Below are 111,571 nucleotides of genomic sequence, written 5' to 3'. Positions count from 1 at the left end.
CGTCGGGGACGGAGGCGGACCTGCCTGGAACGCCGAGGATCTACCTCGACGTCGAGATCGGAGGGAACCTTCCGGCGAACTTCGTCACGTACGTCAACGCCTGGTGCGAGGTCGTGCGTTCGGATCAGACGGCCTATCTGCCGGCGGTGTACTGCTCCTTCAAGGACACCGCGGCGCAGCTTCTGGCGGCCAACTCCGATCTGGTCGTCTGGGCGTTCAACATCAACCAGTTTCTGCACCATCACGACCAGGCGCTGGTGGGGCCCGGCGAGTTTCGTGTGCCCGAGCCCACGCAGTCGGGATTCGCCGAGGCCATGGCGTGGCAGTGGATCCAGGGTTTCGCCTCGATCACCACGACGCTGCCCGACGGCACCACCAAGACGGTGGCCAGCTGGGACCTGGACTCGTCGGACGCCCCGGATCCGTCCCATCCGGCCCGCGAGTGGGACGACGACGCGGGCACCTGGGTCACGTGACGCGTCGCCCCTCACCTCGACGGCGATAGATCGATGGCCCGGTCGACATCCCCGGGCCGAAGCACGCGCAGGATTCCTTCGAGCAGGTGGTGGTCGGCGCAGGGCAGCGAGACCTCGATCCCGTCCTCGGCCGGACGGTTGCGAATGCAGCGAGCCATGACCGCCTCGGCGCGGGGCCGGCGCCGGAGCCGTGGCGGCACGTGATGCCCGTGAACACCAGCACGCCGTGCACCGTCCTGGAGCGGTTCCCCGCCGGAAGCCCCGGCGGTTGAGGCCGCGAGGCCGGGCGGTCGTCGGTGTCGGACCGAACGAGTATGTGGCGGACTCGCCTTGGGGAGACTCAGCCGCATGCAGGTCTTGAGCAATGACGAACTTCTCCGCGAGGAGGCGACGTGGTTACGGGACGCCGCTGCGCGGAGCCGCTGGTATGCGCAAGCCTTCCCCGAACTCGGTGACAGCGAGCGCCGCAAGGTCCAGCTGTCTGTGCTCCATGCCTGGATCCGTATGCGTTACCCGCTCAACTTGCAGTTCGTGACCAACTACGCCGCCACCGTTGTCACGGCGGTGGGTATGGCGGCGGCCTCCGTCCTCGCCGGCGTGGTAGCCGCACCGTTCGCAGCGGGCACCGACGGTTCCGCCGACGCACCCTGGTGGCTCTTCACCACGGCGACCTGGGCCGCCGTCTGTCTCAGTGCTCTCGTCGTCACCCGGAACGACATGCGCGAGATCGTCTCTGTCTTCGGTGGAATCGGCCTCCGAGGCACGATCTGGCGCGTCGCGCATCCGCAGGTTGCCTACTGGTTCGTCCCGGGGATGGTGCTTGCCACTGCTGTCGTCGCTGTTGTGGCTTCCTGGCTGACGATCGACACGGCCGTATCCGTCCCGCCGGGCCAGCAGTTGATCGTTGCTGCCGCAGGCCTGTTCGGTGTGATCCTTGGCTTACAGGTGAACCGTTGGATCAGCACGGTTGAAGGGCTTCTCAACCGCAGGTATCAGCAACCTGATCGACCTCGTCCCCTCGACGCTGTGCTGGTTGAACTCATGGCGGCCACATCGGTGTGCTTCCAGGGGCGGGCTCGCTGGTGGGATCCGCGGAACATCAAGGTGGTCAGGACCCAACTTGCCGTGGCAACCGCAGCCGCCCACGACACGGCGACCTTTCGACGCAGAACCTCGATCACCGAAGTCGCGGCAAGACGTCAGGCAAGGCGGTTCCATGCGGCTTTGGCAGAACTCGTCCGACGCCACGACCGCGCGATCACTCAGGTGCGCACAGCACAGGAGTACGACGCGGTCACGGCCTCGCTGCGCATGGGTGTCCTGGCCCTCGCGACGGGCGATCTGGAGGCTCTCATGCAACACAGTGCTGCTGAGCCACCGGCATCCCGGGCCGCCCGGCTCGTGCGCCGCACCGGCTCCAGCCTCGTCCTGGTGGGCTTCGCCCTGGTCATTCCGCTGCTGCCCGGGGTGGACAGCGCCACCGGCGCAGGTGTGCGCGTGCTCCTACTCATGACAGCCGCACTGGCCCTCACCCCGGCCAGTGACAGTGCCGCCGGCTCCGTCCGATCCGCCCTCGAACGATCCCTGTTCGCCAAGGGGACGCACTGACCATCCTGACCATCCCGGGAGGGCCCAGCACACAAGGGCCTGCCGGGCGGCCACCACCGGGCCGCAGCGGCCACCCGCACGTGCCGGTGGCCGAAGGCGCAGGAATCTTCTGGCGGTCGGCCTCGCCGATCGGTTCGGTTCACGGGAGCGCGTTGGCTGACCGTGACGGGCCGTGACCTGGATGGCGGGGAGCCAACCGGACAGGAGCCTGTCCGGTCGGCTTCCGTGTGACGTGATGGCCGGGGTCCCGTGGGTTCCTCGGAGGAGCCGGCCGTCAGGGCCGTCCCGGTTGGTGTGTTCAGGCGGCGTCCGGGCATGGCGGTGGCGGGCGCCCGCGGGCACTGCCTCGGGACCACCGTCCGGAGGCTTGTGAGGGCGGTCTTCACAGGCGCAGCAGGCGCTCGGCGTTCTTGTGGGCGATCCTGTGCTTGGCCTCCAGGGAGAGGTTGGCCCGTTCGAAGAAGGGCAGGACGCCCTCATGGCTCACGAAGGGGTAGTCGACCGCGAAGACGATGCGCTCGATCCCGACTGTCTCCAGGCAGTACTGCAGTTGCGCCTGGTTGAAGAAGCCGCTGGGGGCGATGTGGACGTTCTGCCGGAAGTAGTCGCTGAAGGAGCGCTGGAGTCCGGTGGCGCGTTGTGGGAGGGCCTCGTCGATGCGCTCCAGGTAGAAGGGGATCATCTCGCCCCAGTGGCCGAGGATGAACTGGAGGCCGGGGTAGCGGTCCAGGATCCCGGAGAGAACCAGGTGCAGGAAGTGCACCGCGGTCTCCTGGTGCCAGCCCCAGGCGCTGGTCTGAAAGCGCGTGGCGACCGCGGGCGACAGGCCGCCCAGATAGTTGCTCTCCGTGACCTCGCGCGGCGGTAGGCCCGGATGCAGGAAGATCGGTACGTCGAGGGCGGCGGCCTTGGCCAGGATCGGGTCGAAACGCGGCACGTCGAGGAACTCCCCGTCGGTGCGGCCGAAGATCATGGTCCCGACGAAGCCCAACTCGCTGACGCATCGGTCCAATTCGGCGACGGCGGCCTCGGGGGCGGTGGTCGGCAGGGAGGCGAAGGCGGCGAAGCGGTCGGGGTAGGACCGTACCGCGGCGGCGGACTTGTCGTTGGCGGCACGGACGAGGTCGGGGGCCACGTCCGCCGGCACCTGCTGAGCGCCGACGCACGAGAGCACCTGCACGGTGACGCCGCCCGCGTCCATGTCGGCGATCCGCTTCTCGGCCAGATCCATCAGCACCTCGACGGGGGGCGAGTAGGGCAGGCCGCCCGCCGGGTCGTACGCGGTCCCGAAGTCGGGGCTCAGCACGTTCGCGGCGGGCGCGGCCGCTCTGCTGACGGCCGGGTCGACGAAGTGTTCCTCAAGAGCGATGATCTTCATTCGGTTGCGCCTTTCGTTGTCGCTGGGGCCGTGGGTACTCGCCACGGCCCGCGTAGCACGACCTGTTCACCGCGCGGCACAGGTCAGCGCGCCGGTCGCCCGTGGCTTCCGGCGCTCGATTCCCTTGCTCATGCCGTACTCCGTTCCTCTTCGCTGAAGTGCCGAGATCACTGCCGTGTTGCGGTGTCGCGACTCGGATGGCGGACGGTCACGACCGCGCTGCCACGATCCCGGGAGGCTTCGGCGTAGTCGGGTGGCGTCCGGTTCGTGCTCGAGTGAGGCCGACTTCGACGAGAACAAGACGGCTCGCCGTGGACGCCGTGGACGCCGTGCCCGCCGCGGTTTGGGAAACCGCCACCCGCCTCCGTCTCAGCCCTTACTTCACCTATCGATATTCGATATATTCCTATCGCAACTCGATGGAAGGATGGGCCGTGGGAAAGCTGGCAGTGCGTGCGCTGCGCGCCGTGCTCGTGGTGGTGCTCGCCGGCACCGTGTTCGTACAGGCATTGATGGTGTGGGCGTTGGTCAGCGGAAGCGACCCGGAGGACGGGTCGCTCCCGCTCACCCCGTTGCGCGTGATCACGATCCTGGGCATGGTGTCGGCCCAGGTCGCCCTGGTCTGCGTAGGGCGACTGGTGACGATGGTGCGACGCGGAACCGTGTTCTCCCACGCCGCCTTCCGGTACGTGGACGGGATCATCGGCGCGATCGTGGCGGCATCCCTCGTGTGGTTCACGGTCACGGCCATCAACGCGCCGGGCCAGCGGGACGACCCGGGCGTCACCGTCATCATGGGCGGGGTCGGCGTGGCCATCCTCGGGGTCGCACTCATCGTGCTCGTGCTGCGGACGCTGCTCGCCCAGGCCGTCGCACGCGACGTCGAAGCGGCGCAGATGCAGGCCGAGTTGGACGAGGTGATCTGATGCCGATCGCCGTCGACATCGACGTGATGCTGGCCAGGCGCAAGATGTCCGTGGGCGAACTCGCGGACCGCGTAGGGATCACGCCCGCCAACCTGGCGGTACTGAAGAACGGCCGCGCCAAGGCGGTGCGCTTCGCGACGCTCGCCGCGCTCTGCGAGGTGCTCGAGTGCCAGCCCGGCGACCTGCTGCGCTGGGAGGCCGAGGACGCCGCGGGCGGATGACGTGCCCCGGATCCGCCGACCCGGTGGGGCCGGCGGAATCCGTCACGGGCGAGGAGGTCGGCGCACGCCTGCCCGAAGCTGTTGGGCTCATCGAGGCGAGCGGAGCCCATGGACGCCGACGAGCAGTCGACAGGGCCGGGATGCTCCAACCCCGGGGCAGGGGCGACCAGGTGGCTGGATGCCGACATCATCGCGACCGCGACCGGGTTGAACATGTCGCCGTTCGGGAAGGTCGGGCTGAGTGTCGACAGGCACGGGGTGAACGCGGCGGACACGACGGCGTACCAGGCGATGATGCTCTCCGGTGTGCCCGACCTCGTGTTCGCGCTGGGCTACACGAACCTGTCCTGGACGCTCAAGGTCGACCTGGTCTGCGAGCACTTCTGCAGGCTGCTCGACCACATGGACGCCCACGACTACAGCGCCGTCGAACCGGTGCTGGACGACGCGGAGATGAGCCGGGTGCCATACATGGATCTGAGCGCGGGCTACGTCCACCGGGGGATCACGAAGTCCCCGAGGGCCGGTACGAGCGGCCCGTGGACAGTGGAGATGGCCTACGAGAAGGATGTCGAGCGGCTGTGTGCGGGCCCGGTCGAGGACAGCGCCCTGAAGTTCACCGCTCGCGTGCCGGCGATGCCCAAGCCCGGGCCGGAGACAGCATGATGAGGAAGGACATCACCCTCCCCAGCCACGGCATCAGCTGTGCCGCCTGGCACGTGCCGGCCACCACCGACGCCCTGGCCGGTCGCGCCGGCCGGCCCGGCGTCGTCATGGCGCACGGCTTCTGCGGCACCCGCGACAGTGGCCTGCTGAACCACGCCGAGCCCTTCGCGGACGCCGGTATCGACGTGTTCGCCTTCGACTACCGCGGCTTCGGCGACTCCGGCGGTACGCCCCGCCAGGACGTCTCGGTGAGGCGCCAGCGGCTGGACTGCCACACCGCCCTCACGGCCGCCCGGCGCCTGCCCGGCGTCGATCCGAGCCGGATCGCGCTGTGGGGCGTGTCGTACGAGGGCGGTCACGCCCGCGCAGCTGCAGATCTGTGCGTCCTTCGCGGACCCTGCCTCGCGACGAAGTGTGCGCTGGGCCCCCGCGGCGCTGAAGGTCGGCCTGAACCGGCCTACCACCTTCGTCTCCCGCCTGACGCGCCCGATCCTGCTCCAGGTCGGCACCGACGACCGCATCGCGCCGCCCGGCGCCGCGCGTCGGACCGCCAGGAAGGCGGGGGCGGAGCTGCGCGAGTACCCGTCGGCCATCTGGACGTCCACGCGGCAGCAGCGGGCGCCGGCGGACCAGCTCCCCTTCCTCACCCGCGCCCTCGATCCCGCGCTTTCACCCCGGCTCCGGGGGCGGCACCGGGCTCCCCGGCCCTGGCAGACCACGTTTCACGACACCTCTACTTCCTATAAAAGGGGTTGGAATTGAGCACCTACGACTACGTCATCGTCGGCGCCGGATCCGCGGGCTGCGTCCTCGCGGCACGCCTGTCGGAGGACCCCGCGGTCCGGGTGGCGCTGATCGAGGCCGGCGGGCCCGACACCGCGCAGGAGATCCACGTCCCGGCCGCGTTCCCGCAGCTGTTCAAGTCGGCCCTCGACTGGGACCTCGACACGGAACCGGAGCCGGGGATCGGCAACCGGCGGACCTACCTGCCCCGGGGCAAGGTGTTCGGCGGGTGCAGCTCGATCAACGCGATGATCTACATCCGCGGCAGCCGCGCCGACTACGACGGCTGGGCCGCGACCGGGGCCGAGGGCTGGTCGTACGACGAGGTCCTGCCGTACTTCAAGCGTGCCGAGGACAACGAGCGCGGCGCGGACGCCTTCCACGGCGTGGGCGGGCCGCTGACGGTCAGCGACGGCCGGTCGGAGCATCCGCTGGCCTCGGCGTTCGTGCAGGCCGCGGTGCAGGCCGGGCACAAGGCGAACGACGACTTCAACGGCGACACGCAGTTCGGCGTGGGCCGCTACCAGCTCACCCAGCGCGGCGGTCTGCGCTGCAGCACCGCCGTGGCCTATCTGCACCCGGCCCTGGAGCGGCCGAACCTGACCGTGCTGTCCTCGGCCCTCGCCCACCGTGTGGTCATCGAGGGCGGCCGGGCCACCGGTGTGGAGGTGGAGCGGGGCGGCACCGTGGAGGTGGTGCGCGCCGAGCGCGAGGTGATCCTGTCTGCGGGCGCCTACGAGTCCCCGAAGCTGCTGATGCTGTCCGGGATCGGCCCGGGGACCGTCCTGTCCGCCTTCGGTATCGACGTCGTACGCGATCTGCCGGTCGGGCAGGGCCTTCAGGACCACTACATGACGCTGCTGAACTTCCGCGCCGACGCCGAGTCACTGATCAGTGCGGCGAGCCCGGAGAACGCCGCGTTGCTGCAGAGCGAGGGACGCGGCCACCTGACCTCCAACATCGGGGAGGCCGGCGGATTCTTCCGCAGCCGGGACGGACTGGATGCCCCGGACCTGCAGTTCCACGCCGCTCCCGTGCTCTTCCACCAGGGCGGGCTCGGCGCCGTCACCGGGCACGGCTTCGCGTTCGGCCCGTGCGTGCTCGCCCCGACCAGCCGTGGCGCGGTGACCCTGCGCTCCCCGCGCCCCGACGCCGCGCCCCGGATCGTGCACAACTACCTCACGACGGCCCAGGACCGGGACGCCATCGTCGCCGGCATCCGGCTCGCGCTGGAGATCGCCGAGCAGCGGGCGGTGACCGACATCGTCACCGGCACGTTCGACGTGCCGGCATCGGATTCCGACGCGGACCTCCTGGCCTGGGCGCAGCGGTCCGGGCAGACGCTGTACCACCCGACGTCGACGTGTGCCATCGGCGAGGTGGTCGACCCCGCGCTGCGTGTGTTCGACGTGGCGGGCCTGCGGGTCGTCGACGCCTCGGTGTTCCCGGCGGTGCCGCGCGGCAACACCAACGCGCCCACGATCATGGCCGCGGAGAAGGCGGCCGACCTGATCACGGGGGCGGGGCGATAACGAGTCCCGCACTGGCGGCCGACCGTGCCCGGTCGGCCGACCGGGGCCGTCGACGACCTGGTTCGCGGCGAGGCCGCCTGAGCTGCCTGCGGTCTGACGCGGCGGCGTGAACCGCTGGAGCAGGTGGGTGCGGCCACCGCCGCGCAGGCCGAGGAGTGGGTGCGCGCGGCCGTGGCGTACAAGCGCTTGCCCTGGCGGAAGGCCGCAGCCCCGTCGACGGGTTCTCCCGTAGGCCGGGCACCCGGCGGACGCGTCGCGGTCCGCGTCCCGCCGCACAGCGTCTGGGACCAGCTGCTGGTGTCAGGTGGTGATGGTGGCGACGGGTTCGAGACCGTAGGTTCGCGCGTAGCCGTTCTCGGTGCCGACGAGAAGGTCGATGACCTCGAAGTAGCGGTCCCAGAACGGGGTTTCGCGCAGTGCGTCGATGAGGCGCTGGTAGGTGTGGTGGTCTTCGGCTTCCCACACCCAGACGTCGGTGACGCGCGCGGAGTAGAACTCGGTGTCGTAGAAGCGTGACCGGACTCCGGTGGTCCTGGCCTCGATGGCCGGCAGGACCTGGGTGGTGAAGGCGTCCACGCGTTCCTGGACGGTCAGGGCGAGCCACTCGGGTGTGGTCTTGACCAGCATGAACGCCGTGACCGGCGGTTCGGTCCTTTCAGCGGGCATCAGGGTGCCTCCAGGGTGGCAGGTGGGTTTGGTTCGCCGAGCTGCTTGTGTTGCGGCGCCGGGTGCCGGACTTCAGGAGAGGACGGCGGGCTTGAGGGTCCGGGCGCACCACTGCTCGAAGCCGGTGGGGGAGGTGGTGTCCGCAGTGCGGGCGATGCCTGCGTCGAGGCCCTCGTCCTTGGCCCGCTTCATGTCGACGATGCCCTGGACGAACGCCTCGTTGAGGCCGTGGCCGACGAGGGTGGTGAACAGCTCGTCGAGCGGCTGGCGTTCGTAGCGGACGGGGCGACCGAGCTGTTCGGTCATGATGCGGGCCAGGTCGTTGGGGGACAGGTCCTGCGGCCCGAGGACCGGGACGCTGTCGGTGCCGGTCCACGAGCGGTTCAGCAGCAGGCCGGCGGCGGTGGCAGCGATGTCGGCGGCAGCGACCGAGGGGGCCTTGCGGTCGGCGTCGACGGAGTCGGTGAAGACGCCCTTCTCGCGGATCGAGTCGGCTTCCTCGAGAAGGTTCTCGAAGAAGGACGGGCAGGCCAGCGCCCGGTAGGCGACGCCGGTGCCGGCGATGAGGTCGTCCATGGCGAGGGAGGCGGTGACGAGGCCGGCCCGGTCGGCGAGCGGGGTGCCGCGGCCGAGCGCGGAGACGCCGACGACATGGTCGACGCTGTGGGCGGCGAGCGCCTCGAGGGCGGGGAGGGTGAAACCGCACCCCCGACACACGGCCGACGGCGCCCACCGCTGGCTCCGCGACGCCGTCCGCCGGACTCTCCGCACACCGACAGCGGGTTCTGAGATCACCGCGGCGGACGCCGTCGACTCCGAGTAGCCCGAGTAGTACGACACCGCCGAGAAGGCCGACCAGGGGCCCTCACACGTCGTCGCCGCCGAACAGCGTCAGCAGCAATGCCCACAGCGCCTTACTGATGACGCCCGCCCATACTGCACGGCCGAATTGCTGTGGCTTGGACGACGTCCGGTCCGTGGATGACTTGCGCGGCCGCGGCCGAGGACTCCGCCTGCGAGCCCCGTGCCAGTGAGGCGTACCAGGAGCGTACCGACGTGCACCCGGGAGGAAACCTGTCGCCGACTTGGTAGGAACGCACAATCTCGCCGGATGAGGGATAGCCAGGGGGGACTCACCCCGTCGTAGCGGTCGTAGAGAAGGGGAGGGCCGATGGAGGCCTCGAGTCACGATGAGTACCGGGAATTCGTAGCCATGCGCTCCACCGCGCTGCTGCGGCTCGCGGTGCTGCTCACTGGCGGGGACCGGCACGCTGCGGAGGATCTGCTGCAGATCGCCCTGATGAAGGCTTATGGGCGTTGGGCGCGCATCGAACAGCCCGAGGCGTATGTCCGCCAGATCATGTACCGCCAACAGGTCAACCGTTGGCGGCGGCGCAGACACCGCGCCGAGATCACGGTGCCGGTGCTGCCCGAGTCCGACGAGGAGGCGGGCGCCGGGGCGGACCTGGAGCTGCGGATCGCGTTGTGGGCGGCGCTCGGCCGTCTGTCGAAGCGCCAGCGCGCCGTGGTCGTACTGCGCTACTTCGAGGACCTGCCGGAGGCCGAGGTCGCGACGCTGCTGGGCTGTCCGATCGGCACGGTGCGCAGCACGGCACACCGGTCGCTGGCGAAGCTCCGGGCGCTCGTACCGGAACTGGAACCCGAAGGGCCTGTGGAAAAGGTGCTGCCGCTCAGCTACACGTCGAAGGAGATGCAGGCATGACGACAGAGCAGGTGGAGCAGAAGGTCCGGGAGACGTTGCGCGCGGTCGCCCTGGACGGGGTACGGGCGCCGGGTGACCTGGCGCAGCAGGTGGTACGGCGGCGCAGTCGGCGTCGTTTCTCGCAGGCCGCGGGGGCTGCGGTGGCCGTCGCCGCGATCGCTGCGGGGGCGATGCTCGGCCTTGGGGGCGGCGGTGTGGCCGATCAGGGCCGGCCCGTACGGCCGGCGGCGTCGCCGGTGGGCTGGAACCCGTGGGAGAGCGGCGTGGCGGGGGTCAGCGAGCGGGGCTGTCTGGTGGACGGTGCCGCACTGTATTGCAGCGGGTCGGAGTACGACGTTGCGAAGTTCGACGCCAACACCGGCAAGCGGCTGTGGACCGTCAAGGTCAATCGCGAAGGCGACGGGAACGACCGCCCGTTCGCCGTGCGCGACGGTGTGGTCTACGCCTACCGCAACCACACCGCGAAAAACCTGCCGAACGGGGACTACGCCGGCGGCACCGATCTGATGGCGGTGGACACCGACACCGGCAAGCGGCTGTGGGCGGTCGAGATGCCGCAGGACGACCGCACCGGCCAGGCCGCCATGCTCATCGACGGCGCGGTATGGGCGAACACCCCGTCCCTGCGTACGATGTCGGCCCTAGATCCGCTGACCGGTGAGGAGAAGTGGCACCACACCTGGGCCAAGGGCGTCGTGTGTCAGCGGGCCGTGCTGAGCGGTGCGCCCTTCCTTCTGTGCACGCAGGACACCGAGGAGGTGCACGACACCGACGTCCTGCGTCTCGATCCCGCCACCGGAAGGGTCCACCAGGTCACGACCCTTCCCGGGAGGCAGCAGCTGGTCGGGACCTCGGGTGACCGGATGGTCCTGGCCGGAGCCGAGGATGCGGCCGGCGACGACTTTCAGCTGACCTCCGTCACCGGCTCCGGGAAGCGGACTTCACTGCCCGGGCACGTCAAGGGGCACGTGGCCAACTGGGCTGTCGTCGGTGATCGTCTGATCTCCGTGTCCTGGGAGGGCAAGGCCTCCGCCTACTCGCTGACCACCGGAAGGACTTTGTGGACCGGCCCGGTGGGCGTCACGATGCCCGACAAGGACTCGATGGCGTCCCTCGCGTCTCCCGTGGCGTCGGCGAGGCAGGGGATCGTGTACTTCCTCAGCCCGGCCGGGGACCTGTCCGGCCTTGACCTGCGCACGGGTAAGCAGGTCTGGAACGGTCACGTCGACACCGGCAAGCCGAAACCCGGTTTCACGGACGCCCCCCAACTCCTGCTCTACGAGGATGTGCTGATCGCCCGGAACGGCAGCAAGATCATTTCCCTCCTACCGCGGATCGGCAACTGACGCGAGGGACGCCAGGCTGCGCGCCGGGATCTGTCCTCTTCGGTAGTGGCGGCGGGCGATGGCCTGGTGCTGTCCGCGCCAGAGGGATCGGTTCAGCGCGTGGGTGACTGGTCCCGAGGCGGGGTGCGGGGCGGGGCAGGAGAGTGTCCAGGAGTCGGCGGATCCCTGCCACCGTGAAGCGGATGGTGCCGGTATCTCCCGCCGTTTGCCGTAGGTGACCTGCGCACCCAGGGCGCCTGCGGCCCCTACGGCTGATGGAGAGGGACTTTCCCGCGGCCGCGCGCTCAGCGCCGACGACATCGGACCGATCAGTGCGATCGGGCCGTTCGGTCCAGGCGGACGACGACGATGGCGATGTCGTCGTTGGCGCCGCTGGCAAGGTGGAGGCGGGCGAGGAGGGCGTCGGCGAGGTGTTCCGCGCCGAACTCGGTGCAGGTGGCGAGCGTGGAGGTCAGGCGGGTGAGGCCGACGTCGATGTCCTCACCGCGGCGTTCGATCAGGCCGTCGGTGTAGAGGATGAGGGTGTCGCCGGGGGTGTAGGCCGCGTTGGCCTGGGGGCGGGGGACGTGTTCGGGGCGGGCGCCCAGCGGTGGGTCGGTGGCCTGGTCGAGCAGGTCGCAGGTGCCGTCCGGGTGCAGCAGGACGGGCGGGGGGTGGCCGGCGCTGCTGTAGATGAGTAGTTGGCTGTGGCAGTCGACGAGGACCTGGACGGCGGTGGCGGCCAGGGCTCCCTCGACCGAGCGGGCGTACAGCCCCAGGACCTCCAGTGCTTGGGCGGGGCCGTGGACGGTGCGGGTGGCGGCGCTCAGTGCGCTGCGGAGCCGGCCCATGACGGTGGCGGCCATCAGGCCGTGGCCGACCACGTCGCCGACCGCGACGGTGAAGCGGTCTGCGGGCAGGTCGACCGCGTCGTACCAGTCGCCGCACACGTTCAGTGAGCCGGTCGCGGGCAGGTAGCGCACGGCGATGTCCGGGTGCCGGACCAGGTCCGGGGAGTGGAGCATGGCTTCTTGGAGGGCGACGGCGATGCGCCGTTCACGGGCGTGGGCCTGCCGCAGTTCCTCGTTCAGCTGCTGCAGTTGCCGTGCCCGGGCGTACAGCTCGGCTTCCATGGCCGCTTCCCGGCCGGGGCTGACCGACGGCATGTGCGCCGCGCGGCGGGCGCGGACGACGTCGGTCATGTCCTCGGACCGGTGGATGATCCAGGCGACCTTTCCGTCCGGGCCGAGGACGGGCACGTTGATCGCGGTCCACCACCGCTCCTTGAACACCTCAGGGTTGCCGGCGACCGGGATGTCGTACTTCTGCAAAGCCATGTGATCGGTCTGGCCGGAGGCCAGGACATGGTGCAGTGAGGCTTTCAGCGTGGCCACCCCGTCTGCCTCCGGGTCGGCGGGGTTGTCCGGGAAGGTGTCGAAGAGGTACTGCCCGAGCAGCTCGGCCGGGCTCCGTCCGGTCACCTCGGAGAAGGCCGGGTTGGCGTCGACGATCACCAGGTCCGTGCCGAGCACCAGGCACGGGCTCGGAAGGGCTGCGAACACCCTTGTGTAGTCGATCTTCGGTGTCACACGCATTCCCTGCCAGTCGCTCGATCCTCAATCTACGAAAGGTCTGGCTCCCGCGCCCGCCGAGTTCGCTCGGGGGCAGCGAATGACACCCCCGCGCAGCGCACTGAGGAGGCGAGGAGACGGATCAAGGGCGGCGTCGCCCGGCGTCTGGGCGTACCGGCCGCGGAGGCACGGAGGCGGTCGATGGCTGACCCGGCCGCGCGTGTCCGCCGGGCCGGCCGTAACCTGCCGCCATGACAGAGATCCAGGCCGCAACCCCCCGTGAAGCCTTCGAGCTGCTGCTGGCCGGCAACCAGCGGTTCATCGCGGGTGCCCCGGAGCACCCGAACCAGGACGCCACCCGCCGCACCGAGGTCGCTCCGTCCCAGCGCCCGTTCGCCGTGCTGTTCGGGTGCTCAGACTCCCGGCTGGCCGCCGAGATCATCTTCGATCGCGGCCTGGGCGATCTCTTCGTGGTGCGCACCGCCGGCCACGTCATGGGCCCGGAAGTGATCGGCAGCATCGAGTACGGCGTCGACGTGCTGGACTGCCCCCTGGTCGTGGTCCTCGGCCACGACTCGTGCGGCGCGGTCGGCGCGGCGTGCGCCGTGCTGGAGGACGGCATGACGCCCGCCGGCTACATCCGGGACGTCGTCGAGCGCGTCACTCCCAGCGTGCTCGCGGCGAAGGCCGCCGGACGCGTGAGCGCCGACGAGATCCTCGCGGAGCACATAGGGCACACCGTCGACCTGCTGCTGGACCGCTCCCGACTCCTGGCCGAGCGCGTCGCCGCCGGGCAGGCCGCTGTGGTGGGCCTGTGCTACAGCCTGGCCGACGGGACCACACGCCTCGTCGCGGCCCGTGGCCTGGACATGCCCGTCGCCTCGGCCCTGTAGGGATCAGAGGCAGGGTCCTGCGGATCGGGCACGAGGTCGCCCACCGAGGCGCCGCATCCGGTGGGCGCCCCGGCAGGCACACCGAACGGCGTCGGTGCCGGTCACGCCGAGGGCCGGGGCCCCGCGGCACGACGGAGCCAGTGGGTGCCGGTCACGCCGAAGGCCGGGCCCCGCAGCACAACGGAGCCGATCGGCACCCGTCACACCGAGAACCGGGACCCGCAGCACAACGGAGCCGATCCGCACCCGTCACACCGAGAACCGGGACCCGCAGCACAACGGAGCCGATCGGTGCCGGTCACGCCGAGGGCCGGGGCCCCGCGGCACGGCGGAGCCGGTTGGTGATCGCGAGTCCCAGGCCCTCCTCCGCCGGCAGAGACGCGACGATGAGGTCGCACCCCCGCTGGTCGAGTTCGCGCAGGAATCCATACAGCCCGCGCGCGTAGGCGGCCATCGAAGCGGGGACCGCCACCACGGCGTGGGCCTGCACCGACGCTTCGGCGAAGGCGGGGGGAAGAATCACGCCCACCTGGTGCCCCAGCTCCTGCGCGAGTTCCGCTTCGGCGACGACCTTCTCCGGCTCGACGAGGACGACCCGCGCCCGCGGCGCGTAGTGCGACGGATGCTGGCCCGGCACCCGAACGCGGCTCGTCGAGTGCACCGCCAGCGGGCACCCCAGCACTGCCTCGAGATCCTCGCGCGTCACCCCGCCGGGCCGCAGGACACTCGGGATCTCGCCCGTGACGTCGACGATGGTCGACTCGACGCCGACTTGGCAGGGGCCACCGTCCAGCACGAGGTCGACGGCATCACCGAGTTCCGCACGGACGTGATCCGCCGTTGTCGGGCTGACCGAGCCGAAGCGGTTGGCGGACGGGGCCGTGACACCGCCGCCGAAGGCCGACAGCAGCGCGAGGGCGAGAGGGTGGTCGGGCACGCGCACGGCCACCGTCTGAAGGCCACCCGTCGCTTCGAGAGGCACCCGGCGACCGCGCCGCAGGACCAGCGTGAGCGGCCCCGGCCAGAAGCGTTCGGCCAGCAGGCGCGCCGTCGCCGGCACCTCCTCGACCCAGTCGCCCAGCAGCTCCGCGCCGCCGATGTGGACGATCAGCGGATGGGAGGGCGGGCGCCCCTTGACCTGGAAGATGCGGGCGACAGCGGCGGGATCCTCGGCGTTGGCGCCCAGACCGTAGACGGTCTCGGTCGGGAAGGCCACCAGGCCTCCGGCGCGCAGGGCACCGGCCGCCTTCTCGATATCACTGGTTCTTGCCATCACCCTGGCAATCTTCTCACCGTTCCGCTCTCACCCATTCCGTGGTCTCGTCGGCGCACCCGGCGAAGGTGCGGGATCAGTCCAGGTCGTCCCACGTCCAGGGGGCAGCGGCGCTTCCGTCGGGTTCTCGCCCGTAGGTGAACTTCCCCCGCTGGTCGTTGATCTTCACGAACTGGTGGGGAAGTCCCGCGGCAGGAAGCAGTTCGGCCAAGTGGATGACCTGTTTGACCAGCTCGGTACTCGGCTGCAACTGCCGCAGACTCGTCAGCAGCGTGCTGAAGGCGTCGGAACTGCTGGGATCGTCGGTCCAGTCGACCGGATCGACCGGCCCGGTCCTTCGCTGCAATTGCCGCAGAGCGTCCAGCATGGGAAAGAAGTCATCGGGATAGCCGGATGGGTCGGCGTATGTGGATGTTTGTTCGGCCGGGGTGGTGTGATGCCGTCGATCCGTTGGCTCGTCCGGCATCGTGGACACGGCGTCGAGGACGAAGTCCGGCACATCCGCTCCGGCCTCCCGCAGCATCTCAGCCAGCATCTGGGCTACCGCGGCCGTAGTGATCGAGTGGTCACGGAGGGCGGGGCCGGCGGCTACGGCACGGCAGACCAGGGTGTTTACGTGTTCGTACGCCTCGGCCTCCCGCAGTATCACCAGCAGCGCGGCCACTGCTGCCAGGTTGTCCACGGCGACATGGCTGGCGGGGGCACGGCCCAGCAGGGCGGTGACCGGTCCATCCGCGCCGATCTTCCGCAACGTGTACAGGAGCCAGGCGACAGCGAACGGGCTGCCGAGGGAGATGTGGGTCGCAGTCCATTGGGCGGGGCGGTCGTCTGTGGGATGGAGGGCGTGGAGATTCTCGATCAGGGTGACCGCAGCATGGGGGTTGCCGTGGGCGACGGCATGTTTGTGGAGTTGGGCGGCGTCGCGGTAGAGCCCGCGGTCCCAGGCGGAGTCCCCCAGTGCGTTGAGGTCGGCGGGGTGGGCGTAGGCGGCGGCTGCGGTCCAGAAGTCGACGGGGGGAATCCGGTTGCCGCGGTGACGGCGACCGTGCTGGTCGAGGTAGTCGGCCAGCCGGTACACCGGCCCGTGATCGGCCCGGCCGAGGAGCGCCACAGAGGGGCTGGTGGCGGCGCTGGTCCGGCGACGCTGGTTGCGGGGTGCTTCGGTCTTGACGGGGACGAGGATGCCGGGGATTCCCTTGCACTCGATGGCGGCGTACTCCAAGGCCTGTTGCAGCCAGTCGTCGCAGGTCCGGTCCCACTCCAAGTCGGTGAGGTAGCCGGGAGCGGCTTCGGCCAGAAGCGCCAGTGGCAGCCGTGGTCCTGCGCCGAGGCGCCGGGCGTCCATGGCGGCATGGATCAGGGCCCTGGTCGCAGGTGGGGCCTCCTGGTAGCGGTCCAGCAGGGCCGGCACCCCGGCCAGATACTGAGTGATCTCTCCATCGTGGGCGTGTTCGGCGGCTTCCCCGAGTCGCGGATCGCGGTCGGCTGTGTCGGTCAGCGCGGCCAGGTCGGCGCCGGTGAAGGCATCCGGCACTCGGATCTTGTGCCCGTCCAGCAGTTCGCGCGCATCGGCGTACCGGTCCGAGGGTGTGCGGGTGGTCAGGGTGCACCAGTGCTCCGGCCACAACGTGGCGAGTACGAGCACCGGGCCTTGCTCCGCCGTGCGCAGTAGGTTCCGCAGGCCTGCAGCGACGTGTTCGCCGAGCTGGTCCGGTGCCAAATAGAACTGGGCCTCGTTCAGCCACACCACTGTGTACGGGGCGATGTCCGCCAGTTCGGCCAGGGCGGCGTCGGGGCGGGTGGGGTGGATGGGGTGCCACAGCCGCCATGGTCGGTCTCGCTCACGCAGCAGGTTGAGCGCTTCCCAGCAGGCCCGGGTCTTGCCGGTGGAGGAGCCACCCACCAGCACCGCTATCTGGCTGGAACCGGCAGCGGCCCGCTCCACCACCTTGGCCAGTTGCCGGTCGTGCAGCCGCGGCACGTATCGCGGGAGGACCGGCAAACCGGCGACCGGGGAGTCGATCGCGTGGTGTACCTCCAGGTGGAACGGGTCGGTCACCTCGCTCAGCAGACGCCCCGGCCGCATCCGCTCCAGCACCGCCCGGCCCTGCGTGGCCTCTACCGCGGCGCGTGTGCCGTCCGCGCGTCGGCGAGCCTCGGCTTGGTAGACGCGCTGCCACCGCTGCGCATCCAGCAGTGTGGCGACGATCGGGTCATCGGCCAGCCCGGCACGCTTGGCCTGCGCCCGCACGGCCCGCAGCAGCGCCACCAGCTGGTCGATCTGCTGGGGGAACTGGCCTTCGTGCAGCCACTTTCCGATGGTGGTCGGGCTGACACGGGCTGCCTCGGCCAACCTGCGGTTCGACGGCAGTTGCCGCAAACGGTCGTTGCGGAACGCGACCAGCTCGGCGACCAGCGTGGCGTATTCAGATTCCGGTTCCGTCGTCACCGCGCCCTCCGTTCCGGACTCGGCCGTCCATGGGTGTCCACCCAGCCCCTGGACACCACGGGTGGACGCACAGCCTGCCGCCTTGCGAACCCTAGCCCCGAACTGCCCCGTCCGGCCCGGTGCTTCCCCTCTACGACCGTTCTCCTGGCGGACAGTGCCCTGGACAGCCAGCGTCGCACTCATCCCGGCCGGCCCGCCCCGGGCCGACCTCTACTACGGGGAGTTCATGTGATGAGCCCGCTGCAGATCCTGTCCTTGCTGCTCGCCCTGTCCACCGCCCTCAACATCGCGGTGATCGCGGGCCTGCTCGCCCACCGATCCGGTACCGGCATCCCCCACGCGATCCTCACTGGTGCGGGCGCCGCGGCCACCGGCCTCGGCATCTATTTCGCAGCCGTCGCCGCCTACAAGTGACGGTTCCCGAAGGGCGCAGTACCGAAGCCCCGGCACAGGGAGTGCCGGGCTTTCCGGGACGGCTCCTGCCTAGGCTTTGCAGGCGAGCAGGTGAACCTCCTGGAACTGCCGTCGGTCGGTGGGCTGGGGCTCGCGAACCATCCGGGCCACCTCGGCCAACCCGGACTTGCGCAGCATCGCGGCGAGGTGATCCGGCGACCACCGATAGGCCGGCGCGACTGCGTGATCGAAGACCTGCGTCGGATGAGACGGATCATCGCTGGCCGAAAAGCCGACCAGGAGGTGGCCGCCGGACGCCAGCACACGGTGGAACTCCGCCAAGATGGCGGGGAGTTCCTGCGGCGGAGTGTGGATGATGGACCAACGGGAGAGTGCGCCGCCCAGCACGCCGTCAGCGATGTTCAACGCGGCCATCGAGCCCACGTCGAACCGCAGATCCGGATAGGTCTGTCGAGCCAACTTGATCATCTCAGGAGAGGCGTCGACGCCGAACGCCACCAGCCCCAACTCGTCCAGGTAGGAAGTGACATGGCCAGGTCCACATCCCAGGTCCGCGACCTGACCCTCGCCCCTCGCGCTCACCACCTCGGCGAAGGCACTCAAGATCGCGCGGTCCAGGGGCCTGTCACGCAGCTCGCCGCGGAACAGCTGCGCATACACGGGGGCAGCAGCGTCGTAGGCCTCGGAGGTGGCACTCGAGGCATCGTGTTCGACCATGCCCGCGACAGTAGTTCCTGGCGCTGACAAGAGATTGCCGGTCGTTGAGAGCTGCGGCCCAACCCGTCGTCTTCTGTGGTCCTTGACGGGTGCTCAGTACCGCTGCGCCGACAGCGAGGACGGCGACCACGTCGACGACCCCTCCGAGGACGCCCTCACGGGTTCTGCGCCCGGCGGGGACTTGGCACCCCGGCCGCCCCGAGTGATCAAGCCCCAGCGTGTGCACGAACGCGGGTGCCCTCGGTGCTCGCCCTCGATCCAGCCAGGGGGGCGAGCAGGAGATTGGGGTCAGAGGCCGTCGAGTACGCGGCGCTGGGTATGTAGGCGACGTGCCCGCGCACCGCGACCGAGGTCGGGTTCTGCAGTCCGTCGGCGCCGGTGAACACGGTCGAGGAGGTGCCGTCACGCTCGATGCGCACGACCTCGTTGGGGCCGTCGAGCGCGGCCAGGATCTCGTCGCCCCGTCCGGTGAAGGCGAAGTCGTCGATACCGGCCAGGCCCGTCGCCTCGGTCCGGGCCGCTCCGGATCGGCCTCCCGGGCCGAACGGGATGCGCAGCACGGTGCCACGGTCGAGGTTGGTCGCCCACAGCGCATCCTGGTGGATCTTCAGGCCGTTGACGCCGAGGAAGCCGGTCGAGGCGAGTTCGGGTGCGGCGGACCAGGGGGTGGCGACGCCGCCCGAGGTGGGTGCGGTGTAGATCCTCCCCAGTGCGGAGTCGGCCATGTAGAGCCTGTCGCGGTGTTCGTCCAGTGCCAGCCCGTTGGGCAGGCTGTCGGCGGGGAGTGCCGCTATGCGGTGCGGAGTGCCCCCGGGCCGCAGCCGCCACAGACCGGTCAGGTCTGCGGTGCCGCTCGCGTAGAGGAAGTACAGCGTGCCGTCGTGGGCCCGGACGACACCCGAGGTGAGGGCGAAGCCGAGCACCGGAGTGTGGACACCGCCATCGGCCGGCGCAGGCAGCGTGGCGAGGATTCGGGTCACGCCCCGCGCGCTGACGGTGGCCACCTGGCGGGCGGCCGCGAAGGTCACGATGGCCGTGCCATCGGGCTCCAGGGCGATGTTCTCCGGCGTCTGGCCCTGCGACAGGTCGAAGTGCGCGGTGACACGGGGCTTCGTGGTCGGTCCCGTTGCCGCCGAAGCGGTCTCCTGGCTGAGCGTGGTCATCGCGGTCGTCGCCGCGAGTGTGACGGCACAGGCGAGTACAGCCAGCTTGTTTCTCATGCCCTTTGCTTCCTTCGTGACGGTCCCAGACTCACACATGTCACGTGTGAGCCTTCCGTGAATTCACTATAATGACCATACACTCAATATATGAAGCGTGCACCGAAAGACGATGGGTACGATTCCTCCATGGGGCAGCGCACGTACACCTCCCGGCTCCGTGCCCAGAGGGCAGAGGAGACCCGCAGGGCGATCGTCGCGACAGCGCGCGACCTCTTCGCCGAGCGGGGGTACGCCCGGGTAAGCGTCGCCACGGTCGCCGCGGAGGCGGGGGTCGCGCTGAACACGGTGTACTCCAGCGTCGGTGGCAAGCCCGCCCTGATCCTGGCCATGGCCGAGAACAGCGCCGACGACGAGCAGGCGGACCTCACCCGGCAGCAGATCATGGCGACCGACGACGGCCGCGAGATCCTGCGACTGACAGCCGTGGGCACCCGCGTGGTGATCGAACGGCACGCCAAGACGCTCAGGGTGCTGATGGACGCCCGCAACTCCGACGCCGACGTGGCCAAGGCCGCCGTCTACGCGATGGGGCGCTACCGAGGTCTCCTGGACGTCATCGCCGACCGGCTCTTCGATCTCGGCGAAGTACGTGCCGAAGTAACCCGCGACCAGGCACGGGACATTCTGTGGTTCTACTTCGGCGCTTCCGCGTGGAGCACCGTACAAGAACTGGGCTGGACCTACGCGGAGGCGGCTGTGTGGTTCGAAGCCCAGGCAGCGGCAGCGATCCTGACACTCCCCCACACGGTCTCGACCTCCTGAAACGGTTCTGTCGTCCCTGAGCGAACAGATCGGATGCGCGGCGCGACGGCCTGGCGGCGGCCGCGGGACTGGACCGAAGTCGGCGGTCTGGCCCCGCCTTCACGCAGCGGTGCTGCCTGTGCGGTGGCGGTCGGCCTTCGTGGGCGCCGAGCGAGTGCATCAGGCGTCCGCCGTGCCGGCAACGTCACTATGAGGACACCGCCATCGACAGGCGGGTGACTCACTCCTGCGGGCGCGGGCGTGCCGCTCCTCCCCGGCACGTCTCTGTCAGTGGCGGCACGTCCATGTCAGCGGCGGCGGACTGGTCGTCGGCGCGGCCTGGTGATCGGCGTGGCCTGGTGGTCGCGTGTCCGGATGCCGGGCCGGTGGCGGAGGGGCGCGGGACGGATACGGTCCGATGTGTGTTGCCCGCGGCGGGTGGGACAACGTGGTCGTTTCTGTACCAGGTGGCCCCGCCTACCGGCTGCATGCCGCTGATCTGACGGGATGGTGGCGGTGGTGGCTGCCCTTGATCGCCGGAAGAGCGTGCGGCCGGACGGTGAGGTGCTGCTGGATGAGGTGGCACAGGAGCAGCTGGCCGGCTGGTGCCGGGGGCCGGCGGCGTATCGGGGCGGGCGTCGGGCGTTGCCGTCGTGGACCGCGGGGCCGGGCGCGCCGGTCGTCCGGGGAGGGGACGGGCAGGGGTGGGCGCGGTGGCGGATGGGTGCGCTGGGGTGGGGGCCGGTGGCGTTCGGGTGCCGGCTGTCACGGCCCGACGCGGCGGGGGGCGAGGGACGGTTGTGGTTGTTCGGGCCGTTGCCCCGGTGGAGACGGCTGTATGTACCGCAGGGCAGGTGGCCGCTCGGCCCTCGCCACCAGCGCAGCAGTCCTTGCGCGTCTCCCGCGGGCTTGGGGCAATCCCCTCGAGCCGCGCATCCGTATCTACTTCACCGGAGGTGAACCCTCCCCGGGCGTCTCCGCGCCGGACCGGACGCGCGGGCTGGCGGCCGAGACGCTCAGAGAATTCAGCGACGAGCCGGAGCGCGCTGCGGCTGGCGCGTGTACGCAACGACCTTCCCCATCCCGCGTACATCAACGCTTTGGAGCTGGTCTGCACGGTCGGTCAAGCGTCCTTGGCCGGGCGCCTGCCCGGACCGGAAGGTCCCACGACCACAGCGGTGCCCGCCCACGGCCCGGCGCATGCGGCCTACCGAACGGCGCTGTCCGCGGGCGGTGCTGTCTCGCCTGCGGAGGCCAAAGCCGTGCTGTGGCCCGCGGCCGCAGTCCCGGCTCAGCCTGCTCCAGAACATGACCTGGAATCACCATGAACTCGATCTCCGCCACCGACATCGCCCTGAGGGGACTGGGAGCGTGCTGCGCCGTCGGCAATGTCGTCGTGCACGTTCTGCTGGTCCCTGATCACCTTGAGGAGAAGTTCTACATCGGGATGCTGTTCGCCGTGGGCAGTGCTGTCATGCTCGTCGTGGCGGTCGCTCTGGTGAGCGGGAAACGCCTCATGACCGCATGGCTGACGGGAACCGCCGTCAGCCTGGGAATGATCATCGGATTTGTGCTGTCGCGCACCGTCGGTCTGCCCGACGGCTACTACGAACCCGGCTGGGAGCCGCCGTACGGTCCGCTGTCCCTGATGGTCGAGGGGCTGTTCGTCCTTGCATTCCTCGCCTGGCTGGGAGCTTGGCAGAAGACCGGCGTCGCCACGGTGCCGTCACGCGCAACGGGCATCGAGCGGATGGAGCCCGCGCGAGCGGCGAGGAGGAAGTGAGAGCCGACGCTCTTCGGTAGGGCCAGGCACTGCCGGTCAGGACCTGTTCGACGCGGTCGCTGCCGCAGGCGGCGAAGATGTCCGCGGCCCGTCGCAGGGAGGCGGCGCAGGTGGCGGCCATCTCGTCCGGGTGGATCTCGCTGTAGGCGAGGCGGCTGTGGTCGTCGACGGCGGAGTGGGCGTAGCCGCCGTCGGGGACCCGGCCGAGTTTCCTGACGTCGACGTGGACCAGCTCGCCGGGCCGGTCGCGCTCAAAACGGGGGATGTGCAGGCGGTGGGCCGGCCCAGGAAGGCCAGAGGGTTCAGGTCGTGCCGCGTGGGGATGCGGTGCACGGTGGGGGCGGGCAGGCCCAGGATCGGTCCCGGGCATGCCGGGCCCGAGCTTGCGGTCGTGTCGCAGCCGGCAGACACGGGCTTGGGTCGTGGGGGTGGTCCGGTGCGGGGTCGTGCGCGGACGTCGCGGACGGCTGGGCAAAGAGAGCACAGCAGGCCCCACCTCGTCCGAGGCAGACGACGGGGCGGCACAGTCGCTGGTGCTGTGCCGCCCATGATCGCCTGGCTCTCGGCTCGGAACCTGGGTTGGAAGAGTTGCTGAAGTGGTTGTTCGCTCCTACCTGTCCGCCAGGGAAACAACCCACCGATCTCCTGCGGACCAGTGACTACGACCTGTGGAGCCGGTTGCGGGAACTCCTGAAGGGCCAGGGACTCGATCCGGGCCGGACGGTCGTCGTCGACCTCTTGCAGGAGGGCCCCGATCACGAGGACGGCCAAGTCATCTCCGAAGACGGCAGGGTGTACAGGTTCACCCTCTTCTATGACCAAGCAGCGGAGCACGGGGCCCGCAGCGCCTACCTCGACGGCTGGACCGACATCACCGATTCATGGCGGATCGGATCGCTGGCCACCCGAACAGCAGACGCCTTCGCTTGGATGCCTTCGCCCAACGAGTCGAGTTGACCGCCGGCGCCGGGGCGGTCGACCGCTGGCTCGACCGAGTGTCTGACTACGCGGCGACCTTCGGGTGACGATCGCGAAGTCCGAGGCCGGCTCCGCATCCGCTACGAGCGCCGTGCCGACCTCCACCAGGGCCTGCTCGAACTGGCCTGCAGCCTCATCTGCCTCCGCCGCCTCAGGACTTCATTCTGAAACGATCAGTTACATGGCACGCTCCTGAACGGGATCCAAGGATTCCGGGTGATCTGGATCATCGGCCGGTGCGGCGGCGCGCAGCGCCGCCTCAACCCGGCGGTTGCTGGTCATGGTCGCGGTGACGGTGGTCATGGTGAGGAGGAGGCCGGCGGCGGTGTAGAGCGGGGTGCGTACGTCGTAGGTGGTGGCCAGCCAGCCGCCGAGGAAGGCGCCGAACGGGGCGGCGCACATGGCGAGCATGCGGGAGGTGGAGGCGACCCGGCCCATCAGGTGGGCGGGGACGATCGCCTGTCGGAGGGAGGGGCCGAGCACCATCGTGGCGCCCATGCCCGCGCCGCAGACGGCGAGCGCGAGGCCGGCGACGTACGGGTTCGGGGCGGCGGCAAGGCCCAGGACGGCGAGTCCCTCGACTGCGGCCGTGCAGGTCAGCGCGGTGCCGGTGCCGAGTCGTCGGCCGAGGAAGGAGGCGATACCCGCGCCGAGCAGACCGCCGGTGGCCTCCGCCGTGAGGAGCAGGCCGAAGCCGAAGGTGTCGATGCCGAGACGATCGTGCGCGAAGAGGGCGAGTACGGTCTCCACGGCGAGGAAAGCGATGTTCCCGACCGCCGGACGCAGCGCGAGCCCGAGCAGCAACTGATCCCGGAATACGTACGAGGCGCCGGCCCGGGCCTGCCGCAGCAGCGACTCACGGGCCTGCGGTACGGGCCGGGATGCGGCGGGCAGCGACCGTACCAGCAGTGCGGAGAGCGCGAACGAGACCGCGTCGGCGAGCAGCGGAGCCGCCCGCCCGAGCGCGAGCAGGGCACTGCCCGCGGGCGGCCCGGCGAAGCCGGACGCGGCGGTCTGGGTGCCGCGCAGGCGGGAGTTGGCGCGCTCCAGGAGCGCGGGGTCGCGGCCGAGCAGATCCGGTAGATAGGCCGTGGCGGCCGTGTCGAAGAAGAGTCCGCCGAGGCCGAGGAGGAAGGCGACGGCCGCGAGCAGTGGAATGCTCAGCACGTCGAGCGCGGCCGCTGCCGCCGGTATCGCGAGCAGCACCGCACGCGCCGCGTCCGTCACCCACATCGTGCGCCGACGGTCCCAGCGGTCCACCAGCGCACCGCCGAGCACACCGAAGAGCAGCCACGGCAGCGTTCCGGCGGCCGTGACGACGGCGAGCGCCATCGGATCCCGCGTCAACGTCAACGCGAGCAGCGGCAGCGCGGCATGCGACACCCCGTCACCGAGCGAGGACACCGTCTGCGCAGTCCACAGCCGTCCGAACCCGGTCGGCAGCTTCCGAACGTCCGAGGTCACTTGGCGTCCCCTTCGGCCTGCTCGCGCGATGCCGGGTGGAACAGTGCGAAGACGAGTGACGCGTCCGGCAGCGACGGATCGGACAGCTCCCGGTACTCGTCCGCCAGTGCCTGCAGCCGCGCTCCCAGCTCCGCGAACTGCTCCTCGGTGAGCCGCAGATGCGCCATCCGCACGTGCCGCTCGGCATCCACCGGCGCTGCCTCCAGGTCCGCCACCGCATGCCGCATCAGCACATCCGGGCCTCCCTCGCCCGGATCCGGCAGCACGATCGCCCGCGCGGCCATTGCGTAGTACCGCTCGGTGACCCCCCGGACCTTCCGACTTCGTACCACCTTCACCAGGCCGGCCCGCTCCAGCAGCCGTACGTGGTAGCTGGAACTCCCCTTCGCAAGGCCCACGCGCTCGGCGATCTGCGTAATCGTCGCGGGCTCGAAGCGGAGCACGGCCATGATCCGGTGACGCGTGAGATTGGAAACGGCGCGTAGCTGCTCGTCAGTGGTGACGTGGAACGTCTCGGGAAGATCATCGGTAGGCATGCACCCAATGGTCAACACTTCTTGACCATTGGGCAAGGGAGTTCTGTTCGGGCTTCCGGAATCGGCTGTCCAGCACGTGAGGCCTTCGCTCCTGTCACTCTCCTTCTCGACCTTGCTCGACCCGCACCCGGGCGCCGGGCAGGGGGCCGGGCGGCCCCGCTGAGCCTTCAGAAAACCCCTCACACCCGGGCGACCCGCGAGGATGTGCCTTCAGCTGACACCCCGGCCTGTTGCTCGACGAGCCTGGGAGCGGCCACCTGCGCCACACTCACCCTGGGTGGTGGCGCCTGGCTCGCGGGCCTGCTGTAGCGGTGCTGAGGCGCGATCCGGATTTTTCGGAGTTCGGCGGTCTGCGGATGTCGAGAACGTGTCACCGGCTCCGTCCCAGGGACATCAGCGGCCACCACCGGCCGCACAAGGAAGAAGGAGAAACCAGCATGGCGATTCAGCGGATGGACAACGTCGGCATCGTCGTCGAGGACTTGGATGCCGCCATCGCGTTCTTCGTGGAACTCGGTATGGAGCTGGAGGGCAGGGCGGAGATCGAGGGCCTCTTCGCCGACCAGTGCACCGGACTCGACGGCGTCCGCTGTGACATCGCGATGGTCCGGACCCCGGACCGTCACAGCCGGCTCGAGCTGGCCAAGTACCGCAGCCCCGCGGTGATCAGCGCCGGGCCGCGCAACCGGCCGCACAACATTCTGGGCACGCACCGCGTCATGTTCGCCGTCGACGACATCGAGGACACCGTTGCCCGCCTGCGTCCTCACGGCGCCGAACTCGTCGGCGAGATCGCCCGGTTCGAGGACAGCTATCTGCTCTGCTACCTCCGCGGCCCGGAGGGCATCATCATCGGACTGGCCGAGCAACTGCGCTGAGAAGGAGTGATGCCTTCCACGCCCCCCACCTGGTACCGCGCTCAGAGTTGCGAGGCTGTCATGCCGCCGGCCGTGCAGCGCCTAGCCGGGGGTGCCCAGGGCGGTGTCGGGCCGACAGTGCACGCACGGCGGGACCTGCCACCGGAGTGCGTCCAGGGCCTGCCGGCGTGTGGCGGGACGGCATCGGCCGCAACCGACACCCAGGAGCGCATCCTGCGCCTCATTCGCCAGCACATCGCTGATCACGGTGAAGCGCCGACGATGCGGCGGATCGGGGCGGCTGCCGGGATGCGCAGCCGGGCCTCCGTGCACTACCAGCAGGGTGAGCTGCAGGTGCAGCACGGCTGGTGGAGCCGCGAGGAGATTGCGCGGGACAAGTTCCGGCGCTGGGTCGGCGAGTACGGCGGCATGTCCGGCGTCTGCGTCATCCTCACCGACGAAGAGAGTGCCGACGTCCTGGTCGCCTGGCCCGAGCAGCGGTAGGCCCGCGCCGGCTAGAGATCTTCAATGGTGCGGGTTACGTCGGGCCGTGACGGCTGCCGGGGTCCACGCTGTGCCTCCCGGGCCACGGGGGTCTAGGTCGACCGCCATCAGTCGCTGCGGTTGCGGCACTTCGTTGCGGTACGGCCGTGACGACCCGTGGGGCTCCGTCTCCGTCGACTCAGACTTGAACGTGTTCAAATTCCATGCCAGGCTGCGGGCCACGTCCTTGATCTCCCCGGTCGCGCACGCGACCTGTAGAAACCGCTGGAGGTGGAGCGTGTTGCGTTCCTGCCGGACCGCGCTGGTCCTCCTTGCCATGGCTCTCGCGCTCACGGCCTGTGGCAGGATCTGGAACCGGCCGCCGCCCGAGGGTGAATCCGTCGTGCTGAAGCCGGCAGAACTCACGACCACATGGACCGACGCCAACGGCGGCACCCTGACGCTGAAGCCAGATGGAACTTTCACCGCCAACCACGTATGCGGCGACTGGATGGGCGCCTCGGACTGGAACTGGACAGGACCCCGGTCAGGATCGGGCACCTGGAAAGCCGACTCCGGCACGGCAGGGACCGCCGTCTGGCGGTCGTTCGACGCCAAAGGCCCCAAGGGGGATGACGTGGGAGACTCCCTTGGCGCTCTGCGGCATGGAAAGACTCTGATGCTCTGGACCCGCGTGGGCGACGAGGACAACGACGATCCCCACTGCATTCTGACTAGAGATCTTTAGCAGCTGGCGGCGGTTGAAAGTTTGGGGAGATTGGCCGGCCATCTCTTCAAGGGCGACCAACGCCCTCGACGGGGTTGAACTCGGGGGCGTACGGCGGCAGCTGGTAGACGGTCAGCCATGGTCAGGTGGTGACCGGCTCGCCCATGGTGCGTCTGACGTGCGTGTTCAAGGTGTCCCGAACCAGAACGACGGGGCCGCCGAGCTGCCGGTGCGCGGCGTCCAGCAGGCGGGCGTAGTCGGTCTCGGTGAAGCCCTTGCGGCAGCCTTTGGCAGGACCTCGGTCGAGGTGGATGCGGTAGATCAGCCGGGACCGGTGACCGGCGCTGTAGGGTTCCTGGCTCATGACCTGGGTAGCCAGGTTCATGAACGGGACGATGCCGGTGCGTTCTTCGGTGCGGCCGAACACCTTCGCGGCGTGGACGTCGTAGGCGGCGAGGTAGGCCAGGGCACCGCCGCGTCGGTAGCTGTGATTGAGGCGCATCGCCCTGGCCTTGCCGGGGGCGAGGGTGGGGTGGCAGCGGCACCGGGCCTGGAGGGAGGTCTTCTCGTCCGCGCTGATCACGTACTCGTCATCGCCGAGCACGCTCTCTCTCGGCAGGCAGCCGGCGGGCCGGCGACTTGACCTCGGCGGCCTGCACCGGCGTGAACGAGGAGGGGCGGCCGCAGCGTTGACGGTCTTTGAGCCCGGGCAGGCCCGCCTGGGCGAACCGGCCACGCCGGCGGCGCACGGTGACCAAATGCAGGCCCGTCTCCCCGGCGATGCATGCGTTGGAGCGTCCACGCGCGGCGTGCAGCACCACCGGTGCACGCACCCGCAGCCGGTGCTCGGTCTTGTGGCCGTAGGCCATCTTCTTCAACCGCACGCGTTCGGCGGCACTCGGGGCTATCGGACAGGGGGTGCGGACGGGCATGGCGGGCGAACCGATCGGCCGAAGTGGATCACTGGTACCTCGCAGCCTGTCCCGCCCGTCACCGCCCCAGCCCCCGCGATGACCGGTGCAAGAGGCCACTTGGACAGGGAAAACGCAACTTCGACATGGCCCGCAAAGACAGCTACCTTCACCTGGTCCTCAGCGATCGCCCACGGTCGCACAGGAGTTCCTTCAGGCTGAGCCACCCGCGACGGGATGAGTCGGTCACGCCCCACGAACCCTCGCCCCCAGGCGTAAGCCACCGAACCGGGTGCACACCAGGCACCCCCAACCAGGGAGAGACGCATGCCCCATCTTGCGCTGTACACATTCGGCGTCCTGAAGTCCCCTCTCGCCGATCCCGGACCTCTCACAGGCGAGTTCTACGACATTGGTGAGGCCGTCTACCGGAAGATCAGTCAGCACCCCGGGTACCTCGCGCGTGCTGAAGCGGCAGACGGTGACCGCGGCATGCTCTTCGAGGCGGACTGGGGTGCATGGGGAGAGTTCGCCGTACCGACCTGGTACGGCAAGGGCCGTACGGTGGAGACCACCGCCCTGGCCGCGACCCTCTCACTCTGGACCGACCTGCGCTCCGCCTTCGACGCCGTCTACACCGGTCTGCACCGTGAGGCGCTGAACAGGCGTTACGACTGGTTCGAGAGGGCAGGGCACCCGAATTACGTGTGCTGGTGGGTCTCCGACGGCGTGATACCCACCTGGCAGGACGGGGTTTCCAGGCTGGAACACCTCCACGACCACGGCTTCGCGCCGCACGCCTTCACCTTCCACCACTCGTTCACCCCGGAGGGAACTCCGACCAGGATCAAAGGCGTCGGGCCGAAGAGCGACCAGGTTCGCTGACAAGGAAGCCTGAACGACTGGGTTCGCTGTCGAACGCCTCGATTGAACGACGGCGAACAGACGCGTCTGCGCCACGGCGGATCCGCCAGTACCTGGGGCTTCGCCCTCTACCTCGCGAGCGCCGATGAGTACCAAGACGCCATCCTGCCCACCAGCGGCTTCGCCGGCACCCCGAGCGCTCGCGCCGGGGGCAGACCCGCCACGAGGGGCTGGACGGCTGTGCAGTCGGGCGCTCAGGCGGCTTCGGAGTGTCGTCGGCCGGTCCGCGGACGTGCGCGGGGGGCTTGCCTGCCGCCAGGGATCAGGCGCAGGTGCCGAGGGTGGGCGTGGCGGGGTCGTTGCGGGGTGCGGGTCAGCCAGTCCTCGATGCGGTCCATGGCGTACAGCAGTACGGCCACGACCGGCAGCAGCAGGCAGGCGACGATGGCCACGGTGTCGGGCTCCCTCCCGGCGGACAGCCGCCTACGGGTGCCCAGGCCGCCCCCGGCCACCGGTCCGCTCGTGTGAAAGTCCCGTGCACCTTCGCCGCCTGCTATTACAGGGGCCGGCGTCCGGCGACCGCCCCGCCCGGATCGTCCAGCAGAGCGATGCGGGCGGTGACGCGTTTGCCGACCGGCTCCCGCTGCGCCTCGAAGCCCTGGGCAACGGCCATGACGATCTCCAGACCGTGCTGTCCCACCCGGCCCGCGTCCGCGGCCCGGGCCACCGGCAGCACCGGATCGGAGTCCCACACCACGACCTCGACCGTGTCACCGGTGATCCGCAGATCCAGCAGCACCGGCCCCGGCGCGTACTTGCGGGAGTTGGTGATCAGTTCGCTGACCACCAGCTGGGTGAGGTCCATGGCGCGCTGTGAGACGGGCAGCCCGTGCTCGGCCTGGACGCGGGTGAGGAAGTCGGCGGCCAGGTGGCGGGCCAGAGCGATGTCCGTACCGTCCCCGTCCAGAGCCACCGCAGTCTGTATGGCCTGCTCGTCCGGCGCAGTGCCGTCTTCCCCCACGGGAACTGACCCCACCACGGCCGCCTCCGGTACCTCGTCTCCAACCACCGCACGTACCCCCGCACACACGGCTGACGCCGCGCCCCCCTGGCGTGTCCGCCACACCTGGGCATGGGCACCCCAGGTGGTGCAGCACTGCACGCCGAGGGGCGGGTATGCCAGTATCACCGGCATGGCTGAAGGAGAAATGGTGAACGCCGAACAAAGCGCGCAGCCAGGTGGGTTGTCGGCCGTCATCACCGCCCCCGACGGCATCCGCGTGGTGACCCTGGCCGGGGAGATCGACCACCACACCGGCGACACGCTCCGCCAGGCTCTGGACGTCTCCCACACACCCCGGCCCCGCGTCGTGGCCGACCTGCGGCAGGTGACCTTCATGGACTCCAGCGGCATCAATATTCTCATCGCCGCCCATCGCGCTGCCACCGAGGCCGGCGGCTGGCTACGTCTGGCCGCCCCCGGCGAATCCGTGATGCGCACCCTGGCCCTCGTCGGGATCGACACCGTCATCGACTGCCACGACACCCTCCACCAAGCACTCAGCTGACAGGCCCCATCGGCGGGACCAACGGCAACGACGGGGCCCGGCTCGTACTCGGGAACGACGGCAACCTGATCGTCATGCGTGCCGCGGGCGGCACCCTGTGGGAATCGCGCGCCCCCGTCGCGGGCGCCGACCAGAAGCCATCTCCCGTGCCGCCGACGGCGCGAGTTTCCTCTTCGGTGCCGCCTGCCCCGCACGCACGCAGGGACTCAACAGGCGGATCACTGAACCGGCTTGAGGCCGGCTCTCCATCGCCGCGGCCAGATGCTGACCGGCAGGTGGCCCGGGATCGAGCGCGGTGCGCCGGCTGACGAGCAGGTGGCGGTGCTGGATGCCGGCCAGCGGCGGTGGGGGCAGGCAGCCACCGCTCATCGGCTGGAAGTGCCCGACCGAAGAGCCGTCGGCTGCGCGTCCTGCCGCATCTCGGCACTGGCCGCCTCATCCAGGCCCACGCAGATGACGCCGGTGCGCTGGAGTCGCTGCGGATCGGCCTGGACGAGTACACCGGCGACCGGTCCCTGCCGATCCGCCCGCCCGCAACCGTGCAGGTGCTGTCACTGGCTGGACAGGTGGCTGGACAGGCCACGCGGCGGCACGGTCCCGCGCAGCCCCCAGCCCACAGCCCTACCCGCTACTCAGGAAAACCTGCCTCTGACACCACGTCACCGGAAGGTCGCCCTGATCGCGTCACCACCACGTCGGTACACGCCCCAGGGCGGAACCACGTGGGGTGATGGCTGTCCGCGCGGTCCGGGACACCTCGCGCGGGCAGTGCCACTGCCGCCTCATGCCCGTCACCGGTGAGGCCCGCGAGCTTCGCATGCTCCTGCTCGGCAGATCGGACCAGGGCGAGAGACCGGAATCAGTTGCCGCCGACGACGCCGGAGGCCGCGATCTCCACCTTGCCCTTGAGGGCGCCGGACTGCGAGCCCAGGGCCTCGATCTGGTCCACGAGTTCCTGGCCCTCGACGACCTCGCCGAAGACGACGTGCTTGCCGTCGAGCCAGGGGGTGAGGACGGTGGTGATGAAGAACTGCGAGCCGTTGGTGTTGCGGCCGGCGTTCGCCATCGACAGCAGGTACTTGCGGTCGTGCTTCAGCTCGAAGTTCTCGTCCGCGAAGGTTTCACCGTAGATGCTCTTGCCACCGGTGCCGTCGTGGTTGGTGAAGTCACCGCCCTGCAGCATGAACTGGGGGATGACGCGGTGGAAGCCCGAACCGGCGTAGCCGTAGCCGTTCTGGCCGGTGGCCAGCTCACGGAAGTTGCGCGCGGTCTTCGGGACGACCTCGTCGAAGAGGTTGAAGACGATGCGGCCGGCGGGGGCGCCGTTGATGCTGATGTCGAAGTAGACGTTACTCATGGGGTTCATCCTGCCACCCCCGGTGCCGACCGCGGCGAACAGCCCGCCGGTCGCCACAGCACGGGCAAATACCGCGCTCGGTGACGGGCCCGGTACCGATCCCGCGACCCGGGCGGACGCGAGCGCAGCGGCACTCTCCCAGGCGATGCCGACTGCGCGGGGGCGGCGGCGTCCTTCCAGCCGTGAGGTTGGTCCGGGAGCCGTTGCAGACGGTGCAGTGGCGGGCGCGGACGCCGAACCCTGATCGGTTCCCGGGCGGGGGTGGACGGCCGCGTTCGGATCAGGACGCGGGGTCTTGGACGCCAGAGCGCCGCGTCGCTCTTCCGCTCCCGATCGGCCCGGCCCGTCCCTGCGGGCGGGGCTGTCAGCGGCGGCTGGCAGCATGTCCGCATGACTCGCGACGATCTTGACACCCTGTTCGCCTCCCCCGCGGCCCTGCTCGCCGCCGGCCCCGAGGCCCTCCGGGACCTGCCCGCCGCGGGCGGTGGAGCGGGCCGCGAGGCCTACGCCCAGGCCGTCACGATCCTCGACGGAGCCGAGGTGCCGCGGGCGGAGTTCGCCTCGTGGCTGCACTTCGGCGCGAAGGTCCTGGGCCACGACGCCTACGCCGACCTGGTCGCCGAAGCCGAGCCGGGAATGCCGTGGCGAACCGTCTGGGCCTGGTGGCGGCCGGTCGGCGCCTACCGGGCCAAGCCGAACCTGAGCGGGGACGCCGACGTCGAGGTCCACGAGGCGCCGGACGGCCGTCTCCTGCTGAAGCTGTGGTCGCAGTGGACCCAGGAGCGCTGGCTCGATCCGGCCACCGGTGTACGGGTCCCCGCCCCCGTCGACGGCGAGTTCACCGAGCGGGCCTACGACGCCCCCGTCGAGGGGCCGGTCCTCTTCGACCCGGACGACGACCACGGCCTCCACCAGCCCGACACCTGGGAGGAGCCCGCACCCCTCGGCGGCGACCGCGTCATGTTCTTCGAGCCGCGCGGCGTCGTGGTCCTGGAGCCCAACGGCGCGGCGGCCGACGGGCCGACGGGCTCCGAAGCCGTCTCCTGGGGCGCGGGCGGGCCGTGGTTCACAGGGCCGACGGCAGCCGAAGCCCCCCTGGACGCCGCCCGCCTGGAGGAGGCGTTCGACGCGGACGGGATGGTGCTGCTGACGCAGGATCAACTGCCCGCCGCCCTGACGCACGCGCCCACACGGGCGCTGGCCGTCACAGCGGGGCTGCCGACGTGGTTCGCCGCAGGAGTCGCCACGTTCACCCTGGCCTGGAACGACGGGAAGGCGCACGGGCTGGAGCCCGACGAGAACGGCCTGCTGCACCTGGGCACCTTCGAGCTGGCGTACGCCGACACCGGCCGGGTGCTCGTCCACCCCGAGACGGGCGCGGTGTCGATGGTTCGCAACGGCCAGGGGCCGTTTCCCTTCGCCCGGGACACCGAGACCTTCGTGCGGCTGCTGGAGACCGTGTACCGGTTCATGGGCGCCTGCTGGAACTCGTACCCGGGCGAGCACGGCAAGCGGGACTTCCTGAGCGAGGTTGCCGCCCTCGAACCGCTCTCGGTGAACGAGGAAACCCCCGCGGCGGACGTCTGGGGGCACCTGTTCGCAGCCATCGTCGAACTCAGCCCGTGGGGCTTCTGACACAGACGCCCCGGCACCGGGCAGCCGAGCAGCCGAGCAGCCGAGCAGCCGAGCAGCCGGGCAACGCTGCCGGCCCAAGCGCAGGGTGCACCGGGACCGTCTCAGGAAGGGTGGACTGAGGCCCCAGCCCGTGGAATTCGAGTGATCATGCCGAAGGTATATGCATGTCCCGCCCGGACATGATCGTCCGACACGCATGCTCAGTAGTGACCCGCTTCTGACGACTTGTCGCGGAGCGGCTTGCTCGGAACGTTGTCGGCGGCAGAGAAGGGCTGGAGCGTGTACGAAACAGGAAACAGCGCGGCGGACCGCAGCAGGGGCGCTGCCATGCCGGTGCCGCGTATGCGGCGGGGGGCGTGGGGGCTGGGGGCGCTTGTCGCGGCGATGCTGCTGGGGGCGTCGTTGCCGGGAAGCGCTGCCGCGGCGCAGGGACAGCCTGCCGCAGCGGCGCGGGCCACGGCGGCGAGTGAGCCGGAGTGCATCCAGCCGGGGAGCGCGCGGCTCAACCCGGGGTTCTACTGGCGGAACGTGCTCGGTGCCCGGTTGGGTGAGGGAGTGATCCACGAATCGGCTACGCCGAACCCGTTCGGCGGGCGGATCGCCCCGGGGTCGACGTTCACGTTCAGGTGGCGTCCGGAGACCACACGCAACCCCGTGGGGGCGCAGTACCACGTCCACCGGGTCAATCTGGCATCGATCATGGCGGTGGCCCAAGTGGAGTCGGTGGCAGGGCCGGGCAGTCTCGCCGGGACGACACTGAGCGCCCAGGAGACGCCGCCGCAGAAGCTGGGGGACACCCTGGTCAGGTTCCGGATCAGGCCAGGGACAGAGGGACGGACGGCCACCCTGTCATCGGCCGACCACAGCCTCACGACGAAGTGGCTGTTCACCAACATCAACAACATCTGGGAGAACACCGGAAGCATCACCTTCACCGTCGCCGGCCGCGCCGGCCTCGGCTGCGAATCGTCGTCGATTCTCGGGTAGCGGGACGACAAGGTGACGCGTCGGTCGGCGTCCTCGGAATCGCGGGGCTCTACGAGCGAGATCTTCGGGTTGTGTCCCCGTACGGGGACACAAGCCGGTAGGACACCGGGCGTGACGCGCAGGCAACTCACCGACGGGTAGTGGCGGTTGGAAAGCCGAGGTGCGGATCGGTGCCGGCCAGCTCACCGCTGACGGCCCACAGGTGAGCGGCGACGGCCAGGTCGGCCATGTGAGAGGGGATGGGCTCACGCCGCGGTCTGCCACGCAGGCCGAAGACCCTCGGCCCCCACAGTTGCCCTCCCTGCACCTCCGAGTCGAGGACGGCACGGACGACGGGCCATGCTCCGGCGTCCTTGCCCTGCACCAAGAGCGCGGAGGGCAAGGCGCGCAGCCGCTCGCCGGGGGTTGTCACGCCTACCGGCGGGCGGGACGGGGTGAGGGAGTCCAGCGCGCCGCCGGGGTGGGCCACCACACTGAGCACCGTGCTGCCGACGGCACGCAGGCGGCGATCGAGTTCGAAGCCGAAGCACATCTGCGCCAGCTTCGATCGGCCGTAGGTCCGCTTGGGCCGGTAGTCCTGGGTCGACTGCAGATCGCCGAGGTCCAGTCGCTCGGACCGCGCCGCGAAGCTTCCCACCGTCACGATGCGGCCCGCCGGCGCCGCGGACAGCAGGGGGCCAGCCACTGGGTCAGCGCGAAGTGGCCGAGGTGATTGGTGCCGAACATCAGCTCGTGGCCGTCCTCGGTCTCTCGGCGCGGCGGGTCGTCGAGCGCGACACCCGCGTTGTGGACCACCGCGTCGAGATGATCGAGGTCCAGCCTGTCTACGGCGGTCTTCAGGGACGACAGGTCGGCGAGGTCCAGTTGAAGGTGCCGCACACGCGCGCCGGGGACGCGCGAGCGGATCGAGGCCATGGCGGCGTCGGCCTTCGCTCGGTCCCGGCTGCCGAGTATGACGACGGCGTCGGTGGCGGCGAGCTGCTCCGCGGCAAAGTAGCCGATCCCGGCGTTACCCCCGGTGACCAGGAAGATCCCGCCCTCGGCAGACGGCAGCCGGTGAACGTCCCACGGTCGGCTCTGGGATGCGGAAGACACGATGACAGGCTCCTTGCGCTCTGCGGCAGCGTGCTCATGGGGAGCACCCACCCGCCCAAGGTCGCAACCTCCACCGACATACCACCGACATACCACCGACAGCTCACGCTCACCGCCGACAGATGCCGAAGCAGCATCGCGCAGTCACCGTTCCGTGAGCGTCAACCTCGCCAGGAGCTGATTCACCCTGCGCAAGGGTGAGCGCTCGAGTCGCAGTGGGGGCATCCGGCCATGACAGGTCTGGCTGGAGTGTGCTGAGGGGCGTGTGTGGCGGGAGTGGCGCGGCGCCGGTGTCCCAGGTGCCGGGGGGCGCGGAATGTCCCCCCGCGGGTCGCACAAACCCGCCGCGCGGGGTTGGCCGGACCCACCGCCTGTCACTTTACGCGTTCACTCGATTGCGCTGTGCTACCGGGCGTTCGGCATCGCCACGCCGCGCAGAGGCGCGACCGGTCGGCCGAGCATTTCTCAGCGTCGATCCGAGGGGAAGAACCATGGCCACACCTCCTGCTGCTCCGCTCCGAGTCGCCCTGGCCAACGGCAGCTTCGAAGCGCCCCCCGTGACCAATGTGGAGATCCTGCCGGACGCTTCGCAGACGCAGGCGTCCAAGCGGGTCCCGGGCTGGCTCACCACCGCGTCCGACCACAGGATCGAACTGTGGCATTCGGGCTTCCAGGGGGTGCCGGCAGCCGATGGCGCCCAGTTCGCCGAACTCAACGCCAATGAGGTCTCCACGCTCTACCAGGACCTGCCGACCACCCCCGGTACGAAGCTGTACTGGCGGCTGTATCACCGTGGCCGCCTGGGGGATGACACCATGGCGCTGGACATCGGCGCGCCGGGCTCCGCGGTGGAGCAGAGGCGCTTCACCGACGGCAACACCGCGTGGGGTTACTACACCGGCACCTACACCGTCCCGGCAGGCCAGACGCTGACACGCTTCGCCTTCCGTTCCATCTCCGCCGCCGGCGGCAACCGCGGCGTCGGCAACTTCCTGGACGGCATCTTCTTCGGCACCGCTGCCTACGTGGTGCTCGCCAAGACCGCTGTTCCCGCAGGGCCGCTGGAGGTGGGCGACGTGGTCACCTACCGCATCACCGCCAAGAACGAGGGCGGCGGCGGGGCCGAGAACCTCATCCTGACCGACGTCATCCCGCAGGGCACGACGTATCTGCCCGGTTCCCTGCGAATCGTCGACGGCCCGAATGCCGGAGCGAAGAGCGACGCGCAAGGTGACGACCAGGCGTACTACGACTCCGGGGCGAACAGGGTCGTCTTCCATCTCGGCAACGGCGCTACCGCCGTGGAGGGAGGCAGCCTGCCCAGCACCGAGACCGTGCCCGCGGGGACCACGGTGGAGTACCGGGTCACCATCGACCGGGCCAGCGGCGGCAAGCAGATCAGCAACACCACGACCGCCTCCTACGAGAACCGGCTCGGCGGCACCCCGGAGCCCTTGACGTCCACCTCCAACGAGCAGGTCACCCAGGTCAAACCGGCTGCCGACCTGACCGTGGCGAAGGCAGCCGACGCCACCACCGTCACCGTCGGCCAGACGGTGACCTACCGCATCACCGTCCACAACGCCGGCCCGAACGACGCCACCGGCGTCACCGTCACCGACCAGCTCCCCGACGGCCTCACCTTCCTGTCCGCCGACGGCCCCGGAAGCCACGACCCGGCCACCGGGCAGTGGGCCGTGGGAGACCTGGCCGACGGCGCCACCACCACCCTCGTGCTGCGGGCCAAGGCCACCAAGGCCGGCCTGATCACCAACACCGCCACCGCCGCCGGCGACGAAAAGGACCCCGACACCACCAACAACACCGACACCGTCAGCGTCTGCGTCGAACCGGCACCCTCCTGCTGCGACCCTTGCTCCGCCCAGAAGTAGCCCCCGGGCACCTGCCGGGCGGGCTGACCGACAGCACGCCCGGCACGCCCCCGGTGCTCCGGGGTCGCGGTTGGTCGCGGCAAACAGCGCGAGGCCTTCCGTTCGGCAAACGCACGAACTCAGCGAGACCAACCACGTCCAGGGCAAGATCGTTCTCACTCCCCCGTGCTCTGTCAACGGGAAGTCGCCGGGTCAGCGCGGTCTGTGACGTGAAGCTTCACAGCCGCCGCACGCGCAGCACCCCGGTCAGCATCGGGAGAGTGAACTCGCCGTGGGCGGTCTCCGGTCTGCCGGCGAGAAATGCGCGGATCCGGTTCAACGTGGCTTCTTGTTCCTGTTCCGGCATGACGAGCACCCCCGCGCGCGTCGCGATGGTCGCGACGAGAGAGTCGGCGGTGCGGCGCTGCCCGTGCGGGAACTCTGCCTGCTCCGGCGAGCCGAACCGGGCGGCCTCGCCGGTCTTGGGAAGGTGCATGTCGGCCGTCTCGGCGCGCCAACTGCCGGGCGTGTCACGGGGGCCGATGGCCGCGCTTCCGCTGACCCGCACGAGCCCGGCAACCCACTCGACATGGTCGTCCATGAGGTTCCACAGGCCGGCCAGGATGCCGCTGGGCGCGAGGACCCTGGCGATCTCGGGTCCCGCGACGGCCATGTCGAACCAATGCATGGCGTTGCCGGCCAGCACTGCATCGACCGAAGCGTCCGGCAGCGGTATCGCCTCGGCACTACCCGGCAGGGCACGGACATCGGGCAGTGAGCGGCGCAGTTCGGTCAGCATCCCCGGGTCGGGTTCGACTGCGATGACTTCGGCGCCCAGTGCGACCAGCGTGGCGGTCAGCTTGCCGGTCCCGGCGCCGAGGTCGAGCACGCGCGGGCCGGGCGCGGGTTCAAGCGCCCAGCCCACCGCGGCCTGCGTGTAGTCCGGGCGGTGCTCGGCGTATGCGACCGCCGCCGCGCCGAACGACGAGGCGTGAAGCAGCCGTTCCTCCTGATCCACAGGGTGACGCTATCGGTGCTGCCCTTGGTCGGCTACCCCGCCTCAGGTGCCGAGGTAGGGGGCGATGGTGGCGGCTGTGGTCGCGGACTGCAGGTAGTTCGTGGCGTGGTGGAAGCGGAAAAGGGGGCTGATGACCGTGGTGTGGTCCAGGGCGATTCCGTCGAAGTGCCGGCCGAGTCGGGGTGGGACGGCGACGGGGTCGCCGGGGTCGGCGATGTTGATCCAGCGCGTCCTGCCGGGCAAGCGCGCTCCTTGGGATCGCGGTTGTGGTGCGGAGCCGGTGGGCCGTGGCGCGGGGATGAGGCGTTCGAAGACCGCGCGGGGCAGCGCCAGGGGCGAGCCCAGGGTGAGGAAGAGGTCGGGCTGGAGTTCCGGGTGGGCGTGCAGGGCCTCGTAGGCGACGACGGAGCCGAGCGAGTGGGCGATGACGATGCGCGGTCGGTGCCGGTCTATCCGGGCGGCGACCTCTTCGCGGACCGCTGTTCGTTCGGGGGCGTGCTCGGTCCGCAGGTACGCGGCGACCTCGGGGAACAGCATGTGCAGGAACACCCGCAGAGGTCCCTCGGCCAGGTCGAACTTGCGCGCCACCCAGGCCGAAAGCGCCCGCAGCGGCACGGTGGCGTGCCCCTGCGACACCTCGTCGGGAACACCTAACTCCTGCGCCCACGCGACGAGCATCTGCTGCGCGAGTCCGTCGGTCAGGAAGTCTCCTTCCTGGGCGCCCTGGGCCGGCGGGGCGGTGAGGAGCCTGTCGGCGTAGTAGGCGAAGTCGAGGTCGATCCGGTGCGGGGAGACGCTGAGGCCGTCTGCCAGTTGCTGTGTCCATGCGGCGGCTTTCAGCGCTCGGAGTTCTTCCGTGCGGGTGCTGGAGAGGTCGGCGCCGAAGCTGTTGCCGACGCCGTGGACGGCGACGATCCGGAGGGGCGGAGTGGCGGGGCTCGTCAACTGCGCCTGCCTTTCGGGGCTGCGAGGCTGAAGACGGCGACCTCGTGGCCGAATCCGACGATGACGTCGGCGTCCAGGGTAACGGCTATGTCCTGCACGGACGCGGGGCAGTGAAACGTGGTCCGGGTGGTGCCGGTGGTCAGGTCCCATACCCGCACCGACTTGTCCTCGCTGCCCGTGACGGCGTGGGGGCGCCCCTCCAGCTCCACCACCGCCACGCCCACGACACGGCCGGTATGGCCGGTCAGTAGTCGAGTCTGCATGCCGGCGGCCAGGTCCCACACCCGCACCGACTTGTCCTCGCTGCCCGTGACGGCGTGGGGGCGCCCCTCCAGCTCCACCACCGCCACGCCCACAACTCGGTCGGTATGGCCGGTCAGCTGTCGGGTCTGCCTGCCCGTGGTCAGGTCCCACACCAGCAGCGACCCTCTCAGGTTGCCGACGACGGCGTGGGGGCGGCCCTCCAGTTCCGCCACCGCGACCGCCTGCACGCCGGTGGAGTGATCGCTCCCGGTCAGCTGCTGTGTCTGTATGCCGGTGGTCAGGTCCCACACCCGCAGCGACCCGCTGTCGCCGCCGGTGACGGCGTGAGGGCGGCCCTCCAGCTCCACCGCAGCCACCGCCATCACCCAGTCGGTGTGACCGGTCAGCTGCTTGGTCTGGATGCCGGTACTCAGGTCCCACACCCTCACCAACCCCTCGATACCGCCGGTGAGGGCATGCGAGCGGCCGTCCAGCTCCACCACCGCCAGCGCTCGCGCCAAGTCGGGGTCGGTCAGCTCACAGGTCCGGGTGCCGGTGGCCAAGTCCCACACCAGCACGGACCCGCCGATACTGGCGGTGACGGCATGAGGACGCCCTTCCAGCTCCGCCACCGCCACCGCCCGCACCGTGGCGGTGTGGCCGGTGAGTTCACCGGTCCGGGTGCCGGTGGCCAGGTCCCACACCCGCACCGATCCGTCCTCGCTGCCGGTGACGGCATGGGGACGCCCTTCCCACTTCGTCATCGCCACCGCCCGGACCTCGCCGGTGTGACCGGTCAGCTCACCGGTCAGGGAGCCGGTGGCCAGGTCCCACACGCACACCGTCCCGTCCGACCTGCCGGTGACGACGTGAGGGCGGCCTTCCAGTTCCGCCACCGCCGCGGCCGACACACCACTGGCGTACCTGGTCAACTGGCGGGTCTGGTTTCCGGAGGCCAGGTCCCACAGCCGTAGTGGCGCGCCGCTACCGCCCGTCACGGCGTGGGGGCGGCCTTCCAACTCCACCACGGCCACCGCCAGCACCCAGCCGATGACGCTGTTCAGCCGGCGGGTCTCGGTGCCGGTGGCCAGGTCCCACACCCGCACCCACGTGTCCTCACTGCCGGTGACGGCCTGGGTGCGCCCCTCCACCTCCGTCACCGCCACCGCCACAGCTCGCTCGGTATGGCCGGTCAGCTCGCCGGTCTGGGTGCCGGTGGTCAGGTCCCACACCCGCACCGTCTTGTCGAAGCCGGCGGTGACGGCGTGGGGGCGGCCGTCCAGCTCCGCCACCGCCACCACCATCACCCAGCCGGCGTGGCCGATCAGCTGGTGCGTCTGGGTGCCGGTAGTCAGGTCCCACACCCTGACCGACCCGTCGGTACCGCCCGTGACGGCATGAGGACGGCCCTCCAGCTCCACCGCCGCCACTGCCATCACGATGCCGAAGTGGCCGGTCAGCTCGCCGGTCTGGGTGCCGGTGGTCAGGTCCCACACGCGCACCGACCCGTCGGCGCTGCTGGTGACGGCGTGAGGACGGCCCCTCAGCCCCGCCACCGCCACCGCCTCCACCGCGTGGGTGTGGCCGGTCAGGGTGCGGGTCAGTGCCGTGGACACCTGGCCGCCCGTCGCCCAGCGCACCTGCCATTCCGCATCGCCCGGTAGCTCGGCCTGCAGCAGCGCGTTGCGAAAGCGTGCCGCGTCCACCGCCAGGAGCTGACGGCGTGCCGTGGGCGGCAGGGCGTGGTGGATGCCCCAGGATGCCCGGTACACCGCGGCGTTGAGCCTGGCCTGCTCGGAGCGGGCGTGGCGGAGGGCGTCCGCGAGGGTGTGGGGGTCGGCGTGCTGGAGGTAGTCGCCGTCGTCGAGGAGTTCGTCCAGGCGCCCGGCGCTGACGGCATGCTGCGCGGTGTGTCGCAGCAGGTAGGGGTCGGCCAGTTGCCATTGCTTGCGGCCCGCGGTGTCTTGGGGCACGCAGGCCAGGAGCCGCTCGTACAGCTGTCCTGCCGGATCGGGCGGGGGTGCTGTCTCGGGGGGATTTTGCGTGTAGGGCGAAGTTCCCGGGGCGCAGAGCCAGTCGGCGAGGCTTTCGTGGAAGAGCCGGTAGAGGGTGGCACCGTCGTCGTCGACGTCGCGGCGCAGGTAGAAGCGGGCTTCGCCGTCCAGCAGCGCGTACAGGTCCGGCAGGGGCAGCGGGGTGATGCTGTGGGCGGATGTGGTGAAGGCCGTGGTGGCGTACGCCAGGACGCTTTCCGGCATGCCCCGGCCCTGGGCGAAGGCGAGGGCCGTCAGCACAGGCCGCAGCAGAGGCTGGTCCCGGTGGCGTTGCAGGTCGAGTTCCAGGAGGGCGGGCAGGCTGCGGGGTACGGCCCGGCCCAGCGCGGCGGCCTCCTCGGGGGTGCCGGGGAGTGGGCTGGTGAGGAGGTAGTGGGCGTAGAGCCCGGCGGTCAGGAACTCGCCCCACTGCAGGGTGTCGGTGCCCTGGGCCGGTCTGCCGCTGTGGCCTGGCGCGGTGAGTGTGTCGGCGATCGCCCTGGCCAGGGCGTCGCGGGCCGGCCGCAGGGCACCTGCGGCGTAGGGTCCGTCGGCCGCGAGGAGCTGTTTGACGTAGTCGGCCACGTCCCGGCGGACGGCCTCGGGCTCGATGGCGCTCAGGTCCGTACACCCTCCGGTGTCCCGGGCCAGTGCCAGCAGGCCGTGAGACCGCTCGTCGTCGCGGGTGCCGACCAGCAGCCGGAGTCGACTGCCCGGCCTGTCTGCCTGGCGGGCGAGGGGGAGCAGCAGGGCGGTGGTGACGTCCTGGGGCCGCAGGGCCTCGTCGAGGGCGTCGACGACCAGGGTGACCGGCCTGTCGTCATCGGAGAGCAGGCCCAGCAGGTGGTCCGCCGGACCACCCGCGGCCTGCTCACCCGCCTCGCTCGCGACACCGCTCCCGTCCCGGCCGTGGATGTGCCGCAGCTGGCGGGCGAAGGAGTTGACGACGTCGTCCAGGGCCAGGCGGCGTGCGTGGACCACCGCGAGCCGGTCGTTCTCACCCGGAGCCCGGTCGCCCAGGCCCGCCCACAGGGGTCTGGTGTGCCGGCGCAGGGCCGGGTGTGCGGCGCAGACCAGGACGCCGAGCAGCGCTGACTTCCCTGCGCCGGGCTTGCCCGTCACCACCCGCAGCCCCGGGGCCGCCTCCTCGTCGTCGAGCCAGTCGGCGAGGCTGGCCAGTTGTGCGCCTCGGCCGCTGAAGTAGCCCTCGGCCCAGTCGCGGTGCACCGGCTCGGCACCGCCGGCGCGCCGGATGAAGTGCAGCGGGTCCGCGGCCCAGTCCGTCAGCCGGGTGATCTCCGGCGGCAGGCCCGAGGCCACGGCTGAGGAGCCACGCTCGGGGGCGTAGGAGGGGTTGGGGAAGAACGGCAGGTGGGACAGGTCGGCATGCCCGGGGACGAGGCTGGTCAGGATCGCCTGTGGCAGGCCGCCGGACCGGGCGGCCAGGTCGTTGACCGTACGTTCGATGTCCCTCCAGACCGTCTGCGGCGGGATGTACCGCACGGACGGATCGAAGCGCACCTCCAAGTCACGGTACTTCTCGAGGACTTGTACGAGGGCCCGGCTCAGGCGGTAGCCGAACGCCTTCTGTCCGGGCCCGCTCGCGGCCAGCACCCATGCCCTGCGCCGGTCGACATCCATGCGCGCGTGCCAGGCGGTCACCGCGGCCTCGCCCGCATAGCAGACGTCGAACACGAAGAGTGTCATCGGCCGATGCCACTGCGGGTGGTCCTCGATCAGCTCGATCCACGCGCCCACCGGCCGGCTCAGGCGCTGTCCGTCGCTGTCCAGGACGTACAGCTTCTCGCTGCCGCCCTCGGCCAGCTCGCCGTGCCCGACGATGTGCACGATCAGCACATCGACGTCCTCGGCCACCACCGCCGCCTCGACCAGCCCCCCGTGCCCGGCCCCGCCCACCGACACGATGGGCGGGAACGGCTCGTACCCGAACCCCGTCAGGATCTGCGCGACCCTCCCGGCGTGAACGGGAGCCTCCTCCAGCACGTCCAGTCCCGCCCGTGGAGAATCACCGTCCGTGTCGCGTGTCAGCGCGATCCCCAACGACACCACCGCGTGCCGCGGCGCCCCGCCCGCATTCCCCACCGGCCGTCCACCCGCCGCCAACTCCCGCATCGGCCCTTCCCCGTTCAGCTCTCACCCCGATCAGTGGTCCGGCACCGACGCTAGACACATCGGGCCGTCCCTGTGACCGCATCGTCAAGAACGCGAGTGGAGGGGGAGGGGAGCCGGTCATGACTCCGTGCGGGGCAGGTGCGCGGTTGGTCCAGCCGCCCGGCGATGCCTGATGTTGACGGCCGAAGCCTTGGCCAGCGCCCCGGGGTTCAAGAATCGCAGCGGACCGATCAGGCGGGAGGCGAACAGATGCATGTGCCGCGCCACCGACTCATCGCGCGCCGCCGCCGAGAACATCAGCCGCTCCAAGGGGTTGAACGGACGGCCCTTGGCGAAGTCGGCGGCCAGATACTGGTGGCCGCGCAGCCGGCGCCGGTGGCCGCGTGCGTACACCTCGAGCGACCTGTCGAGGTCGCCCCGGCCGGTCGCGGCCGGGGCGACCGCCTCCGCCAGCCATTGCGCGGACTGCAGGGCCCACCCGCATCCCACTCCCCACAGGGGGTCGCCGGTCAGGGCGGCGTCGCCGATCAGCGCGACGCCCGGTGCGGTCGGCTCGCGGGTGAGAAGCGGGTAGTTGACCGCGCCGGTGATCTTCGTGATGCGCTCGGCGGAGTCGATCGGCGGTGCGTCGGGAAGGGCGCGGACGTATTCGAGGAAGCTGCCCTCCAGGTCTTCCCGGAAGGCCGGCAGCCGCTTCTTTTCCGGGAGCACGGCGATGACCGTCACCCCGTCGTCGTTCGGGAACGCGTACGCCATGTCGGGCTCGAGGAACCAGGCGTGACCGATCCCGCCGTGCAGCGGAAGATTGCGGAAGTGGGCGAGATAGCCGAACCGCGCGTTCTCGTGCAGCCGGGCGGGCACGCCGGCGAGCTTCGCCACGGCCGAGTCCTTGCCGTCGGCGCCGACCACCAGGCGGGCCCGGATCTCGCGCTCGCCCTGTGGTGTCGACGCGCGCACCCCCACGGTTCGCCCGGCTTCCCGGACCAGCCCGGTCACCTGGTGCCCGAGGAGCAGATCGACACCAGGGGTCTTCGCCGCATGGGACCTGATCAACGGGTCGAGGGTGCTGCGCCGGATGTTGTACGCGTACGGCAGCTCGGGTCCCGTCGGCGCGGCCCTGGGCTCGATCCATCCCCAACGGGTGTACCAGCGGGCCTCGTTGCGGACGGCTCCCGCCTTCTCGAGAGCGGGGACGAGGCCGAGTTCGTCCAGCACGGGGTAGGCGTTCGCCGTGATGGAGTGGGTGCACAGCACCTTGTACGCCTCGGGGTCCGAGCGGCGTTCCAGCAGTGCGACGCGGGCACCGCGTCGAGCGAGCAAGGTCGCCGCGGCGCTGCCGGCGAGGCTGGCTCCGCTGATGACGACGTCGTAGTCGTGTCCCGCGCTCTCAGGCTTGGTCATGCGCTGATCGCCCCCTTCGGGGTGTGGTGCCGTTCGTGGGAGTGGTGCAGAGCCACTGCTGTCAGGAGCATGACCGTTTGTCAAGAGTGGTGGATCGGGTGATGGATCAGGCTGGGGTGGGCGGACCGGCCGCACCGTGGAGGAACCGCTCCGGCGCGGGGTGCTCGCGTCCGCGGTTCGCGCGGCGGCCGTGCCGGGCCGTGCGGACTATGCGCCGGTGCGGGACCGGAGCGAGGCGTGCAGGTGCCTGGCCACGTGGTCGACGGACTCCCTGACGGTCGGCCCGTCGTCGTAGAAGTCGAACTGGCTGCGGCCCTCGAGCCAGACCGTCCGCATCGGGGTGCGCATTCGGGTGGCGAAGCGGCGGATGCTCTCAGGGATGGCCGCGGTCTCGCTGTGCACGGACAGAGTGGGGACGGTGATGCGGTCGGCGGCGGTGGCGGGCTCGAAGGCGAGCCACTCGGCCCAGGCCATCACCGCGAACCGGTTGCCGTACTGCGGGACACCGCCCCGTGCCGGGTCGAGGTAGTAGGCGAGCGGGCCGTACATCGCGGCCGTCGGGTCGGTGTCGCTGACGGCAGGCACGTACCGGACCTCGCCGGTCTCCTCGTAGTGCGCGAGGGCCTTTTGCCCGGCTGCGAGGCGGCTCTGGAAGGCTCCCTCACCGCCGAGGGCCGCTATGGCGAGTTCCTCGTCCTGCAGGCCCGCCGCGACCATGGCGAGGGATCTCACGCGGGGATCGCCCGCGGCGTGGACCGCGGCGAAGGCGCCGCCGGCGCAGATGCCGAGCGAACCGATGCGTCCGGGGTCGACGCCGGCCGTGCCGGTCAGGAAGGTCACCGCGTGCCGGAGGTCCTCGTTCTTCCGGGACGGGGACTCCAGGTCGCGGGGGACGCCGCCGGACTCGCCGTAGCCGGTGAAGTCGAAGGCCAGCGCGACGATGCCGTGGGCCGCCAGGCGTTCGGCGTACTCCCCCGCCATCTGTTCCCCCAACTGGTCCAGGAGCCGGAGACGACGGCGGCGGGCAGGTCACCGGCGGCGTCGTGGGGCCGGAAGAGCAGCCCGGCGAGGGTGACGCCGTCGGCGTCGAAGGTCACGTGTTCCACGGTCATCGGGCGTCCTCCGGAGGGTGCGTCGGGCAGGTGGTGGCGGCGGGGACACCGGCGAAGCGGTCCCCGGTCCAGGCGAGGATCTCGGGCATCGACCCGTCGTCGATGCCGGTGCTGCCGCCCCAGGTGCTTCATGCTCTCCCTCATGCTCGGCGCAGCGAGCGCCCTGATGCAGCGGGGCGAGGCGCCGGGCGGCCGCCGACGAGCAAGGCGACTACCGGTTCAGCCCCGATGACCGAGCCGTGAACAGGGTGCTTCTCGAGCACTGCTGCTGCTCGGCAGCGGAATTCCAGTACGGGTGCCACCACAGCCGTACGGACAGGCGCAGCACTCGGCGGCGCAAAGCGGTGGTGTCACGAGGGCGGGGTGCGGCGAGCGCGTCGTGCGCTCCCCCAACCCGACCGCGCCGGGCACAGGATGTCGGGTCCGGCAGGGTGGTGCCTTCCTAACGTGAGTGATCGAAAGGGAAGGAGACCGGGATGCTGGAGCGGCTGAATCAGGCCATGGAGCACATCGAGTCGCATCTCGATCAGCCGATCGACGTGGCCGAACTCGCCCGCATCGCAGTGACGTCGGAGTATCACTTCCGTCGGCTGTTCTCTGCGTTGGCAGGCGTCCCGCTGTCGGAGTACATCCGCCGCAGGCGGCTGACCGTGGCGGGCGCCGAGGTGCTCGCCGGTGAGCGGACGCTGCTGGACGTAGCCACGCGCTACGGCTACAGCTCGGGAGAAGCCTTTGCCCGTGCGTTTCGCGCCGTCCACGGTGTGGGTCCGGGCGAGGCCCGGCGCACCGGTGCGGCTCTGCACTCCCAGCCCCGGATGTCCTTCCGACTCATCGTCGAAGGGAGCAGCAGTATGCGATACAGGATCGTGGACAAGGGGGAGTTCCGGGTCGTCGGCAAGAAGGCCCGTGTCCCGCTCGTCCATGAGGGGGTCAATCCGGCGATCGCCGAGTTCGTCCGGGGCATCGGACCCGAGGCACTGGGACGTATCACGGCGCTGTCCGACCAGGAGCCGGCGGGGATCGTCGGGGTGAGCGACCAGCTCGATCCGAGCCGGGCGGAGGGGACCGAACTCGACTACTACCACGGCGTGGTGACGTGCGCTGAAGCGCCTGACGACATGGACGCGCTTGCCGTCCCGGCCGGGACGTGGGCCGTCTTCGAGAACTCCGGCCCGTTCCCGCGGGCGCTTCAGCACCTCTGGCGGGATGTGTTCACGCAGTGGTTCCCGTCGAACCCGTATGAGAGCAGGCCGGGACCCGAGATCCTGCGGGTGCGCCTGTCGCAGGACGGGGCACAGGCGGACGCGGCGCTGTGGATTCCCGTGGCACGATCCACCGCCTGAGCGGACGTCGACCAGCACAGACGGCTTGGCGACGGCGGGGGTGACGTGTTCGTCCCCGTCGTCCGGGTCGATGTGTCCCCGTCACCGGTCAGGTGTGACGGGCGGAGCCGATCGCCTCATTCGGTGACCCTGGTGATGAACGCCGTGAGGTTCGCGACGGTCCGCCGGATCTTCTCCTCCAAGGTGAGCGACTCGGGGAGGCGTGCGCCGATGCCCGCGTCCTTCTTGCCCCGTACGTACAGCGGACAGGCGAGGTCGCTGCACATGTAGGCGCCCACGGAGTTGCCCTGCTGCCCGGCCTTGCCGGCTTTCGCGGCGACCATGAGGGAGACGCCTCCGGTGTGGGTGGTCAAGCACATCGAGCACATACTGCGCCGCGTCTGCCAGGAGGTGGCACCGGAGCCGCGCAGTGCGAGCGCCGTCGGGCGGCCGCCCAGCTCGGTGACGAGGTAGGCCCGGTCGGGGGCCTGAGGGTCCCGCCAGCCGAGGAAGTCCAGGTCGTCCCACGGCCGCTCGGCCAGGTCGTGGGGGACGGACAGACGCTTGGCCTCACCCTTGGTGCAGTTCACGAAGGCGGCGCGGATCTCCCGCTCGGTCAGTGCTCTCATGAGCGGCAGGCTAATTTGCCTAAACTCTTTAGGCAAATGCATGATGGTTGTCGCTGGATAGGAGGAAGGTTATGGTGAGAGCAGGCCTGACCCCGGAGCGGCTGACTGTGGCGGGGGCGGAACTGGCCGACGAGGTCGGCTTCGACCAGGTGACCGTCTCGGCACTCGCCCGGCGGTTCGACGTCAAGGTCGCGAGTCTGTACTCGCACCTGAAGAACTCCCAGGAACTCAAGACCAGGATCGCCCTGTTCGCCCTGGAGGAACTCGCCGACCGGGTCGCCGACGCCCTGGCCGGGCGCGCCGGCAAGGACGCCCTGGCCGCCTTCGCGGACGCCTACCGCGACTACGCCCGGGAGCATCCCGGCCGCTACGCCGCCGCACGGCTCCGGCTCGATCCCGAGACGGCGGCCGCCAGTGCCGGCGTACGGCACGCACAGATGACGCGGGCGATCCTGCGCGGCTACGACCTGACGGAGCCGGACCAGACACACGCGGTCCGGATGCTGGGCAGCGTCTTCCACGGCTACGTCAGCCTGGAGCTGGCCGGAGGCTTCGAGCACAGCCTCCCCGACGCGCAGGAGTCCTGGGCCTGGATCGTGGACTCCCTCGACGCTCTGCTACGGAACCGGGCCACACCCTGACCGGCAGCGGTCCGCACCCTCGAAGGCGGTCCGATGCGCCGCGCACCGGCCGGCGCACAGGGACCATCCGGAAGTACCGATCGACGAGCTGAGGCAATGGACAGCGGACACGACCTGATCACCACTCCTGTCACCGTGGACATCCTGCGCGGTTTCCTCGATGTGGAAGCGACCGCGCACGGTCTGCTGCCGCATCGGCTGCCCGTTCGGGCGCGCCGGCAGATCCCGGACGACCGACTGGCCGTGGCCGAGGCCCAGCCCTCCGGCGTGCGACTGGTCTTCCGCACCCGGGCCACCACCATCGAGCTGGACACACTGCCCACCAAGCGGGTCTACCGAGGGTTCCCGGCCCCGGCGGACGGCGTGTACGACCTGCTGGTCGATGGCCGTCTCGCCGCCCAGGCGACGGTGGCCGGCGGCAACGTACAGACGATCACCGACATGGTCACCCAGTCCTCCGAGCTGACGGAGGGCCCGGCCGGCACCGCCCGGTTCACCGGTCTGCCGGCGGGCGACAAGGACGTCGAGATCTGGCTTCCGCACACGGAGATCACCGAGTTGATCGCCTTGCGCACCGACGCCCCCGTCGAGCGGGCACCGGAGAGCGGGCGCAGGGTGTGGCTGCACCACGGCAGTTCCATCAGCCACGGCTCGAACGCCACACATCCGACCGCCATCTGGCCGGCCCTGGCAGCTCTCCGGGGCGGAGTGGATCTGGTCAACCTGGGGTTCGGTGGCAGCGCGCTGCTGGACCCGTTCACCGCCCGTGCGATGCGGGACGCTCCCGCGGACCTGATCAGCGTCAAGGCCGGCATCAATGTCGTCAACGGCGACGTCATGCGCCTGCGCGCCTTCACCCCGGCGGTCCACGGCTTCCTCGACACCATCCGCGAGGGTCATCCGACCACGCCTCTGCTGGTCGTGTCCCCCCTCCTGTGCCCGGTCCAGGAGGACACTCCCGGCCCTCTCGCGCCCGACTTCGACGGCGGCACCCTGCGGTTCAAGGCGACGGGCGATCCGGCCGAACGCGCCGCCGGGCGCCTGACGCTCAATGTCATCCGTGACGAACTCGCCCAAATCGTCGAACAGCGGGCGCCCGACGACCCGAACCTGCACTACCTCGACGGCCGTGACCTGTACGGCGAGAGGGACCATGCGGAATTCCCGCTGCCCGACGCGGTCCACCCCGATCCGGCAGGACACCGCCGCATCGCCGAGAACTTCGGGCGGCTCGCGTTCGGCGAGGGCGGCCCCTTCGCCCTCGTGAGCGACTGAGCGACTGAGCGACTGACCAGGATCACGGTCGCACGGACCGTGATCGGCACCGGCACGAGAGCGCAGGGTGGATGGGGCCGCGCCGGCGCGCCGCCTCCGCGGACCGGCCACTTCGCCGCCGCCCGCATCGACTCGACGGCGCACACGATGACCGCGGACGCGGCGGTGTTCAGCGCGGAGTCACCCAGCCCGGCACCCAGGTCCCGGCGGCGTCGTGGCCGGCCGTCGTGGCGGCGAGGTGGGCACGGAGGGTGGCCAGCGCGGGGTGGGGGTTGTCGCGGTGCCAGAGCAGCGAGTGCGGATAGACGGGTGTCGGGTCGGTGACCGGGATACGGCGCAGGCCGTGCCCGGCGGGCCAGACGAGCCGGGTGTCCCCGCCCATGAAGGTGGCCAGGGCCGGGGTGTCGGCGACGGTGTCGAGGAGTGCGTCGGAGCCGAAGTTGGGGCCGGTCGCCTCGATGGTGAGGCCGAACTCGGCGACGAGGTCGTCGTAGTAGGCGGCCCACTCGGTACCGGGGACGATGCCCGGCATCCAGATCCGGTGCCCGGCGAGCTGGGCGACGGTCACCGACCGGGCACCCGCCAGGGCGTGGGCGGGGCCGGTGAGCAGCTGGAGCGGCTCGTCGAGCACCCGGACGGACTCGATGTCCTCGGGAAGGGGCCGCCCGGGCATGGCTACGGCCCGGAAGGACGCGTCGATCGTGCCGGACCGGATGGCGGCGACGGCCGTCTCGATCTCGAACAGCATCACCACGTCGAGGTCGATCTCCGGGTGCGCGCGGTGGAAGCCGCGCATCAGGCCCGAGGCCGCGCCACGCGAGGCGATCACGTCGACGCGCAGGGGACGGCGGCCGGTGCGCACGGACGCGACCGCCCGGTCGGCGACGCGCAGCAGCTCGCGCGCGTGGGGAAGGAACGCCTGCCCGTCGATGGTGAGTTCGGCGCCGCGGGGGGTGCGGGTGAACAGCCGCACGCCGAGGTTGCGTTCCAGGGCGGCGATGCGTTTGGAGACGGCCTGCTGGGTGACCGCCAGCTCGGCGGCGGCCTCCTGGAACCGCCCCGCGTCGGCGGCGGCGACGAAGGTCCGGACGGCGTCGAGATCCATGCCGACACCTTACGGCTACAACCGTTGGTTGTGGCCGACGGGACTGTGGTTGTTTGATCCCTGGTCACGGCACCCGCTTTGATGCTGCCGATCGCGGATGGGTTGTACAGGCGAGCGGCGAGGGGGTCGGGCATGCGGCACGGGCAGCGACGGGGACATCTGCTCGGACACCGGCTGGGGCGGCGGTTCGGGTGGCTCTGGGCAGCGTACGGGACGAGCACGCTCGGCACCTGGCTCGCCTTCGGCGCGTTCCCGCTGATCGCCATCCAGGCGCTGCACGCCGGACCGGCCGAGGTCGCCGCGCTGTCCTCCGTGGGGGCTGCGGTGGGCGCGGCCGTGGCGGTGCCGCTCGGCCCGTGGGTGGAGTTCCGCCGCAAGCGGCCGGTGCTGATCGCGATGGACCTGGTGCGGTTCGCGGCGCTGCTGACGATCCCCACCGCGTTCGCGCTCGGCGTGCTCACCTTCCTGCAGCTCCTGCTGGTCTCGGTTGTCGTCGCGGCGGCCGACATCACCTTCCGCGCCGCGTCCGGCGCGTACCTGAAGACGCTGCTGCCGGCCGAGGACCTGCTCGTCGCCAACGCCCGGTTCGAGTCCACGGCCTGGACGACCACGATCGTCGGACCGCCGCTGGGCGGCGCGGCCATCGGGCTCCTCGGTCCGGTGGCGACGGTGGTGGCCGACGCGGTCAGCTACCTGCTCTCGGCCCTGGGCATCCGCGCGACGGGCGGGCACGAGCCGCGGCCCGAGCCCCGGGAGGCCGCGCGCATGCGGGCCGGGGACCTGCTCGACGGCTGGCGGTACATCCTCGCCGACGCGACGCTGCGTCCGCTGTTCCTCAACACCGCCTTGTTCAACGGCCTGGTGATGGCCGCGCAGCCGCTGCTGGCCGTCCTGATGCTCGGCCGGCTCGGGTTCGCACCGTGGCAGTACGGCCTCGCCTTCGCCGCGCCCTCGATCGGCGGGCTGGTCGGCTCGCGGCTGGCCCGACCGCTCGTCACCCGGTACGGGCAGCACCAGGTCCTGGTCGTGGCCGGGGCGCTGCGCGCGCTCTGGCCCATCGGCCTGGCCTTCCTGGGGCCGGGCACCGGAGGGCTGCTCCTGGTGACGGGCGTCGAACTCGGGCTCATCTTCTGCTGCGGGGTCTTCAACCCCGTGTACACCACCTACCGCCTCGAGCGCACCGCGACCGACCGGGTCACCCGCACACTGACCGCCTGGGCGGTGACGACCAAGGCCTCGACCGCGCTCCTGACGGCCGTCTGGGGCGTGCTGGGCGGCCTGCTCGGCCCGCGTACGGCCATCGGCCTGGCCGGCGTACTCCTGCTGGCGACCCCGCTGCTGCTCCCCCGCCGCACGGCAGCGCGTCCCTCCGATGCGGAGCCGGCACCGAGCCGCGCGTGACGGGCCGTCGGAGGCGCGGCGAACCGTGGCGCACGTGCGTCCGGAGCCTCGGATCACCGGTTCCACAAGCGGCGCTTGCCCGGACCTCCGGTCCTGTCCCGTCGTGGCAGGGACAAGCCTGTCGAGATCAACCGCTCCCGCTGTTCGTCCGTGCGGTTCCTGGCCCCGTAGGCGACGCGCTGGAGTCTGTCCTCCTGACCTGTCTCGCGCAGGAGCTTGATCAGCAGGATCAGTTCGACCAAGGGAGCGTGTTCGCCGGCTGCGCGGAGCAGGCCGTCCGCTTCCCAGACGCGTCTGGGACCGCCCTGTGCCACCTTGTCCCCGGCAAGGCTGAGGACTTCCCCTGCCGGGCGGTACAAGGCGATGGCGTTCAACAAGCGCTCGTTCTCCCGGGGGCGGCCGGTGTAGAACTTCATGGACAGATCCGCCAGGTCGTCCCGGGAGGCCGTTCGGGCGTACTGGACGATCAGGTCGTCCGCCGCCGCTTCTCTGTCCTGGTCGCGAAGAGTGATGATCGCTTCTGCCGTCTGGGCGGCCGTACCCGGGACGACCACCGACGCCGCCGGGACGGGCTCGCGACGCTGCCACAGCTCGATCTCCTTGCCCGTGGCCTTCACCATCGTCTCGACATGAGAGGTCTCCTCCTGCATGAGGCGGAGCAAGGCTTCGTGCTGGCGGACGAGGTCTTCCAGGGCGGCGATGCGCCGATTCGTCTCCTCGCGTTCTTCCGTCAGCTCGCGTCGCTCATGGCGGGCCTGATCGGCCATACCGCTGAGGTCCCTCTCCAGATCAGCGAGATGCTGCCTTTCCTCGGTCAGTCCCTGGCGCAGCTGCGAAAGCTCGTCAGCTGTCCGGGTCCGCTGGCTGCCCAGTTCCTCGAGAGCCGCTTCGAGCCTGACCTCCCTGGCCATCAGCGGACCCTTGGCCTGTGCCGCTGCGAAGGCCAGCTCTCGCCCCTCGTGCACGGCGCTGTCGTCGTAGGGCCGCCCCGTGCGCCGGGACAGCATGCGGTGCATGCGGGAGATCAAGGAGAGCCGCGGCAAGGCCTTGCCGCCCAGATACCGCGAAAGCTGGAAAACGCTGACCGGCTCGCCGGGATCCTCCTCGGTGAGAGCCGCAGCCAGTTCCTTGGAACTCATCCCCAACCGGGCGTAGAGATCGCGGAGGTAGAGAGCCAGTTTCTCCTCAGCCGGCTCGAGCCCGGTGAGTCTCGCCAGACCTCGCGGCCGGCCGGTCGGCTTCTGTGACGGCGTCAGCGACACGCGTCCCTCCTTGGCGTCAACGAGGCACCGTGCGACGGCGCGCCCTCACATTGCGGTGTGTTGCAACTCCTGATGGAGGCAGTTTGCTGGTCTCGGCCGATCACCCGGCCCATCATCGGACCGATCACCCGAAAGGGAGCACGCCATGTCCGTCTCCTCCCACAAGACGCCTACACCGCCCCGGCCTTTTCTGGAGATCCGATGCGGTGGTGTCCGACTCGTTGTCCAGCGCGTGCCGTACGGGCTGATCACGCTGGCCACTACAGTGACGGGCATCCTCGCCGGAGGCTTCTGGCCGCGCTAGCGGGCGCAGCAAGTCGTGGTACCGGCGGGCGAGTTCGGCGAGCAGGCCGGCTTGGGCGAGCGGGCCTGCCTGGGCGAGCAGCGGCGGCAGGAGGCCGGCGGCGGCCTGGGGCGGCCGGCCTGTCACGGCAGGGCGAGAACATCTCCTGCCCCGTGATCTCGGCACGCCGACTCCCCGCGGAACATCCTGTCATCAAAGATGGCGGGCGTGTGACAGCATCGCCCCATGACGCACTCCTGGCCCGGTCACCTCGACGTCGGAGCGGTCCGCTTCGCCCGCCCGACCGCGAAGTACGACGACGTTCTCGTCTTCTACCGCGATGTCCTCGGCCTGCCGGTACTCGCCCAATGGCGCGGCCACCAGGGTTACGACGGCGTCGTCCTCGGCCTGCCGGGCACCCCGGTGCACATGGAACTGCTGCAGCACGGCGACCCGCCCCGCGTCCCCGAACCGCACCCGGAGAACCAGCTGGTCCTCTACCTGCGCGGCCCCGAAGCCGTTGCCGTCGCCGCCCGGCGGCTCACCGAGCACGGGCACAGCCCGGTCCCCTCCGCGAACCCCTACTGGCCAGAACACGGCGCCGTCCTCTTCGAGGACCCGGACGGCTGGCACGTCGTACTGGCGCCCTGGGTCTTCGGCGAAGAGCCCCCGCCGGTGAGCTGAGTGAGCTGAGTGCGGGGCCGGGCGTCGGCGTACCGGCGGGCGGGTGGCGTCTCGGTGAGGACGTCTGCCCGGATCCGAGCGGGTGTCGGCGTCTTCAGTGGAGGCGACGGGCCTGTCCGGTGGAGCTGCGCACCACGAGTTCCGGTTCGAAGAGGAGTTCCTCCGGTGTCACGGCGCCGCCGGCGATCTGGGCGGTGAGCAGTTCGACGGCGGCTCGGCCCATGGCCTCGATGGGTTGGCGCACGGTGGTCAGGGCGGGTTCCGTGCAGTTCATGAACGCCGAGTCGTCGTATCCGACGATCGAGATGTCGGCGGGCACCTGGAGGCCGCGGCGGCGTGCTGCCCGTACGGCGCCGAGCGCTATCGGGTCGCTCGCGCAGATGACGCCGGTGACGCCCCGGTCGAGCAGGCGGGCGGTCGCCGCCTGGCCGCCTTCCAGGGAGAACATCGCTCGCACCACGTGTTCGTCGGGAAGTTCGCCGCCGGCTGCCTGTGCCAGGGCGCGGGCCGTGGCGAGCTTGCGCTGCGAGGGGATGTGGTCGGTGGGGCCGAGGGCGAGCCCGATGCGTCGATGGCCGAGCGATGCCAGGTGACGCCAGGCCTGTTCCATGGCGACGCTGTCGTCGCACGAGACGGCGGGGAAACCCAGGTCGCCGATGGCGGCGTTGATGAGAACGACCGGGATCTTGCGGTCTGCCAGTACCTCGTAGTGGTCGTGCGGGGCACTCGCCTGGGCGTACAGACCGCCGCCGGCGAAGACGACGCCGGAGACCTGCTGCTGCAGCAGCAGGTCGACGTAGTCCGCCTCCGAGACGCCGCCCTTGGTCTGCGTGCACAGCACCGGGGTCAGCCCCTGCTGGGCCAGAGCGCCGCCGATCACCTCGGCGAACGCCGGGAAGATGGGGTTCTGCAGCTCGGGCAGGACCAGGCCGACGAGCCGGGCGCGTTCGCCGCGCAGCTGGGTGGGGCGCTCGTAGCCGAGGACGTCGAGGGCCGTCAGCACCGCCTGCCGGGTGGCGTCCGAGACCCCTGGCTTGCCGTTGAGCACCCGGCTGACCGTGGCCTCGCTGACACCGACCTTGGCGGCTACCTGTGCAAGTCGTCGCGTCATGACGCAAGGTTAACGCAAAAAACTTACAGCACTTGCACAGTGGCGACATTGTGTGGTGCCGGAGACGGCAGTGCCGGGAGACGCGCGCTTCCGTGACGCCCCGGAGCGGCCGCCGACCGCCCTCCGGAGGAGCGGGCCGGGCAGCGCACCCGCGGGATATCAGGAGGGGGCGAGCGTCGGCGTCCCGTGCGCGCCGCCCTCTCCGTACCGTGCCGACCAGCCCCTTCGCCGGGCCGGAACCCGGCTGAGGCTTCTCGGCGAACGGGGAGCGCCTGTGGCCGGTGAAACTCGTGCTGTCACAACCGTGGACGAACTCACGATCGCTCTGCAATATTGCGATGAATCAATGCAAGAAGTCACGTGCAAGCTGCACTTTGTGCGCGACACCAGTGGCGCATGGACGGCCGGCTTCTGTCAGTAACGGAGGAAGCCGGTGCAGCCGTGCGCCGTAGGACGGTCCCAGCCTCCTCTCGTGACGCGCCACCGCTCTTCCCGAACCGAGCCGCCCTCACGTGGCCCCTTGGGGTGCGTGAGCCTCCGCAGGGAGTGACCCGCATGACTCGATACAAACCGATCCGCTGGAGACGGCGCACGGCCACCGCCGCGCTGGCCTCCACCGTCCTGGTGCTCGGGCTGCCGGCCCTTGACGCGCACGCGGCCGGCGGCCCCGACGCCGCCGCCGGCGCCACGGCAAGGGCGGGCAGCACCCTCGGCACGCACGCTGCCGCCCACGTGAGCGACGGCGACCTCGGCACCTACTGGCAGGCTTCGGACAAGTCGGCGCAGTGGGTGCAGACCGACCTCGGAAAGTCCGAGCGCGTCCGCCAGGTCGTGCTGCGTCTGCCCGCGCACTGGCAGACCCGCAAGCAGACGCTCGCCCTGCAGGGCAGCGCCGACGGCCAGAGCTTCGCCACGCTCAAGTCGTCGGCGCCGTACGTCTTCAGCCCCGGCAACGGCAACACGGTGAAGATCTCCTTCCCCGCGACCCGCGCGCGCTACGTGAGGGCCGACTTCAGCGGCAACTCGGTCACCGGCACCGCACAGCTGGCCGAGATGCAGGTGCTCACGACCGACGCCTCGACGCCCAACCTCGCGCTCGGCAAGCCGTTCAGCGAGAGCGGGCATGCCGACGTGTACGGCGCGGCCAACGCCGGTGACGGCAACCGCGCGACCTACTGGGAGAGCAGGAACAACGCCTTCCCGCAATGGGTTCAGGTCGATCTCGGCGCCTCGGTCAAGGTCAACCAGGTGACGCTGCGGCTGCCGAGCGGATGGCCGGCCCGCAGCCAGACGCTCAAGCTGCAGGGCTCGACCGACAACCAGAACTTCACCGACCTGACGGCCTCGAAGGCGTACACCTTCGACAGCTCCGACGACCAGTCGGCGACCATCGGCTTCGACACGACCACGACGCGGTACGTGCGCGTGCTCTTCACCGCCAACACCGGCTGGCCCGCCGGCCAGCTGTCCGAACTGGAGGTGTACGGACCGGCGACCGGTGACACCCAGGCGCCCAGCGCGCCGTCCAACCTGAGCTACACCGAGCCGGCCACCGGACAGATCAAGCTGGCATGGAGCGCGGCCGCCGACGACACGGCCGTGACCGGCTACGACATCTACGCCAACGGGCAGCTGCGGGCGAGCGTCGCCGGGAACGTCCTGACCTACACCGACACCCAGCCGGCCGGCAGCGACATCACGTACTTCGTGCGGGCCAAGGACGCCGCGGGCAACGTCTCCGCCAACAGCAACAGCGTCACCCGCAAGGGATCGGGCGGTGACACCCAGGCCCCCACGGCGCCCGGCAACCTCGCCTACACGCAGTCCGGCAGCGACGTGAAGCTCACCTGGCAGGCGTCGAGCGACAACGTCAAAGTCACCGGCTACGACGTCTACGCCGACAACCAGCTCGTCAAGTCCGTGGCGGGCGACGTCACGACGTACACCGACACCCCGCCGTCGACGGCCACCGTCACCTACTACGTGAAGGCGAAGGACGCCGCCGGGAACGTGTCGGTGGCGAGCAACAGCGTCACCCGGACCGGCTCCACCGGTTCCGGCTCCAACCTCGCCGAGGGGAAGCCCGTCGAGGCCTCCTCGTACACCTTCACCTACGTCGCCGCCAACGCCAACGACGGCCGGACCGGCACCTACTGGGAGAGCGCGGGCGGCGCCTACCCGGCCACCCTCACCACCGAGCTGGGTGCCCACGCCGACCTCAGCCAGGTCGTCGTCAAGCTCAACCCGGACGCCGCCTGGGCCACGCGGACGCAGAACATCCAGGTACTCGGCCGTGACCAGGACGCGACGGCCTTCACGAACCTCGCCGCGGCGAAGGACTACACCTTCAACCCGGCAAGCGGCAACACCGTGACCATCCCGGTCTCCGGCTCCGCGGCAGACATCCAGCTCAGGTTCACCGCCAACTCCGGCGCCCCGGGCGCGCAGGTCGCCGAGTTCCAGGTGATCGGCACCCCGGCCGCCAACCCGGACCTCGAGGTCACCGGCATCACCAACACGCCCGCCGCCCCGGTCGAGTCGGACACCATCGGCCTGACGGCGACCGTCACCAACAGCGGCAGCAAGGCGGCCAAGGCCACCGACCTGAACTTCACACTCGGCGGCACGAAGGCCGCGACCGCCGCCGTCCCGGCCCTCGCGGCCGGCGAGTCGACGACGGTCACCGCGAGCATCGGGACCCGGGACGCGGGCAGTTACCCGCTCGGCGCCGAGGTGGACCCGTCGAACAAGGTCATCGAGCAGAACGAGGCGAACAACGCCTTCACCCGCTCCGACGCCCTCGTCGTCAAGCCCGTCTCCAGCTCCGACCTGCTCGCCGCCCCCGTCTCCTGGACGCCCTCCAGCGCATCGGCCGGTGACGAGGTCAAGTTCACCGTCGCGATCAAGAACCAGGGGACGACGGCCTCGGCCTCCGGTGCCCACGGCGTCAGGCTGACGATCCAGGACTCCAAGGGCGCCACCGTCAAGACGCTCACCGGCTCCTACAGCGGCGCCATCGCGGCGGGCCAGACGACCGCACCCGTCGGCCTCGGCTCGTGGACGGCCGCCAACGGCAAGTACACCGTGAAGACGGTCATCGCCGACGACGCCAACGAACTGCCGGTCAAGCGGGCCAACAACACCACCACGCAGCCCCTGTTCGTCGGACGCGGCGCGGACATGCCGTACGACATGTACGAGGCCGAGGACGGCACGGTCGGGGGCGGCGCCAAGGTCGTCGGTCCGAACCGGACCATCGGCGACGTCGCCGGCGAGGCCAGCGGCCGCAAGGCCGTGACCCTGACCGGAACCGGCCAGTACGTCGAGTGGACCACCCGCGCGGCGACCAACACCCTCGTCACCCGCTTCTCCGTCCCGGACGGCACCGACACCACGCTGAACGTCTACGTGGACGGGCAGTTCCTCAAGACGATCGACCTCACCTCGAAGTACGCCTGGCTCTACGGCAACGAGACCTCGCCCGGCAACTCGCCCGGCTCCGGTGCGCCGCGGCACATCTACGACGAGGCGAACCTGCTGCTCGGCAGGACCGTTCCGGCCGGCTCGAAGATCCGGCTGCAGAAGGACGCGGCCAACACCTCCGGCTACGCCATCGACTTCGTCAACACCGAGCAGGCGACGGCCGGCCCGAACCCGGACCCGGCCGCCTACGCGGTCCCGGCCGGCTTCTCGCACCAGGACGTGCAGAACGCGCTCGACAAGGTCCGCATGGACACCACGGGCAAGCTCGTCGGCGTCTACCTGCCCGCCGGTGACTACGAGACCTCCAGCAAGTTCCAGGTCTACGGCAAGGCGGTGAAGGTCGTCGGAGCCGGGCCGTGGTTCACCCGCTTCCACGCACCCTCCTCGCAGGAGAACACCGACGTGGGCTTCCGGGCCGACGCCAGCGCCAAGGGCTCGACGTTCGCCGGCTTCTCCTACTTCGGCAACTACACGTCCCGCATCGACGGCCCGGGCAAGGTGTTCGACTTCTCCAACGTATCCGACATCACCATCGACGACATCTGGGTCGAGCACATGGTGTGCCTCTACTGGGGTGCCAACACCGACAACATGACCATCAAGAACTCCCGCATCCGGGACATGTTCGCCGACGGCATCAACATGACCAACGGCTCGACGGACAACCACGTCGTCAACAACGACGCCCGCGCCACGGGCGACGACAGCTTCGCGCTCTTCTCGGCGATCGACGCAGGCGGCGCCGACGAGAAGAACAACCTCTACGAGAACCTGACGTCGACGCTCACGTGGCGCGCGGCCGGTATCGCCGTCTACGGCGGCTACGACAACACCTTCCGCAACATCCGTGTCGCCGACACCCTGGTCTACTCCGGCATCACGATCTCCTCGCTGGACTTCGGCTACCCGATGAACGGCTTCGGGACGGAGCCCACGACGATCGAGAACGTCTCCCTGGAACGGACCGGCGGCCACTTCTGGGGCTCGCAGGTCTTCCCGGCCATCTGGGCGTTCTCGGCGTCCAAGGTCTTCCAGGGCATCCGGGTCAACGACGTCGACATCGACGACTCCACCTACGGAGGCGTGATGTTCCAGACCAACTACGTCGGCGGCCGGCCGCAGTTCCCGGTCAAGGACACGATCTTCACCGACATCTCCATCACCGGCTCCAAGAAGAGCGGAGACGCGTTCGACGCCAAGTCCGGATTCGGCATCTGGGCCAACGAGTTGCCGGAACCCGGTCAGGGACCGGCTGTCGGCGAAGCCACCTTCCGCAATCTGCGGATGAGCGGCAACGCCGAGGACATCCGCAACAGGACCAGCACCTTCAAGATCAACGTCGAGTAGGGGGCCGCTCGCGCGGGGGCCGCTCTTCGTGAGGGCGGCCCCCGTCGGCTTGCGGTCCGGCCGGCCGGCGGCGAGGTGGCCGAGGAGGGCGGCGCCCATCCGGGAGCGGACGTCGGCGACCACGGGGGTCCTGGTCGGCCTTGGACCGGTTCGAGGCCGCCGAGTCCGAGCCGTGGCGTCGGCCGCTCGACGGCCGTGCGATGCGGGAGCGGTCTGCGGTGGGGCACGTGCCGATGTGTCGCGCCTCGGTCCACTCGGTCCAGGGGTCCCTCCGGCGCCGCTCAGCGCCGGCCGATGACGAGCGCCGACAGCACCAGGCGTCTGAGCACACCGATACAGGTGAGGAGTGGAGCCGCTGCGGCGCTCTGGCGACATGGCCGGTTCTTCGGAGAACCATCCGGGTGCTTCGACAGTGTGGCGCCCGGGCTGGTGCCGCAGCCGTGGGGTGACATGGGAGGGTGACTGGCAGCCTCGGCCCCTCCCGCCTTCGCCGAATCTCACACCGACGTGGCGCCCGTCGGCGGCGGAATCGCCGATTCGGTCCGTCGCGGGACGCAGGCCGCGGTGGCGAGCTGCGGGGACTGGAACTGCTCGTGGCCGCATTGCCCGGGTTGGCTGCGGTCATCGCATTGCTGTTCACGTGGACGACCGTGGGGCAAGCCGGGGAAGAAGTCCGGACGGCCAAGGAAGAAGTCCGGCTCATCGAGCAAGGACAGATCACCGATCGCTTCAGTGCGGCCATCGGCCATCTGGGGTCGAAATCCCTGGACATCCGCCTCGGTGGAATCTACGCCCTCCAGCGCATCATGCAGGACTCACCCCGGGACCATACGACTGGCTTCTTGGTACTCGGTGCGTATGTGCGCGAGCACGCCCGTCTTCCGGCGAACGGCACCCGGAAAGGGGCGCCCACTTCGGCACCGGATACGCCGCCTACGGACATCCAGGCCGCGATGAGCGTGTTGACCACGAACCGCCATGCCCAAGATGTCCTCGACTTGAGGCGAACGGACCTGAGCGGATCGAGTCTCGGCCGTGCGCCCTTGAGCGGAGCAGTACTGACAGGAGTGAATCTCGCGTCCGCAGATCTCCGCGGGGCAAACCTGGACCACGCGAAACTACAGGATTCCATCCTCAGTGGCGCACACCTCACCAAGGCGCGACTCGCCAAAGCGAACCTGGTCAGGACGAACCTCTCAAAGGCGAAGCTGACGCATGCGGAACTCCCTGAAGCGAAACTCGATGGCGCGGATCTCACCTGGACGAACCTGGAAGGTGCGACACTCCCCCGCGCGGTGACCATCGGCGCGAACCTCTCCGATGCGAACCTCTTCGGCGCCGATCTCCGTGAAGTGCAGTTCGCCAAACCCTTTCTGTTCCCCGGAAACGAGAGCTTCGTCAAGACGCACCTCGCCCGCGCTCACCTCAACACCGCGAACCTCACAAAAGCAAATCTCCGAGGAGTCGATCTCACAGGGGCAGACCTTCAGAATGCCGACCTCAGCAAGGCGGATTTGTTCGCCGCCGACCTCAAGGGCGCTTTCCTTATCTACACCAAGCTCACCGGCGCGCTCCTGGCCGAAGCCGACCTGGCCCGGGCGTCCGTCTTCGAGGCCGACCTGACCGGGGCAGACCTCGCCGAAGCGGACCTCACCCACGCCGATCTACGGGGCGCGAACCTCACCCACGCCGACCTGCGAGATGCGGACCTCACCAACGCCGACCTGCGAGGCGCGAACCTCACCCACGCCGACCTCAAGGGCGCAAAGCTCGACGGGGTGAAGCGCGGACCCGCCCCGGAGGGACCCTCCGAATGAGGCTCAGGTCGGCTGCGCCCGGCAGACGACGGAGTCGGCGTTCACCGCTGGGCGCACCTTGTCGAGAGGTGAAGTGACGAAGGCAGGCGCGTCGTCGGCAGTGGCAAGCAGGCGTGGCACGAGAAGGTGGCTCGGCGCCGCCAGGGCCGCGGGCCGGGAACGGACCCGGGCGCTCAATCAGCGTGGACAGCCATGTCGGCCTCGGTGTCGTGGCCCACGGCGCTGCGCGGCAGTTCCCGTGGGCGGCGGGGTGTGCGTGTGGGGGCGGTGAGGAGGGCGAGGCAGGCGATGACGAGGGCGATGCCCGCCCAGCCGGTGGCGGGGAGGCGTTCGCCGACGACCAGGACGGCGAGGACGGCCGCGACGGCTGGTTCGAGCAGGGACAGCGTGGTGGCGGTACTGGCGGGTACGTGGGCGAGTCCCCAGCCGAACAGGACGTAGCCGGTGAACATGGGCACCAGCGCCATGTACCCGCCGACGGCCGTGTTGGTCCAGGAGGTGAGGAGCGGGGCACCGGTGACCACGAGGACGGGCAGGAGAAGAAGACCGCCGAGTCCGAAGACGGCGCCCATCGCCGCGCGGGAGGGGATCTGCCGGGTGATGAGCCGGTGGGCGGCCCAGGAGTACAGGGCGTAGGTCGCGGCGGCGACGAGTCCGAGGCCGATGCCGAGCAGCGTGGTCGCCACGGACGCCTGCGTCGCACCGTCGGCGGCGTGCGCCGCCTCGGCGACGCACAGCAACGCGGTGCCGAGCAGGCCGAGGGAGGCCGAGAGCGTCCAGCGGCGGGTGAGCCGGCGGCCGTCCACGACACGTTCGACCAGGGCCGAGGCGAGCGGGGCGGTGCCGATCGACACCACGGTGCCGACGGCGACTCCGGCCAGGTGCATGGAGGTGTAGAAGGCCAGGGGGTAGACCGCCACGGAGACGGCGCCCAGCAGTACCGTGCCGCGCTGTTCGCGCAGCCGGGGCGCGTGGCGCCCGATCTGCCGTGTGGCGGCGAGAGCCTGGAGGAGTCCGCCCAGGCCCATGGCGACGGCGCCGATGGCGAGGGGGCCCACGTCCGGGGCGAAGGTGGCGGCCGTGCCCGTCGTGCCCCACAGCAGGGAGGCGGCGAGCACGCACAGGGCTCCGATGCCCGCGGACCGGCCCCGGTCCGCGCCCCTCACAACCGGTCCAGCAGGGTCGTGGCCAGCGAGCGGGCGTGCAGAAGACGGTCGCCGTCCCCCTCCAGCCCCGCGCGGGCCATCGCGCCCTCCAGGAGGAAGGCGAGGTGCTCGGCCGTCGCGCTTGCCTCGTCGGGGCGGCCGGGCAGCAGCTCCTCCAGGTGGCCGGCGATCAACCGCTCGACCTCCTCCTTGTGGGCGCGCACCACGGCGCGGCCCTCGTCGCCGGCCGGCAGCTCGGCGGCGGCGTTGAGCAGGCCGCACCCGCGGAAACCGTGCTCGTACGCGAACGCAGCGTGGTCGGCGTAGGCGTCGAACACCGCCAGCACCCCCTCGCGCGGCCCGTCGGCGTGCTCGAGCCGGGCTCGGTACAGGCCGAGCCACTCCTCGTGCCGGGCGTCGAGATAGGCCCGGACCAGGTCGGCCTTGGAGGAGAAGTTGTTGTACAGGCTCATCTTCGCCACGCCGGCCTCGGCGGTGATCGTGTCGATGCCGGTCGCCGCCACGCCGTCGGCGTAGAAGCGGTGGGCCGCCGCCTCCAGAAGCCGTTCCCGCGCCGGACGCCGCCGCCCGCTTCCCACCGTGCTCACATCAGCCTCGCTCATCACATCTAAAACTAGGTAGGTAGGTCTACCTAGACTAGAGGGTTCGAGGGAACGAGGGAAGCGGGGCTTTTCGGGTGCGGTAGCCCGCGGCCGGCGACAGCCAGGTGGTGTCTGGACCTGCGCCGAAGGGGGGTGGCCCGTATGCCGCGCTCGCGGCGTGCGGCGATGCGCGGTCGAGCCGGTCCGAGGCGGACCAGAACCCCGGCGGTCGAGCCGGTCCGACGCGCACCAGAAACCCGGCCTGAGCGGACCACCGAGCCTGAGGGCGCTGCCGGCCCGGCGAAGCCCCGGCATCGAGTGCGCGGCCGGCTGCTCGGTACGGGCCCGCACCGCCGTGCTCTCTCAGCCGGCGTGGAGGATCCGGAAGCGGTCGGGTTCCGCCGGGTCTCGATCGACGACTTGGACCGGCGCCCAAGCCCATTGCCAGACGCTGCTTCCCGGCGTGCGGGAGAACCGGATCCGCCCGCGGGTGCCTTCGACCGCGACGCGCGGCCAGGACGCGGCGGTGCGCGCCCGGTCCACGCCGTGAGAACGCAGCACATCGGCGAGGACGGCGACCGTGTCGTAGCCCTCGAAGGCGACGAAGGAGGGCGCTTCGGCCAGCCGGTCGCGGAGGGCCGTCGCGACTCGTGCACCCAGAGGGCTGAGGCGCTCGGGCAGGTAGCGCAGGAACGGGATCGCGGCGCCGTCGCCGCCCAGCGACGTCGCCCATTCGGCGAACTCCGGTTGCCCGGCCGGAGCACCGATCATGATCTCGGCGAGGCGCTGGTCGCGGCGGACGGACTTGACGATCGACACTGCCGGTTCCGGGTGGCCGACCAGAAGAAGAAGGGCTGTCGCGCGGTGGTCGACGAGTGCGTCGCACAGGGCCGCGGGGGTGAGCGCGCGCATGTCGAGTTCTACGACGGTGCCGCCGCGTGGAGCGAGATGGTCCCGCAGAATGCGGGTCCCCGAGGCCCAGTAGACACTCGGCTGGGCTGCCACGGCGATTCGCCTGTGGCCCGCGCCGAGGAGGAAGTCCGCGTAGATCTGCCAGCCGTGGGACTGCGCCGGGGCAAGGCGCGCGACCCATTGTGTCGGCCGTTCGGTGAGTTCGTCGAGAACCGCTGACGAGCAGAGGAACGGCAGGCCGAGGGCGTCGGCCCGGGCGGCGGCGGCGCGAGCGACGACGCTGTGATACTCCCCCGCCAAGGCGGCCACGCCCAGACGAGCCAGTTCGTCCACGGCCGCCGCGGCCCTGCGCGGATCAGCCGCGGTGTCCCGGACCACCAGCTCGAGTGGTCTTCCGACGATCCCGCCCGCGTCATTGACCTCGCGAACGGCCAGCTCGAGTCCGGCGAGCAAGTGCCGGCCCGCCTCGACCCAGCCAGGCCGAGTCAGCGGAACGAGAGCGCCGATCTGGACGGCTGACCCGTCAGTCCGCTCCACGGCGGGTCGCGAAGGTGGCGTACTCACGGGTGGGCGTCTCCGATGTGAGGATTCGGTAGTGGTTCACCCGGATCGCGGAGTGGCAGGGTCAGGGAGGACGCGTTCATCGCGCCTCGCCGTGTCGGGCGCACCTGGGTGATCATGGCGGACATTGCATCCACCACCCTCGCCCACAGGCAACCGATTATCGGTCCGCTGAGCCCCGCGACCCGCCGCCCCACAACGGGCGACAACAACCTCTGAACAGCGCTCACCGCCCCCGGCCCACAGACGGCGCTTGCAGCCGAAGTGCCGAAGCACCTGCACAGGCCGAGTGAACCTTCAGCCGCCCCCGAACCGTGTTGCCAAGGAGCACTCGGCTCTCGCGAACGACAGAAGGAATGTACGTGGGCATCAACAGGAAGCGTCTGGCGGCACTGGCGATGGCTGGGGCATCGGCCCTGGCCATCGGACTCGGAACGGCGGGTCCTGCCTCCGCCGAGCAGTGGAACCCCGGGTCCAACTGTGACCCCGCCGTCTACAAGTTCTGCTTCTACGAGAACCCGGACTACTCCGGCGCCGCGATAGGACTGTACTGGGGGGACCCGGACGGAGCCGGCGACTTCAGCAGGTGGACCTACCTCGACGACAAGATCTCTTCCGTGAAGAACAACATGGGCTACCCCCTCTGTCTGTACCGGTACCCCGTCTACAAGGAACTGGTGCTCCAGGTGTCCCCCTATCACCAGCTGTCGCGACTCTCGGACTTCGGTGCGGACAACAAGGTGTCCTCGTTCATCCGAGCGCGTTACACCAACGGCGGCTGCTAGTAAGCCATGCGGGCGGGCCGCTGCCGGGACATCACGGCGAAGGCCCCGGACCGGTGACGGTGCGGGGCCTTCGGCATCCACTCTGAGATGAAGCGCAAGCGGCCACTGATGGCCGGACGGGCGCGGGACTCAGGGTCCGCGCGCCGTTACTGCATAGGGTGAGCTACGTGACGCGGTTACCAGCCCCCGTCGCAGTCGGAACCGATGTCCGTGAACTGGGCACCCGGGTTGCCCTCGCCGTTCAGCAGGTTTCCGCCCAGGCCGTTGAGGATGCCCACCTCACCGAGGATGTCGATGTTCATGTCATGGGACTTACATCCGCCTCCATGCCCGCCCGCCGCGGCGGCTTGGGCGGTGGCCGGGGCCGTGCCCATGAGGCTGACGCCACCGATAAGGGCGGCCGCGACAGCGGCCTTGCGAAGCCTGCTCATTTGTCCTCCTCGGGTCGAGTGGAGCGCACCTTCAGAAGATCCAATTAGCGCTCATTTCGGAGGCTAGATCGACATACCCGGCAGCGCTCACCGGGAAGGCCATCCGGGGGCACCGAGGCTCAACCGGTCACGCCGGCCACCCCGCAGGCGTCGGCGCTGCCCTCGCGGGTACGTTGGCCCAACTGGCCACCCTGGCCGCGGAGATGACGCCGAGAGCGGCCGGATCGGTCACCGCGGCCGGTGGAGGGCAGCTGCCTGCGCACCGGGGAGTTCGCCGCCACCGGGAAGGACGTCCGGATGAACGCCTCCGCCTCTCCCGCGTCCACCACTGCGCGACACCGTCACCGGGCAAGCAGGTCTGCGTCCTGTGGCCGTGATGATCCGTACGGCCGAGCGAGGTGATCGCTCGATCGTGAGTTCTTCCGCTCTCCCACCCGGTCGGGCGCGATGCTCGGGCAGGCGGCGCGTGACCGGCACCGTGCAGATGTTCTACGGGTGGGGAAGAGCATGACGCGAGAAACGGGACGGCCCAGGGGCCTGGACGACCAGACGGTGCTGCTGGTGGCCGGGCTGGCCGATCTGGCGGTGAGCGCGCTGGATTCGGCCGTGGGAACGGTGCGGGGGCTGCTGCGCCGCTCGGACGCCGCGGAGCTGGCGGCGCAGGCCGAGCAGGACCTCAAGGCACGTGGGCGCTTGCTGCTGGACCGGTATGCGGCGCTGCCTCCGGCCCATCTGGAGATCCTCGCCCGGCAGGCCCTCGCCCGACGAACGGCCGGCGATGTCTGACCGGTGGGATCCGGTGGCGTTCAAGACCCGCGTCGATGAGGTGCTGCACCGGTTCGTCGCCCAGGAGGCCGACCAGTTCGCCGCGATCGATCCGCTGCTGGGCCCGGTGGCCGAGCAGCTCGAGGCCGGCGTCGCCGACGGCAAACGGCTGCGGGCGGCGTTCTGCTACTGGGGCTGGCGGGCCGTGGGGCAGCCGGACAGCGACACGCTGGTGCGGGCGGCGGCGTCCATGGAGCTGGTGCATGCCGCAGCGGTCGCGCACGACGATCTGATCGACGACAGCCCGCTGCGGCACGGGCGCCCCACCGCACACATCGCCCTGCGCGGTGCTGTGCGGCGCCGTCCGCGCGCCGATGCCGCAGCGCGGTCGCTGGCGATGCTGGTGGGAGACCTGCTGATGGTGCTGGCCGGTCAGCTGTTCGCGACCAGTGGTCTGCCCGCCGCCTACCTCTCCCGGGCCCGCCCGATGTGGTCGGTGATGGCCCGGGAACTGATCGCGGGCGAGTGCCTCGAAATCCTGCGCACCGGGGTCGCCCCCGACACCGAGGCCTCGCTGAAGGTGATCCGGTACAAGACCGCCAAGTACACCGTCGAGCAACCCCTGTTGATCGGGGGCACCTTGGCCGGCGCCGGTGAGCGGCTGCGCGAGGGCTACTCCGCGTACGGTCTGCCGCTGGGCGAGGCGTTCCAGCTGCGCGATGACCTGCTCGGCCTGTTCGGAGACCCGCAACGCACGGGCAAGGCCGGCGCCGACGACGTGCGCGGACACCGGCCCACCGCCCTGCTGGCAGAGACCTGGCGCCTCGCCGGCGACGACGAACGCGAACGGCTGCGCGGCTTGCTGGGCCGGCGCGGCCTGGACGCGGATGCTCTGCACACCGTCCGCGAGGTGATGCGCCGGCTGAAGGCACCCGACCGCATCGAGGACATGATCAGCGCACGGGTCGAGGAGGCGCTGGACGCTCTGCACGAGCTGGATGTGCCTGCGCATGCCGCCGGCGCGCTGACCTCGCTCGCGCAGTCGGCGGCGGCCCGCCTGTCCTGACCCTCGCCCCGACCTCCTCGTCCCGGCATCGCCCCGACCTCGTACAGATCACGTCCTGCCCCGGCCGCCGAACCTCTCGCCGCTCGCGGACGCGTCCCCGGACAAGGAGCCCCGTCATGACCCACACCGAAGCATCGATGGACGCCCTGCGGCACGTCGGTGACCCACTCGCCGACGCCACCGTCACCGCGCTCTTCGACCGCGGCGAGGTGGGCACCTTCAACACCCTGATGCGCTACGTCTCCACGGCGGGCGCTCCCGTGCCGGACGGACTGCCCGACGTCGCCCGGGACTACCTCGAGGCCACTCGGGTCCCGCCGGCCTGGGTGGACTGGGCCGAGATGGAGAAGGCCCGGCTGTTCTTCATCGACAACAACGTGCACATCTCCACCGCGCTGTCCTTCGCCTCCATGCCCGCCTGTTACGTCGTCCCGCACGTGGCGAAGCTGCTGTCCGCCACCCACGGGCTGAACTACCCGTCCAAGCGGATGGCGGAGACGGGCCAGTTCACCGTCTACCTGATGCGGCCCGACGCCTTCGAGGCCGGCAGCCGCTTCCTCCCTGCCGCCCAGAAGGTCCGACTGCTGCACGCGTCCATCCGCCACCACCTCAGGCGCGAGAACCGGTGGAGCACCGAGACACTCGGCACGCCGATCTGTCAGGAGGACATGATCGGCGGGCAGATGTTCTTCTCGCTGCTCGTGCTGGACAGCCTGCACCGCCTCGGCATCCACATGTCACAGGAAGGCGCGGAAGCCTACTACTACGCCTGGCGCGTCGTCGGCGCCATGCTCGGCGTCGACCAGGACGTGGTCCCCAAGTCCCTCGACGAGGCCCGCCAGTTCCTCGACCGCTACATGGTCCGGCACATGGGGCCCTCCGCCGAAGGCGCCCACCTGACCCGGCAGCTCATCGAACTCTACGAAGAGGTGGTACCGGGCACCCTCTTCGACCCGATCGTCTCCGCCCTGATCCGCTACCTCGTCGGCGACACCTGCGCCGACTGGCTCGAGGTACCCCCGACGCCGTGGGACACCGTCGTCAAGGCCCTACCCCATCTCCTGGGCCTCCTCGAGACCATCGAGGACCGCTCCCCGCTCGGCGCCTGGGCCCTGGACCGTCTCGGCCACCTCACCACCGTGTTCGAACTCTCCACCCTCACCCGCGGACGGGTCATGCACTACGCCATCCCCGAACAGCTCAAGAAGGACTTCGGCGTCTCCAGCACGGTGCCCCGCAACCACCGATGGATCCCGCCGGCCGTCACGGTCTTCTGATCACCCGGGGTCCCAGGGCAACGGCGGCCGGGACAACGGCCGCGCGCGGCGGAGTGCGGAAGCACGGCACGGCACCGGCGTGATCCGCTTCGCCCGGCACGGCCGCGCTTCCCCCTGCGGGCCCGCGACGGTGGCGTGCTCAAGCGCGCCGGGCACAGCGAAGCCGCCGTCGACGCCCTACGGCCCGCCCGGCGGGATGCCGGATCCTGGATCATCCGGAAGGCGACGCGGAGCAAGGGCGTCACACGAAGTCGGCAGCCGACTCCATCCTCAGCAGGGCTTCCCTCCACTCCGACCCGGAGAGCTGCGTCGCCGCCCGGCACAGGTCGAGGGGATGACCCGCGGCGAGCGAGGCGGCGATCTCCAGCACGGTCAGATGAGGGCCCATGGTGCCGGGCTCCCGGCGATCGTCGTCGAGCCGCTCGGGGTTGCGCAGCAGCTCCAGGACGCCCGCCCAGTTCACCGAGGTCGGGCGGTCGTGCGGCTCCACGGCGTCCAGTTCGGGCTCCTCGACGAACCGGCGCAGCCAGTAGCCGCCGCGGAAGGAGGCGAGGACCAGTGTCGCCTTCCTCATCTGGTAGTTGTCCGCTGACTCCACGAGTTGCCGCGCCAGGACCGTCGCTTGCGGAGCGCGTAGGACGGTCAGCTCGTCGGCCTGATCAATACTCATGCCGCCACTATGAGGCGCCTGGCAGAGGGGCCCTGCGCGGCGCCAGCCCCTGTCATGCGAACAGACCATCCGCTTTGATGACTCAGTGTCGTCACCCGTGCCAGTGATCAGCCGCGAGGCGGGCCGGGCCGCGCCCGGCGCGCCGCCATCCTGAGGGGATGCGTCACCCGCTCCGCGTACTCGCCGCCGTTGCGGCCCTGCTGTTCGCCGCCGGCTGCGTCCGCGTCCCCGCCCCCGTGCCGCCGCCCTCGCTCGTGGAGGCCGCCGACGTCCGCACGTCCTCCCCCGTCGCGTCCGCGAGCCAGGCACCCGCCCGCAGCGCTCTCGTCGACACCGGCCCCAGCCGGAAGCCGAAGCGGCACGCCCGCCACCACCGAGGCACCGCGCACCCTGCCTTGCGGCCCGCCCAGCACCGGCTACCGGGCACCCAGGCCCCGGCGCGGCCGCGCCTGGCGGTACGGCCCGCACCGCCGCGCCGGGCGGCACCGCACCGGCACGCCGCACCCGCGCCCCGCCGCCGCTCCCAGCCCCCGCGCCCTGCCGGCCCGCGCACGCCGCGCCCCTGGGCCACCTACGACATGCGCACCGTGTGCGCCCTGGCCGACCAGCCCGCCGCCCCGGCTCAGGCGCGAGCCCTGTGCGACGCCTACGTTCGCTGAGCCGGCCCCACCCGGGTCCTGGGCCGGCGGCCGGAGTTCCTCGAGGGGCACCATGCCGGTTCGGCGGGGCAACGCAGAAGGGGCCCGCTGTTGCGGACCCCTTCTTCTGGTAGCGGGGACAGGATTTGAACCTGCGACCTCTGGGTTATGAGCCCAGCGAGCTACCGAGCTGCTCCACCCCGCGCCGGTGATGCCACTCTACATGGTGGATCGTGCGGGACTCGGCGCGGACGTCAGCCGCCACGGACGATGTTCTCGGCCTGGGGGCCCTTCTGGCCCTGTGTGACGTCGAAAGTGACCGTCTCCCCCTCTACCAGTTCCCGGTATCCGTTGCCCGTGATGTTGGAGTAGTGGGCGAAGACGTCCGGACCGCCTTCCTGGGCGATGAAACCGAAGCCCTTCTCGGCGTTGAACCATTTCACGGTGCCGCTGGCCATACCGCTCTCCTTCGTTCTCCCTGGTGGGACAAGGGGCCTTCCGACGAGAAGGCACCCGGCGTCCGTCCTACCCCACTCACGGCCCGGTTATCCGATCATCATCACCCGATGTCCTACGAGTCCAAGGGGGCCGATGGCGTTCCGGGCGGTGCACGCGCGATGGGGCGCCCATCCGCTCCCCATTGTGCTGGGGGCCGTCCGTTGTCGAGGATGGCCGTGACACCGGGGGGACGGGGGGTCTGCTGTGGCTGGTGCAGGAGCGGCCGAGCTACTGCTGGGCGGCACAGTCGTGTTGGCTTCTTCGGTGCAGTGGCTCACGGGCATGGGCTTTGCGCTGATCGCTGTCCCCGTGCTCGTTCTGCTGCTCGGGCCGGCGCAGGGGGTCGTCCTCGCGAATTGCGCGGCCGGAGTCATCAGCGTCGGCGGACTCGCCGCGGGATGGCGCCGGGTGCGGATCGGCGCCATGGTTCCCTTGGTCCTCGCTGCCGCCTGCACCGTGCCCGCGGGCTCATGGGCGGCCGCCCGGCTTCCCGAGCCGGTGCTCCTGGCCGGCATCGGGACTCTGGTGACGCTTGCCGTGGCTCTCGTGAGGGGAGGCGCGCGCATACCGGCGCTGAGCGGAACGCGGGGCGCCGTGACCGCGGGTGCCGTGGGTGGATTCATGAACTCCGCCGCCGGTGTCGGCGGGCCGCCGTACTCGCTGTACGCCTTGAATGCGGGATGGTCCATCGACGCATTCGTGCCGAACGCGCAGTTCTACGGAATCGCGGTGAACGTCTTCTCAGTGGTCGTCAACGGTGTACCACGGCTGAGTGGGCCGGCCTGGTCGGTGGCCACGACCGCGATGGTGGCGGGCGCCCTCATCGGCAGGGCGCTCGCCCCGAGGGTCCGGGAGCGGGAGGTACGCCGGCTCATCTTCGCCCTGGCCCTGGCCGGTGGCTTCTCCGTACTGGTCAAAGGGCTGTCGGACATGGCATGACGCCCCCTGCTCCTGGCGGTGGTGGCAAGCTCCCGGCGGGTTGTCCAGCGTTGTCCGGACGCGTGTTGCCCCAGGCCGTCTCAGCCCAGCACGGTCAGAGCTGCGGCGGTTTCACCCGAATCCGCCACGCAGACGAAGGGCCCGTCCACACGGCGTCGCAACCATTGGACGGGCCCCAGTACCTCGCTGGAGGCACCATGAACAACCCTAGGGGCTCGAGGAGCCCCTGCCGAGAGGACCTGATCGCCTTCGTGGCGGTCATGCTGACCGGCCTCGTGCTGATCTGCGTGGGAGTCGCTCCCTCCGCCTTGGTGACCGTGGCCTTCGGGCTGACCTCGCTGTACGAGACATGGGCACGAACCGGACGGGCCGGCCGCCCGGGCCAGGAATCGAGGCGCCGGGCGCGGACGGACGATTCCTCCGACACCGCAAAAGCGCCACCCGTCGATGACCGATCCGAACGGTAGGCGCTGACGTCCGTCTCAGGGGGATCGGTCGGTGGAGAACTCGTTCAGGTCCCGCAGGACATGTCCATCGGCCGATTCAACTCCGGAGAGGGGCCTTCAAGGGGGCGGTTCGATGTCCACGTCCAGTCTCCGCCATGCGGTGACCGCATGAGCGATGGGGTGGTCGTGCCCGAGGCTCTTGGCGTGTTGCCCGGCTTTGTCGTGCCAGTGCGCTGCCTCGTCGGCTGCTCCTCGGGTGCGCAGGTCGATGGCGAGGTTGGAGGTGCAGCTGATGGTGGCGAAGTGGTGCGGTCCCAGCGTTTCGGTGAGTTCTCGCTGAGCTTGTCGGCCCAGCGATACGGCCGCCGGGAGGTCGCCGCTCTCGGCCAGGGCGGTGGCGTGGTTGATCGTGCAGGTGAGGGTGTAGGGGTGGTGGTCGCCCACGATCCGACGGTAGTGGGACAGCGTGTGGTCCGACAGCTGTCGGGCTGATGCGTGATCGTTGCTCCGACGGAGGTAGACGGACAGGTTGTTGGCACAGGCGAGGGTGTGCAGCTGGACGTCGCCGATGCCCCGCCGGTAGTGGTCCAGCGTGCGTCGTGCCAGGTCGACGGCTTGGGTCAGATCGCCGCTGTCGACGAGGCCGGCGGCGAGGGTGACCGCGGTGGCGAGCGTGTCGGGATGGTACTCACCCAGTTCGGCCCGACAGATCTCGTAGGTGTGCTGTGCGAGGGCGTGAGCCTCGTGGTACCGCCCGTGGCGGCGGAGCAGGATCGCCAGGTCGTTGGACGCCTTGAGGGTGTGGGTGTCCCTCTCGCCGAGGATGCGGTGCAACGCGTCCTTGGTCTCCCGCATGATGACCAGGGCGCTGCCGAGTTGACCGGTGTCACCCAGGTCGCGGGCGTAGTGGCCGGCGTAGACCAGGGTGGTGGGGTCGTTGGCCCCCTTGATGTCGCGGCACCGTTGCCAGGTTCTCTTGTGGAGTTCCAGTGCTGTGGTGCGGTCGCCGGACAGGTACTCGGAGAGTGCCAGGTTGTGCGCGGCCGCCAGGGCTCGGGGGTGGTCTTCGCCGTAGGCGGCCTGGACGGCGTCGTAGGTCGTGCGGTGTACGTTCGCGGCGGCTCGGACCTCCCCGGCGATCCGGAGGTCGAGCCCCAGTTTCATGCCGGCGGCGAGCGTGTAGGGGTGATCGGCACCGAGGGTGGTCAGTGCTCGGTTGTGGGCGCTGAGATTGATCGCGCGAGCTTCTGCCAGCTGTCCCTGAGCGCGCAGCGCGTCGGCCAGGTGGATGGTCAGCCGCAGGACCAAGGGGTCGTTCTCGCCGAAGGTTCGCCAGGACTCCAGGACGGCTTCGGCCTCCGTGCGGGCGGCGACGTAGTCGCCGCGCCTGAAGAGGTAGAGCACCGAGTCGCAGATCCACTGGCGGACGTCGGGGTCCGCGCTGGATTGCGCGTGGGTCCCTCCCAGGTGCGGAAGGAGTTCGGCGTATCGCGGCCAGTGAGTGGGGTCTTCCGGGTCTCTGGGGTTGGCGTCGGCGAGCAACTCCTGGGCCTGGCGGCGCTTTTCCTCGTGGTCCGCTTCGGTGAGGTGCTCGCGCAGGATCGCCTGGACCAGCCGGTGGACGGTGAGTGTGTCGTGCGCCAGGTCGGTCTCGGCCAGGCCGTAGCGGGTCAGTTCGCGGAAGAGCCGGCTCATCAGCATCGGGTCCCGCAGTCCTGGTGTCCGCCAGCTCAGCAGGTCCAGCATGCGGCGGCTGTTGAGCACGTGGAGCGGGATGGTGTCCGAGCCGAAGAACGCGCACAGCTGGAGCAGCTCCACGGCCGCCGGTGCGCTCTCTCGCAGTTGGGCCACGGACAGCATGAGCGTGGTGATGGTCGACTGCACGTGTTCGGGGAACGGGATGTGGAGGGCCCTGTCCTGCGCCGATCGAGCGCGTAGCAGTTGCAGGTAGTGGCTGACCGGCATCCGCGACTGCTTGAGCCAGGCCGTGGCGTGGGTGATCGCCAGGGGGGTGTCGCCGAGGCAGCGGGCGACGTGCTCGTCCTCAGGCGCCTCGAGGCTGGGGACGGAGCGGCGAAGCATGGTGATGCTTTCCTGGCGGGTGAACGCGCCGACCTCCACCGATTGGACGTGTGCGTTGGTCCATTCGAGGTTGCGGGTGGTGATCAGAACGTGGCCCGGGCCGGTCGCTGTCAGCTGGTACACGTCGTCAGGGAGGTCGGCGTTGTCGTAGACGAGCAGCCAGCGGCGGTACGGGGTGCCGCGGCGCAGCGCGTCGAGTACCGCCTGGGATCTCGCCGCCAGGTCGGCGCCCGCGGGCAGTGCCATGGGCTGGGCGAGGGCGGCGAGCCCCTCGCGGATCAGGTGGGAGTGCTCGGCGTCGAGCCACCACACCAGGTCGTAGTCGGTGGCGAAACGATGGGCGTACTCCAGTGCCACCTGGGTCTTGCCGAAACCTCCGAGGCCGTGGAGGACTTGCGGCAGGGGACTTCCGGCGACTTGGCTGCAGAGGCGGTCGTGGAGCGACTCGAGCATCTCGGTGCGGCCCGTGAACTCCGCATTGCGCGGCGGCACCCGCCACAGCGGGACGTGGCCGGGTCGCGGTAGTGCCGAGGGCAGGTCGGTGCTTCGCAGGTGGACGGGGGCCGGGCGAGGTGTGGCGGCGGAGGGGGCGCCGGGGGCGCTGCCGTCGTCGGACGGGGCATATCGAGTGGGTGGGGCGTGGGCCGGGCCGGCCGGTGGTGCGTCGGTGTCGAGTGCCGGCGCATCCGCTGGGTGCGGGTGAGTGGGCGCTGCGGTCGCGAGACCGTTCAGATCCCGCAGGGCCGCGGCGGTACGGCGGCCGGCGCTCTCGCGTACGGTGCGAGCCGTGTCCAGCGCGCTGTCGATGTCGTCGTAGTCGATCTGCCACTGCTCGTCGCTGGTGGCGGGGAGTGCGTGTGGCCCCGGTTCGCCGCGCAGGCTGCGCAGTTGCGCGATCTCGGTCTGAAGGCCGCGGTAGGTCCGGTCGGCTGCCTCGGCGACGGCGCGGGCCGCGTCCCGGCTCATCTCCGCAGCGGCCTTCTCGCGCTCGGCGGCCTCTTGACGCTGTCGCGTCTGTGCCAGGGAGTGCTGGAGGCGGCTGAGCCGGAGGGAGTTCGCCTCCGGCTGGTCCAGCAGGGTGTCGCGCTGCCATGACAGGTCACGGATGTGTTCTTGGAGCCGCACGATGAACAGCCACAGGAGGGACACCAGCTGGGTGGTGTCCGCCAGCGCCTGGGCACTGTTGTCGCGTGCTCCCCGGGCGACGGCCAGGTGTTGTTCCAGGGTGGTGATGCGCTGCTTGACGGTGGCGAGTTCCTGTGCCGCGGCTTCCGGGCCGCCGACCGGTGTGGGAGCGGTGCGTGCGGCGTCCCACAGCTGACGGGCCTGGGACCGGCGGTCGGTCGCCTGTCTGACGCCCGGGGTGCACACGTCGATCACGGCTTCGATGAAGTCCCACTGCAGTCCCTTGCCGGACAACCGTGCCGCGACGGTCGAGTGCCCGACGACCTTCTGGTCCTCGAAGTGCTCGGGCCGCAGGGCGCCGTGCACGCCGTTGACGGTGAGGCCGGCGTCATCGATCCAGGCCCGGAGCAGCCGGGCCAGGGTGTTGATCTCCCCGCAGGGGCCGTACACAGGACCCCAGCTACGGCCCGGCCCCTTGCGCTTGGCGGCCTCCTCCGCTGATGCCATTCCCCGCCCCCGTCACACCATGCCCCGACCGGCAGGCAGGCAGCCTCCCCCGTCCCGGGTATGCCCAACCCCTGCGGCCCGCAGTCACACTTTCCGGCGTACGGCGGACACGTCTCCCAGGTGATCAGGCCGTCCTTGACGTACACCTTCCACGAGCAGGAGCCCGTGCAGTTGACGCCGTGCGTGGAGCGGACGACCTTGTCGTGGGCCCAACGCTCCCGGTAGGGAGTGTCGTTGACACCCTGATCGGTGCGGAACACCGCCCGCCGGTCGGGAGTGGTCCCGGTCCGCCGCAGTATCCCGCCGACCCGCAGCAGCTGGTCGGCGGCCAGTGCCGCCGCTCGTTCCGCTTCCCGTCGGGCACCGCGCCGTCCCACCGTGTTCACTCCCTACGCAGTGTTGTGCAGGGCATGGGGTTTCCGTGGCGGCGGGACTCAGGTCGTGGCCGCGGCCGGCGCGCGTCGAATTTCGGTACGAGTGGACTCAAAGACTCCTGCGCTCGGCCTCCTCGGTCAGGAATCGACAGAATTCCGACGTCAAAGGCAGGCCGGTCAAACCCTCGAGGAAGAGGAACTGCCCCTGCTGGTTGACCTCAAGCCATACGCACTCACCCTCGTCGGTCAGCTTGAGATCGACGATTCCCATCCTCAAGCCGAGTATCGTCAACACATTCAGCAACTTCACGCGGATAGAATCGGGCACGGTCCACGACTGAATGTCGGAATCGAGTTGCGCGCGCCAGTCGAGAGCCTTCGACGTGATGAGGACGGCTATCACCCGTTCGCCGAAGCACTGCGCTCGCACGTGGCAGCTGCCCGGGATGTACTCCTGATAAATCGCTGGCGCAACCATCATGGCTTTGTCTGAGGCGAGGTGGCGTTCAGTGACCATCCTGGTGAGCAGGCCCGCCTTGCGCGTACCCATGACCGGCTTGACGATAGTCTTACTATGCTCTTTGCAGAACATTCTGATTTCGTCAGGGTTTTGACTGATAATCGTCCGGGGCACGCGGAAGCCTGCTGCTTGGGCAGCGCGCAACTGGACGAGCTTGTTCTCCGCATAGAATGCACGGACGGGGTCATTGATCCATGCCCCGCGAAAGCACGTCAGCAGCGTTCCGACCAGCGCCGCACGGCAATCGTTATTGACGAGATCGACCTGCGCCGGATCGCTCAGAGACCACGGCAGCTGCTGATCTCTCTGCGCCCGTCGCCACCAGAGAACATCGAGCGTCCGAACGTCCACCGCTTGGCCTGACCGCGTCGGCAACCGGCAGGCGCCCTTTGAACTCGTCGTGCCAGCCCAGTTGATCATCGAACTTCCGGACAAGCGGTCAATTTCGATGATATGACAAGAGACTTGCCCCAGATCCTCCAGGCCGCGCTGAATCAGCAGGGCATGAAGATCATCAGCGGCTGTGGCGATGGCAATTCGACTCTTACCCACGTGAGTCAAAGCTGGTCAGAGTCGCAATAGTTTGTTTCCCCTGGGCCACAGTAGGAAAGTGTCGGCAGTCCCCGGGCCGTGCCACTTTTGACCCTCAGACCCGTGAGTTCCTGGACCTTCTGCTCCCATTCCGAAAAGCGGTCGGGCGTCAACACCTCGTATTCCGCTGGGGGATACATGAACACGACCGGCTGGGACTCTTGCGGCCATTCATGTCGATCAGAGTCCGCCTCGTAGGGCATCTCGGCCATTGAGTGCTCCCGCCAGACTAGAGTAGGTCGCTATCGCAATCATCGGGTGGGTTGAGTGAGCAGAAGGATATGGTCCCCAACCTGCCACTCTCCTTTTGGCTCAGCTCCGGCGTAAAGCCAACCAGCTCGGCCATCTTCGTTTCCCATTCCCGGAGCCGGTCTGGGTTATCTGCCACGACTTCGTAAGCACTTGGCTTGCCCCAGAATACGACCGGTTGCCCCTTCTCCGGCCAGCTGTGTCGACCCGGAGATGAGTCAAATGACTGTGCTTCCATCACATCCCCCTTTCACCGGACGCAAGCTCCGACGACTTTGTCCGAGCCACGTATGTCCAGGGTAAGCGCGCTGGCCACTGGATCGCATGTCGGTGGAGATTGCGCTGGTCAGCGCCGCTTTCTGGTTGCATGTGTGTCGCGCGATTAACTCGCTCGCGCTACATGCCCAGCGAAGGAACGAGGCCAGCCGTCAGAGGTCTATTCATCCTGTTGTTTCATCCCTGGACGCGGCTTTGACGGGCTGGGGTCGGGGCGCGCCAGGAGAGGGTGTCCTCGCCGGTGAGACGGTGGGCCATGAGGTCGGTCATGGCCAGGTGGATCATGGCTTCGGAGCGGCGGTGGAGTCCTGGACGCCGGCCGTGGTGACCAGCACCGCTAGCAGCAGGCCGAGGGCTCGGGGCCTTTCGCTACTCGCTGGCGCACCAACTCCCCCAGCAGACCGTTGAGCTGGGCGAAGACACCGTCCTGCCACCCGGCGAAGTAGCCATAGACGCTTTGATGCGGCGGGAAGTCGTGCGGGAGACAGGCCCACCGGCAGCCGGTGCGATCCACGTGGAAGATCGCGCCTGGAAGATCCTTCGCGGCTGCCATCCTGAAGGGCGACGGCGTTCACACCGCGATGCTCGGAAGAGGTCGGCTGCACAACCTCGCCCTCACGGGACGACTCCCGCCCCCTAGGAGCCCAGAGAGGTCCAAGGGAGGCGGCTCCCCACCTCGTCGGCTCGGAGGATGCTCAGTCGAGACAGAACTCGTTGCCCTCGATGTCCTGCATCAGGATGCACGACTCGTTGTCGTCATCGGCCAGCAGCGTTCGCACGTGTACCGCGCCGAGCGCGACCAGTCGTGCGCATTCGGCCTCCAGTGTGGCGAGGCGCTCCTCACCCACGAGTCCGGTGCCGGCCCGCACGTCGAGATGCACCCGGTTCTTGACGACCTTGCCTTCGGGAACGCGCTGGAAGAGCAGGCGCGGGCCCACACCCGAGGGATCACTGCACGCGAAGTAGATGACCTGATCTTCAGGAGGCAGCGAGCGGTGATAGTCCTCCCACGTGGCAAAGCCCTCCGGGACCGGCGGTACGACATACCCCAACACCTCGCACCAAAAACCGGCGAGTCGCGCGGGTTCCGCGCAGTCGAAGGTGACTTGGAACTTCTTGATCGATGACATCGGCGCACCATAGCAGGGGGCTGCACGAGCAACGGGTGCAGTAGCGCACCCCGGCTCCGGGAGGTCGTGGACAGGGCGAACACCGCCTGATGCGGCACTGGGCCGGGGCCAGGCAGAGTGTGGAGTTGGTCGGGCAGGTCGAGGAGGAGACCGGTCCCCAGGAAGGCGGCCCGCGCACCGCGCAGACCGGGCGGTGCGTGGGCGGCATCGGCCGGCGGTCACCCGTAGAGCGAGCGGGCTCCCGGGCTGTTGCCCTTGAAGCGCTGGCCTGCGGCGATCTCCTCGCCGACCACCGACCAGACGGTCTCGTCGTCCTGGAAGGGGAGCGGGTCGATGCTGCTCGTCTCCTCACGGATGCGATCCACCTCGCCGTCCAGGCGCTCGAAGTCGGCTTCCTCGTCGCCGTCGTCGCCGCTGAAGGTGAACTCCTCCAGCAGGCGCTGGAACCGGAGGGTGACCTGGACGAGGGTGGAGACGTCCGTGTGGAGTTCCTGCACGGTCTCCTCGTCTGGGTCGAAGGCGTGCACCTTGCCGGATACGGGGTCGAGGGCGAGGTGGGCGTTGAGCAGCCAGCCGATGACGGGCCAGTCACCCGCGCCCTCCGCGGCGTCCTCGAAGTCCTCGATGTGGACGACTTCCTGGACGAGGGGCAGCAGGCCGTCGTCCTCGTCGGGCTGACGCAGCAGGAGCGTCCCGGTGGGGACGCCGACGGTCCCCAGGAGGCGGGCGCCCTCGGTGTCCGCGGTGGAGGGCGGGAAGGCGGTGGCGGGCAGGGTCGCGATCCGGTCCTCACCGAAGATGTCGGCGAGTTCGCTGCGGGTGACGTCGAAAAGCACTGCCGGAACTCCGAACTCCGCGGCGGCACGGGCGCCGTGGGTCTCTCAGTGGATGGAAGCGGACACAACGACATCGTTGCGGATCGAGGCGCTTCCGGCGACTTTCGATTCCGCCCCGCCCGCTCACCCGCCCTCTTGCACAAACTGTAGGTGGGAGTCGTAGATGCTGCGAACGTGACCTCCAAGCCGCGCGGCCCGATCCTGCGTCTTGCTGGAGCTGACGCGGTGGTTGGAGACCCTGGGACGGATGAACTCCCAATCGGTATCAGACAGTTCATGGCGGCATATCACCGCCATGAACCACCTCGAGATGAGTGGACTGCAGGAGTCGGCTGGTAGCTCTCGACGCCGGCAGCGCGCTGCACTCTGCGTACTCCTTCGGGCGCGGCCCAGTCGCCCGAGAACCCGAAAATTCCCAGGTGGGTGGGCTCATCGCCGGTGTACAGAACGACGTACACGCCGGTCCACCGCATGCGGCACTCGTCAAGAAGTGTGTCCGCGCGGTCAGGTGAAAATCTCATGGCCGCATGGGCCTGGACGAGAAGCTCCTCGAACCGGCCGGGTGTGGGGCGATCGGTGCCAAAATGGTGCACGATGCGCTCATGTGCCAGCGGGCGCAGCGTCCCGTAGTCCGCGACGTCGTGGGTTGAGGCAGTGGCGGTTGTGTGGACGACGCGATCGATGTCCAGGATCGAGTGGGTCCCCTCCTCCCCCATGAACTCCTCGTCCTGCCACAGCTCCTCAACCGAGAGCCGGGACGCACGACCTACCGCCGACGGCTGCGCCGCACGCCCGCCTACGACCAAGATCTCGCGTGCGCCTGTCCCAGGACCTCGGCGACTCCGTTGCGGCGACCCCGCGGTCACTACAGCCGACGCGCGCGCAGCACCACGTCGTGGGTGTGGTGCGCGCCGGCGCCGCCGTCCGGTACGACGCGGGGCCGCTGCTCGTCCACCTCCACCTCCCAGTCTCCGTCCAGCAGGGCGGCGACCATCGGGGGCCAGACGTAGTCGGCCGGGTCGAAGCCGCTGTCGTGGGCGTGCTGCGTGTCCATTCCCGCGTGGTGCACGAGCAGCAGTACGCCGCCGGGTGCGACGGCCGCGAGCAGCGCTCGCTCGGCCGCGGCGTCGGGGGTGCGCAGCAGGGCCGGGTACTGCGCGGAGACCAGATCGAAGGAGGCCGGCGGGAGTGCCGCCTCCGTCAGTGCGGCATGCACCCAGCGAACGGCGACACCGGCGTCCCGCGCGTGCCCGGCCGCCCGCTCCAGCGCCACGCCCGAGACGTCGAGCGCGGTCACGTCCCAGCCGCCGCGCGCGAGCCAGACGGCGTCCGCGCCCTCACCGCATCCGACGTCGAGCACCCTGCCGGGTGTGAGCCCGGCGACCTCGGCCACGAGCGCACCGTTGGGCCGGCCGCTCCACAGCTGTTGCCGGTCGGCGTAACGGTTGTCCCACTCCGCCCGCACCTCGGGATCTCCGGCATATCCCTCGGCGGGCGAAGGGATGCTGGACGCGGCTGCTGCTTCAGCGATTTTGTCGGTCATGGGCTGACCGTCGCCCAGCGCGTGCCGGTCACGCCACTCCTGTTGCCGGTCCGGCAAAACTGCGCTCAACGCATGATCTTGCCCTGCCTGGTCTGATCATGACGTCGGAGCCATCCTGGACAGCCCCGTCCACCGGGCTGAGCCCGCGGCAGTTCGCCAAGCTGGTCACTGCGATACGGAGCGAAGGTACGAGCCCAGTACGCAAGGGCCGACCGTGGAGCCTGATCCTGGAGGACCGGATCCTGCTCATAGCGGCCTACGAGCGTACGAACTTGACGCTGCGGCAGCTCGCCTGGCTGTTCGGAGTGTCGAAGTCGGCCGCTGACGGCATCATCGGCCACCTCGGACCGTCGCTCGCGCTTCAGCCCCGTCAGCGGTTCCGTAGGGACGCCGTGCTGAGCGTCGACGGCACCCTGGTCCCCACGCGCGATCATGCGGTTGCCGAGCATCGCGATAACCCCGCCCCAAATGCTCAGTCGATACAGAACTCGTTGCCCTCGATGTCCAGCATCGGGATGCAAGAATCATTGCCGTCATACAGCGTTCGCACGTGTACTGCGCCGAGCGGGATCAGTCGTGCGCATTCGGCCTCAAGTACGGCGAGGCGTTCTTTACCCACGAGTCCGGTGCCGACCCGTACATCAAGATGCACCCGGTTCTTGGCGGCCTTCCCTTCGGGGACGCGCTGGAAGTACAGTCGCGGGCCCACACCTGAGGGATCTATGCAGGCGAACCATGAATCCCGCTGCTCAGGTGGCTGCGAACGCTTGAAGTCATCCCAAGTGGCAAACCCCTCCGGTGGCGGCGGTACGACGTACCCCAACACCTCGCACCAGAAACGAGCGAGACGCTCAGGTTCCGCGCAGTCAAAGGTGACTTGGAACTGCTTGATCGCTGACATCGGTGCACCGTACCAAGGAGACTTGAGACTCTGCCGCTCATTTCCCCAGGGGGATCCGCAAGATGATCGATTCCAAGGGGTTCAGTGGTCGTAGGCGGTCAGTGCGCGCGTGACCGGCCGGCCACGCATGAACCTGGCTCCACTCATCAGGGCCCCTTGGAATCGATCACCCAGGGAACCGGGAGGCGCTCTACCGGCGGACCGCCGAGATCAGTCCGCCGGGCCGCTCCTCGCCCTGCGGCGGGGTGCTGGTCGGGCGGCCGTAGGCGGCAGCGCGCTCGCGCAGGGTGTGGCTTTCGGCCTCCCAGCCGTGCCCGGCCAGCCAGCCCACCGGGTCGTCGGGCATCTCCGAGACCCACATGGACGCCGCCGATCCCGGCACGGCGTCCGCGCCGAAGCGCTCGATCACGCCGCGCGAGCCCAATGTCAGCCCCATCCGACTGCCTGCCGCCGACTGCGCGCTGATCCGGGCCAGCAGCAGCTCCACCGCGTCCTCGGGCAGATAGATCAGCAGTCCTTCGGCGATCCACACGGTCGGCACCGCCGGGTCGTGCCCTGCGGCGGCCAGCGCGCCTGGCCAGTCCTCACGCAGATCCACCGCGACGGTGATCCGCTCGCAGCGTGCGACGGCCCGCTCCTGGCGCAGCACCGAAGCCTTGAAGTCCAGTGGCGCGGCGGTGTCGACCTCGAACAGCCGGGTGCCCTCGGGCCAGTCCATCCGGAAGGCCCGGCTGTCCATGCCGGCGCCGAGCAGCACGACCTGCCGGACCCCGGACGCGGAGGCCTGCTGCAACAGGTCGTCGAGGAACTTTGTCCTGATGACGATGGAGAACGACACGGCCAGCCGACGGCGGCGCGCGGCCTCGTCGCCGGGCAGTGGCGGCGAGGAGGGCCACAGGCCGCCGGCGGTGGCGAAGGCCCGTGCCAGTGGGTCGCGGAACAGCGCGTTCTCCCGCTCGGTCTCCAGCGCCCGCACCCTGGCCACCCCCACCGCCGTGGCCCACACTCCCGACGGCTGCGCCCGCTCCTGCTCATCAGTCACCGCGCCAGCCTAGGTGATCGATTCCAAGGGGGCCTGACGAGTGGACCAGTACCGGGCGCAGATCCAGCTGCTGGCGCTGCTCAAGCCCACCGTCGCGGGCGAGTTCGCGCAGTCGCTGTACAACTTCGCCCGGCAGAACGGCGGGGTGTGGGACCGGTGGGCGTTCGACTCGCTGGCGCGGCAGGCGACCGACCCCCGTCCGGACGGCCTGTCGGACGCCGGGTGTCCCGGGCAGTGCGTGGGCCAACGCCCCCATCTGGCACAGTACTTGACCTCCGGCTATGCGGCGCAGGACGTCTGTCACTGCTGGGGCGGTGCCGCGGAGACGCTGGAGGACGCCGTCGCCGACTTCGCGCTCGCGGGGTGGGCCGGACGGCTCGGACGGGCGCCGGAGGCGAAGACGTTCGGCGAGCGAGCCGCGTACTGGCGCAACGTCTTCAACCCGGACGCCACCGCTCACGGCGGCTACATCCAGGCGCGCAACCTGGACGGCTCCTGGGTGACGCCGTTCAGGCCGGGCAGCGACCTGGGTTTCGCGCAGGGCACCAGCGCCACCTACACATGGATGGTGCCGCAGGACGTCCAGGGCCTCGCCCGGGCGATGGGCGGCCGTGAGGCGGCGGCCCAGCGACTGGACGCCTTCTTCCACAAGGCCGACGGCTCGTGGTCGCTGCACGGCGGCGACCCGCTGCGCTACGACCCGACCAACGAACCCGGCATCCACGCCCCTTGGCTCTACAACGCCCTGGGACAGCCCTGGAAGACCCAGGCGACGGTCCGCCGACTCCTGGACACGGTCTACGGAACGGGCCCGTCGGGGCTCCCCGGCAACGACGACCTCGGCACGATGTCGGCGTGGTACGTCTTCTCCGCCCTCGCGCTGTATCCGCAGACCCCGGGCAGTGCGAATCTTCTGCTGGGCGCCCCCGTCTTCCGCAAGGCGGTGCTGGACCGTCCCGGTGCCACGGACATCGTGATCACCGCTCCTGACGCCGACGACAGCCACCTGTACGTCGACGCGGTGCGCCTCGACGGGCGAGCGCTGGACCGGTCGTGGACGGGTTCCGGACCGACGCTGCACGGCGGCAGGATCGCCCTGCGGCTGGCGACGCGGCCCAACACCTCCTGGGCCACGGACCCGGCCAGGCTCCCCCGCTGAAACCGGCCGCCCCGTGATCGCCGAGGCGACAGCAGGCGGGTGACCGGTGAGGCCGGCCCTGGCCTCACCGGTCACCGCGGGACCGACGGGGACGCGCTACGGCGTGGCGTTCTTGTTGAAGCCCTTGTCGAGGTAGGGGTACTGGTCCACGACGAAGCCGTCGTGGACCAGGCGGCCGATGCCGCCCTCGTCACGCCAGACCTGCTCGGAGGAGCCGAAGGAGAATCCGCCGAACTCCTGGCGGACCTCGTCGGTGTAGACCCGGTAGCGCTGGCCGGGCTGGATGACCGTTCCCGACGGGAACCTGTAGGTGCGCCCGGTGGGCTTGGACTCCACCATCCAGCCGGTCAGGTCCTGGGGCGCGCCACCCTTGTTGAAGATCTCGATGTATTCGTCGGGCTGGCCCGTGCCGTTGCCCAGGTAGCGGAGGTCGGAGATGATCACGTCCGGCTCGTCGAAGGTGAACATGCAGACGACTTCGGCGAAGTTGACTCCGCCCTCGGGGCTGCGGAACTGCCGGACGATCTGTCCGTTCCGCTTGAACCCGCTCACGACCGCCCTGTACTGCTTGCCGTCGATCGTGACGGGCTGGGGGTGGATGAACTCCTGCAGGTCGACCAGGTCGTCGTCCACGGGACTGCTGCCGGTGCTGTTGGGTGTCTCGTTGTGATGGAAGGCGAAGTTCAGGTCGGTCGTGCTGCCGTCCTCGAACATGACGTTGATGGCGAGCATGACGTTGAACTGGCTCGGGCTGACGTTGGTGGGGAGGTTGCGGTGCACGAAGGTGCCGACGACGAACTCGGTGCCGTCGAGCTGGACGTCCGCGGCCGCGCCGCGGAACTGGTACCCGCTCTGCGAGCCGCTGCTGCCCCATCTGACGTCGGCGGTGCCCAGCCCGTCGACCGGGGAGATGGCCGGGGTGGTGGTCGGGAAGACGCCGGAAGTGACGACGGTGGTCATGTCTCTGACTCCTGCTCTCTCAGTCTTCGTCCTCGATGACCTCGGCCTTGAGCTTGGCCGGGGGTGCGGTGCCGATCTGGGCGACGCCGTCCGTGAAGCGGCCGGGCCTGGCACCGTCGACGGCCTCGAGACCGCAGGTGTAGACGATGCAGTCCTTGTCCTGGTCGGTCGTGTTCAGGTGCACGTGGTAGGTGAAGGTCAGCGTGCGCCCGTCCGCGCTGACCTTGGCCTGGACGGGGGGCAGACTGCCGCCCGTGGTCTGGTCCATGCGCTTGTACTGGGCTCCCACCATGCCGTTCCAGCGGAATCCGGTGGGGGCGGTGAAGACGTGCTCCCGCTCGCCGGCGTCGACGGTCTCGCTCCAGTTCGGCGTACGGACGCAGACGTTGATGGTGGTGCCGAGGCCGCCGGGGGCGTCCTCGACACCGCCTTCCTGCCACACCACGAGGGCCAGCTTCTGCGCGCGGCCCTGCTCGTAACCCCAGTCGTAGCCGTTCGCGTAGTGGTCCTTCTCCCCGCGTGAGCCGTCGCGCGGCGGGTCGGCGTACGGGCGGCCGGAGAGCGCGTCGGCGCGTCCCTGCTCCTCTCCCCGTTTGTAGGCTTCCTTCTTCGTGGACTGCACTTCAGTGGCCATCCGGGTCCTCCTGGGGCTGTGATCGAAGCGTGCGTGGAAAGGGACGCCCCGGTGCGGCCCCCGCCCGGCTCGGCCCGCAGGAGGCGGGCAGGTCCGGGCACCGTGTGCTCGCGGTCGGCGCGGGAAGCCACGGGAGCGGTGCCCGGAGTCGGGATGCGGGACTCCGTCAGCGGCTTCGGTCGGGGCGTGGCGTGGGCGAACGGAGTGCACCGGGCCCGTCATCCGCGTCCATGGTTAGCCCGAGCCTGCGTGCGGTATGCCGCTGTTCCCCCTTTTGCAACGCCGGATCGATTCTGCGTCACTTGTTCGAGTGGAACTGAGGCGCACGGGGCGCATGGGGCGCACGGACGGGGAGCGCATCGGGCCCGCACCGGCTCAAGTCGTGGGCGCTCACGGCCGTCTGTCCCCGGCGGGAGCCCACCGTCCCTCCCGGCGGGACCCGGCCGTCCCGGCGGGATCCGGCCGTCCGTCTCCAGCGGTTCCTCCCTCGTGCGGGTGGAGCGTCCGGTGCGCTGCTCCCGGCGGTCGTGGCCCGGCCGGTATGCAAGGGGCAGCGACGGCCCGGAAGGGAGACTGACATGCGGGTGACGAAAGCGTGGAGGGTGAGGGACAGGGTGAGGGACGCCGCCCAGGCGCCGCTGCGACGGGGGCGGGGGGTGACGGTGTGACGCCCAAGGCCACGGCCACTGCCGGGACACGGGAGGCGGTCGCCCCGGACGGGCACGATCCACTGGTCACCGTGGCGGGAAACGGCACTGCCGGATGCTCCGGGGACGGGCGGCCGGCGGTGGAGGCGCAGCTCGCCTTTCCCGGGGATGTGGCGGTGGGGCCGGCAGGTGTCTTCATCGCCGATCACGCCAACCACAGGGTGCGCCGGATCGACGGCTCCGGCGTGCTGACGACGGTCGCCGGGGACGGACTGCGTGGCTTCGCCGGGGACGGCACGGCCGCGGTGCAGGCCCGTCTGGGCTTCCCGTCGGCTCTCGCGGTCGGTACGGACGGGGGTGTCCTCGTCGCCGATGAGCTGAACCACCGGATCCGCCGGATCGACCCCTCGGGGGGCATCGACACCGTCGCGGGAGACGGCACCCGCGGCGGCGAGGGCGACGGCGGGCCGGCCGACCGTGCGCGGCTGGACGCTCCCTGCGCCCTGGCCGTGGACGGCTCCGGATCCCTGTACGTCGGTGAAGCGGGCACCCCCAGGGTGCGCAGGGTCGGCGAGGACGGTGTCATCAGCACGGTCGTCGCACCGTCCGGACGGTCTTCGGGCTCGGGTGCGGCCGACGCGGGCGAGGTGTTCCTGCCCGCGGGTCTGGCCACCGACGAGGCGGGCCGGCTGTACATCGCCGACCCGGTGGGCCGTCGGGTGCTGTTGCTGGCCACGGACGGGACTCTTCAGGTGCTGGCGGGGCCGCCGGACGGGAGCGCCTGCGCCGTGGCGGTCGACTGGAGCGCACCGTGCGCCGTGGCGGTCGACGCGCACGGGGCCGTCTACGTCGCCGACGTGAACGGACACCGCGTGTGGCGGCTGGCCGACGGAGCGGCTCGTGTCGTGGCCGGGACGGATCCAGCGGCCGATGGGGCGGCGAGGGACGCCGGCGGCGCCCTGCTGGCGTATCCGTGCGGTCTGGCCGTGGATCCGGCCGGGCGGCTGCTCGTGGCGGACAACTTCCACCACCGGATCGCGGCCCTGCCCCTCACCGCCGTACCGTGCGAGACCACCGAGCAGGAGGCGGGCGGCGAGACCACCGAGCAAGACACCGGCCGCGAGACCACCCAGCAAGACACCGGCCGCGAGACCACCCAGCAAGACACGGGCGGGAGTCCGGAACGGGACACCGGAGCCGACCGTGCGCAGAGCGGGGACGGGGCCGCCGCGGCAAGGCTGCTGGTACGCCAGGAGGTCGGGGTGGAGATCCCGCGCGGCGGCAGCGAGCTGCTCCACGTACGGGTGTCGTCCGCCGACGCATGGGCCCCCGGACGCGTGGAGCACCGCTTCACCGCGCCGACCGGTCTCGTCTTCGACGGCCGGGCGACATGCGCGTACTACCGTGTGGACGGCTCCGTGGTCGCCGCCCCGGAACCGGTGGCAACGGTGCGGGAGAACGGCAGGATTCTGTCGGTGACGGACGAACCCCGGTTGAACACACCCGGCCATCCGTCGGCGGCCCTGGTCTACACCCTCGGCGTCCGGGCTCGGACGGATGCCGAGCCGGGCCGGTACTCCGACGGCCGGGCGGTGATCGCCGGCCAGCCGGAAGTACGCCTGAAGGCGAGCGTCCTGGGAGACGACGAGGACTGAGACGAGGGCCGACAAAGGCCGGCGCGAAGACCGGCCGAAGACCCATGCGAGACCTTGAGCCGTCTGTGGCGCGCTATCCGCCATAGGCGGCTCTTTGCGATTCCAAACCTTGAATATGGAGGTGAACGTTTCTTTGCTCCCAGGTCACCCGGGTGAGCCGCACCAATTGCTACTCCATGCGAACAATGGGTTAGCTTTCGAAACGTGACTACGGCCGTCCTGCCCAGGCTCGGGCCCCCGGGGCCCTTCCCACACGCCCCGCTCTCCCACCCGCTCGATCGCAAGTGGCTGCACTACGCGTTCCTGTCCCGGTGCGGCCGGCAGGCGCTGATCGCCAACCTGTCCGTACTGGGTTCCTCCACCGGCGTGGTCTTCGCGGATCCGGGCGCTCCGGCCACCGGACGACGCAGCGGCACCGGCACGGCCGCCGAGGGACAGCACATGGCGATCCTCCTCCTCCACGAGGAGGGGATCGGCTGGAGTTCGACGCAGTTCAACGCCGATCAGCCCGAACTGCCCTGGTCGGCGTTCCGGTTACCCCATCCGCACGGCGAGGCCGGCGCGTTCCGGGTGGCGGCCCGGTCGGCACGACCGGCAGCCGATGTGCGGCTCACCCGCACCAGCAGGCCGTGCACCTCGCAGTGCGCGCCCTTCGGCGACAACGAACACCTGCGGTGGCAGTCGGAACCCGGCGTCCTGGGCACCGGCACCCTGCGGCACGGCAACGGCACCGTCACGACGACGGACCTGCTGGGCTACCACGAACGGGTACGCGGCCGGTGGTCCTGGCCCACGCTCGGCGGCTGGGTGTTCGGGTTCGTCAACGACCCTTCCGGCCCGGCCGACGCCGCTCCGCCCTCGGCGGTCGTCTTCACCCTGATCCAGCCCGCGCATCCGGCGGACGCGGCCAACGGGTCGGTCATGCTGTGGCGCGACGGACGCATGGTCCGCCACTTCCCGCGCCGCAACCTGCGGGTCGCGGTCAGCGGCACTCTGGACCGCGACCGCGTGGCGATGGTCCCACCGCTGGCGGACGTGCTGGGCACCCCGCCGACGGCCGCGGTGCCCGGCCGGCTGCTGATCACGGCCCGGCTCGGCGACGACCGTCTCGTTCTCGACTTCCGCTCCCACACGTCGGGCCGGATCGCCAACCCCTCCGAGACGAGCCTGCATCCGTTCAGCGTGCACGAGACCCTCGGCCCGTGCACCGTGGAGGGCCGGGTCGGCGGGCGTGACGTCGGCTTCCGCACCCAGGGCATCGTGGAGTTCGCCGGCGGTGCCCATGACTGAGACCGTGCCCGCGTTCACCGGTGCCCGGCTGCTGGACGAGACGGTCACCGCCCTGTCCGACCGGGCACCGGCCATCCTCGCCGCCGCCGCCGACCAACTGCGCGACATCCGGCTCGGCCTGCAGTTCAACGACGGCAGCCACGCCACGCTCACCGCACGGCACAGCCGCATCGTCGTACGCCAGGACCGCTGCCCGCAGCCCGACGTCGAGGTCGTCTTCGACAACCGGGCCATGAACCTGCTGTTCGACCTCCAGCGCCCACCCGTCGACCAGGTCCTGCCCGACAGCCTCGACGTCCGCGGCTCCCGGGACGACACCCTCGCCGTGTGGCGCGCCTTCAGCCTCCTGTCCCAGCGCGCGGCCGGCCTGCGCAGCATGCAGGAACTGTGGGGCGCCTACCGCGAACAGGCCCCTCAGCTGTGGGGAAGCACGGCACCATCCGCCCGGGAACCGGCCGGCGATCCGGTCGACTGGACGGCGCTGGACTTCCTGGCCCGCCGCTCGCCCGAGGACACGCCTCCACCACCGGCGCTGATCGGCGACACCACCGTCAGGCCCGCGCGCCTGCTGTGGGACGGCCTCGTCAGCACCAGCTGGTCGCTGGAGGAACCGGTCCGCGACGCGGACCTGATGGAGACCATGCGCCGGTGCCGGGCCCGCACCAACGAGGAGATCGAACGGCTGCTGCCGGACCGCGAGCCGCGCGCCGAGCTGTACGACCTCATGCGCTCCTACCCCGCGCGGCAGGGCAAGGGGCTGCGGCCCACCCTGACCATCGCGGCCTGCGCCGCCTTCGGCGGACGCCCCGACGACGCCGTACGCGCCGCGGCCGCGCTGGAGCTGTTCCACAACGGCTTCCTCGTCCACGACGACATCGCCGACGAGTCCACCCACCGGCGCGGCCTGCCCACCATGCACGAGGAACACGGGCTGGGCCTGGCCGTCAACGTCGGCGACGGCCTGAACCTGCTCGCCGTCGACGCCGTCCTGTCCAACCTCGAGACACTCGGTCTGGTCCGCACCCTCGGCCTCATCCACGAGGCGGTGCACATGTGCCGGGAGTCCATCGAGGGCCAGGCGCTGGAGCTGGGCTGGATCCGTCACGAGGTCGTCCCCGAGGCCGACGACGCCTACTTCACGATGAGCACGAAGAAGACCGGCTGGTACACGTGCATCAGCCCGTGCCGCATCGGAGCCGTCTGCGCCGGTGTCACCGACCCTGCCGTACTGCGCCGGTTCGACGAGGCGTTCCGGCTGATCGGCATCGCCTTCCAGATCCAGGACGACATCCTGAACCTGGTCGGCGAGGAGGCCCTCTACGGCAAGGAGCCCCTCGGGGACCTGCTCGAAGGCAAGCGCACGGTGATGCTGATCCACCTGTTCCGCACTGCTTACGCCCACGAGCGGCCCCGCCTCTTCGACGTCCTGCGGCAACGCCGCACCGACAAGACCCAACAGCACGCCGAGGAACTCCTCGCCGCCATGCGGCGGCACGGCTCCATCGAGTACGCCACCGATCTCGCCGACCGGCTCGCCGCCGAAGGCATCGCCCGCTTCGAAGAAGACCTGCGGATCATCCCCGAAAACGAGGGCAAAGCCGTCCTGCGGCAGATCGCCCACTACGTCACCTCAAGGCCACTGTGACCACCACCACGACCACACCCCCGCCGGCCGGTCCCGCCACCGGCCCGTCGGCCCCCACCGACCACCGGGCCTTCGCCTTCCTCGGCCAGGTCAACAGCCATCTGCGCCAGTGCCTGTGCACCCTGGCCCGGCACGGCGTGGCCGCGCGCCGGCGCGAACCCGAACGCGCCCGCGCCCTGCTCGACACGGTCCGCCCCTGGCCCCTCTACAAGGGCGGCCAGTTCCTCTTCGACCTCATGGAATGGGAGGACCTCATGACCGACGGCGACCCCCCAGCCCTCATGCCCACCGAGCGGATCGTCTCCGCGAGCGTGCTGCCCGTGCAGTGGCTCGCCACCGCCACCGCGCAGGCCCCCACCGCGGCCAAGCTGATCCCCGGCCAGCACACCGCCGCCGCGCTCGACCTCCCCCTGCGTCTGCTGGCCACCACGGCCCGCGCCGCCTTCCAGGGTGCCGCGCAGGACCTCACGGACCTGATCGGCATGTCAGGGGCCCGCGACGAGGACGGCGACGACAACGGAGACGGCACCGGAGACGACACCGGAGACGACACCGGAGACGACACCGCCGCGCACGCCGGCACGGACGAGCGCGCCGATGAGCCCGCCGACGGCGAACTGCCTCCCCTGGAAGCGGGGTTCTACCTCTACGAGGACATCGCGCTCGGCGCCCTCGTCGTCCTCGGCCCCCTCCTGGCCGACCACGCGCCCACCGACCCCGCACCCTCCGCCTAGCTCACGACGTCCGGCTTGCGCCCCGGCCCCGACGGCCCATGAGCAAGGCCCCCCGAGCCCGCCACCGGCGGATCCGCCCCCCGCGGACACACCCATCCACAGAAGGGAATCCCATGGCCACGCAGACTCAGGCCCCCGTCGAATCAGGATCCGAGAACAAGCTGTACATCCTCCAGCAGGGCATCGTCGAGGACGCGCCGGGCGGAGTGCCGGCCCACCTCAGCTTCGGCATCCTCAGCACCGTCCCGACCCCGGTGAACCCCGGCGACGTCACCTTCACCCTCAAGGCACCCACGGGCTTCGTGTTCACCAGCTGGCTCTCCTGGGCCTACCACGACGTCAACACGCTCCAGGCCAAGGGCAACCTGCAGACCACCCAGGGCAAGCTCGCCGACGGAGGCCGCACACTGACCTTCACCCACAACCCGTACCTGTCCACCAACCAGGAAGCCATCGGCTACGCCGCCCAGGTCACCGCCATCGACGGCGCCACGCCCGGCCGCTACACCGACGGCCAGCTCAAGGTGGGCGCCGCCAATCCGATCAAGCTCAAGGGCCGCGTCCTCGACCCCGACGAGGACTGACCCCACCACCCCTCGGCGGGCGCCGCTGTCCGTGTGATCCCCCCTGCGGCGGCCGGCGGAGAGGTTCGTAGGCTGGCGGTGGTCTCGGGGATCCGGCTCCGCGAGTGGGGCTGGACGAGACCACCGCCAATCATGGAGGGACGGGATGAGCAGCCGCGGTGACATGCGCTTCCCGGTCGTCGTCAACGGCCTCGACCACCTGCACAGCTCGGTCAGGTCGCTGGTCGACGAGCCGGAGGGCCGCGCGCTGAGGTACGCGGTGCTGCATCTTCAGTCCGCGGCCGAGACCCTGTTCAAGGCACGTCTGGAACGGCACGATCCGGCCCTGGTGTGGATGCACCCCATGAAGTTCGACGAGCGGCTCCACCGCCTGGGCGAGTTCAGGAGCGTCGGGACACCGGGCGCCCTCAGGCGCCTGCGCGACGACGTGAGGATCGCGCACCCGATCGATCCGGCGAACGGCGCCCTCACGGCCCTGGGCGATGTGCGCAACCGTCTCACCCACTTCCCGGGCGCCGACACCGCGGTCGCCGTGGAGGCACGCGCCCTGCCCGTTCTCGACCTGCTGCTGACGTTCATCGACGAGGAGCTGCTGCCCGACGACAGCATCGATGCGGCAAAAGAGGCGCGGGAGCTGACGGAGACCGTCAGACCGCTGGTCGGCCGGATCCGCGCTCTGGTCGACCGCCGCCTGGCCCCGCTGGGCGAGAAACTCGAGCTTGCCGGCGGTCACACGCTGCGCTGCCTGTCCTGCGGCCACTTCACGGCGCTCGTCACTCCCGGGAACGCCGGTGTGCGGCCCGTCGGCTGCCTGCTGTGCGGCAAGGCGTACGAGAACATCGCGGACGCGGTGGACGCCTACGGCGCGGGCAGCTTCCCCGGGGCGACCACCGAGGGCGGGCAGCCGCCGGCCTACGCATGCGCGGAGTGCTCCTCGCGAGAAGCATGCGTCGTGCTGACCCAGACCGCTGACGATCTCGACGCATACGTGTGGCTGTGTCTGTGTGGGGCACACCAGCTCGAAGGTGTCTGCGGCCACTGCCGACGGGCCGCCGACCTCGCCCCCGGGACCGATGTGTGCGGCGACTGCCTCACCACCCGGTACACCGCGCCCTGACGGACACGCCCGGCTCCGCCCCGGGCACGGACGTCATCAGGTGGGCCCATCGGCGGCGCCGTGGGTGCCGTGTGCCCCGGCGGCCGGCGGTGGGGGTCAGAGGCTGTCGCCGGACCAGTCGAAGCGGCTTGCGTCGCCGGGGCGCGGGTCGTAGAGCGCCCGGCCGTCCGGCCCGAACCGAGCCAGCTCCGTCCGCAGGGCGGCGCCGGTGTCGATCTCGTCCTGCGTCCAGCCGGTGACGTCGAGGAGCAGGCCGTCCAGCGGGCCGCCGACCAGTTCGACGTAGCGTCGGCCCGGCACCGGGCCCGGGTGTTCGTGGTCGGCGCCGTAGACCCGGCCGCGCAGCAGTTGCTCGTCATCACGGTCCATCGCTCCAGCTTCTCAGCCGCCACTGACAGCGCGGGCCTGCCGGGGCAGGTGTCAGCAGCTGAGGGTGCCCTTGCGCAGTGCGTGGCCGCCGTCATTGGTGTCGTCGGACCAGTAGACGGGCTTCGATCCGGCGACGCACTCGTCGGCGCCTGCCAGGGTGAAGCCTTCGTTGTTGTAGTCGGGCATGCCGGTGGGGCGGTCGTAGGCGGCGGTGGTGGTGAAGGCGCCGGAGGAGGTGTCGACCCGCAGGGTGCGGTGCCGGCCGTCGCACGTGTCGTCGCAGACGGCCCACAGGCGGGCGGCCTGGGGTTCCCACTGGAGTTCCATGACGCCGCTCATGCCGCTGTCGCTGGACGCGACGCGGGTGAAGGCGCCGGAGTCCTGCAGGACGTAGCCGTAGATCATGCCGGTGCCTTCGACTCCGGTGAAGAACACGCCCCCGCTGTGGGCGCCGTAGCGTGCCGGGTCGTAGGCCGCTCCGGTCGAGGCGTCCTTGAAGGCGGCGCCGCTCAGGTAGGTGTCGGGGACCCAGGTGATGCCTTCGAAACCGAGGTTGGAGCCGACGGACGGCAGGTCGGAGGTGAGGTTCCACTCCTTGGTGGCGGTCAGTGTGGAGCCGCTGCCGGAGACGTCGTACTTCAGGACGGACAGGCGGCTGGTGCCGGAAGCGTCGCCGTCGCGTTCGCTGGCGACGTACACGCCGGCTGCGGATCCGCCGCCGGTCAGGGTGACGCCCTCGCTGTCGGGGCTGCCGGTGCCGCCGGGGAAGCGCAGGGTCCTGCCGGACGTCCATCCGCTGCCGGTGTCGGGGGTCCAGCCGCCGGAGCCGCTCCGGACCAGGCGCCACAGCCTTCCGCTGTTCTGGGCGCCCCACATCACGCTGCCCTCCTGGTAGAGGCCGCTGAGGTCCTGTCCGAAGACGTTGGAGGCGTCAGCGGTCGTCACGGAGCTGCCGCCGGGCCACGCCACCGGCGTGGTGTCACCGCCCCCGCCCGTGCCGCCGCAGTCGTTGGCGGCGCCGAGGGTCACCTCGGCCGGCTCGAACGCACCGGTGCCGTCGGGGCAGCGTGACCAGGAGGGGGCGGAATGCCCGGTCCAGGAGAAGCTGTCGACCAGGGTCTTTCCGTCCGGCAGGTACAGGCGGGCCTTGTCGTCCGATCCCAGGCCGAACTCGGCGTGGACGTCGAAGGCGCGGAACGCGCCCGCGGCCAGGGTGGTCCGGGAAGCGATCTTGTACTCCGAGCCGTCCTTGTCGTCCTTGAGGATCCAGCCCGAGATGTCGATCGTCGCGGTGCCCTTGTTGTACAGCTCGATCGAGTCCTCGACATCCCCGGTGGTGACCACTTCGTCGACGCGGATGTCGTCGGCCGGGGCCGCATGGGCAGGGGAGGCGGCCAGCGTGCCGGCCAGCGCCGATCCCGTGACGAGGAGAAGAGCGAGATCACGGTACCGTCGGCGGGTGCGTGTTGCGGTCACGGGTGTCCGTCCAGAGGTCGCGGAGACAGGGCGGCACGACGGTCCCCGCACAGACCGAACGAGACTCCTCCGGCCAGGCGGACAGCCCGTGAACGAAGGCCGAAGTGTTCATGGAATGCCGGACAGACCGACACGGTTCACCCCCGCCCCGTCGACCGGAGTCTGACGGGTCGACAGCCGCACGAGGCGGCGCCCCGCTGAGGAACGCGGTACGGGCTCCTGGCGGCGTCGCCGGGGCACTCAGGCCGTGGAAGACCTGTGATGCACACCCCTGAGAAGGGTCGTTTCTGCAGGTCAGATGGCATTCTTCACTCGCCCGGGTGATCCTCTTCGTGGTGGGAGTCGCGGTTGAATCACCTATGTCACGGACGACAACCCGTGGCATCCAGGAGGAAGGGCACATCTCCATGACCCTGCCGATTCGACAGCGGATCCTCACCCTCTGCGCCGCCCTCGCGGCGCTGACCGGCCTGGCGCTCGACGCGCCTGCCCAGGCGGCGCCCGCCGCACCCATCGCTCCCTCGGGACCCCTGGTGATCACCAGCGTGGCCCACACCAACTACCTCATCCCCGACGACGGCTCCGGCGGCAAAGACACCTACCTGCAGGTGTACTACCGGGCCGACCACCCGTACCCGCGCACCTTCCGCTTCACCCCGACCAGGACGGCGCAGGGCGAGACCGTCTACGAGTGGACGATCACCACCACCGGCAACTGCGCGGAAGTCCGGGGCGACGCGGGCACCTTCGTCCATCTGGCCCCGTGCCAGGCCACCAAGAAGGCGCAGTGGTGGAGGCTGCGGCCCACCCTCGACGGCGACGCCTGGGCCCTGGTGCCCTACCTGAACGAAGACCTCGCCGTCACCTCCACCTACGGCGACGACAACGTGGCACCCCTACGTGAGATGCCCGGCGGACATGCCACCACCTCCCAGCTCTGGTTCCTGACGGGCTGACACTTCCCCAGGTTCGCTCCAGCCCCGCCGCCTCCCCGCCGCGGGGCTGGCCGTGCTCCGGACGGTGATGTTCCCGGCGCGTGTGGATGCGGGGATGTCTCTGGCTCTGACCCCTATAGCCTGCGCGGATGAAGCCTATGGAGCGAGCCGTCGCAACCGTCGTGGGCTCCGCGGTGGGCGACGCATTGGGGGCACCTTTCGAGTTCGGTCCCCAGGGGGCGTTCTCAGCCCGGTTCCCGCAGCCAGGGGGCAGTGGCGAGATGTGCGGGGGCGGCGGTTGGGAACCGGGCGAAGCCACGGACGACACGCAGATGGCCGTCTTGGTCGCCGAGTCGCTCCTGCAGCGGGGCGGACTGGACTTGCCGGACATCTTCGCCCGCTTCCAACAGTGGGCGGCAGGTGATCCCAAAGACATCGGTCTGCAGACCGAAGACGTTTTGACCAACGGCCAGCCGTGGGATCTGGCTGCCGCGACCCATTTCCAGGTCAACCAGCGAGCAGCAGGCACCGGCTCCTTGATGCGGGCATCGACGTCCGCGGTCTACTTCGCACGTGCTGGGCAGTCGGCCACGATGGATGCCGCCCGGCGCATCGCCGCCCTCACCCACGGCGATCGCGCCGCGTGGGAAGGCACCGCCGTATTCCACGACCTCGTTCGTCAGACCCTGGCGGGCACCGACCCCCGCCCGGCCCTTCCTGACACTCTGGACCTTGTCCATCCCGACCACCGTCAGCGGTATGCCACGGTCCTTGCCGACGACTGGCATCCCGACCAGGCGACCGAGTTCAACGGCGCCGTATGGCCGTGCCTGGGGTCGGCGGTCTGGGCTCTGCGCAGCACCACCACCTTCGAGGAAGCGATCCGGGCGGCGATCGACGTCGGCGGTGACACGGACACCGTCGCGGCCGTCACTGGAGGTCTCGCGGGCGCCTACTACGGACTGGACGGGATCCCTGCCCGCTGGACCGCACCGCTGCATGTCCCCCTGCCAGGGTTCGACGGACGGGTGCTGCGGCTGGACGATCTGATCGGTCTTGCGCGGCGTCTCGGAGCTGGCCTGCACTGACGGGATCAGCCAGTTTCCTCGTCCAGTCGAGTCTGCCTCGACGACCGGCGCCGGCACGCCTTCGTCCAGCACGGTCCAGGAGGATCGACGCTCAGACCCGCGTGCTGTCCGAGCCCCGACCCTCCACGGCGGAGCCCGGCCCCGTGCCGGCGGTCAGTGTCGGTGGCCGGTGGCGACGTCCGCTCCGTTCACCCAGCCGCGGCGGCCGTTCGTCGGGCCGGAGACCACCACGCCGTACGCCCACCACGCACCGTCACTCCCCACGCCCCAGCTCTCGGCGTAGAAGTCGGTGTTCCTCGGCAGGCCCACGAGCGAGCGATTGCGCGTCCCCCGGCCGGCGCGCAGGTGCGCGGACTTGGTGGTGTGCAACTGCCCGGCGCCTCCGTGGGGGTTGGGGGCCTGCGGCTTCGCGGGGGCGGCCGATGCCGGCCGAGCCGCCGAGACCGCCGCAGCGCCGGCCAGTACGGCAGCCGCTGTGGCCGCCACGCTCATCAGTCGTCGGTTCATACCCGAACAACCCTCACCGGCCCCCTCGTCGTCACGGGCCGGAAGCGAAATCCACCCGGCTGTGGGGCCAGTGCCCTCCCGCCGGCGCCGGACGAGCGCGTACATCCGCTCCTACGGGAGAGGGACTCACCGTGGCTTCGCCCACGCCCTGTCAGCGCCACGCCCCGCGCTCCGCGAGATCGAGGACGAGGGCCGCGATGTTCCACGCGTCGTCCTCGCCGCTGTGGTGCCGGCCCTCCAGCGGCAGACCGGCGATGCGCAGTGCGCCGTCCATGCCGGGGCGCTTGCGGAGCCCGTACGCCTCGGTGAACACGGCCTTGGCGTTCGTGTGCCCCGCCTCCGCCGGACGCCCGAACGGGTACGCCACCGCGCCGGCCCGGCACTGCCGCTCGAACTGGCGCCGGTCGTAGTCGCCCCAGCTCGCCCAGGGGCGCCCCCGGGCGTCGTACTCCTCGACGAGCGTCCGGCAGGCCTCGGCGAACGAGACCCCGCCGGCCACCTCGGCCCGGGTCAGACCGGTCAGTTCGGTGCAGAAGTCGCTGACATGCGAGCGCGCCGGCCGCACCAGGATGCGATGCCGTGACAGACGGCGGCGCGCGGCCAGGTCGACGACGGTGAGCCCGATCTCGATGATCTCGCTCACTTCCCCCGGCGGGGGCTGTCCCTTCCAGCAGGTGGCCTCGACGTCGATCACGTTCAGGAGTGCGGGTCCGCTGTCCATGCGGGCAGGTTAGGAAGTCCGGCCGAGCCGGGGCATCCGATTTTGCGGGTCCCGAGGGTTCCGCGGGTTGCGCGGGTTGCACGGGTTGCGCGTGCTCCGGCCCGGGGCTGCCCTCACGGGCCACGGAGTTGTCATGTCCAGAGGGGTCGCTGGAGACAGTCATCGGGATGTGATGCAGGATCACCCCCATGAACGACACCAGCAGACGCAAGGTCCTCGCCTCCGTCGCCGCCGTCGCCGCCGGCCTGCCCACCCTCAACGCCGTGGTGGGCAGCGGCGCCACGCCGGCCGCGGCAGCCGACCAGTACGGGTCCAACACCGAGCTGTACACCCGTACCGCCGCGAAGGAGGGCACCGACTGGATGCGCCGGTTCCGCATCGGCGCGCCGGTGTCGGTCACGGACAACGCCCGCAGCACCAGCATCCCCGTCGGCAGCACGGCGGTGATCGCGCCGCACGGCGGTGGGATCGAGGCGGGTACGAGCGAGCTGTGCATGGCCGTCGCCGGTTACACGCCCTTCGACGCCAACACCGACCCGGCGAGCGCGGCGGTGCCGGGAGAGCCGCAGCGGGACTACTGGATGTTCGAGGCGCTGGCCAACTCGGCCGCGCAGCACGTCACCTCCACTCACTGCGACGACCCGGCCGCCCTCGCCGTCTGCGGCGACAACCTGTACGCCGTCTCCCTGCACGGCTTCGACGACACGTCCGTGAAGAAGATCATCATCGGCGGCCGGGACGAGCGGCTCAGGCGCAACCTGCTGGCGGCCTTCACGAAGTACGGTCTGACCTCCCCCGCGACCCAGCCCGACTGGAACGTGACCGTGGTCTTCGCGGGCGCCACCGACCCCATCAACGGTGACGACCCGGCCAACATCGTCAACCGCACTCGCACCGGCGCGGGCGCCCAGCTGGAGCTGTCCACGGCGCTGCGCGTGGCGATGTTCGGTGACTTCTCCGGCGGGGCCAAGCGCAGGGCGACGGCCGGCGTGCCGAGCACCGACAGCCCCTACGCCGACCACTTCTGGAACGGTTTCGTGAACGCCGTCCGCGAGGCGATCAAGAACCACGAACTCGGCCTCGACTCGCTCTAGGCCACAGGTTCCCTCGCCTGTCGCCCCATCGGTGACAAGGCCCCGGCCGGTGGACGACCGGCTCGGCATCCGCCGTGGATCGCGCTGATCGAGTGATCCACGGCAGCCATGTCCTCGTTGCGCCGGTCCGGTGCGAACTCGATGTGGTGTCGTTTGTCAGGTTGTCCATCCGCGACTGGGCGGTCCGTCGACGTGCCCCGGAGCCCGCGCACCAGGCGAGGCGGGGAACGGGAACGGAGACCACTGGATGGTGAACTCGGCGGGCGGGCTGTTGTCGGCAGGTCAGGCCGGTGCTTCTGAGAACGCGTGGCTCCTGGTGGTGGTGGGTGTGTCCATCGCCATCGTCGTCCTGCTCATCAGCTGGCTGAAGATCCACGCCTTCCTGGCTCTGACGGTGAGTGCGCTGGCCGTCTCGCTGCTGGCCGGGCAGTCCGCCCAACAGGCCATCGTCTCCTTCACGACCGGGCTGGGCCGCATGACCGGTGCGGTGGGCGTACTCATCATGCTGGGCGCGATCCTCGGCCGCATGCTGGCCGACTCCGGTGGCATCGAGCAGGTCGTCGACACCCTGACCCGCATGGTCCGGCCCGAACGGCTGCCGTGGGCGGTCACGCTGGTCGCGGCCCTCATCGGTCTGCCGATGTTCTTCGAGGTCGGCTTCGTGATGATGATGCCTCTGGTGCTGCAACTGGCGAAGCAGCTCCACTACCCGGTGTTGCGGGTGGGCATGCCGGTCGTGGCCGGACTGGCCACGGTGCACGCGCTGGTCCCCCCGCATCCGGGACCGCTGATCGCGATCCAGGCGGTGCACGCGTCGATCGGTCTCACCATGCTCTACGGGCTCCTCGTGGCCCTGCCGTGCGCGATCGTCGTCGGCCCCCTGTTCACCGCCTACATCTGGCCCCGTGTGCCGGCCCATGTGCCCGACTCCGCCACTGCCGCCTTCACCACCGACCCGCACCACCACGACGACGCGGCAGGCACCGACTCCGATGCGGGGCACGCCGAAGCGGCGGCCTCCTACCGGATGCCGAGCCTGCCGGTCACTCTCGGCACCATCCTGCTCCCCATCGTGCTGATGACGCTCAAGGCCGTCTTCGACAGCGTTCCGATGTCGCACGGCAGGCTGTACGCCGTCGTGGAGTTCCTGGGCACCCCGATGATCGCGCTGCTGGTCACGGTCTTCGTCTCGCTGATCACCTTCGGGTACGCGCTCGGATTCAGCCGGCGCCACGTTCAGGCGTCCCTGGCCAAGAGCTTCGCACCCGTCGCGGGCGTCATCGTGATCGTCGCCGCCGGTGGGGGTTACTCGCAAGCACTGCAGGACACCGGTGTCGATCGAGCCGTCACCCAGGCGGCGGGCCACCTCCACATCCCGCTGCTCCTCCTCGGCTGGCTGATCGCCGCGTTGATGCGGACCATCGTCGGTTCCGGCACCATCGCCACCATCACCGCGGCCGGCATCATCGGCCCTCTTGCGCACGGCCTGGCACCCTCTCAGGCCTCTCTGCTCGCCCTGGCGCTGGGGTCGGGCGCAGCCTTCGCGGGTCATGTCAACGACGCGGCCTTCTGGATGGCCAAGGAGTATTTCGGCACGTCGATCAGCGGCACGCTCCGGACCTGGACGGTGTCCCACACTCTGCTCTCCCTCACGTCCCTGGCCTGTCTTCTGCTGCTGAGCACCGTGGTGTGACTTCGCCCGCCGCTCCTGCGGACCCCGTCACGCCGCAGGCGGGTGGGCTCGATCGATGGTCGGTTCCGCCCGTGCCGGCTGCCTCTCTTCGGTGTGCGCAGCAGGCGTAGGCCGGCGAGGCTCTGGAGTGTCATGGCGGCGGCGGCCGTGACGGTGACCGCGAAGCCGCCGTCCGGCCCGAGTGAGTCGATCGCCCAGCCGGAGACCGCCGCCGCTGCGGCCGATCCTGCCGCGCTCGCGGAGCCGAGCCAGGAGAACGCCTGGGTCAGGAGGGCCGGGTGGACGGTCGACTCGGTGAGCACGGGGAAGAGCACCAGAAGGGGCGGGACGGTGGCGCCGGTCAGGACCATGACCAGTCCGAGCCGGAACGGTGAGCCGACCGTGAGGAGCAACAACGTGCCGAGTGTCAGCGCACAGGTCGCCGCCAGCAGTTGTACCGGTGGTGCGGCACGCCATCGGCGCAGCCCGTACAGCCATCCGGCCAGCAGTCCGCTGCAGTTGGAGACGGCGAAGACCGGGGCCGCGGCGCCCGGTGCGCCGTGCTCCACCACGAAAGCGGTCACGGACACCTGCATGGCACCGAAGAAGACGCCGATGGCGAGGTTGAGGCCCATCAGCAGGAAGACCGCGCCGCGCAGCAACGACCGGTCCTCTCGGGCGTGGGCGGCGCTGTCGTCCGCCGGCAAGGGTGCGCTGTCGCGCCGGGCCGCGAGGAGCAGACCGCCGACCACCGACAGGGAGGCGGCCAGCACGGTGCCGGCCACGGGATGTCCGGCCGCGGCGAGTGCGCTGACCGACATCGGGCCGACGAGGTAGGCCACCGCGTTGCTGATCGCCTCCAGGGCGAAGGCGGCGGGCAGCTCCGCCGCTCGGCCGGTGCGCAGCAGTGCCGCCCAGCGTGCCGCGGACATCGCGCCGAGCTGGGGAACGCTGGCCCCGACCAGCGCGCCGCCCAGGGTCAGGAAGGGGTCGGAGGCGTCCGCCGCGACCAGGGACACGAGGACGGCCACGGCAAGGGCGTGGGCGAGCAGTGCGGGCGGCAGGACCCGGATCTGCCCGAACCGGTCCACCAGCCGGGCCTGTTGTGGCGCCACGAGCGCGTCGGTCACCGCGAACCCGCCGCTGACCAGGCCGGCCGAGGCGAAGGTGCCGGTGTGGCTGTGCACGAGCCAGACGATGCTCAGGCCGGTCATCGCGACGCCGACGCGTCCGAGCGATGCGGGCAGGAAGAAGGCCGCGGCGCCCGGGGTGCGCAGCAGGGAACGGTAGTTCGCCGACGGCACGGCGAGTCCATTTCGCTGCCCGGCGGGACGGCACACGTGGGTCGTCGGTGCCCGGATGTACCGACCCGTGGTCGCCGCCTGGAACCGTCCAGTGCTGGCGCGGAGAGGGGACACGCGCCCCGCACCGACTCCATCACCGGGCAGAAATCTCGGTGGGTTGTGGGCGGTCATTCTCGTCGCCGGGGCCGGTGATGTCCATCGCGCTCCATGGCGACCGATGCTGGGCACAGGGCGCCCGGGCCCGGGTCACGGGGCCCGCACCTCCCTCACGCCCCCGCTCCCCCCTCACCCTCGCTCCTCCCCCCCCCGACTGCGGGTCTCCGTCCGCCGGCTCGGCCTCGATGACCCAGCTTCCCCGGGCCTGCACCTGGTAGACGCCGGGCCCCGGCAGGCGGAGCGGCAGGTCGGCGTCGCCCTTGCCGCGGGCCGCCTCGGCCCACTCGGCGAGGTCGTCGTCCAGGGCCGACAGCCGTACGTCGCCGCGCCCGCGGTGCCGCAGCACGGCCGGGCCGCCCGCGCCCGCGTACCGCACGAGGTCGCCCCCGCTCCCGTGGATCCGGTCGGTGAACCGCGGTACGGCGTCGACGGGTTCGGCCCACGCCTCCCAGTCGGCGCGGGCCCCGCCCCGGAACTCCACCTGGAACCGGGCCACTTCGCGATTGCCTGAGCGTCGCAGCGGCACCCGGGCGTGCACCGGCCGGAAGCCGTCGCCCAGTGTGTAGCCCTTGCGCGGGTTGCCGCGCAGCAGCAGAACGACGGTCAGCTGCTCGGCGCTGTCGCACCGCACCACCAGCACTGCGGGCCGCCCCACGGCCGGCAGCCGCACCCGCGCGGTTCCCGGGCCCTGCCCGTACGCCCGCTCGCCCGCCTCGTCGCCCGCCTCCTCGCCCGGCGCGCGGTGGGCGGCGGCCCGCACGGGCCCCGGCTGCCGGAGCGCGGACCCGGACCCCGCCCGCCGGGGAACGGGAACTCCCCCTCCTCCCCCGCCGCGCCGCTCCCCCAGCCGCACCCCGCACGCCGCGCACACCGCTACATTGCGGCTGGTCCCGTCCGCCGGGGCCCAGGGCAGCTCACGCACGGCCCGCCCGTGCCGGGCGTCGAAGAAGCAGAGCGGCAGCCGACGGGGCAGCGGCAGCCCCGCCCGCCGGGCGTCGAGACAGGCCAGCGCGTGCCACCCGTCGTCCAGCGCCCGCAGCACGTCGAGGGCGTCCTCCAGGTCCCGGTCTCCGACGAAGGCCCGCTTGGCCTCGTCGTACGCGTCCAGGGCCCGCCCCAGGTCGGCGCGCATCGCGTCGGTGGCCCCCGCCTCCCCCGGCGAGAAGTCGTGCTCGTCGAGCGCCACCCCGAACGCGGTGATCCGCGCCTCCACCTCGGCGAGTTCGTCCCCCGCCCGCCGCCGCGCCGCCCGTCCGAACCATCCCCCGAGCCGCGCCCAGGAGCGCCGGTCCCCGGCCATGCGACCACCCCCTTCGAGGTGATCGTAGGCCGGTTGTGGGAGGGGACCGCTACGGCCGCCCGTCAGGTGTCCGGCCGCCGGGCGTCCGGGCCGGGGACGTCGGTGCGGCAAGCTCGACCAGGTGGCGCAGCGAGTCGGTGAGGTGCTCCGGGCCGAACGGGGGGAACCGGATGTACTCCCGGATGTACGGCGGCACCGCCGACCAGTCGTAGGTGAGCGTGACCTCGGTCTCGGACGGGCCGAGCGGCGCGAGGTCGTAACGCCAGATCCAGCCGCCGAACTCCAGGTGACCGTCGTCCTTCTCCTGCCCCGTGAGCCAGCCGATGGCACGGGGCGGGTCGAGCACCTGGACCTTGTTGGCCACCTGGTAGTCACCGTCCGGATGGTTGGGGTGGTACATGTCCATCCGGAAGATCTGCCCCACCTCGGTCAGCGGCGCCCGGTCGACGGATTCCCGGACCCAGCCGGTGCCGTCGATGGCGGAATGGGTCGTCGGGTCGCGGCGAGGCGGAACTCATCGGTCGTGCGAGCGGAACCCGCAACCGTGGGCTCAGACGGCGGCGTCGGGGCGGGCCGGGCTCAGGTAGTACACCGCGGTCCGCTCGGCGTGCGGGATGAGCTGGCCCTGGAGTTCGCTCACCGCGACCTCGAGGAGGTCGCCGTCGCGGGTGGCGTGGAGGGTCTCCAGCACGAAGGCGACGTGTGTGGAGTCTTCGGTGACGCGGGTGCGGTGGGCGTCGCGGTGGTTCCAGTGGCGGGTCAGGACGCCGGTGGTGTCGGCGTAGACGACCTCGCCTGGCTTGGGGTTCTCCACGGTGCCGGGTTCGCCGAGCGGGGTGAACTCCTCGCTTCCGTCGGCGTGGCGGATGTCGACGTCGCCGGTGACGTGGGCGAGGTCGAAGGCGCCGGCGGGCAGGCCGTGGCGGACGGAGACGGAGTTGTAGGAGTCGACGGCGGGGGTGATGCGCGGCAGCCGGCCCTTCTTGGTCATGCGGCGGCCGAGGGCGTCGACGCTGGGGCGGACGCGGCGGGGGTTGGTGCCGAAGGAGCGGTAGGCGGTGTGCCACGCCTCGATGCGGGGGTCGGTCTCGTCGGCGGCCTGCCAGGTGCCGTCGGCGAGCCGCCGCTCCAGGTCCTCGAGAGAGGCGGCGGTGTCGGGCCAGGGTTCGTGGCCGCGCAGCCCGCCGGCGATGACCAGGGCGATGAGGGTGTCGGGGAAGGCGTCGGCGACGGCGGGGCTGATGCGGAAGGCGGTCATGAGGTGAAGTCCTGTCTCGTGCGTGTGTCGGGTGGCGGGGGTCAGGGCTTCCAGGGGCCGATGCGGTCCAGGCGGCGCAGCTGCCCGCGTGCGGTGGGCACGTCCAGGCCCTGGCCGCGCTCGGTGAGGCGGCCGGCGACGGCGGTTCGGTGCTCGACGGGTTTGTGGTCGTCGTACTTGAACTTGGCCCGTACGTCGGTGACGTCGAGCTGCAGGCCGCGGATGCCGCTGAGCATGCGTCCGTAGGGTGGCCGGCCGGGGTCGATGGCGGCGTGGTCGCCGTCGGGCTGGAAGTGCGCCATCTGGCGGCGCAGCAGCTCGGCCTTGGCCTCGGGGTCGTCGATGATGTGGGCGCGGCAGGTGAACTGGACGGCCGCGTAGTAGCTGGTGGGCACGCCGTCGGTGGGCGGGACGCCGGGCTGGGCGCGCCAGGGTCCGGGGACGAAGGCGTAGTCGCCGACGACGGTGAAGGTGACGTTCGGGTCGTGCTCGATCGCCTTCCAGACCGGGTTGGGGCGGGCGAGGTGGATCAGCAGCCGTCCGGCGTCGGTGGTGAAGTGGGTGGGGACGACGGCGGGCGGCCGGCCGGGCAGGCCGTTGACGCTGAGCTGGCCGAAGTCGTGGCCGTCGGCGATCCAGGTCCGCCATTCGGCGTCGTCCAGGGCGGCGTCCCAGGGCTGGATGAACATGCGGGTTCTCTCTGCGTGGAGGGTGCGGCGGGTCAGGTGAGGGCGAGGAGGCCGACGGCGACGGCGGCGGTGCCCAGCCCGATGAGCTGGCTGCGGTGGATACGCTCGGCGAGCACGCTGCGGGCGAGCAGGACGGTGCCGGCCGGGTACAGGGCGGTGATCACGGCGACGACGGTGAGGTCTCCGCTGCGGGCGGCGAGCAGGAACAGCAGGTTCGCCAGCGAGTCCAGCACGCCCGCGGTCGTCGAGATCGCGTAGGCGGGCCTCTCCGGGCCCAGCCGGCGGTACATCACCGCGGCCGCGGCCAGGGTGACGGCCGAGGAGACCGCCCTGCCGATGATCAGCGGTGCCACGCCGCTGTCCGAGGGGGCCTGGTGCAGGAAGACGAGCTGCAGGGCGATGGCGGCACCCGCACCGAAGGCCAGCAGCAGCGCCGTCCGCGACGGACGGGACGAGCGTGCTCCGTGCCCGGCGCTGACCAGCACCACCGCCGCCAGCGCCAGCGGCAGCCCGACAAGGCCGGCCAGCGCCAGGTGCTCACCCTGGAGAAGGCCGACCGCGACCGGCAGTGCGGCGGACACCAACGCGGTGATGGGCGAGAGCACGTTCATCGGGCCGATCGCGAGGGTCCTGTAGAGCAGGGCGAACGCCGCGGCGGACGCTACGCCGGAGGCCGCACCCCACCCGACGCTCGCCCAGGTGAACGAGGCACCCAGGACCGGCCACAGCAGCAGCTCGACCGCGAGGCTGGCCGGGGCGGCCACCATCACCGTGCGCAGCACATGTGCCTTGCGTGCGCCGAGACCACCGAGGAAATCGGCGCATCCATAGGCGAGAGAGCTGCCCAGGGCCAGCAGCAGAGCGATCACGACACTTCCCCAACTTCGCCACTTTCACAATGGAACGACTCGACCGTACAATGAAACGACCGGCGCTTGTCAACCAAACGACCGGGCGGTCCATTCCAGTGACTATTCCGTCAGGACGGTGATCAGGTGCCCGAGGCAGAGGCAGCCCTGCGCACGCTCGCGCACAACGTCAGAGCCGCACGTACCCGGGCGGGCCTGTCCCTGGACGAACTCGGGCGCCGCGCCAAGGTCAGCAAGGGAGCCCTCGTCGGTCTGGAGAAAGCCCAGGGCAACCCGAACTTCGCCACCCTGGTCCGCCTCGCCGACACCCTCGGTGTCTCGGTCTCCGCGCTGATGGAAGGCCCGGCCGAGGGCCGCGTCCGGGTGGTTTCCGCCGACGCCGTCATGCCCCTGTGGGCCGGGGAGCGGGGCAGCGAGGCCCGGCTCATGCTGACCACCTCGGGACCGGCCCCGGTCGAGGTCTGGCGCTGGAAGCTGGAGCCGGGTGAGGAGTACCCCAGCCACCCCCACCAGGCCGGCGTCGTGGAGACCGTCAGCGTCACCTCCGGCCGGATGATCCTCGTCGTCGACGGCACCGAGCACCCCGTCGAAGCCGGACAGACCGCGAGCTTCGACGGTGACGCCCCCCACACCTACCGCGGCTCGGGCACCGAGACCTGCCACCTGATCATGACCGTTCACATCCCACCCGGTCCCGGCTCCGGCTCCGGCTCCGGCTCCGGCTCCACGAACTGACCGGCGGTGACTCCAGGGGGGCGTGCGGGGACTTGCCGCGCGCCCTCGGGTCTGGTTGGGTACCAGCGCCGCGGGCACGTCGGGCCTGCCGGGCGGATGGGGAGCGGAGCGAGCAACGTGCACACGACGGTACGGCAGGACGGCTCGTGGCCCTTGCCCGACGGGCTGGGGCAGGCGATCCGGGGCACCGCCGAGGAGATCGCCACACTGGTGCGGAGCGCGAGCGACACGGCCCTGGCCGTGCCGGGGTCGCAGTGGACGGTCGGCGAGGCAGCCGCCCATCTGGCCATGGCCAACGAACTGATGGCCGACCTGGCAGCCGGGCGGGAGCGCCCCTACGGCGACGGAACGCCCCAGAGCCTCGCCCGGGCCAACGCGGAGTCCCTCGCCGACTTCGGGGAGCGCCGGGCGGAGCCTCTCGCGACGATGATCACGGAGCAGGCCGAGGCGTTCCTGAACGCCCTGTCGCGCCCCGCGGCCGACGGCCCGGCACCGGCCACCCCCCTGGGCCCGATGGACCGGTCCGTTCTCGCCTCGTACCTGCTCACGCACATGCTCGGCCATGGATACGACCTGGCTCGCGCCCTGAAGCGCCCGCACATGGTCGACCGGGAACGGGTGGGCTTGTGCATGCCGTTCATGCTCTCGGTGATGCCGCGCGTCACGAACCCCGCGGCCACGGCCGGCCTCACGGCCCGTTACCGGATCCGGCTGCGCGGAGGCGAGGCGTTCACCGTGTCCCTGGCCGACGGCGCCGTGCAGGTGACACCAGGGGCACCGGCGCAGCGCGCGGACTGCGCCATCCTGCTCGATCCCGTCGCCTTCCTGCTCATCGCGCTGGGCCGGCTCAATCCCTGGCGTGCCATCGCCCAGGGCCGGATCCTCGCCTGGGGTCCCCGGCCATGGCTGGCCCCCCGCTTCCCGACCCTGTTCACCGCACCCTGAGCCGACGGTCCGCTCGTCGCCGGCCGAAAAGACTGTGCCGCCGAGGTGCCCTAGAGTCGCCGCATGCGGCGGAGGACAGGACTGGCCCTGGCCGGGGTGGCTGCCCTGGCCTGGGGTGAGTGGTTGAACTGGCGCTGGTCCCGGACGCTCGTGGGGGACAGCGGGGGCGCTGCCGAGGCCGTCGTCGTGCTGGGTTTCCGCAACCCCCAGGCGACGGCGAACCTCGTCAACCGCTGGCGGGTCCGCGCGGGACTGCGTTCCGTCGCCGCCGACCGTGCGCGTGGCACCCGGGTGATCTTCAGCGGCGGTGCGCCCAGCGGTGGTGCTGCCGAGGCCCGGTTGATGGCCGACTACGCGAAGTCGGTGCTCGGGTTCGACGGCACGGTGCTCCTCGAGGACCGGAGCGGGACGACATGGGAGAACATCACGAACGTGATCCCGCTGCTCGAGGACGTCGACCGCATCAAGATCGCCTCCCAGCCGGCTCATGCGCTCAAGGCCCGCGCGTACTTGTGGCGGCAGCGCCCTGATCTCGCCAGGAGGCTCGTGCGCGCGGACGACTACCGCCCCGGCGAGTGGGTGATCGCCAAACCGCTGCTGGCTCTGTACGGACTGTGGTCGCTCCGCGGTCTCGAAGCAGGTGCCGTGCGGCGCCGCCGTCCGGGGCGACGGAGCGCCGCACACCGGCCGGACCCGTCTCGTTGAAACCACGGGCGAACGCCGCGATGGCCCAGCCCGGCGGGGTCAAGCCCCCCCGGCCGCCCGGCTCCTGCCGACGGGGGCCGCCGACCGGTCCGGGTGAGCGGCGCCACCCGGGCACGATGTACGGCTGCGGCCCGGCGGTGACCGGCGTGGCGACACAGGGCATGCTGCCTCTACGACGGCGACGACGGCGTCGTGACCGCTCACCCCCCATCCGGCTCCTCCGACCGGGTCCACCGGCTCGCCCCCGACCACGTTCTGAAGCGCATCGCCGCGAAGCCCGGCGCCCACTGACCGCATCCTCGGCAGGACCACCCGTTCGGCTCCGTGTCCGCACGCCCTGGCGGGGCACTCGCTTGGCTGTGCCCTGGTGAGTGCCCTGGGTGGTGGGGGGGGGGGGGGGGGGGGGGGGGGGGGGGGGGGGAGGGGGGGGGGAGGGGGTGGGGGGGGGGGGGGGTGGGGTGTGTGT

96 protein-coding genes, 1 tRNA gene and 11 pseudogenes (1 of these 108 only partly in view) are annotated in these 111,571 nt (G+C 70.5%); 52 read left to right on the top strand and 56 right to left on the bottom strand.

Translation table 11 applies throughout. The features are described from left to right. Positions 1 to 476, top strand: the 3' portion of a protein-coding gene (locus ACZ5CW_RS15915; RefSeq protein ID WP_468601513.1) for a glycoside hydrolase domain-containing protein. The gene continues 238 nt to the left of window position 1, outside the view; 476 of the gene's 714 nt are visible here — the last part of the coding sequence; the start codon falls outside the window, past its left edge; it ends in the stop codon at positions 474 to 476. Positions 477 to 824: 348 nt separating this feature from the next. Beyond that, entirely contained in the window at positions 825 to 2,084 is a 1,260-nt protein-coding gene (locus ACZ5CW_RS15910) for a hypothetical protein (RefSeq protein ID WP_468601511.1), read from the top strand. A gap of 382 nt (positions 2,085 to 2,466) precedes the next feature. On the opposite strand, the gene ACZ5CW_RS15905 is transcribed toward ACZ5CW_RS15910, so the two are convergent. Continuing rightward, positions 2,467 to 3,462 carry an amidohydrolase family protein gene (locus ACZ5CW_RS15905; protein ID WP_468601509.1) on the bottom strand — a complete coding sequence of 332 codons (996 nt, stop codon included), beginning with the start codon at positions 3,460 to 3,462 and terminating at the stop codon, positions 2,467 to 2,469. A 434-nt stretch (positions 3,463 to 3,896) separates the two neighbouring features. Here ACZ5CW_RS15905 and ACZ5CW_RS15900 point away from each other — a divergent pair, with 434 nt between their 5' ends. The 5 genes from ACZ5CW_RS15900 (at position 3,897) to ACZ5CW_RS15880 (ending at position 7,590) form a co-directional block, all read left to right on the top strand. Beyond that, positions 3,897 to 4,388, top strand: coding sequence for a DUF2975 domain-containing protein (locus ACZ5CW_RS15900; RefSeq protein ID WP_468601507.1), 492 nt, complete (start codon positions 3,897 to 3,899; stop codon positions 4,386 to 4,388). After that, positions 4,388 to 4,609, top strand: a complete 222-nt coding sequence (locus tag ACZ5CW_RS15895; protein ID WP_030724363.1) for a helix-turn-helix domain-containing protein — start codon at positions 4,388 to 4,390, stop codon at positions 4,607 to 4,609. Before ACZ5CW_RS15900 ends, ACZ5CW_RS15895 begins: the two co-directional genes overlap by 1 nt. 108 nt (positions 4,610 to 4,717) lie before the next feature. Beyond that, positions 4,718 to 5,275, top strand: a complete 558-nt coding sequence (locus tag ACZ5CW_RS15890; RefSeq protein WP_468601504.1) for a hypothetical protein — start codon at positions 4,718 to 4,720, stop codon at positions 5,273 to 5,275. Positions 5,276 to 5,689: 414 nt separating this feature from the next. After that, complete coding sequence (locus tag ACZ5CW_RS15885; protein WP_468601502.1) at positions 5,690 to 6,037, top strand: hypothetical protein; 348 nt, start codon at positions 5,690 to 5,692, stop codon at positions 6,035 to 6,037. Next, positions 6,034 to 7,590, top strand: coding sequence for a GMC family oxidoreductase (locus ACZ5CW_RS15880; protein WP_468601500.1), 1,557 nt, complete (start codon positions 6,034 to 6,036; stop codon positions 7,588 to 7,590). The genes ACZ5CW_RS15885 and ACZ5CW_RS15880 overlap by 4 nt, the downstream gene beginning before the upstream one ends. Before the next feature lie 300 nt (positions 7,591 to 7,890). Here ACZ5CW_RS15880 and ACZ5CW_RS15875 read toward each other — a convergent pair whose 3' ends face one another. Both ACZ5CW_RS15875 and ACZ5CW_RS15870 read right to left on the bottom strand, forming a co-directional pair. Next, complete coding sequence (locus tag ACZ5CW_RS15875) at positions 7,891 to 8,256, bottom strand: darcynin family protein (RefSeq protein WP_468601498.1); 366 nt, start codon at positions 8,254 to 8,256, stop codon at positions 7,891 to 7,893. 72 nt (positions 8,257 to 8,328) lie between these two features. Next, a pseudogene (locus ACZ5CW_RS15870) lies at positions 8,329 to 8,958 on the bottom strand (Rossmann-fold NAD(P)-binding domain-containing protein); the annotation flags it as partial. 469 nt (positions 8,959 to 9,427) lie between these two features. On the opposite strand from ACZ5CW_RS15870, the gene ACZ5CW_RS15865 reads away from it, so the two are divergent. Further along, positions 9,428 to 9,979, top strand: a complete 552-nt coding sequence (locus ACZ5CW_RS15865) for a SigE family RNA polymerase sigma factor (RefSeq protein WP_468601496.1) — start codon at positions 9,428 to 9,430, stop codon at positions 9,977 to 9,979. Beyond that, positions 9,976 to 11,325 (top strand): outer membrane protein assembly factor BamB family protein, encoded by a 1,350-nt coding sequence (locus ACZ5CW_RS15860; protein WP_468601494.1) that lies wholly within the window; start codon positions 9,976 to 9,978, stop codon positions 11,323 to 11,325. Before ACZ5CW_RS15865 ends, ACZ5CW_RS15860 begins: the two co-directional genes overlap by 4 nt. Positions 11,326 to 11,633: 308 nt before the next feature. Here ACZ5CW_RS15860 and ACZ5CW_RS15855 read toward each other — a convergent pair whose 3' ends face one another. After that, entirely contained in the window at positions 11,634 to 12,893 is a 1,260-nt protein-coding gene (locus ACZ5CW_RS15855; RefSeq protein WP_468601492.1) for a PP2C family protein-serine/threonine phosphatase, read from the bottom strand. A gap of 233 nt (positions 12,894 to 13,126) precedes the next feature. Here ACZ5CW_RS15855 and ACZ5CW_RS15850 point away from each other — a divergent pair, with 233 nt between their 5' ends. Continuing rightward, positions 13,127 to 13,768 (top strand): carbonic anhydrase, encoded by a 642-nt coding sequence (locus ACZ5CW_RS15850; RefSeq protein WP_468601490.1) that lies wholly within the window; start codon positions 13,127 to 13,129, stop codon positions 13,766 to 13,768. A gap of 298 nt (positions 13,769 to 14,066) precedes the next feature. On the opposite strand, the gene ACZ5CW_RS15845 is transcribed toward ACZ5CW_RS15850, so the two are convergent. Continuing rightward, positions 14,067 to 15,041 (bottom strand): L-threonylcarbamoyladenylate synthase, encoded by a 975-nt coding sequence (locus ACZ5CW_RS15845; RefSeq protein ID WP_468601488.1) that lies wholly within the window; start codon positions 15,039 to 15,041, stop codon positions 14,067 to 14,069. A gap of 76 nt (positions 15,042 to 15,117) precedes the next feature. Then, positions 15,118 to 17,490, bottom strand: a complete 2,373-nt coding sequence (locus ACZ5CW_RS15840) for a hypothetical protein (RefSeq protein ID WP_468601486.1) — start codon at positions 17,488 to 17,490, stop codon at positions 15,118 to 15,120. Between the two features lie 231 nt (positions 17,491 to 17,721). Between ACZ5CW_RS15840 and ACZ5CW_RS15835 the strand changes: the two genes are divergently transcribed. Next, the gene (locus tag ACZ5CW_RS15835; RefSeq protein WP_468601484.1) at positions 17,722 to 17,904 is read left to right on the top strand and encodes a hypothetical protein; all 183 of its coding nucleotides are present in this window, start codon (positions 17,722 to 17,724) and stop codon (positions 17,902 to 17,904) included. A gap of 69 nt (positions 17,905 to 17,973) precedes the next feature. Here ACZ5CW_RS15835 and ACZ5CW_RS15830 read toward each other — a convergent pair whose 3' ends face one another. Both ACZ5CW_RS15830 and ACZ5CW_RS15825 read right to left on the bottom strand, forming a co-directional pair. Then, on the bottom strand, positions 17,974 to 18,621 hold the full coding sequence (locus ACZ5CW_RS15830; RefSeq protein WP_468601482.1) for a class I SAM-dependent methyltransferase: 648 nt from the start codon (positions 18,619 to 18,621) through the stop codon (positions 17,974 to 17,976). Positions 18,622 to 18,827: 206 nt separating this feature from the next. Next, positions 18,828 to 19,841: an SMP-30/gluconolactonase/LRE family protein gene (locus tag ACZ5CW_RS15825; protein WP_468601480.1), complete on the bottom strand. Its 1,014-nt coding sequence runs from the start codon at positions 19,839 to 19,841 to the stop codon at positions 18,828 to 18,830. Between the two features lie 129 nt (positions 19,842 to 19,970). Here ACZ5CW_RS15825 and ACZ5CW_RS15820 point away from each other — a divergent pair, with 129 nt between their 5' ends. Both ACZ5CW_RS15820 and ACZ5CW_RS15815 read left to right on the top strand, forming a co-directional pair. Beyond that, positions 19,971 to 20,606, top strand: coding sequence for a TetR/AcrR family transcriptional regulator (locus ACZ5CW_RS15820; protein ID WP_468601478.1), 636 nt, complete (start codon positions 19,971 to 19,973; stop codon positions 20,604 to 20,606). A 1,303-nt stretch (positions 20,607 to 21,909) separates the two neighbouring features. Next, complete coding sequence (locus ACZ5CW_RS15815; protein WP_468601606.1) at positions 21,910 to 22,368, top strand: hypothetical protein; 459 nt, start codon at positions 21,910 to 21,912, stop codon at positions 22,366 to 22,368. A gap of 1 nt (position 22,369) precedes the next feature. On the opposite strand, the pseudogene ACZ5CW_RS15810 reads toward ACZ5CW_RS15815, so the two are convergent. Beyond that, positions 22,370 to 22,843, bottom strand: a pseudogene (locus ACZ5CW_RS15810) (transposase family protein); the annotation flags it as partial. 104 nt (positions 22,844 to 22,947) lie between these two features. Here ACZ5CW_RS15810 and ACZ5CW_RS15805 point away from each other — a divergent pair. Together ACZ5CW_RS15805 and ACZ5CW_RS15800 are read left to right on the top strand one after the other, a co-directional pair. Further along, on the top strand, positions 22,948 to 23,325 hold the full coding sequence (locus ACZ5CW_RS15805; protein ID WP_468601476.1) for a hypothetical protein: 378 nt from the start codon (positions 22,948 to 22,950) through the stop codon (positions 23,323 to 23,325). Positions 23,326 to 23,412: 87 nt separating this feature from the next. After that, positions 23,413 to 23,514, top strand: a pseudogene (locus ACZ5CW_RS15800) (IS5/IS1182 family transposase); the annotation flags it as partial. 9 nt (positions 23,515 to 23,523) lie between these two features. Here the strand turns inward: ACZ5CW_RS15800 and ACZ5CW_RS15795 are convergent. Beyond that, positions 23,524 to 24,810, bottom strand: a complete 1,287-nt coding sequence (locus ACZ5CW_RS15795) for an MFS transporter (RefSeq protein ID WP_468601474.1) — start codon at positions 24,808 to 24,810, stop codon at positions 23,524 to 23,526. Continuing rightward, positions 24,807 to 25,346 (bottom strand): ArsR/SmtB family transcription factor, encoded by a 540-nt coding sequence (locus tag ACZ5CW_RS15790; RefSeq protein ID WP_468601472.1) that lies wholly within the window; start codon positions 25,344 to 25,346, stop codon positions 24,807 to 24,809. Before ACZ5CW_RS15790 ends, ACZ5CW_RS15795 begins: the two co-directional genes overlap by 4 nt. Before the next feature lie 437 nt (positions 25,347 to 25,783). Here ACZ5CW_RS15790 and ACZ5CW_RS15785 point away from each other — a divergent pair, with 437 nt between their 5' ends. Further along, positions 25,784 to 26,224: a VOC family protein gene (locus ACZ5CW_RS15785; protein WP_468601470.1), complete on the top strand. Its 441-nt coding sequence runs from the start codon at positions 25,784 to 25,786 to the stop codon at positions 26,222 to 26,224. A gap of 81 nt (positions 26,225 to 26,305) precedes the next feature. On the opposite strand, the gene ACZ5CW_RS15780 is transcribed toward ACZ5CW_RS15785, so the two are convergent. After that, positions 26,306 to 26,428, bottom strand: coding sequence for a DUF6233 domain-containing protein (locus ACZ5CW_RS15780; protein WP_468601600.1), 123 nt, complete (start codon positions 26,426 to 26,428; stop codon positions 26,306 to 26,308). Between ACZ5CW_RS15780 and ACZ5CW_RS15775 the strand changes: the two genes are divergently transcribed. Then, on the top strand, positions 26,384 to 26,707 hold the full coding sequence (locus ACZ5CW_RS15775; protein WP_468601598.1) for a LexA family protein: 324 nt from the start codon (positions 26,384 to 26,386) through the stop codon (positions 26,705 to 26,707). The two genes, ACZ5CW_RS15780 and ACZ5CW_RS15775, sit on opposite strands and share 45 nt — an antisense overlap. 316 nt (positions 26,708 to 27,023) lie before the next feature. Beyond that, the gene (locus ACZ5CW_RS15770; RefSeq protein WP_468601468.1) at positions 27,024 to 27,434 is read left to right on the top strand and encodes a hypothetical protein; all 411 of its coding nucleotides are present in this window, start codon (positions 27,024 to 27,026) and stop codon (positions 27,432 to 27,434) included. A gap of 14 nt (positions 27,435 to 27,448) precedes the next feature. Here the strand turns inward: ACZ5CW_RS15770 and ACZ5CW_RS15765 are convergent. Both ACZ5CW_RS15765 and ACZ5CW_RS15760 read right to left on the bottom strand, forming a co-directional pair. Beyond that, positions 27,449 to 27,756, bottom strand: a pseudogene (locus tag ACZ5CW_RS15765) (transposase); the annotation flags it as partial. A gap of 247 nt (positions 27,757 to 28,003) precedes the next feature. After that, positions 28,004 to 28,297 carry a helix-turn-helix domain-containing protein gene (locus ACZ5CW_RS15760; protein WP_468601466.1) on the bottom strand — a complete coding sequence of 98 codons (294 nt, stop codon included), beginning with the start codon at positions 28,295 to 28,297 and terminating at the stop codon, positions 28,004 to 28,006. A 354-nt stretch (positions 28,298 to 28,651) separates the two neighbouring features. Here ACZ5CW_RS15760 and ACZ5CW_RS15755 point away from each other — a divergent pair, with 354 nt between their 5' ends. After that, positions 28,652 to 29,209, top strand: a complete 558-nt coding sequence (locus ACZ5CW_RS15755) for a DUF3291 domain-containing protein (protein ID WP_468601464.1) — start codon at positions 28,652 to 28,654, stop codon at positions 29,207 to 29,209. 233 nt (positions 29,210 to 29,442) lie between these two features. Here ACZ5CW_RS15755 and ACZ5CW_RS15750 read toward each other — a convergent pair whose 3' ends face one another. Together ACZ5CW_RS15750 and ACZ5CW_RS15745 are read right to left on the bottom strand one after the other, a co-directional pair. Further along, positions 29,443 to 29,640, bottom strand: coding sequence for a hypothetical protein (locus tag ACZ5CW_RS15750; RefSeq protein ID WP_468601462.1), 198 nt, complete (start codon positions 29,638 to 29,640; stop codon positions 29,443 to 29,445). A gap of 104 nt (positions 29,641 to 29,744) precedes the next feature. Further along, complete coding sequence (locus ACZ5CW_RS15745) at positions 29,745 to 30,209, bottom strand: ATP-binding protein (protein WP_468601460.1); 465 nt, start codon at positions 30,207 to 30,209, stop codon at positions 29,745 to 29,747. Between the two features lie 172 nt (positions 30,210 to 30,381). Here ACZ5CW_RS15745 and ACZ5CW_RS15740 point away from each other — a divergent pair, with 172 nt between their 5' ends. Further along, positions 30,382 to 30,756, top strand: coding sequence for an STAS domain-containing protein (locus ACZ5CW_RS15740; RefSeq protein WP_468601458.1), 375 nt, complete (start codon positions 30,382 to 30,384; stop codon positions 30,754 to 30,756). A gap of 859 nt (positions 30,757 to 31,615) precedes the next feature. On the opposite strand, the gene ACZ5CW_RS15735 is transcribed toward ACZ5CW_RS15740, so the two are convergent. Then, positions 31,616 to 32,113, bottom strand: a complete 498-nt coding sequence (locus ACZ5CW_RS15735; protein WP_468601456.1) for a peptidylprolyl isomerase — start codon at positions 32,111 to 32,113, stop codon at positions 31,616 to 31,618. 390 nt (positions 32,114 to 32,503) lie between these two features. Between ACZ5CW_RS15735 and ACZ5CW_RS15730 the strand changes: the two genes are divergently transcribed. Together ACZ5CW_RS15730 and ACZ5CW_RS15725 are read left to right on the top strand one after the other, a co-directional pair. Beyond that, positions 32,504 to 33,748, top strand: coding sequence for an SUKH-4 family immunity protein (locus tag ACZ5CW_RS15730; RefSeq protein WP_468601454.1), 1,245 nt, complete (start codon positions 32,504 to 32,506; stop codon positions 33,746 to 33,748). Between the two features lie 279 nt (positions 33,749 to 34,027). Then, complete coding sequence (locus ACZ5CW_RS15725; RefSeq protein WP_468601452.1) at positions 34,028 to 34,735, top strand: hypothetical protein; 708 nt, start codon at positions 34,028 to 34,030, stop codon at positions 34,733 to 34,735. Between the two features lie 127 nt (positions 34,736 to 34,862). Here the strand turns inward: ACZ5CW_RS15725 and ACZ5CW_RS15720 are convergent. Further along, a pseudogene (locus ACZ5CW_RS15720) lies at positions 34,863 to 35,830 on the bottom strand (SDR family NAD(P)-dependent oxidoreductase). Between the two features lie 491 nt (positions 35,831 to 36,321). Here ACZ5CW_RS15720 and ACZ5CW_RS15715 point away from each other — a divergent pair. Then, positions 36,322 to 37,722 carry a DUF7507 domain-containing protein gene (locus ACZ5CW_RS15715; RefSeq protein WP_468601450.1) on the top strand — a complete coding sequence of 467 codons (1,401 nt, stop codon included), beginning with the start codon at positions 36,322 to 36,324 and terminating at the stop codon, positions 37,720 to 37,722. 217 nt (positions 37,723 to 37,939) lie between these two features. Here the strand turns inward: ACZ5CW_RS15715 and ACZ5CW_RS15710 are convergent, their stop codons facing one another. From ACZ5CW_RS15710 to ACZ5CW_RS15690, 5 genes are all read right to left on the bottom strand, one after another. Next, positions 37,940 to 38,719 carry a class I SAM-dependent methyltransferase gene (locus ACZ5CW_RS15710; RefSeq protein ID WP_468601448.1) on the bottom strand — a complete coding sequence of 260 codons (780 nt, stop codon included), beginning with the start codon at positions 38,717 to 38,719 and terminating at the stop codon, positions 37,940 to 37,942. Positions 38,720 to 38,761: 42 nt separating this feature from the next. Then, positions 38,762 to 39,664 carry a serine peptidase gene (locus ACZ5CW_RS15705; RefSeq protein ID WP_468601446.1) on the bottom strand — a complete coding sequence of 301 codons (903 nt, stop codon included), beginning with the start codon at positions 39,662 to 39,664 and terminating at the stop codon, positions 38,762 to 38,764. Further along, positions 39,661 to 44,073: a hypothetical protein gene (locus tag ACZ5CW_RS15700; RefSeq protein WP_468601444.1), complete on the bottom strand. Its 4,413-nt coding sequence runs from the start codon at positions 44,071 to 44,073 to the stop codon at positions 39,661 to 39,663. The genes ACZ5CW_RS15705 and ACZ5CW_RS15700 overlap by 4 nt, the downstream gene beginning before the upstream one ends. Before the next feature lie 117 nt (positions 44,074 to 44,190). Beyond that, positions 44,191 to 45,474, bottom strand: coding sequence for an NAD(P)/FAD-dependent oxidoreductase (locus ACZ5CW_RS15695; protein WP_468601442.1), 1,284 nt, complete (start codon positions 45,472 to 45,474; stop codon positions 44,191 to 44,193). A 207-nt stretch (positions 45,475 to 45,681) separates the two neighbouring features. Continuing rightward, positions 45,682 to 46,455 (bottom strand): alpha/beta hydrolase, encoded by a 774-nt coding sequence (locus ACZ5CW_RS15690; RefSeq protein WP_468601440.1) that lies wholly within the window; start codon positions 46,453 to 46,455, stop codon positions 45,682 to 45,684. Between the two features lie 607 nt (positions 46,456 to 47,062). Between ACZ5CW_RS15690 and ACZ5CW_RS15685 the strand changes: the two genes are divergently transcribed. Continuing rightward, positions 47,063 to 47,929, top strand: a complete 867-nt coding sequence (locus ACZ5CW_RS15685) for an AraC family transcriptional regulator (RefSeq protein WP_468601438.1) — start codon at positions 47,063 to 47,065, stop codon at positions 47,927 to 47,929. Positions 47,930 to 48,045: 116 nt separating this feature from the next. On the opposite strand, the gene ACZ5CW_RS15680 is transcribed toward ACZ5CW_RS15685, so the two are convergent. Further along, positions 48,046 to 48,537: an FBP domain-containing protein gene (locus tag ACZ5CW_RS15680; protein WP_468601436.1), complete on the bottom strand. Its 492-nt coding sequence runs from the start codon at positions 48,535 to 48,537 to the stop codon at positions 48,046 to 48,048. A gap of 71 nt (positions 48,538 to 48,608) precedes the next feature. Here ACZ5CW_RS15680 and ACZ5CW_RS15675 point away from each other — a divergent pair, with 71 nt between their 5' ends. Together ACZ5CW_RS15675 and ACZ5CW_RS15670 are read left to right on the top strand one after the other, a co-directional pair. Further along, the gene (locus ACZ5CW_RS15675) at positions 48,609 to 49,178 is read left to right on the top strand and encodes a TetR/AcrR family transcriptional regulator (RefSeq protein WP_468601434.1); all 570 of its coding nucleotides are present in this window, start codon (positions 48,609 to 48,611) and stop codon (positions 49,176 to 49,178) included. Between the two features lie 96 nt (positions 49,179 to 49,274). After that, positions 49,275 to 50,453 carry a GDSL-type esterase/lipase family protein gene (locus tag ACZ5CW_RS15670; RefSeq protein ID WP_468601432.1) on the top strand — a complete coding sequence of 393 codons (1,179 nt, stop codon included), beginning with the start codon at positions 49,275 to 49,277 and terminating at the stop codon, positions 50,451 to 50,453. Positions 50,454 to 50,622: 169 nt separating this feature from the next. On the opposite strand, the gene ACZ5CW_RS15665 is transcribed toward ACZ5CW_RS15670, so the two are convergent. Then, complete coding sequence (locus ACZ5CW_RS15665) at positions 50,623 to 51,558, bottom strand: LysR family transcriptional regulator (protein ID WP_468601430.1); 936 nt, start codon at positions 51,556 to 51,558, stop codon at positions 50,623 to 50,625. Positions 51,559 to 51,690: 132 nt separating this feature from the next. Here ACZ5CW_RS15665 and ACZ5CW_RS15660 point away from each other — a divergent pair, with 132 nt between their 5' ends. Continuing rightward, on the top strand, positions 51,691 to 52,959 hold the full coding sequence (locus ACZ5CW_RS15660) for an MFS transporter (RefSeq protein WP_468601428.1): 1,269 nt from the start codon (positions 51,691 to 51,693) through the stop codon (positions 52,957 to 52,959). Positions 52,960 to 53,012: 53 nt separating this feature from the next. On the opposite strand, the gene ACZ5CW_RS15655 is transcribed toward ACZ5CW_RS15660, so the two are convergent. Further along, entirely contained in the window at positions 53,013 to 54,221 is a 1,209-nt protein-coding gene (locus ACZ5CW_RS15655) for a hypothetical protein (protein WP_468601426.1), read from the bottom strand. Positions 54,222 to 54,750: 529 nt separating this feature from the next. On the opposite strand from ACZ5CW_RS15655, the gene ACZ5CW_RS15650 reads away from it, so the two are divergent. Beyond that, the gene (locus ACZ5CW_RS15650) at positions 54,751 to 55,188 is read left to right on the top strand and encodes a VOC family protein (RefSeq protein WP_468601424.1); all 438 of its coding nucleotides are present in this window, start codon (positions 54,751 to 54,753) and stop codon (positions 55,186 to 55,188) included. 94 nt (positions 55,189 to 55,282) lie between these two features. Here ACZ5CW_RS15650 and ACZ5CW_RS15645 read toward each other — a convergent pair whose 3' ends face one another. Next, on the bottom strand, positions 55,283 to 56,299 hold the full coding sequence (locus ACZ5CW_RS15645) for a LacI family DNA-binding transcriptional regulator (protein ID WP_468601422.1): 1,017 nt from the start codon (positions 56,297 to 56,299) through the stop codon (positions 55,283 to 55,285). A gap of 555 nt (positions 56,300 to 56,854) precedes the next feature. Between ACZ5CW_RS15645 and ACZ5CW_RS15640 the strand changes: the two genes are divergently transcribed. Next, a complete protein-coding gene (locus ACZ5CW_RS15640) occupies positions 56,855 to 61,129 on the top strand; it encodes a discoidin domain-containing protein (protein ID WP_468601420.1) in 4,275 nt (1,424 codons plus the stop codon). A 593-nt stretch (positions 61,130 to 61,722) separates the two neighbouring features. After that, positions 61,723 to 62,946, top strand: a complete 1,224-nt coding sequence (locus tag ACZ5CW_RS15635; protein ID WP_468601418.1) for a pentapeptide repeat-containing protein — start codon at positions 61,723 to 61,725, stop codon at positions 62,944 to 62,946. 173 nt (positions 62,947 to 63,119) lie between these two features. Here ACZ5CW_RS15635 and ACZ5CW_RS15630 read toward each other — a convergent pair whose 3' ends face one another. From ACZ5CW_RS15630 to ACZ5CW_RS15620, 3 genes are all read right to left on the bottom strand, one after another. Further along, positions 63,120 to 64,064 carry a DMT family transporter gene (locus ACZ5CW_RS15630; protein ID WP_468601416.1) on the bottom strand — a complete coding sequence of 315 codons (945 nt, stop codon included), beginning with the start codon at positions 64,062 to 64,064 and terminating at the stop codon, positions 63,120 to 63,122. Positions 64,065 to 64,108: 44 nt separating this feature from the next. Then, positions 64,109 to 64,714, bottom strand: a complete 606-nt coding sequence (locus tag ACZ5CW_RS15625) for a TetR/AcrR family transcriptional regulator (protein ID WP_468601414.1) — start codon at positions 64,712 to 64,714, stop codon at positions 64,109 to 64,111. Between the two features lie 342 nt (positions 64,715 to 65,056). Continuing rightward, a complete protein-coding gene (locus tag ACZ5CW_RS15620) occupies positions 65,057 to 66,169 on the bottom strand; it encodes an ABC transporter substrate-binding protein (protein WP_468601412.1) in 1,113 nt (370 codons plus the stop codon). A gap of 359 nt (positions 66,170 to 66,528) precedes the next feature. Here ACZ5CW_RS15620 and ACZ5CW_RS15615 point away from each other — a divergent pair, with 359 nt between their 5' ends. Beyond that, the gene (locus ACZ5CW_RS15615) at positions 66,529 to 66,951 is read left to right on the top strand and encodes a peptidase inhibitor family I36 protein (protein ID WP_468601411.1); all 423 of its coding nucleotides are present in this window, start codon (positions 66,529 to 66,531) and stop codon (positions 66,949 to 66,951) included. Between the two features lie 176 nt (positions 66,952 to 67,127). Here ACZ5CW_RS15615 and ACZ5CW_RS15610 read toward each other — a convergent pair whose 3' ends face one another. Continuing rightward, positions 67,128 to 67,253, bottom strand: a complete 126-nt coding sequence (locus ACZ5CW_RS15610) for a hypothetical protein (RefSeq protein ID WP_468601409.1) — start codon at positions 67,251 to 67,253, stop codon at positions 67,128 to 67,130. Positions 67,254 to 67,889: 636 nt separating this feature from the next. Between ACZ5CW_RS15610 and ACZ5CW_RS15605 the strand changes: the two genes are divergently transcribed. The 3 genes from ACZ5CW_RS15605 to ACZ5CW_RS15595 all read left to right on the top strand — a co-directional run bounded on the left by ACZ5CW_RS15605 (position 67,890) and on the right by ACZ5CW_RS15595 (position 70,490). Beyond that, on the top strand, positions 67,890 to 68,168 hold the full coding sequence (locus ACZ5CW_RS15605) for a polyprenyl synthetase (RefSeq protein ID WP_468601407.1): 279 nt from the start codon (positions 67,890 to 67,892) through the stop codon (positions 68,166 to 68,168). Next, positions 68,161 to 69,213: a polyprenyl synthetase family protein gene (locus ACZ5CW_RS15600; protein WP_468601405.1), complete on the top strand. Its 1,053-nt coding sequence runs from the start codon at positions 68,161 to 68,163 to the stop codon at positions 69,211 to 69,213. Before ACZ5CW_RS15605 ends, ACZ5CW_RS15600 begins: the two co-directional genes overlap by 8 nt. Positions 69,214 to 69,329: 116 nt before the next feature. After that, the gene (locus ACZ5CW_RS15595) at positions 69,330 to 70,490 is read left to right on the top strand and encodes an oxygenase MpaB family protein (RefSeq protein WP_468601403.1); all 1,161 of its coding nucleotides are present in this window, start codon (positions 69,330 to 69,332) and stop codon (positions 70,488 to 70,490) included. A gap of 241 nt (positions 70,491 to 70,731) precedes the next feature. Here ACZ5CW_RS15595 and ACZ5CW_RS15590 read toward each other — a convergent pair whose 3' ends face one another. After that, entirely contained in the window at positions 70,732 to 71,160 is a 429-nt protein-coding gene (locus tag ACZ5CW_RS15590; protein ID WP_468601401.1) for a hypothetical protein, read from the bottom strand. A gap of 158 nt (positions 71,161 to 71,318) precedes the next feature. Here ACZ5CW_RS15590 and ACZ5CW_RS15585 point away from each other — a divergent pair, with 158 nt between their 5' ends. Next, positions 71,319 to 71,819, top strand: coding sequence for a hypothetical protein (locus ACZ5CW_RS15585; protein ID WP_468601399.1), 501 nt, complete (start codon positions 71,319 to 71,321; stop codon positions 71,817 to 71,819). Between the two features lie 107 nt (positions 71,820 to 71,926). On the opposite strand, the gene ACZ5CW_RS15580 is transcribed toward ACZ5CW_RS15585, so the two are convergent. Together ACZ5CW_RS15580 and ACZ5CW_RS15575 are read right to left on the bottom strand one after the other, a co-directional pair. Continuing rightward, positions 71,927 to 72,003 (bottom strand) — tRNA-Met (locus tag ACZ5CW_RS15580). 49 nt (positions 72,004 to 72,052) lie between these two features. Continuing rightward, positions 72,053 to 72,256: a cold-shock protein gene (locus tag ACZ5CW_RS15575; protein ID WP_468601397.1), complete on the bottom strand. Its 204-nt coding sequence runs from the start codon at positions 72,254 to 72,256 to the stop codon at positions 72,053 to 72,055. A gap of 244 nt (positions 72,257 to 72,500) precedes the next feature. On the opposite strand from ACZ5CW_RS15575, the gene ACZ5CW_RS15570 reads away from it, so the two are divergent. Beyond that, on the top strand, positions 72,501 to 73,235 hold the full coding sequence (locus ACZ5CW_RS15570; RefSeq protein ID WP_468601395.1) for a TSUP family transporter: 735 nt from the start codon (positions 72,501 to 72,503) through the stop codon (positions 73,233 to 73,235). A 563-nt stretch (positions 73,236 to 73,798) separates the two neighbouring features. Here ACZ5CW_RS15570 and fxsT read toward each other — a convergent pair. From fxsT to ACZ5CW_RS15550, 4 genes and pseudogenes are all read right to left on the bottom strand, one after another. Continuing rightward, positions 73,799 to 77,395 carry an FxSxx-COOH system tetratricopeptide repeat protein gene (gene fxsT, locus ACZ5CW_RS15565; RefSeq protein WP_468601393.1) on the bottom strand — a complete coding sequence of 1,199 codons (3,597 nt, stop codon included), beginning with the start codon at positions 77,393 to 77,395 and terminating at the stop codon, positions 73,799 to 73,801. 110 nt (positions 77,396 to 77,505) lie between these two features. Then, positions 77,506 to 77,727, bottom strand: a pseudogene (locus ACZ5CW_RS15560) (hypothetical protein); the annotation flags it as partial. Positions 77,728 to 77,878: 151 nt separating this feature from the next. After that, positions 77,879 to 78,841, bottom strand: coding sequence for an ATP-grasp domain-containing protein (locus tag ACZ5CW_RS15555; protein ID WP_468601391.1), 963 nt, complete (start codon positions 78,839 to 78,841; stop codon positions 77,879 to 77,881). Between the two features lie 907 nt (positions 78,842 to 79,748). Beyond that, positions 79,749 to 79,946, bottom strand: a pseudogene (locus tag ACZ5CW_RS15550) (transposase); the annotation flags it as partial. On the opposite strand from ACZ5CW_RS15550, the pseudogene ACZ5CW_RS15545 reads away from it, so the two are divergent. After that, positions 79,929 to 80,028 (top strand): annotated as a pseudogene (locus ACZ5CW_RS15545) (IS5/IS1182 family transposase); the annotation flags it as partial. The pseudogenes ACZ5CW_RS15550 and ACZ5CW_RS15545 sit on opposite strands and share 18 nt — an antisense overlap. 72 nt (positions 80,029 to 80,100) lie before the next feature. Here the strand turns inward: ACZ5CW_RS15545 and ACZ5CW_RS15540 are convergent. The 4 genes from ACZ5CW_RS15540 to ACZ5CW_RS15525 all read right to left on the bottom strand — a co-directional run bounded on the left by ACZ5CW_RS15540 (position 80,101) and on the right by ACZ5CW_RS15525 (position 82,914). Continuing rightward, positions 80,101 to 80,535, bottom strand: a complete 435-nt coding sequence (locus ACZ5CW_RS15540) for a VOC family protein (protein WP_468601389.1) — start codon at positions 80,533 to 80,535, stop codon at positions 80,101 to 80,103. A gap of 218 nt (positions 80,536 to 80,753) precedes the next feature. Further along, on the bottom strand, positions 80,754 to 81,371 hold the full coding sequence (locus ACZ5CW_RS15535; protein WP_468601387.1) for an SUKH-4 family immunity protein: 618 nt from the start codon (positions 81,369 to 81,371) through the stop codon (positions 80,754 to 80,756). Positions 81,372 to 81,658: 287 nt separating this feature from the next. Continuing rightward, on the bottom strand, positions 81,659 to 82,087 hold the full coding sequence (locus tag ACZ5CW_RS15530; RefSeq protein WP_468601385.1) for a hypothetical protein: 429 nt from the start codon (positions 82,085 to 82,087) through the stop codon (positions 81,659 to 81,661). A 149-nt stretch (positions 82,088 to 82,236) separates the two neighbouring features. Next, entirely contained in the window at positions 82,237 to 82,914 is a 678-nt protein-coding gene (locus tag ACZ5CW_RS15525; RefSeq protein WP_468601383.1) for a class I SAM-dependent methyltransferase, read from the bottom strand. An 83-nt stretch (positions 82,915 to 82,997) separates the two neighbouring features. On the opposite strand from ACZ5CW_RS15525, the pseudogene ACZ5CW_RS15520 reads away from it, so the two are divergent. Then, positions 82,998 to 83,372 (top strand): annotated as a pseudogene (locus tag ACZ5CW_RS15520) (helix-turn-helix domain-containing protein); the annotation flags it as partial. 14 nt (positions 83,373 to 83,386) lie between these two features. Here ACZ5CW_RS15520 and ACZ5CW_RS15515 read toward each other — a convergent pair. Together ACZ5CW_RS15515 and ACZ5CW_RS15510 are read right to left on the bottom strand one after the other, a co-directional pair. Next, entirely contained in the window at positions 83,387 to 83,815 is a 429-nt protein-coding gene (locus ACZ5CW_RS15515; RefSeq protein ID WP_468601381.1) for a VOC family protein, read from the bottom strand. Positions 83,816 to 84,005: 190 nt separating this feature from the next. Then, positions 84,006 to 84,821: a class I SAM-dependent methyltransferase gene (locus ACZ5CW_RS15510; RefSeq protein ID WP_468601596.1), complete on the bottom strand. Its 816-nt coding sequence runs from the start codon at positions 84,819 to 84,821 to the stop codon at positions 84,006 to 84,008. A gap of 79 nt (positions 84,822 to 84,900) precedes the next feature. On the opposite strand from ACZ5CW_RS15510, the pseudogene ACZ5CW_RS15505 reads away from it, so the two are divergent. Next, positions 84,901 to 86,016, top strand: a pseudogene (locus tag ACZ5CW_RS15505) (glycoside hydrolase domain-containing protein); the annotation flags it as partial. 96 nt (positions 86,017 to 86,112) lie between these two features. Here the strand turns inward: ACZ5CW_RS15505 and ACZ5CW_RS15500 are convergent. Both ACZ5CW_RS15500 and ACZ5CW_RS15495 read right to left on the bottom strand, forming a co-directional pair. Beyond that, positions 86,113 to 86,976, bottom strand: a complete 864-nt coding sequence (locus tag ACZ5CW_RS15500) for a choice-of-anchor K domain-containing protein (RefSeq protein ID WP_468601379.1) — start codon at positions 86,974 to 86,976, stop codon at positions 86,113 to 86,115. 19 nt (positions 86,977 to 86,995) lie between these two features. After that, complete coding sequence (locus ACZ5CW_RS15495; RefSeq protein ID WP_468601377.1) at positions 86,996 to 87,610, bottom strand: hypothetical protein; 615 nt, start codon at positions 87,608 to 87,610, stop codon at positions 86,996 to 86,998. 664 nt (positions 87,611 to 88,274) lie between these two features. On the opposite strand from ACZ5CW_RS15495, the gene ACZ5CW_RS15490 reads away from it, so the two are divergent. The 6 genes from ACZ5CW_RS15490 to ACZ5CW_RS15465 all read left to right on the top strand — a co-directional run bounded on the left by ACZ5CW_RS15490 (position 88,275) and on the right by ACZ5CW_RS15465 (position 95,282). Beyond that, positions 88,275 to 89,912 (top strand): NHL repeat-containing protein, encoded by a 1,638-nt coding sequence (locus ACZ5CW_RS15490; protein ID WP_468601375.1) that lies wholly within the window; start codon positions 88,275 to 88,277, stop codon positions 89,910 to 89,912. Positions 89,913 to 90,116: 204 nt separating this feature from the next. Then, entirely contained in the window at positions 90,117 to 91,202 is a 1,086-nt protein-coding gene (locus ACZ5CW_RS15485) for a hypothetical protein (RefSeq protein WP_468601373.1), read from the top strand. Further along, a complete protein-coding gene (locus ACZ5CW_RS15480; RefSeq protein ID WP_468601371.1) occupies positions 91,195 to 92,847 on the top strand; it encodes a polyprenyl synthetase family protein in 1,653 nt (550 codons plus the stop codon). The genes ACZ5CW_RS15485 and ACZ5CW_RS15480 overlap by 8 nt, the downstream gene beginning before the upstream one ends. Then, positions 92,844 to 93,581, top strand: a complete 738-nt coding sequence (locus tag ACZ5CW_RS15475; protein ID WP_468601369.1) for a hypothetical protein — start codon at positions 92,844 to 92,846, stop codon at positions 93,579 to 93,581. Before ACZ5CW_RS15480 ends, ACZ5CW_RS15475 begins: the two co-directional genes overlap by 4 nt. A 113-nt stretch (positions 93,582 to 93,694) precedes the next feature. After that, positions 93,695 to 94,165, top strand: a complete 471-nt coding sequence (locus ACZ5CW_RS15470; RefSeq protein WP_468601367.1) for a hypothetical protein — start codon at positions 93,695 to 93,697, stop codon at positions 94,163 to 94,165. A gap of 145 nt (positions 94,166 to 94,310) precedes the next feature. Continuing rightward, a complete protein-coding gene (locus ACZ5CW_RS15465) occupies positions 94,311 to 95,282 on the top strand; it encodes a hypothetical protein (RefSeq protein WP_468601365.1) in 972 nt (323 codons plus the stop codon). 96 nt (positions 95,283 to 95,378) lie between these two features. Here ACZ5CW_RS15465 and ACZ5CW_RS15460 read toward each other — a convergent pair whose 3' ends face one another. After that, positions 95,379 to 95,651 carry a hypothetical protein gene (locus ACZ5CW_RS15460; protein ID WP_468601363.1) on the bottom strand — a complete coding sequence of 91 codons (273 nt, stop codon included), beginning with the start codon at positions 95,649 to 95,651 and terminating at the stop codon, positions 95,379 to 95,381. Positions 95,652 to 95,702: 51 nt separating this feature from the next. After that, positions 95,703 to 97,127, bottom strand: coding sequence for a lamin tail domain-containing protein (locus ACZ5CW_RS15455; RefSeq protein WP_468601361.1), 1,425 nt, complete (start codon positions 97,125 to 97,127; stop codon positions 95,703 to 95,705). Positions 97,128 to 97,534: 407 nt separating this feature from the next. Between ACZ5CW_RS15455 and ACZ5CW_RS15450 the strand changes: the two genes are divergently transcribed. Continuing rightward, positions 97,535 to 98,083: an RICIN domain-containing protein gene (locus ACZ5CW_RS15450; RefSeq protein WP_468601359.1), complete on the top strand. Its 549-nt coding sequence runs from the start codon at positions 97,535 to 97,537 to the stop codon at positions 98,081 to 98,083. A 128-nt stretch (positions 98,084 to 98,211) separates the two neighbouring features. Further along, the gene (locus ACZ5CW_RS15445; RefSeq protein ID WP_468601357.1) at positions 98,212 to 99,150 is read left to right on the top strand and encodes an ADP-ribosylglycohydrolase family protein; all 939 of its coding nucleotides are present in this window, start codon (positions 98,212 to 98,214) and stop codon (positions 99,148 to 99,150) included. A 153-nt stretch (positions 99,151 to 99,303) separates the two neighbouring features. Here the strand turns inward: ACZ5CW_RS15445 and ACZ5CW_RS15440 are convergent, their stop codons facing one another. Then, positions 99,304 to 99,657, bottom strand: a complete 354-nt coding sequence (locus tag ACZ5CW_RS15440) for a hypothetical protein (protein WP_468601355.1) — start codon at positions 99,655 to 99,657, stop codon at positions 99,304 to 99,306. A gap of 151 nt (positions 99,658 to 99,808) precedes the next feature. Then, positions 99,809 to 100,378, bottom strand: a complete 570-nt coding sequence (locus tag ACZ5CW_RS15435; protein WP_468601353.1) for a 3'-5' exonuclease — start codon at positions 100,376 to 100,378, stop codon at positions 99,809 to 99,811. 188 nt (positions 100,379 to 100,566) lie between these two features. On the opposite strand from ACZ5CW_RS15435, the gene ACZ5CW_RS15430 reads away from it, so the two are divergent. After that, positions 100,567 to 101,472 carry a poly-gamma-glutamate hydrolase family protein gene (locus ACZ5CW_RS15430; protein WP_468601351.1) on the top strand — a complete coding sequence of 302 codons (906 nt, stop codon included), beginning with the start codon at positions 100,567 to 100,569 and terminating at the stop codon, positions 101,470 to 101,472. Positions 101,473 to 101,719: 247 nt separating this feature from the next. Continuing rightward, positions 101,720 to 103,165 (top strand): GntT/GntP/DsdX family permease, encoded by a 1,446-nt coding sequence (locus ACZ5CW_RS15425; protein ID WP_468601349.1) that lies wholly within the window; start codon positions 101,720 to 101,722, stop codon positions 103,163 to 103,165. A 359-nt stretch (positions 103,166 to 103,524) separates the two neighbouring features. Here the strand turns inward: ACZ5CW_RS15425 and ACZ5CW_RS15420 are convergent. The 6 genes and pseudogenes from ACZ5CW_RS15420 to ACZ5CW_RS15395 form a co-directional block, all read right to left on the bottom strand. Further along, a pseudogene (locus ACZ5CW_RS15420) lies at positions 103,525 to 104,358 on the bottom strand (MFS transporter); the annotation flags it as partial. Between the two features lie 223 nt (positions 104,359 to 104,581). After that, positions 104,582 to 105,904, bottom strand: coding sequence for a hypothetical protein (locus ACZ5CW_RS15415; protein WP_468601347.1), 1,323 nt, complete (start codon positions 105,902 to 105,904; stop codon positions 104,582 to 104,584). A gap of 49 nt (positions 105,905 to 105,953) precedes the next feature. Continuing rightward, positions 105,954 to 106,328: an SRPBCC family protein gene (locus ACZ5CW_RS15410; RefSeq protein ID WP_468601345.1), complete on the bottom strand. Its 375-nt coding sequence runs from the start codon at positions 106,326 to 106,328 to the stop codon at positions 105,954 to 105,956. Positions 106,329 to 106,454: 126 nt separating this feature from the next. After that, entirely contained in the window at positions 106,455 to 107,162 is a 708-nt protein-coding gene (locus ACZ5CW_RS15405) for a B3/B4 domain-containing protein (RefSeq protein ID WP_468601343.1), read from the bottom strand. Between the two features lie 41 nt (positions 107,163 to 107,203). Continuing rightward, a complete protein-coding gene (locus ACZ5CW_RS15400; protein WP_468601341.1) occupies positions 107,204 to 107,851 on the bottom strand; it encodes an FMN-binding negative transcriptional regulator in 648 nt (215 codons plus the stop codon). 32 nt (positions 107,852 to 107,883) lie between these two features. Further along, complete coding sequence (locus ACZ5CW_RS15395; RefSeq protein WP_468601339.1) at positions 107,884 to 108,720, bottom strand: EamA family transporter; 837 nt, start codon at positions 108,718 to 108,720, stop codon at positions 107,884 to 107,886. A 126-nt stretch (positions 108,721 to 108,846) separates the two neighbouring features. On the opposite strand from ACZ5CW_RS15395, the gene ACZ5CW_RS15390 reads away from it, so the two are divergent. The 3 genes from ACZ5CW_RS15390 (at position 108,847) to ACZ5CW_RS15380 (ending at position 111,105) form a co-directional block, all read left to right on the top strand. Beyond that, positions 108,847 to 109,455 (top strand): helix-turn-helix domain-containing protein, encoded by a 609-nt coding sequence (locus ACZ5CW_RS15390; protein ID WP_468601337.1) that lies wholly within the window; start codon positions 108,847 to 108,849, stop codon positions 109,453 to 109,455. A gap of 117 nt (positions 109,456 to 109,572) precedes the next feature. Then, positions 109,573 to 110,400 (top strand): maleylpyruvate isomerase family mycothiol-dependent enzyme, encoded by an 828-nt coding sequence (locus ACZ5CW_RS15385; protein ID WP_468601335.1) that lies wholly within the window; start codon positions 109,573 to 109,575, stop codon positions 110,398 to 110,400. Between the two features lie 63 nt (positions 110,401 to 110,463). Then, entirely contained in the window at positions 110,464 to 111,105 is a 642-nt protein-coding gene (locus tag ACZ5CW_RS15380) for a YdcF family protein (RefSeq protein WP_468601333.1), read from the top strand. The last annotated feature ends 466 nt before the right edge of the window (positions 111,106 to 111,571 follow it).

It is taken from the genome of Streptomyces sp. NPDC031379, from assembly GCF_055569615.1.
The sequence above is the reverse complement of the archived record's forward strand: the minus strand, read 5'-3'. Positions and strand labels throughout refer to the sequence as shown.

What these genes read in the sequence shown, in the direction of transcription:
- ACZ5CW_RS15910 (WP_468601511.1), top strand. Translation starts at nt 825, where the DNA reads ATGCAGGTCTTGAGCAATGACGAACTTCTCCGCGAGGAGGCGACGTGG.
- ACZ5CW_RS15905 (WP_468601509.1), bottom strand. Translation starts at nt 3,462, where the DNA reads ATGAAGATCATCGCTCTTGAGGAACACTTCGTCGACCCGGCCGTCAGC.
- ACZ5CW_RS15895 (WP_030724363.1), top strand. Translation starts at nt 4,388, where the DNA reads ATGCCGATCGCCGTCGACATCGACGTGATGCTGGCCAGGCGCAAGATG.
- ACZ5CW_RS15890 (WP_468601504.1), top strand. Translation starts at nt 4,718, where the DNA reads ATGGACGCCGACGAGCAGTCGACAGGGCCGGGATGCTCCAACCCCGGG.
- ACZ5CW_RS15875 (WP_468601498.1), bottom strand. Translation starts at nt 8,256, where the DNA reads ATGCCCGCTGAAAGGACCGAACCGCCGGTCACGGCGTTCATGCTGGTC.
- ACZ5CW_RS15865 (WP_468601496.1), top strand. Translation starts at nt 9,428, where the DNA reads ATGGAGGCCTCGAGTCACGATGAGTACCGGGAATTCGTAGCCATGCGC.
- ACZ5CW_RS15860 (WP_468601494.1), top strand. Translation starts at nt 9,976, where the DNA reads ATGACGACAGAGCAGGTGGAGCAGAAGGTCCGGGAGACGTTGCGCGCG.
- ACZ5CW_RS15850 (WP_468601490.1), top strand. Translation starts at nt 13,127, where the DNA reads ATGACAGAGATCCAGGCCGCAACCCCCCGTGAAGCCTTCGAGCTGCTG.
- ACZ5CW_RS15845 (WP_468601488.1), bottom strand. Translation starts at nt 15,041, where the DNA reads ATGGCAAGAACCAGTGATATCGAGAAGGCGGCCGGTGCCCTGCGCGCC.
- ACZ5CW_RS15835 (WP_468601484.1), top strand. Translation starts at nt 17,722, where the DNA reads ATGAGCCCGCTGCAGATCCTGTCCTTGCTGCTCGCCCTGTCCACCGCC.
- ACZ5CW_RS15830 (WP_468601482.1), bottom strand. Translation starts at nt 18,621, where the DNA reads ATGGTCGAACACGATGCCTCGAGTGCCACCTCCGAGGCCTACGACGCT.
- ACZ5CW_RS15825 (WP_468601480.1), bottom strand. Translation starts at nt 19,841, where the DNA reads ATGAGAAACAAGCTGGCTGTACTCGCCTGTGCCGTCACACTCGCGGCG.
- ACZ5CW_RS15820 (WP_468601478.1), top strand. Translation starts at nt 19,971, where the DNA reads ATGGGGCAGCGCACGTACACCTCCCGGCTCCGTGCCCAGAGGGCAGAG.
- ACZ5CW_RS15815 (WP_468601606.1), top strand. Translation starts at nt 21,910, where the DNA reads ATGAACTCGATCTCCGCCACCGACATCGCCCTGAGGGGACTGGGAGCG.
- ACZ5CW_RS15790 (WP_468601472.1), bottom strand. Translation starts at nt 25,346, where the DNA reads ATGCCTACCGATGATCTTCCCGAGACGTTCCACGTCACCACTGACGAG.
- ACZ5CW_RS15785 (WP_468601470.1), top strand. Translation starts at nt 25,784, where the DNA reads ATGGCGATTCAGCGGATGGACAACGTCGGCATCGTCGTCGAGGACTTG.
- ACZ5CW_RS15770 (WP_468601468.1), top strand. Translation starts at nt 27,024, where the DNA reads ATGGCTCTCGCGCTCACGGCCTGTGGCAGGATCTGGAACCGGCCGCCG.
- ACZ5CW_RS15755 (WP_468601464.1), top strand. Translation starts at nt 28,652, where the DNA reads ATGCCCCATCTTGCGCTGTACACATTCGGCGTCCTGAAGTCCCCTCTC.
- ACZ5CW_RS15740 (WP_468601458.1), top strand. Translation starts at nt 30,382, where the DNA reads ATGGCTGAAGGAGAAATGGTGAACGCCGAACAAAGCGCGCAGCCAGGT.
- ACZ5CW_RS15735 (WP_468601456.1), bottom strand. Translation starts at nt 32,113, where the DNA reads ATGAGTAACGTCTACTTCGACATCAGCATCAACGGCGCCCCCGCCGGC.
- ACZ5CW_RS15730 (WP_468601454.1), top strand. Translation starts at nt 32,504, where the DNA reads ATGACTCGCGACGATCTTGACACCCTGTTCGCCTCCCCCGCGGCCCTG.
- ACZ5CW_RS15715 (WP_468601450.1), top strand. Translation starts at nt 36,322, where the DNA reads ATGGCCACACCTCCTGCTGCTCCGCTCCGAGTCGCCCTGGCCAACGGC.
- ACZ5CW_RS15700 (WP_468601444.1), bottom strand. Translation starts at nt 44,073, where the DNA reads ATGCGGGAGTTGGCGGCGGGTGGACGGCCGGTGGGGAATGCGGGCGGG.
- ACZ5CW_RS15695 (WP_468601442.1), bottom strand. Translation starts at nt 45,474, where the DNA reads ATGACCAAGCCTGAGAGCGCGGGACACGACTACGACGTCGTCATCAGC.
- ACZ5CW_RS15690 (WP_468601440.1), bottom strand. Translation starts at nt 46,455, where the DNA reads ATGGCGGGGGAGTACGCCGAACGCCTGGCGGCCCACGGCATCGTCGCG.
- ACZ5CW_RS15685 (WP_468601438.1), top strand. Translation starts at nt 47,063, where the DNA reads ATGCTGGAGCGGCTGAATCAGGCCATGGAGCACATCGAGTCGCATCTC.
- ACZ5CW_RS15680 (WP_468601436.1), bottom strand. Translation starts at nt 48,537, where the DNA reads ATGAGAGCACTGACCGAGCGGGAGATCCGCGCCGCCTTCGTGAACTGC.
- ACZ5CW_RS15675 (WP_468601434.1), top strand. Translation starts at nt 48,609, where the DNA reads ATGGTGAGAGCAGGCCTGACCCCGGAGCGGCTGACTGTGGCGGGGGCG.
- ACZ5CW_RS15670 (WP_468601432.1), top strand. Translation starts at nt 49,275, where the DNA reads ATGGACAGCGGACACGACCTGATCACCACTCCTGTCACCGTGGACATC.
- ACZ5CW_RS15665 (WP_468601430.1), bottom strand. Translation starts at nt 51,558, where the DNA reads ATGGATCTCGACGCCGTCCGGACCTTCGTCGCCGCCGCCGACGCGGGG.
- ACZ5CW_RS15660 (WP_468601428.1), top strand. Translation starts at nt 51,691, where the DNA reads ATGCGGCACGGGCAGCGACGGGGACATCTGCTCGGACACCGGCTGGGG.
- ACZ5CW_RS15650 (WP_468601424.1), top strand. Translation starts at nt 54,751, where the DNA reads ATGACGCACTCCTGGCCCGGTCACCTCGACGTCGGAGCGGTCCGCTTC.
- ACZ5CW_RS15645 (WP_468601422.1), bottom strand. Translation starts at nt 56,299, where the DNA reads ATGACGCGACGACTTGCACAGGTAGCCGCCAAGGTCGGTGTCAGCGAG.
- ACZ5CW_RS15640 (WP_468601420.1), top strand. Translation starts at nt 56,855, where the DNA reads ATGACTCGATACAAACCGATCCGCTGGAGACGGCGCACGGCCACCGCC.
- ACZ5CW_RS15625 (WP_468601414.1), bottom strand. Translation starts at nt 64,714, where the DNA reads ATGAGCGAGGCTGATGTGAGCACGGTGGGAAGCGGGCGGCGGCGTCCG.
- ACZ5CW_RS15610 (WP_468601409.1), bottom strand. Translation starts at nt 67,253, where the DNA reads ATGAACATCGACATCCTCGGTGAGGTGGGCATCCTCAACGGCCTGGGC.
- ACZ5CW_RS15605 (WP_468601407.1), top strand. Translation starts at nt 67,890, where the DNA reads ATGACGCGAGAAACGGGACGGCCCAGGGGCCTGGACGACCAGACGGTG.
- ACZ5CW_RS15600 (WP_468601405.1), top strand. Translation starts at nt 68,161, where the DNA reads ATGTCTGACCGGTGGGATCCGGTGGCGTTCAAGACCCGCGTCGATGAG.
- ACZ5CW_RS15595 (WP_468601403.1), top strand. Translation starts at nt 69,330, where the DNA reads ATGACCCACACCGAAGCATCGATGGACGCCCTGCGGCACGTCGGTGAC.
- ACZ5CW_RS15590 (WP_468601401.1), bottom strand. Translation starts at nt 71,160, where the DNA reads ATGAGTATTGATCAGGCCGACGAGCTGACCGTCCTACGCGCTCCGCAA.
- ACZ5CW_RS15585 (WP_468601399.1), top strand. Translation starts at nt 71,319, where the DNA reads ATGCGTCACCCGCTCCGCGTACTCGCCGCCGTTGCGGCCCTGCTGTTC.
- ACZ5CW_RS15575 (WP_468601397.1), bottom strand. Translation starts at nt 72,256, where the DNA reads ATGGCCAGCGGCACCGTGAAATGGTTCAACGCCGAGAAGGGCTTCGGT.
- fxsT (WP_468601393.1), bottom strand. Translation starts at nt 77,395, where the DNA reads ATGGCATCAGCGGAGGAGGCCGCCAAGCGCAAGGGGCCGGGCCGTAGC.
- ACZ5CW_RS15540 (WP_468601389.1), bottom strand. Translation starts at nt 80,535, where the DNA reads ATGTCATCGATCAAGAAGTTCCAAGTCACCTTCGACTGCGCGGAACCC.
- ACZ5CW_RS15530 (WP_468601385.1), bottom strand. Translation starts at nt 82,087, where the DNA reads ATGGGGGAGGAGGGGACCCACTCGATCCTGGACATCGATCGCGTCGTC.
- ACZ5CW_RS15525 (WP_468601383.1), bottom strand. Translation starts at nt 82,914, where the DNA reads ATGACCGACAAAATCGCTGAAGCAGCAGCCGCGTCCAGCATCCCTTCG.
- ACZ5CW_RS15515 (WP_468601381.1), bottom strand. Translation starts at nt 83,815, where the DNA reads ATGTCAGCGATCAAGCAGTTCCAAGTCACCTTTGACTGCGCGGAACCT.
- ACZ5CW_RS15500 (WP_468601379.1), bottom strand. Translation starts at nt 86,976, where the DNA reads ATGACCACCGTCGTCACTTCCGGCGTCTTCCCGACCACCACCCCGGCC.
- ACZ5CW_RS15495 (WP_468601377.1), bottom strand. Translation starts at nt 87,610, where the DNA reads ATGGCCACTGAAGTGCAGTCCACGAAGAAGGAAGCCTACAAACGGGGA.
- ACZ5CW_RS15480 (WP_468601371.1), top strand. Translation starts at nt 91,195, where the DNA reads ATGACTGAGACCGTGCCCGCGTTCACCGGTGCCCGGCTGCTGGACGAG.
- ACZ5CW_RS15470 (WP_468601367.1), top strand. Translation starts at nt 93,695, where the DNA reads ATGGCCACGCAGACTCAGGCCCCCGTCGAATCAGGATCCGAGAACAAG.
- ACZ5CW_RS15465 (WP_468601365.1), top strand. Translation starts at nt 94,311, where the DNA reads ATGAGCAGCCGCGGTGACATGCGCTTCCCGGTCGTCGTCAACGGCCTC.
- ACZ5CW_RS15460 (WP_468601363.1), bottom strand. Translation starts at nt 95,651, where the DNA reads ATGGACCGTGATGACGAGCAACTGCTGCGCGGCCGGGTCTACGGCGCC.
- ACZ5CW_RS15450 (WP_468601359.1), top strand. Translation starts at nt 97,535, where the DNA reads ATGACCCTGCCGATTCGACAGCGGATCCTCACCCTCTGCGCCGCCCTC.
- ACZ5CW_RS15445 (WP_468601357.1), top strand. Translation starts at nt 98,212, where the DNA reads ATGAAGCCTATGGAGCGAGCCGTCGCAACCGTCGTGGGCTCCGCGGTG.
- ACZ5CW_RS15440 (WP_468601355.1), bottom strand. Translation starts at nt 99,657, where the DNA reads ATGAACCGACGACTGATGAGCGTGGCGGCCACAGCGGCTGCCGTACTG.
- ACZ5CW_RS15435 (WP_468601353.1), bottom strand. Translation starts at nt 100,378, where the DNA reads ATGGACAGCGGACCCGCACTCCTGAACGTGATCGACGTCGAGGCCACC.
- ACZ5CW_RS15430 (WP_468601351.1), top strand. Translation starts at nt 100,567, where the DNA reads ATGAACGACACCAGCAGACGCAAGGTCCTCGCCTCCGTCGCCGCCGTC.
- ACZ5CW_RS15425 (WP_468601349.1), top strand. Translation starts at nt 101,720, where the DNA reads ATGGTGAACTCGGCGGGCGGGCTGTTGTCGGCAGGTCAGGCCGGTGCT.
- ACZ5CW_RS15415 (WP_468601347.1), bottom strand. Translation starts at nt 105,904, where the DNA reads ATGGCCGGGGACCGGCGCTCCTGGGCGCGGCTCGGGGGATGGTTCGGA.
- ACZ5CW_RS15405 (WP_468601343.1), bottom strand. Translation starts at nt 107,162, where the DNA reads ATGACCGCCTTCCGCATCAGCCCCGCCGTCGCCGACGCCTTCCCCGAC.
- ACZ5CW_RS15400 (WP_468601341.1), bottom strand. Translation starts at nt 107,851, where the DNA reads ATGTTCATCCAGCCCTGGGACGCCGCCCTGGACGACGCCGAATGGCGG.
- ACZ5CW_RS15380 (WP_468601333.1), top strand. Translation starts at nt 110,464, where the DNA reads ATGCGGCGGAGGACAGGACTGGCCCTGGCCGGGGTGGCTGCCCTGGCC.